Genomic DNA, 112,918 nt, shown 5'->3' with positions numbered 1-112,918 from the left:
GCCCGGGTCGAGCCCGTGGAGCAGGTGCGGCTCGTGTCGTCCGGCACCGAGGCGACCATGTCCGCGATCCGCCTCGCCCGTGGTTTCACCGGCCGGGCCAAGATCGTGAAGTTCGCCGGCTGCTACCACGGTCACGTCGACGCGCTGCTCGCCGCCGCCGGGTCCGGGCTGGCGACCTTCGGTCTGCCGGACACGCCGGGTGTCACCGGCGCCCAGGCCGGCGACACGATCGTGCTGCCGTACAACGACCTGGAGGCCGTACGGGCCGCCTTCGCCGCGCAGCCGGGCGAGATCGCCTGCGTGATCACCGAGGCGTCGCCGGGCAACATGGGCGTCGTGCCGCCGCTGGACGGCTTCAACGCGGGGCTCAAGGAGCTCTGCGCGGCCAACGGCGCGCTGTACATCTCCGACGAGGTCATGACCGGCTTCCGTACGTCGAAGGCCGGCTGGTTCGGCATCGACGGGGTGCGGCCCGACCTGATGACGTTCGGCAAGGTCATGGGCGGCGGCTTCCCGGCCGCGGCGTTCGGCGGTCGCGCCGACGTGATGGCGCACCTGGCGCCCGTCGGCCCGGTCTACCAGGCCGGCACCCTCTCCGGTAACCCGGTCGCCACCGCCGCAGGCCTCGCCCAGCTGCGTCTGCTGGACGACGCCGCGTACGCGAAGGTCGACGCGGTCTCCGCTGAGATCCGGGGGCTGGTGAGCCAGGCCCTGGACAAGGAGGGGGTCGCGCACACCGTGCAGGCGGCGAGCAACATGTTCTCCGTCTTCTTCACGGACGGTCCGGTGCGCAACTACGACGACGCCAAGCGGCAGGAGGCCTTCCGCTTCACGCCGTTCTTCCACTCGATGCTGGCGCAGGGCGTCTATCTCCCGCCGTCCGCGTTCGAGTCGTGGTTCGTATCCACCGCCCACGACACCCGGGCCGTCGAGCGGATCGCCGCCGCGCTGCCCGCCGCAGCCCGCGCCGCATCGGAGGCCACCGCATGAGCGAGACCAGCAGCAACACCGGGCGCAAGGACATCACCGTCGTCCACCTGATGCGCCACGGAGAGGTGCACAACCCGGAGGGCGTGCTGTACGGGCGCCGCCCCGGCTACCACCTGTCCGAGCTCGGCCGGCAGATGGCCGACCGGGTCGCCGAGCACCTGGACGAGCGCGACATCACGCATGTCGTCGCCTCCCCGCTGGAGCGGGCCCAGGAGACGGCGACGCCGATCGCCAAGACGCACGGCCTGGACCTCGCCACCGACAAGCGGCTCATCGAGGCCGCCAACGTCTTCGAGGGCAAGACCTTCGGTGTCGGCGACGGGGCACTGCGCAAGCCGGACAACTGGAAGCACCTGACGAACCCGTTCCGGCCGTCGTGGGGTGAGCCCTACGTCGAGCAGGTCGTACGGATGATGGGCGCCCTGGACGCGGCGCGCGACGCCGCACGTGGCCATGAGGCGGTGTGCGTGAGCCACCAGCTGCCGATCTGGATCGTCCGCAGCTTCGTGGAGCGGCGGCGGCTGTGGCACGACCCGCGCAAGCGGCAGTGCACGCTCGCCTCGCTGACCAGCTTCACGTACCAGGGCGACAAGATCGTGTCGGTCGGGTACTCGGAGCCGGCCCGGGACCTGGTGCCGGCGCATCTGCTTGCGGGGGCGAAGCCGGTGAAGGGGGCGTCGAAGGGGTTCGGCGCGTAGCCGGCCCTTGGGCCGGAGTTTTCGGGGTCGGGCCCGCCCGGACGGGCCGGCGGGTGGGCCTGAGGGGTGGCCCGGTGGGTGGGTCCGGGCGCGGCCCGGTGGTCGTGTTGCCCTCAATCTCCCTCATGACCTCAGGGCATTGGGGGGACCCCTCGGCGGGCTCGATTCGGTCGCCGCGGTCCGCGATGTGACTGCTGGTCCGGTCGGCTCTCCGGTCCGCGGTGCGGGCCGGACTGGCTTGATTTAGCCGCTCCGGTCCGCGATGTGGGCCGGGTGGGCTCGATCTGCCCTCTGCAGCTGCTGGTCATTTGTAAGCCGACCGGGCGGAATTCATCCGTCCGGGGTTTCGGCATGCCGTTTTTGAGGGGGTTTCGGGGTCGATCTTGCGTTCGGTCATGGTCGGGGTCTGGTTCCGTAAAGAATTGTGTGCTAATTCGCGGAACCTTCGTGTTGCTTCACTCATCTAAGCCTTTGGCAGTTTGTATGGACTTGAGGCAAAACGACCGCAGATGGGAACGGCATGCGCGACATCAGCCGAAGGGGTTTGCTCGGAGCCGGACTTGGGGCCGCGGCCGCCGTCGGGGTGGCGGGCTGCAGTTCTTCCGGTGCTTCTCATACGGGCGGGCCCGGGCCCGACAAGGGCGCCAAGGGCGACATGGGGGCCGACGGCGCGGTCAAGGGCAACGGACCCGCCAAGAAGGACGTCCGCGCGATCGGGGACGGTTCCACCGCCGACACGGGGAAGCAGCCGCACCAGCCGTCCGCGCCCGTTCCGCTCGAACCCGGCCAGAAGCCGCCGCAGTTCGTGATCTTTTCCTGGGACGGTGCCGGAGAGGTCGGCAACGGACTGTTCCCGCGTTTTCTGGAACTCGCCAAGCAGCACGACGCGGCGATGACCTTCTTCCTCTCCGGGCTCTATCTGCTGCCCGAATCGAAGAAAACCCTCTACCGCCCGCCCAACAACCCCATCGGCGCCTCCGACATCGGTTATCTCACCGACGGTCACATCAAGGAGACGCTGGACAACGTGCGCCAGGCCTGGCTCGACGGCCACGAGATCGGCACGCACTTCAACGGGCATTTCTGCGGCGGGTCCGGATCGGTGGGCGACTGGTCGGCCTCCCAGTGGCAGAGCGAAATCGATCAGTCGATCTCCTTCGTCACCGAATGGCGCACCAACACCGGCTGGACCGACCTCGACCCACTGCCTTTCGATTACCGCAAGGAACTCATCGGCGGCCGTACGCCCTGTCTGCTCGGACAGGACAATCTGCTGCCCACGGCGAAGAAGCTGGGCTGGCGCTACGACGCCAGTTCGCCCGGCGGCACCCAGGTCTGGCCCACCAAGCGCATGGACGTGTGGGACCTGCCGCTCCAGGGCATCCCGTTCCCCGGGCACAGCTTCGAGGTCCTCTCCATGGACTACAACATCCTGGCCAACCAGTCGCTGAATTCGACCAAGGGAATGCCGTCCCGGTATCCGGGCTGGCGTGATCAGGCGACACAGTCGTACATCAGCGGTTTCCAGCGTGCGTACGAGACCAACCGCGCGCCCTTCTACATCGGAAACCACTTCGAGGAGTGGAACGGCGGCATCTATATGGATGCGGTCGAGGACGCGCTCAAGCACATCGCGGGGAAGCCGGATGTGCGCCTCGTCTCCTTCCGGCAGTTCGTCGACTGGCTCGACGTCCAGGATCCCGCGGTGCTCGCGAAGCTCCGTACGCTGGAGGTCGGACAGGCACCCGACGGCGGCTGGAACACCTTCTTTAAACAAGCCTGACAACGGGCTTTACGGGCACCGAGGGGGGTGCCCAAGATCCCCGAAACCGCCATGCGAAACTTTTCACATGAGCTATGGCCGCGCATCCCGACGCCGCTTCACCCTGCTCGCCGCCCCCGCGGCGGCCGCCGCGCTCGCCCTGACGCTGACCGCGTGCGATTCGGGCAGTGAGGTCACTGGCGGTGGCGATACGAACTTCGTCACCGGCAAGGGCGGAATCGCCACCGCGGCCAAGGGCGATCGTGTCGACGCCCCGAAGCTCGACGGCGAGAACCTGGACGGCAAGAAGCTCGACCTCGCGGACTACAAGGGCAAGGTCATCGTCCTGAACGCCTGGGGCTCGTGGTGCGCCCCCTGCCGGCTGGAGTCGAAGTACTTCACCAAGGTGGCCAAGGCCACCGAGGACCAGGGCGTCCAGTTCGTCGGGGTCAACACCCGCGACCTGGAACGGGCCCAGGCCGTCAGCTTCGAGAAGGACTACAAGGTCACCTACCCCAGCTTCTACGACCCGGCCGGGAAGCTCCTGCTGCGCTTCCCCAAGGGAACGTTCAGGCTCCAGTCCATTCCGTCGACCGTCGTCATCGACCGGGACGGGAAGCTGGCCGCCCGCTTCGTGGGCCCGCTCGACGACACCCAGCTCCACAAGATGATCGACCCGCTGATCGCGGAGAAGTGATCAGGTGATCACCCTCGCCGCCGCCACCCAGAACGACACCGTGCTGAGCGGGGCACTGCTGGTGGCCCTGCCCATCGCCCTGCTCGGCGGACTCGTCTCCTTCTTCTCGCCCTGCGTCCTGCCCCTCGTGCCCGGCTACCTCAGCTACGTCACCGGAGTCAGCGGCGCCGACCTGGCCGACGCCCGGCGGGGGCGCATGGTCGCGGGCGCCTCGCTCTTCGTCGCAGGCTTCACCGCCGTGTTCGTCTCCGGCGGTGCGCTCTTCGGCTACTTCGGCGACACGCTCCAGGCGAACAGCGGCCCGCTCACCAAGGTCCTCGGCGTGCTGATGATCCTCATGGGGATCTTCTTCATGGGCCTCATGCCGTGGATGACCCAGCGCGAGTTCCGTATCCACAAGAAGCCGGTGACCGGCCTCGTGGGCGCCCCGCTGCTCGGCGCGCTCTTCGGGATCGGCTGGACCCCCTGCCTCGGGCCGACGCTGAGCTCGGTGAGCATCCTGGCGATGGACCAGGGCACCGCCGGACGCGGGGCGATACTGACCGTCGCCTACTGCCTCGGCCTCGGCATCCCCTTCGTGCTCGCTGCCGTCGCCTTCCGCAAGGCGCTCGGCGCGTTCGGCTGGGTCAAGCGCCACTACGCATGGGTGATGCGCATCGGCGGCGGCATGATGATCGTGACCGGGCTGCTCCTGCTGACCGGCGCGTGGGGCAGCATGATGCAGGAACTACAGGGCTGGTCCGCCGGCTTCACGGTGGGGATCTGAGTACCGATGAGCAACACCAAGTCCAACCCGTCCCAGGAGCGCGAGCGCCCCGACGAGCGGGAGGTACGCGCCGAGCAGGACCGGGAGACCGCCCAGGAGCTCGGCGCCGCCGGCTCCCAGCTCTCCACCGCCCCGCGCGAGGAGGCGCTGGCGAACCTTCCCGCCATGGGCGTCATCGGCTGGGCGCGCTGGTTCTGGCGCCAGCTCACCTCCATGCGGGTCGCGCTGATCCTGCTCTTCCTGCTGTCGCTCGGCGCCATCCCCGGCTCGCTGATCCCGCAGAACAGCGTCGACGAGCTCAAGGTGCAGACCTTCAAGGGGCTGCACACCACCGTCTCGCCGGTCTACGAGAAGCTCCAGTTCTTCGACGTCTACAGCTCGGTGTGGTTCTCCGCGATCTACATCCTGCTGTTCATCTCCCTCATCGGCTGCATCGTGCCGCGCACCGGCACGTTCATCGGCCAGCTGCGCAGCCGTCCGCCGCTTGCCCCCAAGCGCCTGACCCGGCTGCCCGCGTACACCACCTGGCGCACCGAGGCGGAGCCGGAGCAGGTACACGAGGCCGCGCTCAGGATGATGCGCAGGCGCCGCTACCGGGCCCACGTCGGCGGGGACGCGGTCGCCGCCGAGAAGGGCTATCTGCGCGAGGCCGGGAACCTGATGTTCCACATCGCGCTGATCGTGATGCTGGTGGCCTTCGCCACGGGTCAGCTCTTCAAGTCGGAGGGCGCCAAGCTGGTCGTCGAGGGTGACGGGTTCTCCAACACGACCACCCAGTACGACAACTTCAAGTCCGGTTCGCTCTTCGACGAGGACTCGCTGGTCCCCTTCAGCTTCAACCTCGACGACTTCGTCGGAACGTACGAGCGCAGCGGTCCGCAGATCGGCACGCCCCGGACGTACGAGGCCCGGATCACGTACTCCGAGGGCGCCTACGGCAAGCCGCGGAAGTCCGTCATCAAGGTCAACGAGCCCCTCGTCGTCGACGGCACGAAGGTCTATCTCAACGCCCACGGCTACGCGCCCGTCGTCTCCGTCAAGGACGGCCGGGGCAAGGAGGTCTACAAGGCCGCCGTGCCGCTGCTGCCCATCGACAACAACGTCACCTCGTCCGGTGCGATCAAGGTCCTCGACGGCTACCGCGACAAGAACGGCAAGAAGGAGCAGCTGGGCTTCCAGGCGTTCTTCGTGCCGACCTTCGCCGGCAACGGCAAGGGCACGATGTTCTCGCAGTTCCCCGCCGCCGACATGCCCGTCCTCGCGATCAACGGCTTCCACGGCTCCATCGGCGTGGACTCCGGCCTGGCACAGAACGTGTACCAGCTGGACACGTCGAAGATGAAGGAGTTCAAGGACTCCAAGGGCGAGCAGCTCAAGCAGCGGCTGCTCGTCGGCGAGACGATGAAGCTGCCCGACGGCGCCGGCTCGATCACCTTCGAGGGCCTCCAGGAGTGGGCGAGCTTCCAGATCTCGGAGCAGCCCGCCAGCGGCTGGGCGCTCACCGGGGCCATCGGTGCGATCGCCGGACTCGCCGGTTCCCTGTTCATCCAGCGGCGCCGGGTCTGGATCCGTGCCGTACGCGGCGCCGACGGCGTCACCGTCGTCGAAATGGCGGGGCTCGGCCGCAGCGAGTCCGCGAAGCTTCCCGAGGAGCTGGCCGATCTCGCGGTCACGCTCAACGCCGTCGCGCCCACCGCGCCCGGCCCAGACACCGACCCCGACTCCGATCCGGACACCGGCACCCCTGTCGCCGCAGCGTCCTCCGCAGAACCTTCCGAAGGGGCTGAGAAGTGAATCTCGCCGCCGCAACCAACGAGAATCTGGCACACACCAGCAATGTGCTGATCTATTCGTCGATGGCCGTCTACACCCTGGCCTTCTTCGCGCACATCGCCGAGTGGGTGTTCGGGTCCCGCAGCAAGGTCGGCCGTACCGCCGCCGAGCTGACCGCCGAGCAGGCCGCCACCGGCACGGTGAAGGTCCAGGTCGCGCAGAAGGGCGGCACCACCGCCGTCCTGGAGCGGCCGAAGATCGTCACGCGTTCCGCGGCCGGGTCGCGCGACGTGCCGGACGGGCCCGGCGCCGCGGGCGGCACCTTCAAGGGTGACCTCTACGGCCGGATCGCGGTCTCCATGACCGTGCTCGCCTTCCTCATCCAGGCGGGCGGGGTCGTCGCCCGCGCCCTGTCCGTGCAGCGCGCCCCCTGGGGCAACATGTACGAGTTCTCCATCACCTTCTCCACGGTGGCGGTCGGCGCGTACCTGGTTCTGCTCGCACTGAAGAAGAACGTCCGCTGGATGGGCCTGATCCTGATCACCGCCATCCTGCTGGACCTCGGCCTCGCGACCACGGTCCTCTACACCTCCAGCGACCAGCTGGTGCCCGCACTGCACTCGTACTGGCTGTGGATCCACGTCTCCACCGCCATCATCTGCGGTGCCGTGTTCTTCATCGGCGGCATCGGCACCCTGATCTACCTCTTCCGCGACAGCTACGAGAGCAAGATCGCCAACGGTGGGAAGCCGGGCACGTTCGCCCACTCGGTGCTCTCCCGGATGCCGTCCGCTTCGAGCCTCGACAAGTTCTCGTACCGGATCAACGCCGCCGTCTTCCCGCTGTGGACGTTCACGATCATCGCGGGCGCGATCTGGGCCGGAGACGCCTGGGGCCGCTACTGGGGCTGGGACCCCAAGGAGGTCTGGTCCTTCATCACCTGGGTCGCGTACGCCTGCTACCTGCACGCCCGCGCCACCGCCGGATGGAAGGGCCGCAAGGCCGCCTACCTGGCGCTGATCGCCTTCGGCTGCTGGATCTTCAACTACTACGGCGTCAACATCTTCGTCACCGGCAAGCACTCCTACGCCGGCGTCTGAACCGCCCGGGCCCTCCGTCCGGACCACGCCGCAGACGCGCGTGCCGGACCCGGCGAGCCCCCTGCGCAACACGGCTGCCCGTCCCCGCTCCGGCGGGGGCGGGCAGCCGTTCCGTATCCCGCGTCAGGGCGTGGACGACGGAGGCAGGCACTGCTCCTTCGGCGGCTTCCCCTCCGGCCAGGCCAGTGCCGAGAACCGCTGATGCGGCGGGTCCGGTGCGAGCTCCACCACCGGGACGGCCTTGTTGTAAGGGTTGCCGTGGTTGTCCAGGCAGATCCAGCCGCTGGCACCCCGCACCCGCAGGGACCCCTTCACCCGTGGCCACTGGCCGCCCACGTCCTCCAGGCCCGGCAGCTCCTTCCCGTCGGTGGTCGCCCGCCGGATCCCCGCCACCGCCAGCGTCATCGCGTCATGGGCGATGATCAACTGCCCGTCGGTCAGGTCCTCGTGCGCGGTCGCCCCGATCGGACCCACCGGCTTCCTGCCCACCTCGGCCAGCAGGTCGGTGAACGCCCGGTAGTCCTCCGCCGAACCGCCCGTCGGCTGCTTCTTCCCCGCCGCCACCGCGGGCCAGGCGTCCGGATGCGCCAGCGAGGCGTAGCGGACCGTCACCTTGCGCCGCAGCGCGTTCCGGTCGAGCTTCCTGTCGTCACCCAGGTACGAGCCCTCGTCACCGGTGAGGACCGTGAAGCGGCGGTTCTGACAGCCGCGTGCGCCCAGCGCGTTGACGAACTGGCGCAGCTGGACGTGGCGCCCGGCGAAGAACACCGTGTCCGCGTCCGTGTCGCAGATGAGATGGGTGATCTGCTCGAACGTGTTGGCCGTGGTCCCCTCGTCGTACGGATCCTTCCGCGAGGTGAACAGCTGCGGCTCGTACTTCGACCCCTTCAGCAGCGTGCTGAACGCCGACTTCAGGGTGTCCGTGTAGTGGTCGCCGCTGCGGGTGTCCTGCACCAGCAGCGCCTTGTCCGCCTTCACCTCACCGAACGAGGCGAGGGCGCGGGCCTCGTCCCGGTTGGTCGGCGACACCCGGGCCAGACCGGGGAACGGGTCGCCGTCGGGGCCGTTGGCGATGTCGTCGGCGGTGATCGTGGAGCCGACGACCGGAATCCCCGCCCCGGTCAGCTCCTTGACCGCCTCCTTGGACTGCGTACGGCTGATCGCGACCCCGGACACCGCGCGCAGCCGGTCCGGAGCCCCCGTCATCGTCAGCAGCCGGTCCACCACCGGGCGCCACTGCAGGCTGTTGTTCCCGGTGTTGGCGAGCACCACCCGGATCTGCGGGACCTGCCCGTTCGCGTGGTGGTTGGCCCGGTACTGCGCGGCGAACGCCCCCTGGAGCTCGTGCAGGACCTTCGTCCGCATCGACGCGTCGGTCGAGGTCAGCGGGAGCAGCAGGGCCACCGTCGCGTACGGGACGTCCTTCTTCAGCGAGCGGTTCTCCCGGCCGATCGCCGCGGCGGCCGACGTCAGCTGCGCCTGCCCGAAGTCGTAGCCGTCCCCGGACACCCCGACGCACTCGTCGCTGCCCTGCGGCCTCTCCACCCCCGTCGCGCAGGAACGGTTCTCGGGTGCGGTGACGCGGTCCACCCCGTACCAGCCGGCCGTGACCAGCAGGGCGGCCACCACCGACGTGGTGACGATCTTCTGCCGGGTGGTCCACCACAGGCGGTACCGCAGCGGGTTACGCATCCGGACCACCGTCCCTGCGGCCGTGCGATCCGGCCCGGCCCGGCCCGGGCGCCCCCGGCGGCATGGACAGTGCCCGCCAGTCCCGCAGGTCACGAGGCCAGTGCGTGGCCGCGTCCCAGAGCACCGCGTGCCCCGTCGCATGCCTGCCGGACAACTGCCGCAGTTCGTGCGCCATCTTGTCGATCACCTCTTCGTCGGGCAGGGCCAGCGGATCGGACAGCAGCCAGACGGCGTGGAGCAGCCGCCGCAACTGCAGCTGGAGTTCGGCATCCCGCTCGCCGAGTCCGGCGAGAGCCGACCGTTCGTCGTCCGACGCGGCCGCCCGCCCCAGCGCGACGGCCCGCCGCGGATCGGGACCGGTGCTGCCCGGCGGACGCGGGAACGGGGCCGAGGCGATGAACCGCAGCGAGTCGAGCCAGCGCGGCACATCGGGCCGGGCGAACTGCACCCGCAGGTGTGTCACACAGTCCTCCGTCGCGCCCAGCACCAGCTCCTGGTGCAGCCGGTGCGGCTCGCTCGGGAACCTGCCCCCGGCGGCGTACGCCGAACGCAGCGTCTCGTGCACCGCACGCCACACCGCGTAGTACGGCGGGTCGTCGTCCTGGAACCGCAGCCGGTGCAGCAGCAGCGCCCGCAGCAGCGGATCGGCGACGAAGTGCTCGGTACCCACCGGCCAGTCCTCCGACCGCAGCGCGTCCCGCACCCGCAGCGCCACATCGCCGTCCAGCGACTCCCCGCGCAGCCGCGTCGTGGCCAGCAGCCGAGCCGAGTCCTCGCCGTGCGCGGCGGCCAGCACGCTCAGCACGTCCGGGCGCTGCCCCGGCAGGAGCCGCACCAGCAGCTCGTCGGCCACCCGTACCGGAGGCCGGTCCTCGCGCAGCTCCACGGTGCTGTCCAGCAACGCCCCCGGCACCAGGGCGCCCGGCTCCGGCGACTCGCCCGCCGCCTGCGCGAGCAGCGCCACCCCGAGCGGCCGGCCGCCCGTCAGCCGGTGCACCCCGCGTGCCAGCCCGGCGGGGGTGCGGCCGTGCGGATCGTGCCGGTCGAGCGCGGAGCGCACATGTCCCGCGTCCAGGGGGGTGAGGGCGACCGCCAGGATGCCGGATGTCACCTCCGTGCCCCGTGTCCAGTGCGAGGCGTGCGCCACCTCGGGCAGCCGCCGGCGCACGGCATGGCTCAGCCCCGCGTGGTCGTGGATGCGGGAGGACGCGAACACCGCGATCTGGTCCCGCGCCCCGCTCGCGCGCTGCCGCAGCACCGGTTCGACCAGCTGCCGGCCCAAGGGGGTGTGCGCGTTGTCGAGGAGCAGCACCGGGCGGCCCCGCCGGGCGCCGCGCGCCATCCCGCGGTAGGCGCGCACCAGGTCGGCGACCAGGGCCAGCACCAGATGGTCCTCGGCGCGGCGGCGCAGATCGCCGCCGCGCTCGAAGTCGACCGCCAACTGCCGCAGTCCGATGCGTCCGTTGCCGCCCGCGTGCGGATACGTTCCGTACCAGTCCGCCGCCCGCCGCTGGAACCGGCTGAACGTCTCCTCCAGCACCGTCTCCACGGTCGCCTCGGCCACCATGCCCGCCATCGGCGCCACCGAGTCGAACGCCCCGGCCGCCAGCTTCGTCAGCACCTTGGTGACCCAGCCCGTCGCGGCGTCGCCCCGGGTGTCGAGCGTGGCCATCACCGGGCCGAGCGACTGAAGATCACGCTGGGCCCGCGACTCGTCCTCCCGGCGCCAGGAGACCGAGGCCACGGCCACCAGCCCCAGACTGAGGCGGGGGAACTGCACCGGACGGGCCGCGTGCACCCGTGCCGTGAGCTGTGTGGCCAGTTCCGGCAGCACCCCGGTCACCGGTGTCCAGCCGGGCCCCGGGTCCGCGGGCGGCAGCACGGTCTCGCAGTCCACCAGGGCGACCGGGGTGATCTCCCGGTACACGTTGCGCAGTTGCTTGAGCACGGCCGTCTTGCCCATGCCGCGGCCGCCCGTCAGCACCGCGACCGGCGGGTCCTCGGCGTGCTCGCAGACGACCCGCCGCGCACCGTGTGGAGTGAGACCGGTCAGTCGCGCCGCAAGTCCGTCGTCACCGAAAACTGCCTCGCGCCCGTACAGATCTCTCTCCACAGCACCCCCAGCGCCGACGCCCGCCGCGATCTGTCACTCCGTCAACACCAGGATATCGGCCGGGTGTTGGAGGGAGGTGAAGAATTTCGAACGATCGGCCCGGGGTGTGATGCCGGGCAGCGGAACTCAGCCGTCGCCGATGTCCTCGTTCCACAGCGCCGGGTGCTCCCGTACGAATCCGCGCATGAGCTCCGCACACGCCGCGTCGTCCAGCAGCACGACCTCCACGCCGTGCCGGGCCAGCCAGTCGTGCCCGCCGCGGAAGGTCTCGGCCTCGCCGATCACCACCCGCGAGATCCCGAACTGCCGTACCAGTCCTGAGCAGTACCAGCACGGGGAAAGTGTCGTCACCATCGTCGTGCCCCGGTACGAGCGCTGCCGCCCGGCAGCCCGGAAGGCGGCCGTCTCCGCGTGCGTCGACGGATCGCCGTCCTGGACCCGGCGGTTGCGGCCGCGGCCGAGCAGCGTGCCGTCCGCCCCGTACAGGGCGGCGCCGATCGGGATGCCGCCCTCGGCGAGCCCGGCGCGGGCCTCGGCGAGGGCGGTCGCCAGCCACTCCGTGTCCCGGCCGGCCGGGCTCATGACGGCATCGGGGTGTCCAGGACCGCCTTGCGGTGGCTGAACGTCTCCAGCGAGTACCGGCCGTGGTAACTCCCCATCCCGCTCTCGCCGACCCCGCCGAACGGCAGGTCCGACACCGTGAGATGGGCCAGCGGCAGCCCGATGCCGACCGCGCCCGACGACGTCTCGCCGATCAGCCGCTCACGTACGGCGTCCGAATCGGTGAACGCGTACAGCGCCAGCGGCTTGTCGCGGTCGTTGATGAACGCGATCGCCTCGTCCAGACCGCCGACCGTCACGATCGGGAGCACCGGGCCGAAGATCTCCTCCCGCATCACGGGCGCGTCCGGCGCCACGTCGGCCAGCACGGTCGGGGCGATGTACTTGCTGTCCCGGTCGTACGTCCCGCCGGTCACCGCTCGACCGGAGCCCAGCAGAGCTGTCAGCCGGTCGAAGTGGCGGTGGTTCACGATCCGCCCGTACTCCGGGTGCGTCGAGGCGTCCGCCCCGAAGAGCCCCTCGACCGCGGCGGCGAGCGCGTCCGCGAGGGCGGCGCCGGTCTCCGGGTCGGTCAGCACGTAGTCGGGGGCCACGCAGGTCTGGCCCGCGTTCAGGAACTTGCCGGCCGCCAGCCGGCCCGCCACCGCCTTCAGGTCCGTGTCGCGGTCCACGAAGACCGGTGACTTGCCGCCCAGTTCGAGCGTCACGGGGGTGAGGTGCTTCGCCGCCGCGGCCATCACGATCCGGCCCACCGTGCCGTTGCCGGTGTAGAAGATGTGGTCGAAGCGCTCGGCGAGCAGTGCGGTGGTCTCGGGGACCGCCCCCTCCACGACGGCGACCGCGTCCGTGTCCAGATACCGCGGCAGCAGCCGCGCGACGGCGGCGGAGGTCGCGGGCGCCAGCTCGCTCGGCTTGACCACCACCGCGTTGCCCCCGGCCAGCGCGCCGACGACCGGGGCGAGCAGCAGCTGCGCCGGGTAGTTCCAGGGTGCGATGACCAGGACGACGCCGAGCGGGTCCTGCACGGTGTGCGCCTTCGCCGCGCCCAGCGAGGCCGGTACGGGAGCGGGCTCGGGCCGCAGCCAGTCGGCCAGGTGCTCCAGCGTGTGGTCGATCTCGCGGATCGTGAAGTCGATCTCGGTGCGGTACGCCTCCTTGCGGCTCTTGCCGAGGTCGGCGTTGAGCGCGTCGGCGAGTTCGTCACCGCGCTCGGTGAGCAGCGCTCGCAGCTGCCGGAGCTGTCCCGTGCGCCAGTCGAGGCTCTTGGTGCGCCCGGTGCGGAAGGTGGCGCGGAGATGGGCGACGGTCTCGGGAACGGAGGGCATGGGGGTACTCCCTGCGGTGAGCGGAATGCGGCTGAACACCGGCGAGGCCGGCATGGAACTTGATATGCTCAAGTAATACAGTTCATGTAACTGCCAAAAATTGAGCATGTCAAATAAATGTCGGCGGACGCCGATCGAAGAATGGCCGACCATGACCACCGCACCGACGCCCCGCGCCGCCACTGCTCCGGACGATCGACCCGTCCCGACCCCGGAGGACCTCCTGGAGCCCCTGGCCCTCGTCGTCCGCGGCCACCACGACGACCTCACCGCCGTCGCCGCCCGTCACGGCCTGTCGACCTCGCAGGCCCGCGCGCTGATCGCGCTCAACGAACCCATGCCCATGAGCGCGCTCGCCGCCCACCTGGTCTGCGACGCGTCCAACGCCACCGGTCTCGTCGGCCGCATGGAGACCCGCGGCCTGGTCCGCCGGACCCCGGCCCCCGACGACCGCCGCTCCAAGGTCGCGAGCCGCACCCCCGAAGGCACGGCCCTCGCCCACACCATCCGCGCCGAGATGCGCGCGGTGCACGGCGCACTCGAAGCACTCACCCCCGAGGAGCGCACAGCACTGCTGCCCCTGCTCAACAAGCTGGGGCAGCAGTTGTACGCGTGACCGGGGTTCGGGTCCGGGTCAGGAAGCGGGCGGGGTCGAACCCTCCGGCCCGCTCTCCCGCCGCTTGAGCTCGTCCTCGCGGCGGCGCAGGTCCGCCTCCCAGTCCTTGAGGACGGCCTCGTCCTTCTCGTTCTCGTCCTTGAGCGACTTCAGGAAGTCGGGATTGTCGTCGGGCGCCACCCACTGCTGACGGTGGTTGCGGTGCCATTCGGACGGCGTACGGCCTCCGGCCGGCACCTCGCGCATCTTGCCCGCTGCCAGCCACACGATCGGGCCGACGATCCAGAACAGCAGGATGATGAAGACCCAGGCGATCTTCGGCAGGTGCTTGGCCTCGTCCTCCGGGGTGTTCAGGCAGTCGATGAACGCGTAGATCGTCAGCGCCAGAGGCAGGAGATAGATCAGGGCCCGGAACATGGTGGAAGGTCCCCCCGAGGAGAGTTGGCGGGGCAATGCCCCGCCCCGGTGACGGGCCCAGGGTAGCGGGTGTCACTTACGCCCTACGGCGAGCAGGCGGGAACTGGCGGCAAGCAGGTCCGGGTACGGGTCGGCCATGCGGGCCGTCGCCGGCGCAGAGGCGAACACGCGCGATCCGGTGAGGGATTCCGGGGCGTGCCGTCCGGTGGCTCTCAGCAGTGCCCAGGTGGGGCCGGGGCCGTGAAGCGTCGACCGGGCCGCCGGATTCCCGGCGTGCAACCGCGGGAGCCGGTGGCTGAGGTGGGGGAGCCCTGTCGGCTGACGGCAGGGAGGATGCCAAACTTGGCCCCATGGCTTACGACGATCTTCGATCCCTCCTCCGGGCTCTGGAGCGCGAGGGCGAGCTCAAGCGCATCAAGGCCGAGGTCGACCCCTACCTGGAGGTCGGTGAGATCGTCGACCGGGTGAACAAGGCCGGCGGACCCGCGCTGCTCTTCGAGAACGTCAAGGGCTCCTCGATGCCCCTGGCCATGAACGTCTTCGGCACCGACAAGCGCCTCCTCAAGGCGCTCGGGCTGAAGTCCTACTCCGACATCAGCGACAAGATCGGCGGACTCCTCAAGCCCGAGCTGCCGCACGGCTTCGTCGGCGTCCGGGAGGCCTTCGGCAAGCTCGGCACGATGGTGCACGTACCGCCGAAGAGGGTGAAGAGCGAGAACGCCCCCGTCCAGGAGATCGTCCTCACCGGCGACGACGTGGACCTGGACCAGCTGCCCGCGCTGTTCACCTGGCCCAAGGACGGCGGCTCCTTCTTCAACCTGGGGCTCACGCACACCAAGCACCCCGAGACCGGCGTCCGGAACCTGGGTCTCTACCGCCTCCAGCGCCACGACCGCCGCACCATCGGGATGCACTGGCAGATCCACAAGGACAGCCGCAACCACTACCAGGTCGCCGCCGCGCGCGGTGAGCGGCTGCCGGTCGCCATCGCCTTCGGGGCCCCGCCCGCGGTGACGTACGCCTCCACCGCGCCGCTGCCCGGGGACATCGACGAGTACCTCTTCGCCGGGTTCATCCAGGGCAAGCGCATCGAGATGGTCGACTGCAAGACCGTCCCGCTCCAGGTCCCGGCCAACGCCGAGGTCGTCATCGAGGGGTGGCTGGAGCCCGGGGAGATGCTTCCCGAGGGGCCGTTCGGCGACCACACCGGTTTCTACACCCCGCAGGAGCCGTTCCCCGCGCTGACCATCGACTGCGTGACCATGCGGAAGCGGCCGCTGCTCCAGTCCATCGTGGTCGGCCGCCCGCCGACCGAGGACGGTCCGCTGGGGCGGGCCACCGAGCGCTTCTTCCTGCCGCTGCTCAAGATCATCGTCCCGGACATCGTGGACTACCACCTGCCCGAGTCCGGCGGTTTCCACAACTGCGCGATCGTCTCGATCGACAAGAAGTACCCGAAGCACGCCCAGAAGGTGATGAGCGCGATCTGGGGCGCGCACATGATGTCGCTGACGAAGCTGATCGTCGTCGTGGACTCCGACTGCGACGTCCACGATCTGCACGAGGTCTCCTGGCGAGCGCTCGGCAACACCGACTACGCGCGTGACCTCACCGTCGCCGAGGGGCCCGTCGACCATCTCGACCACGCCTCCTACCAGCAGTTCTGGGGCGGCAAGGCGGGCATCGACGCGACGAAGAAGTGGCCCGAGGAGGGCTACACCCGGGACGGGGGCTGGCCGGACATGGTCGAGTCCGACCCGGAGACTTCCGATCGGGTGACACGACGCTGGAAGGAATACGGCCTGTGAGCGCCGCCGAAGCGACCCTGGGCTCCGGGCCCGCGCAACCGAGCAGCAAGGTCAAGGCGTTCCTGCGGCTCGTGATGATCGAGCACTCGGTCTTCGCACTGCCCTTCGCGTACATCGCCGCCCTGACCGCGATGTTCCTGGACGACGGGTCGATCCAGTGGGTCACGCTGCTGCTGGTCACCGTCGCGATGGTCGGGCTGCGCACGTTCGCGATGGCGGCGAACCGGATCATCGACCGGGAGATCGACGCCCGTAATCCCCGCACCGCCGGCCGCGAACTGGTGACCGGTGCCGTGTCGGTGAAGTCGGCGTGGACGGGCGCGCTCGTCGCCGTCGTCGTGTTCCTCGGGGCGGCGGCCCTGCTGAATCCGCTCTGTCTGGCGCTGGCGCCGATCGCCGTGATCCCGATGGTCGTCTACCCGTACGGCAAGCGGTTCACGAACTACCCGCACGCGATCCTGGGCATCGCCCAGGCCATGGGGCCGGTCGGTGCCTGGCTGGCGGTGACGGGCAGCTGGTCGTGGGACGCGGTGATCCTGGGTCTCGCCGTCGGCGTCTGGATCGGTGGCTTCGACCTGATCTTCGCCTGCCAGGACGTGCAGGCCGACCGCGCCCACGGCGTGCTGTCCGTCCCGGCGCGCTTCGGCGTCCCGGCGGCGCTGTGGGGCGCGCGGGTCTGCCACGTGGTGACGACGGGCCTGCTGGCCTGGTTCGGTCTGGCCACGGAGGCCGGGCTCTTCTACTGGATCGGCATGGTGATCGTCGCCGTGGCCTTCGTCTACGAGCACCGGGTGGTGCGGCCGCACGATCTCTCAAGGCTGAACCGGGCGTTCTTCCAGGTCAACGGATTCATCGGGATCGCGCTGTTCGCGTGCGCGCTGCTGGACCTGCTGGTGCGGGGTCTGGCCGTGTAGCACCCGCGACGGGCCCGAACTCCTGACGCTCCGGTGGAGCGGGGCGCCGGATAGGCTCGGGGGTGTGGATTCCGGGACTTCAGTGAGTCAGCAGCAGCGAAAGCCTTGGATTGTCGGGGTTTCGGGCGCTTCGGGCACCCCATTCGCCGCTTCCGTGCTGCGCGGCCTGCTAGCCGCGGGGGAGAGCGTCGATCTGGTGGTGAGCCGGGCCTCGCGGCTGACGCTGCTGGACGAGACGGGGATCGCGTTCCGCGACGCGCACTGGCAGGAGGACCTGGCCGGCTGGCTGGCGCGGGGCGCGGACGGGAAGCCGCACACCTTCGACGTGGACGTGTCCGGTGTACGGCACTGGGCGGCCGGCGATCTGGCCGCGGGGCCGTCCTCGGGGTCGTACCCGGCGAAGGGGATGCTGATCGTGCCCGCGTCGACGGCGTGCGTGGCCGGGGTGGCGCTCGGGCTTTCGAAGGACCTGCTGCAGCGGGCCGCGAGCGTGACGCTCAAGGAGCGGCGGAAGCTGGTCGTCGCGGTGCGCGAGACGCCGCTGAACGGCCAGACGCTGAAGCACATGGTGACCCTGGACGAGGCGGGCGCGGTCGTGCTGCCCGCCTCTCCGGCGTTCTACGCGGGGGCGACGCATATCCAGGATCTGGTGGATTTCGTCGCGGGGCGGGTGCTGGACGCGGCAGGAGTGCCGCACCGGCTGTACCGCCGCTGGGAAGGAGAGCTCGGTGGCGGCTCTCGCGGCTGATCCGGGTGGGGTCAGCGCTTCTTGGGGGTCCGCGGGCTGCGGCTCTTGTCGACCCGGTGGGCCGCGGCGGGCTTATGGGCACGCGAGCGGTTGGCCAGGTCCTGCAGCTCGCGCATCCGGGCGTAGGCCATCTCGATCGTGTACACGGTGTATCCACTCCTGAAGATTCGAAAGCATTTTTTGGAAGTTCGGAAAGATTTGCAGGCCCTGAAGCCTGCATGCCTTAGATTCTACACGTAGACTCGCGATACTGCTGAACAATGGAAGGTTTCAGTCACATGGACGCGGTGGACAGGCAGCTCATCCAGGCCCTCAGGGAGAACGGCAGGGCCTCGTACGCCGAGCTGGGACGGCTCGTGGGGCTCTCCGGGCCCAGCGTCACCGACCGCATCAACCGGCTGGAAACCGCCGGTGTCATCACCGGCTACCGCGCCACCGTCGACGCCGCCTCGCTGGGCCTCGGGGTCACGGCACTGATCGGCATCTCGCTCTCGGACGCCGCCGACCACGAGGACGTGGCGCGCCGGCTGAAGGACCTCGCCGAGATCGAGGACGCGTGGTTCATCGCGGGCGACGACTCCTACATGCTCAAGGTCCGGGTCGGTGACGTGGACGGCCTGGAGAAGACCATCCGCCGGCTCAGCGGGACCAAGGGCGTCTCGCGGACGCGCACGACGATCGTGCTCTCCACGAAGTGGGAGAACCGGGTCGGGGACCTTCCCGAAGAGGGCTAGGCGTACGGTGAGCTGAAGTCTGTTACGGAGAGATATGGGAGGCGCCCTAGTGGACGCGGGACTCAAGCGCGAGCTGGAGCAGAAGGTCCGGGACGGTGAGCGGCTGACCCGCGAGGACGGGATCGCGCTCTACGAGTCCGACGACCTGGCCTGGCTCGGCGGTCTGGCCCATGAGGTGCGTACGCGGCTGAACGGCGACGTCGTCCACTTCAACGTCAACCGTCACCTCAACATGACCAACGTGTGCACCGCCTCGTGCGCGTACTGCTCCTTCCAGCGCAAGCCGGGGGAGAAGGACGCGTACACGATGCGCATCGAGGAGGCCGTCCGTCTCGCGAAGGCGATGGAGGGCGAGAGCCTCACCGAGCTGCACATCGTCAACGGGCTGCACCCCACCCTGCCGTGGCGCTACTACCCGCGTTCGCTGAGCGCGCTGAAGGAAGCGCTGCCGGAGGTCTCCCTCAAGGCGTTCACCGCCACCGAGATCCACCACTTCGAGACGATCTCGGGGCTCTCCGCCTCCGAGATCCTCGACGAGCTCATCGAGGCCGGTCTGGAGTCGCTGACCGGTGGCGGTGCGGAGATCTTCGACTGGGAGGTCCGCCAGCACATCGTCGACCACGCCACCCACTGGGAGGACTGGTCGCGCATCCACCGGCTCGCGCACGAGAAGGGTCTCAAGACCCCGGCGACGATGCTGTACGGGCACATCGAGGAGCCCCGTCACCGCGTCGACCACGTGCTGCGGCTGCGTGAGCTGCAGGACGAGACCGGCGGCTTCCAGGTCTTCATCCCGCTGCGCTACCAGCACGACTTCGTGGACATGAAGGACGGCAAGGTCCGCAACAAGCTCCAGGCGCGGACGACGATGGCGACGGGCGCGGAGGCGCTGAAGACCTTCGCGGTCTCCCGGCTGCTGTTCGACAACGTTCCGCACGTCAAGGTCTTCTGGGTGATGCACGGCGTGCAGACCGCCCAGCTGGCGCTCCAGCACGGCGCGGACGACATGGACGGCTCGGTCGTCGAGTACAAGATCACGCACGACGCGGACAACTACGGCACGCCGAACAAGCTCGGCCGTGAGGATCTGCTGGACCTGATCCGCGACGCGGGCTTCCGGCCCGTGGAGCGCAACACCCGGTACGAGATCATCCGCGAGTACCCGGGCCCGGACGCGGAGCGGCGCGAGTCGCCGCAGCCGATGCGGGTCTGACGCGGCGCGCGCCCCGTCGCGCGCAGCACTGTACGAAAGCTCCGGCCGCCGTCCCCGGCCGGAGCTTTCTCGCGTTCCGGACGGTGGTTGAGCCGACGGCACGTAATGGTTAATCTGCGGCTATGGCACTTACGTTTGAGCTGGATCCCAAGTTCGACCGGTCCGTGCGGGACGGCATAGCCACGCTCTGGGCCGACGTGTCCAACGCGGGTGGCGCGGTGGGATTCGTGCCGCCCGTGACGGACCAGGACGTCCGGCCCGAGCTCGTCAAGCACCTGGTCGCGATGGCCGAGGGCCGGACCCGGCTGCTGGTCGGCCACGACGAGGACGGCACCGTCGCCGCCACGGCCTTCCTCGCCCACAACACGCACCGGCTCATGTCGCACTGGCTCTGGATCTACACCGTGATGGTCCACCCCCGCCACCAGGGCCGCGGCTACGGACGCGACCTGATGGCCGCGGCCGCCGACGCCGCCCGCGCCCTCGACGGCATCGAGGCCATCCGGCTCACCTGCCGCGGCGGCACCGGCGCCGACCGTTTCTACGCCGCCTGCGGGTACAAGGAGGTCGGACGGGTGCCGGGGGCGATCCGGGTGGCCGAGGGCGACGACCGCGACGACGTCGTCATGCTGCTTCCGCTCGGCTGAGCGCGGGCAGCGGGGCCCGAAGGGGCGCCCGGCAGGCCCTCCGAACTGATCGATTGCGGGGCATGCTTCACTGGTCGGGCAGGACTGTCGTACGTAGAGAGAGGGCAAGCTGTGTCCGCTGCCAAGCCGAGTGCAACGATCCGGTACACCGCGATGCGTCTCAGCATCTTCGTCGGCTGCCTCGTCGTCGCCGCCATCGCCGTCAACTTCGGGATCATCCCCTCCGGCGCCGGGGGATCCAACATCGTCTGGGTCGTCCTGCTCGCGCTGGTGCTCTCCGCTCCGCTCAGCTACGTACTGCTGCGCAAGCAGCGTGACGAGATGTCCGAGCAGATCGTGTCCTCGGTCGACCGCGCCAAGGCCCGCCTCGAAGCGAACCGCACCCGCGAGGACAGCGTCACCCAGCAGTGATTCGGTGAGGGTGAAGTAAGGACTTTGTAAGCTTCCTCACACCCACGTCTTTTCTTTTCGAAACCCCAGCACCGGAGCAGGCGCTCCTGTACTGGGGTTTTCGCGTTCCCGGGGGCCGGGAGGCGGGTCGTGGCCCACTCCTCGGCCCCTCGCGGGATCAAAGAAGACCTTTGAGGTTCTCAAAGTTCAAGTGTTAACGTGTTCGACATGAAGACAGCTGTGCGCCTCCGACCTGCCACGAGCATTCCGCTCGTGGAGCGCCTGCATGTCGATCTCTGCCGCTGTATGTCCGCGGTCTGTTGCCGCAACGTCTGATACCGGCATCATGCAGCGGCGCCGCCCTGTCCGGCCCTGATCCACCGGACAGACCCTGACGCGGGCGCCGCACCCCCGTCCCCCCCGCACCGTCCCCGTGCGTCCCGATGCGTCACATCTGGAGTGTGTCCGTGTCCGCGAACCCCGCGTCCGCCACCACCGATGAGCCCTCCGGCTCCGGTTTCCGCATACCCAAGGTCCCGTTCTGGGCCCAGATCGTCGCCGGTCTCGTCCTCGGCGTCCTGCTCGGCTGGCTCACCCGCAGCTACGACATCGAGTGGCTCTACACCACGCTCGACAAGGTCGGCCACATCTTCGTCCAGCTGCTGAAGCTGGCCGTCGCGCCCCTCGTCTTCTTCGCGATCCTGGTGTCGATCACCAACCTGCGCAAGGTCAACAACGCCGCCAGGCTGGCCACCCGCACGCTGCTCTGGTTCATGATCACCTCGCTCATCGCGGTCGCCATCGGCCTCGCGATCGGCCTGATCACCAACCCGGGCTCCGGCACCGGCCTCACCCCGAAGGACGGCAAGCTCCCCGAGCACGCGGGCTCCTGGCTCGACTTCCTGACCGGCATCATCCCGGACAACGTGATCACGCCGTTCACCGAGCTGAACGTCCTGCAGATCGTCTTCATGGCCGCCGTCGCCGGTATCGCCGCACTCAAGCTCGGCGAGAAGGCCCAGCCGATCCTCACCCTCAGCGAGTCGATCCTGGAGCTCCTCCAGAAGGCCCTGTGGTGGGTCATCCGCCTCGCCCCCCTCGGCACCGTCGGCCTCATCGGCTACGCCATCGCCGACTACGGCTGGGACCTGATCGGCAAGTACGCGACCTTCACCGCCGACGTGTACATCGGCTGCGCCCTGGTGATGTTCGGCGTCTACCCGCTGCTGCTCGCCACCGTCGCCAAGGTCAGCCCGCTCCAGTTCTTCAAGGGCGCCTGGCCCGCGATCCAGCTGGCCTTCGTCTCCCGCTCGTCGGTCGGCACGATGCCGGTCACCCAGAAGGTCACCGAGCGCCTCGGCGTCCCGAAGGAGTACGCCTCCTTCGCCGTCCCGTTCGGCGCGACGACCAAGATGGACGGCTGCGCCGCGATCTACCCGGCCCTCGCCGCGATCTTCATCGCGCAGATCTTCGACGTGCAGCTGGGTGTCGGTGACTACATCCTCATCGCGTTCGTCTCGGTGATCGGCTCGGCGGCCACCGCCGGCCTCACCGGCGCCACGGTCATGCTGACCCTGACGCTGTCGACGCTGGGCCTCCCGCTGGAGGGTGTCGGCCTGCTGATGGCGATCGACCCGATCCTGGACATGATGCGGACGGCGACGAACGTGGCCGGCCAGGCGCTCGTCCCGGTGATCGTCTCGGCCCGCGAGAAGATCCTCGACCACGACGCGTACAACTCGGCCTCGGCCTCCCCGGTCGACGACTTCGAGGTGCAGGACGTCGAGCCGGAGCGGGTGGCGGTCGCCGCCTGACCCCGCACGCACGACGACAGGAGCGCCCCCGGTCCGCAGCGACCGGGGGCGCTCCTGTGCGTCGTGGTCATGCGGCCGCTCCCCGCGGAGGCGACCACTTCCGGCCGTTCGGGCCGTACGACGACGGCTCCGTACGACGGCCGGGGGACCCGCGCCGTAGTCTTACCGAGGAGTAGCGCAGCGGGGGCGGGAGGAAGTCGACGTGGGTGCTGTGAAGAGCAAACGGATGCCGCGCGCCGTGCGTGAGCAGCAGATGATGGATGCCGCGGTGCAGATCTTCGGGCAGCGCGGGTTCCGGGCGGCCTCGATGGACGAGATCGCCGAGCTGGCCGGGGTGTCCAAGCCGTTGGTCTATCTCTACCTGAACTCCAAGGACGAACTCTTCTCCGCCTGCATCAGGCGTGAGGCGAATGCGCTGGTCGAAGCCGTGCAGGCGGGTGTGGAGCCGGGGCTGCCGGCGGACCGGCAACTCTGGGAGGGGCTCCGGGCGTTCTTCACGCACACCGCGGAGAACCCGGACGGCTGGGCGGTGTTGTACCGGCAGGCGCGGACGCACGGGGAGCCGTTCGCCACCGAGGTGAACGTGATGCGCGAGGAGATCGTTGCGTTCGTGACGGGTCTCATCGGGGCCGCGGCGCGCGAGGCGCACCGTGATCCGGCGCTTCCCGACCGCGATGTGACGGGGCTCGCGCAGGCGTTGGTGGGCGCCGCGGAGGCGCTCGCCGGCTGGGCGAACGAGACTCCGGGCGTCTCGGCCAAGGAGGCCGCGGCCACCCTGATGAACTTCTCCTGGGCCGGTCTGGAGAACCTTATGAACGGCCGTCCCTGGCAGGCCCCGGGCCGGGCGTAGTACCGGCCTCCGGGCCCGCCGTCCCCGTCAGATGGACGCGGCCGCCGTCGCCGCGCAGCTGGAAGGCGGCGCCGTCCGCTGCGTAGGTGACGGTGCCGGGCAGCAGGACGGGGGCCCGGAAGTCGGCCCGTACCGAGCGGATCAGATGGGGCTCAGGGGTCTCGGCGAGGCAGCGGGCCACGGTCCACATGCCGTGGGCGATGGCGCGGGGGAAGCCGAACAGCCGGGCGGTCACCGGGTGGAGATGGATGGGGTTGCGGTCGCCGGACGCGGCGCCGTAGCGCCGGCCGAGGTCGGCGGGCAGCTGCCACTCGGCGACGGCGGGGAGTGCCGGTTCGGGAGCGGTGGGAGCCGGGGTCGTGGTCGTACCCGTACCCGTACCCGTACGTGTCGCGTGGCGTGACAGATAGCCGCTGCGGGACTCCCACACCAGCTCGCCCGCCAGCCGCGCCTCGGTCACCACGGTGACCTCGGTGCCCCGGCGGTGCGGCGTCAGCTCCTTCGCGTACACCGTGAGTTCAAGGTGGTCGCCGGGGCGGAGCGTTCGGTGGGCGTTGATCTCGATCCAGGTGTGGACGAGTCCGGTGACCGGCAGGGGGAAGCGCCGCCGGGTCATCAGCCGCATGGCGAGCGGGAAGGCCAGGACGTGCGGGTACGTCACCGGCAGGGTGTCCGGCCCGGTGAAGCCGCAGATCGCGCGGTACGCGGCCAGGGGTCCGGGGGCGACGGCCGCGGCGGGGAGGCGGGCCCGGCCGGCCGGCAGCGCGGCGCCCGGCCTGCCCGCCCGTTTGAACGGGGAGGTGGCGGCGCCGCGGACCAGGGAGAGGGTCAGGCTGGGCATCCGGTTCACGCTCCCAGCAGGCTCTGGCCGCAGACCCGGACGATCTGGCCGTTGACGGCGCTCGACGCGGGCTGGGCGAACCAGGCGGTCGTCTCGGCCACGTCGACCGGGAGGCCGCCCTGTGAGAGGGAGTTCATCCGGCGCCCGGCCTCCCGGATGAAGAGCGGGACGGCCGCGGTCATCTTCGTCTCGATGAAGCCGGGGGCCACCGCGTTGACCGTGACGCCGTGGTCGGCGGCGGCGCGCGGGGCGAGGGAGCGGACGAGGCCGATGATGCCGGCCTTGCTGGCCGCGTAGTTCGTCTGGCCGTTGTTGCCCGCGATGCCGGCGATGGAGGCGGTGGCGACGATCCGGCCGCCGCGGTTGACCGTGCCGGCCTTCAGCAGGGCGTCGGTGGTGCGCAGGACGCTGTCGAGGTTGACGTCGATGACCGAGGCCCAGCGGTCGGCGGCCATGTTGGCGAGCCGCCGGTCGCGGGTGATGCCGGCGTTGTGGACGAGGATGTCGAGGCCGTCCGGGGCCGCGGCGGCGATCCGCTCGGCCGCGTCTTCGGCGGTGATGTCCAGCGGCAGGGCGGTGGCGCCGAGCCGGTCCGCGGTGCGCACCAGGTCCTCCTGGGCCTGCGGGATGTCCAGGCAGATGACGTGGGCGCCGTCCCGGGCGAGGACCGAGGCGACCGAGGCGCCGATGCCGCGGGCGGCGCCGGTGACCAGTGCCGTGCGGCCGGCGAGCGGGGCGGCCCAGTCGGCGACGGGGTCGGGGGTGGCGTCGCTCACCTCGATGACCTGGCCGCTGATGTACGCGGACCGGGGGGAGAGCAGGAAGCGCAGGGTGGATTCGGCGCCGGTGACCGAGCCGGGTGCGATGCGCAGCAACTGCACGGTGGCGCCCCTGCCGATCTCCTTGCCGAGTGAGCGCACGAACCCTTCGAGGGCCTGCTGGGCGGCGGCCTGGTGGTGGTCGTCCGGGGACGGGTGTGTCCCGAGGACGACGATGCGGCCGCCCGGTGCGAGCGAGCGGACGACGGGGTGCAGTGCGGCGTGCACGGTTCCGAGTCCGGCGGCGGTGTCGACGGCCGTCGCATCCAGGACGATTCCGGCGGGCCGGTCGGCGCGTGCCACGACTTCCTGGCCGCAGGCGGTGAGGACGGTGCCGAGCTCGTCCGTGACGGTGGAGTTCCCTGCGGCGAGGTGGAGGACCGGGCCGGTGAGGGTCTGGGTCTCCAGGGTCCAGCGGCGCAGCTGTGCGGGCTGGGGCAGGCCGAGCTTCCGGGTCAGAAATCGGCCGGTTGCTGTGCCGGTGAGGTGCAGATAGCGGTCGGCCATTGTCCAGACTCCCTGCTCGGTCGTAGATTTACTCTGGAGTAAGGTTACTCAAGAGTCAGGAGTTGGTCGAGATGAGTTGGTCGAGTTGATCCCCCTCGCACTCCCGCAGCCCCGCAGGGTCGCGGTCATCGGCGGCAGCCGTATCCCCTTCGCGCGCTCCGACGGGCCGTACGCGCAGGCTTCCAACCAGCAGATGCTCACTGCCGCGCTGGACGGCCTGGTCGAGCGGTTCGGGCTCCAGGGGCAGCGGGTCGGCGAGTTCGCCGCCGGCGCGGTCCTCAAGCACAGCCGGGACTTCAACCTGGCCCGGGAGACCGTGCTCGGCTCGCGCCTCGACGCGCGCACTCCCGCGTACGACATCCAGCAGGCCTGCGGCACCGGCCTCCAGGCCGTGATCGCCGCCGCGAACAAGATCATGCTCGGGGCGGTCGACTCCGCGATCGCGGGCGGCGCGGACACCACGAGCGACGCGCCGCTCGGTGTCAACGACGAACTGCGCCGGCTGCTGCTTGCCGCCCGGCGCGCGAAGTCGACGGGCGGCAGGGTCAGGGCCCTTGCGGGCATACGTCCCCGGCACCTCGTCCCGGACATCCCGCGCAACGCCGAACCGCGCACCGGTCTCTCGATGGGCGACCACGCGGCCGTCACCGCGCGGCAGTGGGACATCGGCCGCGCGGAGCAGGACCTCCTCGCCGCCACCAGCCACCAGCGGCTCGCCGCCGCGTACGACCGGGGCTTCCTGGACGACCTCGTCGTCCCGTACCTAGGTCTGGACCGTGACCAGAACCTGCGTCCCGGCTCCACCGTGGAGAAACTCGCCACGCTGAAGCCGGTGTTCGGCGCGGACCACCCGGACGCGACGATGACCGCGGGCAACTCCACCCCGCTCACGGACGGCGCCGCGACGGTGCTGCTGGCGAGCGAGGAGTGGGCGGAGCGGCACGGCCTGGAACCGCTGGCTTACCTCTCCCTGTACGAGACCGCCGCGGTCGACTACGTGGGCGGTGAGGACGGTCTGCTGATGGCGCCCGCGTACGCGGTGCCGCGGATGCTGGAGCGGGCCGGGCTGGGCGTCGAGGACTTCGACCTCTTCGAGGTCCACGAGGCCTTCGCCTCCCAGGTGCTCGCCACGCTGGCGGCCTGGGAGAAGCAGGGGCTCGCGCCCGTCGACAGGGAGAAGCTCAACGTGGCGGGGTCCTCCCTCGCGACCGGGCACCCGTTCGCCGCGACGGGCGCACGGATCGTGGCTACCCTCGCCGAGCTCCTCGCGGAACGCGATGCCCCGGGACGCGGGCTGATCTCGATCTGCGCGGCGGGCGGCCAGGGCGTCACGGCGATCCTCGAACGCGTTTGATCCGCACCACAGCTACGCACGGTTCGACGCGGTCCTCAGTGCGAACCGGCCACTGACCGGACCGGGCGAACCGCCCGACCCCGATGTTGAGGAGCCGCACGTGTCCACGCGATCAGCCCCTTCCACCGCCGCCCCCGCTGCCCCCGTCCTGGTCGAGCCGACAAAGGTCAGGGCCGCCGACGGCAGCGTCCAGCAGGTCTCCGTACCGGCGTTCGCCCGGCGCGTGCGCCGCGGCTCGCTCGCCGAGATCCCCTTCGACAACGCCCGCGAGGCGCCCGCCGACGCCGTGCTCAGCCGTAAGCAGCCGGACGGCAGCTGGCAGGACGTGACGGCGCAGGAGTTCGCCGCCGAGGTCCTCGCCGTCGCCAAGGGCCTGATCGCGGAGGGTCTGCGGGCCGGTGACCGCATCGCGATCATGGCGCGCACGACCTATGAGTGGACGCTGCTCGACTTCGCCTCCTGGGCCGCCGGCCTGGTCACCGTCCCCATCTACCCGACCTCCTCCGCCTTCCAGGCCCGCTGGATCCTCCAGGACTCGGGTGCGGTCGCCTGTGCCGTCGAGACGGCCGAGCAGGGCCGCGTCATCAGCCAGGAACGCAGACAGCTCGGCGACCTCACCCACCTCTGGCAGTTCGACACGGGCGCGCTGGGCCGGCTGAAGAAGCTCGGCAGGGACGTACCCGACGATGCCGTCGCGGCCCGCCGCGCCACCCTGGAGCCGGAGGCCCCGGCCACCCTCATCTACACCTCCGGCACCACGGGGCGCCCCAAGGGCTGCGTCCTGACCCACGGCAACTTCTTCGCCGAGGTCGACAACGCCATCGAGCTGCTGCACCCGGTCTTCAAGTCCGTCAGCAAGTACCCGGCGTCCACCCTGCTGTTCCTGCCGCTGTCGCACGTCTTCGGCCGAATGGTCGCGATCGGCTGTCTGCGCGCCCGGGTCCGCCTCGGCCACGCCCCGTCGATCCGGACCGAGGACCTGCTCGCCGACCTGGCCGGCTTCAAACCGTCGTTCCTGCTGGCGATCCCGTACGTCCTGGAGAAGGTCTACAACACCGGCCGGGCCACCGCCGAGAAGATGGGCCGCGCCTCGTCCTTCGACCGGGCGGCGCGGATCGCCCAGCGCTACGGGCAGGCCGTCGAGGCGGCCGAGCACGGCACGGGCCCCGGCCCGGGGCTGGGGCTGCGGGCGGCCCGCGCGCTGTACGACCCGCTGGTCTACCGCCGTATCCGGGCCGCGCTCGGCGGCCAGGTCCGCTACGCGATCTGCGGCGGCTCCCCGCTGGGCCGCCGGCTCGCCGCCTTCTACGCGGGCGCCGGCATCGAGATCTTCGAGGGCTACGGCCTCACGGAGACCACCGCGGCCGCCACCGTCACCCCGCCCCTCAGGCCGCGCCTGGGCACGGTCGGCTGGCCGATGCCGGGTACCGCCGTACGCATCGCCGAGGACGGTGAGGTGCTGCTCAGCGGCGGGCAGGTGTTCCAGGGCTACTGGGACGCCGAGCGCGGCGAGGCCGTCCCCGCGCTGGACGGCGGCTGGTTCGCCACCGGCGACCTGGGCGCGCTCGACGAGGACGGCTACCTCACGATCACCGGGCGCAAGAAGGACATCATCATCACCTCGGGCGGCAAGAACGTCACCCCCGCCCCGCTGGAGGACTGGCTGCGCGCGCACCCGCTGGTCAGCCAGTGCATGGTGGTCGGCGACAACCGCTCCTTCATCACCGCGCTGATCACCCTGGAGCCGGACGGGCTGTCCCACTGGCGGCAGATGAAGAAGAAGCAGGACGTCCCGATCCGTGAACTCATCCACGACGAGGAGCTGCGCTCGGCGCTCCAGCGCGCGGTGGACGAGGCCAACCGGCTCGTCTCCCGGGCCGAGTCGATACGCAAGTTCACCGTCCTGCCCGTGGACTTCACCGAGGAGCGCGGCCACCTGACCCCGTCCCTGAAGCTGAAGCGGGACGCGATCGCGCGGGACTTCGAGGCGGAGATCGAGGAGCTGTACCGCAAGTAGGGGCCGCCCGCGGCCCTCCTTCCCCACCACCCCTTGCCTGATGATGCGTCAGGTACGACGATGACTGCGCTCGCGATATGACGAGCCGTCAGATTCGTGTCAGGGCATCCGCCCAGTGCCGGATGTCCTCAGGGGAAGGAGGCCGTTCGGTGCCGATACTGCCCGCCGGACCGCTGTCGTACGGGATGCAGCTCCCGATCCAGTCGCAGAGCGCCATGTACGCAGAGCCGTGGGAGGCCGGGGCCACCCCGGCCGACCTCGCCGAGATCGCCCGCACCGCCGACCGCACCGGGTTCACCTACCTGGCGAGCTGCGACCACGTCGCCATTCCCCGCAGGCTCGCGGGCGCGATGAGCACCGCCTGGTACGACCCGGTGGCCACGCTCTCCTTCCTCGCGGGGATCACCGAGCGCGTGCTGCTGATGAGCCATGTCGCCGTCGTCGGGCTGCGGCACCCACTGGTCACGGCCAAGCAGTACGCCACCCTCGACCACCTCAGTGGCGGCCGGCTGATCCTCGGGGTCGGGGCCGGTCATGTGCGCGAGGAGTTCGAGGCGCTCGGGGCGGACTTCGACGGGCGGGGCGCCGTGCTCGACGAGAGCATCGACGCGCTCAAGGCCGCGCTCGGGCCCGAGGAGTACCCGGAGTTCGCGGGGGAGCGGTTCGCCTTCAGCGGGCTCGGGCAGCTGCCCCGGCCGGCCCAGGAGCGGGTGCCGGTCTGGGTGGGCGGCTCCTCGCCCGCGGCGGTGCGCCGGGCCGCCGTGCGCGGTGACGGATGGCTGCCGCAGGGGGATCCGCGGGAGAAGCTGCCCGCGCAGATCGGCCGCCTGCACGCGCTGCGCGAGGCGGCGGGGGTGGACGGGCCGATCGTCGTCGGAGCCATCACCGAGCCGCTGTACGTGGGGGAGCCCGACTGGTCCGTGGGGCGCCGCACGCTCAGCGGGAAGCCGGAGGCCCTCGCGGAGTCGCTGCGGGAGTACGGCGCGATGGGCGTTCACCAGATACAGGTGCGCTTCCGCAGTCGCAGCAGAAGTGAACTGACCGATCAGATGGCGGCGTTCGCCGCCGATGTCGCACCGCACCTCGGAAACCTCGACAACCTCGACAGGTAGGAGTCAGGCCATGGGCAAGCTGGACGGACGGGTTGTACTGATCAGCGGCGCGGCGCGCGGACAGGGTGAGCAGGAGGCGCGGCTCTTCGCCGCCGAGGGCGCGCGGGTGGTGATCGCCGATGTGCTCGACGAGCAGGGTGAGGCGCTCGCGAAGGAGCTGGGGGAGGGCGCCGCGCTCTTCGTGCACCTGGATGTGAGCCGGGAGGAGGACTGGCAGGCCGCCGTCGCCGCGGCGAAGGGTGCCTTCGGGAAGATCGACGGGCTGGTCAACAATGCGGGCATCCTGCGCTTCAACGAGCTGGTGAGCACGCCGCTGGAGGAGTTCCAGCAGGTGGTGCAGGTCAACCAGGTGGGGGCCTTCCTGGGCATCAGGAACGTCGCGCCCGAGATCGAGGCGGCGGGCGGCGGGACCATCGTCAACACCTCCTCGTACACCGGGCTCACCGGCATGGCGTTCGTCGGCGCGTATGCCGCGACCAAGCACGCCGTGCTGGGGCTGACCAAGGTGGCGGCGGTGGAGCTGGCCGCGAAGGGCATCCGGGTCAACGCCATGTGCCCGGGGGCGGTGGACACCCCGATGACCAATCCGGCGGCGCTGGACCCGGACGCGGACCCGGAGGAGACGGCGGAGGCCGTCGGCGCCCTGTACAAGAAGCTCGTGCCGCTCGGGCGGATCGGCCGGCCCGAGGAGGTGGCGGCGCTCGCGCTCTTCCTGACCTCGGACGACTCCTCGTACATCACCGGTCAGCCGTTCGTCATCGACGGCGGATGGCTGGCGGGCGTCAGCCTCTTCTGACCGTGCCGCCCACCCCGACCGGTCTGACGAAGCGTCAGGTATTGACGGGTCGGGGTGTCGGTGGAACAGTCGGACACATCAGAATCTGACGGTGTGTCAGAAACGATTGAGGACGGTGAACCCCCTTGGAATTCGGGCTCTTTGTACAGGGGTACGTGCCCGCCGCGCGGGCCAAGGCCGACCCCGGGGCAGAGCACAAGGCGCTGATCGAGGAGACCGAGTACGTCATCCAGGCGGACAAGTCCGGCTTCAAGTACGCCTGGGCCTCCGAGCACCACTTCCTGGAGGAGTACTCGCATCTCTCGGCCAACGACGTGTACCTGGGCTATCTCGCACACGCCACGGACCGCATCCACCTCGGATCCGGCATCTTCAACCCGCTCGCCCCGGTCAACCACCCGGTGAAGGTGGCCGAGAAGGTCGCCATGATGGACCACCTCTCGGAGGGGCGCTTCGAGTTCGGCTCCGGCCGCGGGGCGGGCACCCACGAGATCCTCGGGTTCATGCCGGGCATCACCGACATGAACCACACCAAGGAGATCTGGGAAGAGACCATCGCCGAGTTCCCCAAGATGTGGCTCCAGGACGAGTACGTCGGCTTCCAGGGCAAGCACTGGTCGCTGCCGCCGCGCAAGATCCTGCCCAAGCCGTACGGGAAGTCGCACCCGGCGATGTGGTACGCGGCCGGCTCGCCGCCCTCGTACGCCATGGCAGGGAAGAAGGGGCTCGGCGTGCTGGGCTTCAGCGTGCAGAAGGTCTCCGACATGGAGTGGGTCGTCGAGTCCTACAAGAACGCCGTCAAGGACGCCGAGCCGGTCGGTGACTTCGTCAACGACAACGTGATGGTGACCTCGACGGCGATCTGCGCCGAGACCCACAAGAAGGCCGTCGAGATCGCGGTGGGCGGCGGGCTGAACTACCTCCAGTCGCTGCTGTTCCGCTACCACGACACGTTCCCCCGGCCGGAGGGGATCCCGGAGTGGCCGGAGCTGCTGCCGGAGTACTCGGAGGAGATCATCGAGCTGCTGATCGCCGAGGAGCTGATGATCTGCGGCGACCCGGACGAGGTGCTGGGACAGTGCCGGCGGTGGGAGCAGGCCGGGGCGGACCAGCTGAGCTTCGGGCTGCCGATCGGGCTCAGCCCCGAGGACACGCTGAACTCGATCAAGCTGATCGGTGAGCACGTGATCCCGAAGATCGACACGGACCCGGTGCACCGGACGACGCGGTTCCGCGACGCGGCGTAGCCGGGTCCCCGGACGCGGGTCCCGGGGGCGCTGCCCCCGTACCCGCGCTCCTCAACCGCCGGAGGGGTTCGACAGTGCCCGGCGGGCTTGATTCTCCACCCCCACACGGGCGGCGTCTTCCCGGACCGCCGCTCCGCGAGCCGGGGTGCGTACCGCGGCCGTACGCACCCCGGCGCAACAGACCACCAAGAAGAAAGGGACCCCGTCATGCTCGACCACCTCATCCGCGGAGCGACCGTCGTGGACGGCACCGGCGGGCCCTCCTACCCGGCGGACATCGGTATCCGGGCCGGCCGGATCGCCGTCATCGCGGAGCCCGGCACCGTCGCCGAGGAGGCGGTGACCTCCGAGGACGCCACCGGCCTCGTCCTCGCGCCCGGCTTCGTCGACCCGCACACCCACTACGACGCCCAGCTCTTCTGGGACCCGTACGCCACCCCGTCGATGAACCACGGTGTCACCACCGTCGCCGGCGGCAACTGCGGGTTCACCCTCGCCCCGCTCCACCCGGACCGCCCCGAGGACGCCGACTACACCCGGCGCATGATGTCGAGGGTCGAGGGCATGGCCCTCAAGGCCCTGGAGGAGGGCGTCGACTGGAGCTGGTCCAGCTTCCGCGAGTACCTCGACGCACTCGACGGGCGGATCGCCGTGAACGCCGGCTTCATGGTCGGCCACTGCGCCCTGCGACGCCACGTGATGGGCGCCGACGCGGTGGGCGGCCAGCCCACCCCCGCTCAACTCGACGCCATGCTCGCCCTCTTCCACGACGCGATGGACGCCGGGGCGTGGGGCCTGTCCACCACCCAGTCCTCCACGCACTCCGACGGCGACGGGCAGCCGGTCGCCTCCCGGCACGCGCTCCCCGAGGAGCTCCTCGCACTGTCCCGTGCCGTCGGTGAGCACGAGGGCACACAGATCGAGGCGATCGTGGCCGGCTGTCTCGACCAGTTCTCGGACGACGAGATCGAGTTGTTCGTCGACATGACGGCCGCCGCCGGACGCCCGCTCAACTGGAACGTCCTGACCATCGACGCCGCCGTCCCCGAACGCGTACCGCGCCAGCTGATAGCCAGCGAGCGCGCCCGTCGCGCGGGTGGCCGCGTCGTCGCGCTGACGATGCCGATCCTCACCCCGATGAACATGTCGCTCGGCACGTTCTGCGCCCTCAACCTGATCCCGGGCTGGGGCGACATCCTGGCCCTGCCCGTACCGGAGCGCATCGAGCGGCTCCGTGACGCGGACACCCGGGCCGAGATGCTGCGCCGCGCCGACAGCAAGGAGGCGGGCGTCTTCCGCCGCCTCGCGAACTTCGGCCGGTACGTCATCGGGGACACGTACAGCGAGGCGAACGAGGGTCTCAGCGGGCGCGTCGTCAGGGACATCGCGGCCGAGCGCGGCCAGGACGCCTTCCACTGCCTGGTCGAGATCTGCGCGGCCGACGATCTGCGTACGGTCCTGTGGCCGATGCCGACCGACAACGACCCCGACTCCTGGGCGTTGCGGCAGCGCACCTGGGAGCACGAGGACGTCCTGCTCGGCGGTTCCGACGCGGGCGCCCATCTGGACCGGATGTGCGGCGCCCCGTACACGACCCGCTTCATCGGCGACTGTCTGCGCGGCCGCAAGCTCGTCCCGCTGGAAAAGGCCGTCAAGATGCTGACCGACGACCCGGCCCGGCTCTTCGGCCTGCGCGACCGAGGACGCGTCGAGGAGGGCTTCCACGCCGACCTCGTGCTCTTCGACCCCGAACGCATCGACGCGGGCCCCGCCACCCTCGTCCGCGACCTGCCGGGCGACAGCCCCCGGCTCGACTCCAAGGCCCTCGGCATCGTCTCGGTCCGCGTCAACGGGGTGGAGACCCTGCGCGACGACAAGGTGACCGGCGCGGTCCCCGGTACGGTGCTCCGCTCCGGCCGCGACACCCGGACGGTGAGCACACTATGACCACGGCACCCCAGCGGCTCTTCATCAACGGCGAGTGGACCGAACCCGCCGACGGCCACTACGAGGTGGTCGACCCGGCCACCGAGGAGATCGTCGGCCTCGCCCCCGAGGCGAGCCGCGCGCAGGTGTACGAGGCGGCGGCCGCGGCCCGCGACGCCTTCGGCCCATGGTCCCGAACCCGCCCCGAGGAACGCGCCGCGATCCTCGACCGCGCCGCCGACCTGATGCAGCGCGACTTCCTCGCCAACGCCGCGCTCGCGCAGGCGGAGAGCGGCGCCACCACCGGTACGGCCCGGGGCATGCAGGTCGCCGTGGGCGCGGCCCGCTTCCGGCGGTACGCGAAGGGTGCGCTGGAACCGGTCGAGGAGGCCATCGCCCCGCAGATCAACGAGGCGGGCCCGATGGGCCGGGCCGGGATCTTCGGGGCGCTCGCCGTCCGTCAGCCGGTCGGCGTCGTCACCTGCATCACCTCGTACAACAACCCCTGGGCCAACCCGGCCGGCAAGATCGCGCCCGCGCTCGCGATGGGCAACACGGTCGTCGTGAAACCGGCCCCGCAGGACCCGCTCTCCGTCTATCGGATGGCCGAGGCCCTCGCGGAGGCGGGCGTACCGCCCGGGGTCGTCAACGTCGTCAGCGGTTCGGGCCCGGTCGTGGGTGAGGCCGCCGTCGACTCGCCCGACGTCGACATGGTCAGCTTCACCGGCTCCACATCGGTCGGGCAGCGCATCGCCGAGGTCTGCGGCAGGAGCATGAAACGGCAGCTGATGGAGCTGGGCGGGAAGGGTGCGGCCGTCGTTCTCGACGACGCGGACCTCGACTCGGCGGTCGCGGGCATCGGGACGACGTTCTCCTTCTACAGCGGACAGATCTGTACGGCTCCGACCCGCGTCCTGGTCCAACGGGCCGTGCACGACGCGCTGATCGGGAAGCTCGCCGCGTACGCCGGGTATCTGACGGTCGGCGATCCGACGGTGAAGGGCACGGTCGTCGGCCCGGTCATCTCCGCCGCGCACCGCGACCGCATCGAGTCGTACGTGGAGCTGGGCCGCAAGGAAGGGGCCCGGGTCGTCACGGGCGGCGAGCGCCCGGACCCGACCGGCCGGGGCTTCTACGTCGCCCCGACGCTGCTCGCCGACTGCACCAACGACATGCGCGTGGTGCGGGAGGAGATCTTCGGCCCGGTCGTGGTCGTCGTCCCCTTCGACGACGAGGAGGAGGGCATCGCGCTGGCCAACGACAGCGACTACGGACTGATCGACTACGTCTGGTCCGGCGACGTGGCCCGCGCCTTCCGTGTCGCCCGGCGGCTGCGCGCGGGCGGGGTCGGGGTTAACACCATCGGCCGCAACATGGAGGCACCGTTCGGCGGGTTCAAGCGGAGCGGTGTCGGGCGGGATGTCGGCTCGTACGCGCTGCACGCGTACAGCGAACTCCAGGCGATCGTCTGGCCGGGCTGAGCCGGGGCCGTACGCAGTCGGCTGAGCGCCGCACCGCACCGCGAGGTCACTGCGACCCAGCTGTCTCGCTATCAAGTATCTTGACATCAAGAGAAGCTCGGGCAGGCTTCTCCCGGCCTGTTGATCTCTTGATGTCGAGATAACCGGAGGCGGGCGGTGCGCGGCACGGCGGGGAGCGGGAGCTCGGGGAAGCGGAAGTCCCAGGGTGGGGGCGGGCAGGGGCTGTTGGTCCAGCTGTGCAATCCGCCGGGCGGCCGGGACGCCCGGATCATGCTGCTCGCCCCTGGCCGTGGACCGCACCGGTTCCGGCCTGTGGGCCGCCTCCTCGGTCCTCTGCCTCACCTTCGTCACGCATCTGAGCCCTCAGCGGATCGGCGTGCTGCTGGGGGCGGCCGGGGTGGCGGGCATCGCCGGTTCACCCCAGGCCGGACGCCTCGCCGGCCGCTTCCCGGTGCGCCCGCTGCTGATCGGCTGCCACCTGCTCCGGCTGGTGACGCTCGTCCTGCTGCTGATGTGCACCGGCTTCGAGGCGCTGCTGCCCGTCATCGCGATCACCTACCTGGCGGGCCGGGCGGCGAAGGCGCTGGAGATGCTCTTCGCCACCCGTGCGGCGGGCCGGCTGGTGCTCGGGACGGCGGTCGCCGGGCTGGCGGCCGTACAGCAACGCTCCTGCGCCCAGCGGTTGCACACCACCGCGCCGACGGCCCCGGCGGTGTTCTCGTGGTTCCCGGCAACGTGCGTGAGGGGCGGCGGCAGCGCCAGGCCCAGGTGCGGGGCGACCCGTCGGCTTCGCCTACGCCTACGCCTACGGGTCACGGGGCCCGGGCGCGGGCTGCCGTCGAACCTCCGGGCCGCCCACCGGCGGGAGGGCCGACGGCGGGCGGCCCGGTCGGGCGTGATCAGGGAGCGAGCACGACCGTCTTGCCGAGCAGCCGTCCGGCGCCGGCGTCCTCATGCACGGCGGCCAGCTCGGCCACCGGACGGCGGGCGGCGACGTGGATCCGGAGCTTGCCCGCATCCACCTTGGTGACCAGCCGGCTCAACTGGGCGCCGTCGCTGCGAACCCACAGGCTCGCACTGCGCACCCCCCGGGCGGGGTCCTCGGGAACCGGCCCGGCGGTGCTGGCCGCGACCCCGCCGTCGGCGACGTAGCCCGTCAGCTGCGCGAGCTCCTCCGGGGAAACGCGCACATGGTTCACCACGGCCTGGAACGGACCGCCCACGGCGGCAGGGCCCGCGGCGAGGTCGAGGGGCTCGACGACCCGGTCGACGCCGTAGCCCCGAAGGCGGTCGGCGTGCTGCGGCGCGTCCACCGCGGTCACGTGCGCTCCCGCGTCGACGGCGAGCTGCACCACGAGGCTGCCCACCGCGCCCCCCGCCCCGTTGATCAGGACGGTCTGACCGGGCTTGAGCTCGGCGAGCTCGAACGTCGTCTGCCAGGCCGCCAGGCCGGTCAGCGGCAGCGCCGCGGCATCGGCCAGCTCGATCGTCCGGGGCGCCGGGGCCAGGGACTCGGCCGGGGCGATCACGTACTCGGCGGCGCCGCCTGCGGAGTCGAGGGGAAGCATCGCGACGACCCGGTCGCCGACCTCCGGGCCGGTCACGCCGGCGCCGAGTTCAGCGACGGTGCCCGCCAGGTCGATGCCCGGCACGTACGGGAGGGTGATCGGGAGCATCTCGGCCATCACACCGGCGCGGATGTGGTCGTCGACCGGGTTGAACGACGTGGCCGCCACCCGCACCAGCACCTGCCCGGCGCCGGGGACCGGACGCTCGATGTCCTCGTAGCGCAGGACCTTGCTGCTGCCGAACTCGTGGAAACGTACTGCCTTCATGGCACTTCCTCCGGGGTGTACTGATGCCGTCGCCAAGGGGCAAGGCGATCGGACGGGTAGGTGGAGCGCATCGAGGCGCTCAGGTCAGCTGCATCGACCGGGTCGAGTTGCCCATGACCATGCGGTCGATGGCGCTCACGGCGCCGGCGGGGTCATCGGCGGCGCCGACGGCGAGCAGCAGCGGGACGAAGTGGTCGGCCGTCGGATGGGCGACTTCGGCGCCGGGTGCCTTGCTGCGGTAGTCGGTGAGGGCGTCGACGTCGCCCCGGGCGAGGGCGTCGACGGCCCATTCGTCGAAGGCCGTGGTCTCGGCGGCGAGCTCCGGCCGGCGGAAGACGGCGAAGCTGTGGGTCATGAATCCCGAGCCGAGAACGAGGATGCCTTCGTCACGCAGCGGCCGCAGGCGTGCCCCGAGTCCGAGCAGAGCGCCGGGGTCGAGGCTGGGCATCGACAGCTGCACGACCGGGACGTCCGCCGCGGGGTACATGGCCATGAGCGGGATGAAGGCGCCGTGGTCGAGACCGCGGCCGGCGAACTCGTGCACCGGCGTCCGGCCCAGCAGGCCCGTGAGCCGCCGAGCCAGGTCGGTGGCGTCCGGGGTCGCGTAGGGAAGGGTCTTGTAGCGGGGGTGGAAGCCGCTGAAATCGTAGTGCAGCGGGGTCCCGGCCGCGGCTCCGGATATTGCGACAGGCGCCCGTTCCCAATGGGCCGAGACGACCACGACGGCCCGGGGTTTGGGCATCGACCGGGCCCAGTCGTAGAAGTCGCCGAGCCACCGCGGATCGTCGAGGGTGAACGGGGCGCCGTGGCTGACGAAGAGGCTGGGCGTGGGCCCGTCGGAGGGGTTCCACATCTGCTGCTCGCGTGCCTGTGGCAGGACCCGGGCAAGGAGGTCGTCGTATGCCGCGGCCGGTATGTGTGACGGGAAGGGGGAAGACGGGCCGTTCGGGGAGTCCATGCTGCTCGTGGTGGTGATCGAAATCAGCTCCTTCACTTGCCCAGGCAAGTATTTTCACTTGCCGAGGCAAGTTGAAAGCTAGCGCATGAAGACTTGCCCAGGCAAGTGATGCAAGTTGCCTGGGCAAGTAGGATGGGGCCCATGGACACCCAGTCACCTTGGCTCGACGACGAACAGCAGGAACTGTGGCAGGCGCTGCTCACGGTCGTCATCGCCCTCCCGGCGGCCCTCGACCGCCAGCTGCAGCGAGACGCGGGCATCTCCAACTTCGAGTACGGGGTGCTGGCTCAGCTGTCCATGGCCGACGAGGCCACGATGCGACTCAGTGACCTGGCCCGGGTCTGCGACAGCACCCAGCCCCGCCTGTCGAAGGTGATGGACCGCTTCGAAACCCGCGACTGGGTCGCCCGCCGGCCCGACCCGGGCGACGGCCGGTACACCCTCGCCACCCTGACCGACGCCGGCCGGCAGAAACTCGTCGAGAGCGCACCGGAACACGTCGCGCAGGTGAAGCGGCTCGTGTTCGATCCGCTCAGCACCGCGCAGCGGCGCCACCTCGGGCCCGCGCTCGCCCGTATCGCCGCCACCCTGCGCCGGGAAGCCGAAGGAGGCTGAGCGCCGTAGTCCACCCGGACCGGGACGGTCGGGAGCCAGCCCTCCGGGAACACCGGATCGGTGAGCGCCGCAAGCGCTCCGGGCAGGCCCGGCACCGAGGCCGGGTGGCGGACCTCGATGTGTACATAGGCGGCGTGGGCAGGTGTCGTACGCCACTGCACCGGCCCCGTACCCGGCTCCGGGGGAGTGGACGTGAACGTAGGCGCAGTCGGGCCCGGAAGGGGCGACCGGGACTCGCACCGTACGCGGCGTCCTGCAGGCGGTGGCGGCCGTTCCGACGAGAAGGCCGCGCCTGGCGAATCTGCCTGAAACCGGAGGGAGTTGAAGGGAGCGGGCCGGAGCCGGCCGCCGCCGCGAAACCTGCGCAACCCGCGAAGCCGATCACGACCCCGGACCCGGCGCGGAGGCTAGGAGCTGCGCCGTGAGCGCGAGACGAGCACGAACGCGATGATGCCGACGACGATCACGGCGAGCACGATCCCCACGATCAGACCGCCGCCGAACCCGCCCGAGCCGTGCTTCCGCCGCTTCTTGCTCTTGCTCTTACTTTTGCTCTTGTACGTGTGCGCGGCCTCCCGTACACCGGCGTGGGCGGGTGCCGCCCCGTGCAGGTGTCCCGCGCCCTGGACCGACGCGGTACGGGACGCGGTGGGTGCGGAGGCGGGCGCGGCGGCCGATGCCGCGGCGGGTGCGCCGCCGATGAGCACGCCCGTCAGGAGCAGCGCGGTGAGAACGGTGCGTGTACGCGTGCGAACCATGGTGGTTGACCTCCCCCGAAGTCGCCGAAGGCTCGGCTTTGCGCACCGTACGGCATACGTTTGAGCCGCCACCAGACAACGACGGAGGTGTCCTGATGCGGATCGCCACAACGATCTTCCTCACCGATGAAACGATCACACCGGTGCGGCTCGCGCACCAGCTTGAGCAGCGGGGATTCGCCGGGCTCTATCTTCCGGAGCACACGCACATCCCGGTGAGCAGGGAAACTCTTTACCCGGCGGGCGGCGACCTGCCGCCCGAGTACGGCCGCACCCTGGACCCGTTCGTCGCCCTCGCGCAGGCCGCCGCGGTGACCGAACGGCTGGCGCTCGGTACCGGCATCACGCTGATCGCCCAGCACGACCCGATCGATCTGGCCAAGCAGATCGCCACGCTCGACCACCTCTCCGGCGGCCGTTTCACGCTGGGTCTCGGCTTCGGCTGGAACGTGGAGGAGGCCGCGGACCACGGTGTGGCCTGGACGACGCGCCGGGAGCTCGGCCGTGACCGGATGGCGCTGATGCGTGCCCTGTGGTCCGACGAACCCACCGCGTACGAGGGCGAGTTCGGCTCGGTCAGGGCGAGTCACGCCTACCCGAAGCCGGTCCAGCAGCCCCGCGGCCCGGTGGTCGGCCCGCGCACCCTGATCGGCGGCGCGGCGGGCCCGAAGCTGTTCGCGCACATCGCGGAGTACGCGGACGGCTGGCTCCCGATCGGCGGCCGCGGCCTGACGGAGTCGGTGCCCAAGCTCCGTACGGCCTGGGAGGCGGCGGGCCGGGACCCGAAGGACCTCCAGGTGGTCCCGTACGCGGTCCTGCCGAGCCCGGGCAAGCTGGCGCACTACGCGGACCTGGGCATCGAGGAGGTCGTCCTCCAACTGCCCCCGGCTGCCGAACCTGAGGTCCTGCGGACGCTGGACGCGTTCGCCGAGTACCTCTAGGACGCCTGCTGCCCGGCCGTGGCGACGAGCCCGTACATCGTCGCGGCCGGCAACGCAGGGTTCGCGGCGGCCCGGTGGGCGAGCTCGGGGTCGTCGAGAAGCGCCGCGATGCGGTCCTGCGGCAGCCGCGGGTGGCGTGCCGCGTCCGCGCGGACCTGCGGGTCGGGGTCGCGGGTGAGCCGGTCGGCGGCGTCCCCGGACATCCCGGGGTCGAGCAGGGCCAGCCGCCGGACCGCCGGGTCCTCGTCGCCGGCGAAACGGGCGAGCCCGGCGCGGGGGAAGTTGCCGTGCCCGGTCAGATGCCACCGGTCGCGGCCGGTGTACTCCAGGAAGCAGCGGAGCAGCAGCGCGGCCGGGGCGTCCGGATGGTTCTGGCCGAGCAGGACCCGCACGCCGAGGTCGGGGTCGTCCGCGAGGAGCGCGACGAGGTCGGCGGGGAGATGCAGCTCGCGGGCGGCCCGCCGACGCAGGAGCGGGTGTGCGGACAGCGCGAGGGTGCGGATGTGCTCCAGGTCGGGCAGCAACTCCGGGTCGTACGGCGGACTGTGGAAGTACGACTCGTCCTGCGACACCTCGTAGTCGATTGCGGCCCGTTCCGCCTCGGTCAGCGCCGGATGCACGGAGAGGGTGAGACGCACCTCCGGATCGGGGTCCACGGCGAGTGCGCGGCGCTCGGCCGGCCCCAGGTCGGGCCGCTCCGCGACGCGGGTACGCACCTTGGGGTCGGGGTGTGCGGCCAGCAGGGCCACGGTCTCCGGCCGCACACTGGCATTGCGGGCGATCAGCCCCGCGTGCCGTGGCAGCGCCTCCGCCACGACATCCGGGGCGAGCGCTCCGTAGATCAACAGGTGCGTGTGCGTATGGCAGGGATGCGTGGGAAGGTCCTCCCGCACCGCGTCGGGGTTCCGGAGCCGTTCGTACGAGCGGCTGTTGGCGGCGGCCGCCTTCTGGACGTCCGGGTCCGGGTCGGCCAGCAGGGCGGCCAGCTCGCGGGGTGTCAGGGAGTGCCAGGCATTCGCCCCCATGTGGCGGACCTTCGCCGAGGCATGGGCGGGCATCGCACGGCGCAGACCGGGTGAGATCAGCCGGTTGAGCTCCCACAGGTGGTCGTCCTCGTACGTCTCGATCATCCGTACGACGGTCCGGTCCGGCAGGGGCCGGGGCATGCACACGTCGTCGGCCCGGGGCTCCCGGGCCAGACGCCCCCGTACGCGATACTCCGGATCGTCCACCAGCCGTGCGCGCTGCTCCGGGTCGGCGTACGGGTTCTCGGCGAAGAAGCCGCGCGTGGTCCCGTCCGGGTGGGCCACAACCGCGTCCACCACGGGGCCGGGGAGCGTCCGGTACCGGCACAGCGCCATCCGTACGGCAGTGGACTCGCTTGCGAGCAGCCGCAGCAGGACGTCGACGGGCGCGGCCGGGTTGAGTGCCAGACCGATCAGCCGTCGCTCGGCCGGACCTGCCGCTTTCCCTATGTCCTCAGGAGTCACGGACGGATGATCCCACTTCGCGCCGGTCCACTGCCGAGGGAGCAGGGAGTAGGTGCGGCTACAGGGCGCACGCGTGGCGCCCGACGCCTTCCTGAGAGGGGACAGCTATCCGGCGTCGTCCTCGGCGAGGGTGTGGACGACGAGTGCGTTGGCGTGGCCGTGGCCCATGCCGTGCTCCGTCCTGAGCCAGGAGACGAGCTCCATGTGCTTGGTCAGGGGCGAGGAGCGGACGAGGTCCTTCCACTCCGTGATCGGGCGGCCGTACTTCTTCTCGATCGAGGGGAAGTAGCTCGCGGGGCCCTTTACCGGTTCGGTCATGTCGTTCGTCTTCCGTTCTTCCGCGTTCTGGTGGTGGTGGATTTCCGGACGGTCAGTGCTGCGCCGCAGGGGCCGTCGTGGCCAGACGGGCCGTCACCGCGGTGAGCCAGAGGAGGCCGAGTGCCGCTCCGAGGGTGAAGGCCAGCACGCTCGCGGAGGAGGCCGCGGAGCCGCCCAGGACGCCCACCGGTGCGAGGCGGGAGGCGATGGCCCATCCGCGTTCTCCCCGGGCGGCGAAATACCGGGCCAGTACGAAGAACGCTGCGCACAGCGCGAGGAAGCCCACGGTGGCGCCGCCCAGGTGAACGGCTCCGTGCGCGCTGACCGAGCCGGTGGCCCCCTCCGGGGTGCCGGCCGGGAATCCGTCGCCGGGGTCGGCGGTGAACACCCCGGCGAGAAGGAACGAGGCGCCGAAGACGCCGACCAGTCGCGGGGCCCAGACCCCGCCGGGCGCATCACGCAGTGTGCGGCGCATCCCGATCGCACCGGCGATGGCCAGCAGCCCGGTGACCAGGAAGACGGTCACCTGGATCCAGCCCAGGTCGCCGAGGCTGAGCTGGCTGAAGGCGTTGCGGGCGAAGTCGAAGCCTTCGCGGGTCAGGGCCTGAATCACGCTCGCGCCGAGAAACAGCGGGCCCGCGACGATGCCGCCGGCCAGCAGGGCCCGGGTCGCCGGACGGGCGGCCGGGCTCGCGGAAGCCGTGGTGATCGGGGCGCTGATGGTTCTGGTCATGGAGATCCTCCTCGGTCGCCCATGCCCCTGACGGGAACTAGACGGTGTAGTACCGACTGGAACTGGACGGTACAGTACCCATAAGGGAACTGGACTGTCCAGTACTGTCAGCTTGAGGAGGCGGCGTGGAAGCAGCCGAGCAGGGCCGGTCGGAGCGCAAGCGACAGGCCATCATGGAGGCCGGGACCAGCGCCTTCATGGAGAAGGGCTACTCCGGCACCAGCATGGACGACATCGCGAAACTGGCCGCGGTGTCCAAGCAGACGGTGTACAAGCACTTCTCCGACAAGGAGAAGCTGTTCGCCGAGATCGTGCTGGCCACGACCGACCGCATCGACGGCATGGTCGACCTGGTGGCCGACATCCCGTCCGACGCCGACACCCTGGACGAGAACCTGGCCCGACTCGCCCGCCAGTTCCTCGTCGCGCTCACGCAGCCCCAGGTGCTTCAGCTGCGCCGCCTGGTCATCGCCAACGCCGACGCCTTCCCCGAGCTGGGCGCGGCCTGGTACGAGCAGGGGTTCGAGCGGGTCCTGGCAACCCTGGCGGCCACCTTCGAGCGGCTCGCCGACGACGGACTGCTCCGGATCGACGAACCGCTCCTGGCCGCACACCACTTCTCGGGCCTGCTGCTGTGGGTCCCGGTGAACAAGGCCATGTTCCACGGCGGCCCCCGGCACACCGAGGCCGAAATCGACCACTACGCCACCGCGGGGGTCCGCGCCTTCCTCGCCGCCTACCGCTGACGTCCGGCCCTCGCCCCGTCCCACCCCTCGACGCGACCGGTTCTGCGGGGCGTGCCCGCTCACGGACCCAGGGGGTTCATTCCTTCCAGGTAGAAGGCATCGTCCGCCACGCCCGCCACGTTCCGATGCAGCGGTGAGAACTGCCGCAGTCGCGGCTGCACCCCTCAGGGGCGCAAGGCATCGAGTTCGGCCGCGCGACGGAGATCCTTGGGTCGGCCGAGGCAGCGCCTCATACGGATCAGATCGTCCAGGTCGACGTACCTGATATCGAATCCCGCCGGGTCACGGGTGCTCACTGCCCGGGGGAGGCAGGACATGACATCCATGGCACCCCAGGGAAGAGCGGGCGTGCACAGATCGCCGCTCACGCCGGGCACCTGGTATTCCACCTGCGGACGGTCCAGCTCGGGCAGGGCCGTGCAGCCTGTGGCGGCCAATGCCTCATGCAGTGCGCGCCCCTGCTCGGGCGAGCCGTCCCACAGCAGGTCGAGGTCACCCGTCAGCTCTGTCGAGCCGTGCATGATGCCGGCGACCTGGCCAATGACCACCGCGCGCGACCCCGCCTCATACAGCGCCCGCAGAAGGGGCAGCGGATCGAAGCCGAGCGCCCCGTCCGTGGAGAACGTGCCGGCAACGTCATCGGCCTCCTCCGGACCGCGTCCCGTGGCAGCACGTTCACGGGTGGCCTCCTGGGTGCGACGGACGGCCTGACGGAGGAGGAGCGCTGCGGTCTCGTTCACCGGCTCATTCAACCGCAGCTGTTCAGTGGGTTCGAGTGCGTGGCCCCCTCGCACTCGTCGCAGCTGCCCGGCTCCGGCGCCCTGAACGCACGGTCGCAGCCGTCGCAGTTCTGCATCGGTACGGGCCGATAGGCGGCGGGGAGGGAGCGCCCGGACGGCAGGGCGACGGTGAGCCGGTGCCTCAGGAACTGCGCCGGGAACCGTACGGGCCGGGGCAGGTCCTCGGTGAGCGCTTTGCGTACGGCGGCGGGTGACGCGTCCCGCTCGAACCATGCCGCCACACCGGGAGCGAGGAAGTCGATCTGTGCCTCGGTCAGGCGGAGTTCGGCGTCCCGACTCTGAAGCCCGACGAGGAGGAGCGCGGCAGCCTGGAGCAGCTGCGGCCGGGGATTGACCGGCTGAGGCAGCGGAGGGCGCGGGGGCTTCTTGGCGGTGGGCGCGGGGACTCGGGGGAGGGGCGCGGGGGTGGGCTCTGGCGCTGGTGCCGACTGTGGTGCCGGGGTCGGGGCTGGACGGGGCTTGCGCGGCCTGACCGTCTGCGCCTTGCCGAGGGTTGCGGGGTCCGGGTGGTTGTACGACACCGTGCGCGTGTAGACCTTGCCCTCCGGCGAACGCTCCCGGGTGCGCTTCAGATAGCCGTGCTGCTCCAGCTCCCGCAGGGCCCCGGCGATGCGGTGCTCGCTGTCGGCGGGCAGGCGCGCGGCGAGCACCTTGATGCCGATCTTGGCCCCGGGTGGCAGCGACTGGATGTGCAGGGCGAGGCCCCGTGCGGCAAGCGAGAGTTCGGGGTGCTGGCTGAGGTGATTGCCCACGACGGTGAAGCGTTCGGTGTGGCGGACGTTGACATGCTCGACGCCGGAGGGCGGGGCATAGGGCGGCGCGATAGCCTGCGAGGCAGCCATCAGGAAGGTGCTCACTTCCGTTGGTCAGGCCCCCGCTTCGGGATTGCTGTCCCGGCGGGGGCCGTCAGATGTCTGAAGTTTGGTGCGGCGAGCATATGCCAGGCAACCAGGTCGAAATCCAGCCCAGTTGGCGAACCTCACCCGTGCGGGTGACGAGGACGCCGGGCGGGTTGGGTGGGTATTTAGTTCTCTTCCAAATGCCTCTAAAAGCCTTTACGTCGTGGGCCACCGGGTCGCGGAAATCCACGACGTGGTGGACCGGGTCGTGGATTCCCGCGACCCGGTGATGCGCGATCCGATCGGGTTCGGTCAGCCCTGGCAGGCGTACGCGACGAAGGCGGACCAGGCGGCGGGGGCCACGTCTACGTGGGGGCGCTGGGTGTCCTTGGAGTCGCGGACGTGGACGGTGGCGGGGGAGGTGGCTACCTCGATGCAGTTGCCGCCTTCGCCGGTGCTGTAGCTGCTCTTGCACCAGTGCAGTTGCTCGGTGTTCATCGCTCTCCCAGCATCTTCTCGATCAGCGTCAGGGACTCCCTCGGGGTGAGAGCCTGCGCTCGGATGATCCCATAGCGCTCACTGAAGACTCGGACTGCTTCTGGATCGGTGATCAGCTGAGGGTTGCCGTACAGCTCTGTGTAAGCGGCCTGCGGTCTACCCTTGGGCGTGATCAAGGTGAACGTGCCGTCGATGGCGGGGTGTTCCTCTCGATCAGTCGGCATCACCTGAATTTCCACGGTTCGCAGGCGACCGACGCGCAGGAGCTGCCGCATCTGATCTGCATGCACAGCCATGCCTCCGATGGGACGGCGTAACGCTGTTTCCTCCAGTACGTAGCTGAAGGTCGGCGCGGGCCATCGTTCGAAGATTTGCTGTCGAGCCAGCCGATCGCTGACGCGTTTCTCGATGGTCTCCTCATTCAGTAGTGGGCGTCTCTGTGTGAATACGGCCCGCGCATAGGCGTCGGTCTGAAGGAGGCCTGGAACGACCTGCGCGCTGTACTCGTGCAGCGCAACAGCTTCCGCCTCAACCCGCGCATAGTCCCGGAACCAGTCCGGGTGCCGAGTCCGCGAGCGCGCCAGCGCCTCCCGTACCTCATCCGCCGCCGCGACCAGCACCCCGCCCGCGCCGACCACCCGGTCGACGCGCTCAAGGAAGTCCGGCTGAGGTGTCCGTACACCCCGCTCCACCGCCGACACCAGGTCCTCCCCGCAGTGCGCGGCCAGCCCCAGGTCTCTCTGGCTCATGCCCGCACGTTCGCGCAGGACCTTGATCTGTTTGCCCAGCGCCCTGAACAGGTGCGCCGTACCGTCCGACTCGGCCGGCCGCTCCGGCCGTTCCTCGCGTTCCGCGTTCGCCATCTGCCCCGTACCGCCTCTGCCCGTCCGGTCGCCGCCCGACATGCCCGTACAGCCGGCAGGGAGGACCCGTACAGCTTCACGGCGTCGTGGTGTCACTCCTGGTCAGCGTACGAGTACGCGGACACGCTGAGTCACATGAACACCGAAATCACCCTTGCGGGCGCCGAGTTCGTCCAACGCTTTACCGCAACCCGTCGAGGCGTCCGGCTGGCGCGCCGGCTCGCGGTGCATCAGCTGGACGAGTGGGGTGTGCCGTACGGGAGCGAGCTGTCCGACGACGTGGCGGTGATCGTGGCCGAGCTGGCGGCGAACGCGGTGGTGCACGGGTACGTACCGGGGCGCGACTTCGAGCTGCGGCTGACGGCGGGCGCGGGCGGGCTCCGGATCGAGGTGTCGGACGCGCGAGGGGAGCGGCGGCCGGAGCCCCGCCCGCAGGTGGCCGGCTCGGAATCGGGCCACGGCCTGCACCTGGTCGAGGCGCTGGCGGCGAAGTGGGGTGTGGCCGAGCGCGTGGTGGGAAAGACGGTGTGGGCGGAGTGCCGGGCGGGCGGCTCCGCGCCGTAGACCTGGTGCGTATGCCTGCCGGCCGAGGGGCGTCCGTAGACTCGCGCGCCATGGAAGAGATGTTCAGGCTCGGAGAGATCAGCTGCCCATCGGGGGTGCTGGTCGTCGTCGACGGCGGCCATCTGGGGTTGTGGAGCGGAGAGCGGTCGCCGGCGGAGATCGATCCGGTTCTGCTGGGCATCGACGACCCGGCGACGGCTGCCGAAGTGCGCAACGCGGTCGACTTCGCCGTGGTCGGGCCGGACGCCTCGGCAGCGGCCCGCAGCTTCGGCCGGCAGCCGGGTTCGATGCTCCACGACATCCCGGCCTCTCGGGCGGTGGAGTTGGGGAGGATGTTCGACGAGCACTGTCTGGGCGCTGGTCTGGACGCCCGCCTGGAGGCGTTGGCGAACCGTGAATCGCATGCCCGGCGCACGCGGCGTACTGCTGTTGAAGGCGGCGGCGGTTTCCTGATGTTCGGGGTGCCTGTCGTTGTGGTGGGAGGGGTGCCCAGCGATGCCCAGCTGCCGGTTTTCGCTTCGCGGGCCGACTTCGGAGACGGTGCCGGACCGCGGTGGTCCGAGATATCGGTTCGCATGAGTGCGGCCGAAGCGGAGTCGTCCGTGTTGCTGGGTGACATCGGCGTCGACTGGGCCCGCGTCCTTTTCGGTGATGCCGATGCCCTGAACGCCTGGCAGCACGACGAGCCTGTGGACGGCTTGGCCGACGTCGCGTTCTGGGGGGATGCCGCAGAGGAAGCCGCCGAGACGTTCGCCGCATCGGAACTGGGTGAACCCGGCGAGGACGGTGTCCACGGGTGGACCGGGCTGGCCGTGGCGGAGGCGAGGGAGAAGGTTCTCGCGGTGCAGAGCTGGAAGGAGGAGACCGGGCGCCGCATGGCGGTGGACTTCCGGCCCCATTCCCATCACTGGCAGGTCATGCGACAGGTTCGCGCCTCCGAGGTCGAGGCCGGAACCGTGGAGGTCGGTGACGCCCGGCTGCTGTGCGCGATGACGGGCTGGGGTGACGGCTGGTTCCCCGTGTCGGCCGACCTGGATGCGTCGGGCGCTGTGGTCGCGGTGCGGGTGAACTTCTCCGACGCGGCCGGGTAGCCGTTCTGTCTCCGTGGCGGCCGGGGCGAGACCTGCCCGGACCCTCGCGGAGGCGGGGCTGCGGTGGCCCACCACGCCTGCGTCATACTGATGCGCTGAAGCACACGGGGAGGCGTACGACGCATGGGGTACGGGGCGGACGGTGCGGGCCTGCCGGAGAGTATCGGCGGGTATGCCGTGGAGCGGCAGTTGGGCGCCGGCGGGATGGGCGTCGTCTATCTGGCGCGTTCACGCGGCGGGCGTGCGGTGGCCGTGAAGGTCGCGCGCTCGGAGCTCGCGACCGACCCGCACTTCCGGGAGCGGTTCCGCGCCGAGGTCGAGGCCGCGCGCAGCGTGGGCGGCTTCCACACGGCGCAGGTCGTGGACGCGGACCCGGCGGCGGAGGCACCCTGGCTGGCCACGGCGTATGTTCCCGGGCCCACACTCTCCGCGCTGGTCGAGGCAGAGGGGCCGATGGGCGAGGCGAGGCTGCGGCAGTTGGGCGCGGCCCTCGCCGAGGCGCTGGCGGCGATCCATCGCTGCGGCCTGGTGCACCGCGACCTGAAGCCGGGGAACATCATCATGGCCTCGGACGGGCCACGGGTCCTGGACTTCGGTATCGCGCGGGCACTCGAATCCACCCGTCTGACGGCCACGGGTATGGCTTTCGGTACGCCGGGGTTCCTGGCGCCCGAGCAGGCGCAGGGGATGCAGGTCGATGGCTCGGCCGATGTGTTCGCGCTCGGCGCGGTGCTCGTCGCGGCGGCGGGCGGCAGTGCGTTCGGGGCGGGTACGCCGATGGGCCTGATGTACCGGTCGGTTCACGAGGCGCCGGATCTGGCCGCGGTGCCGGAGGGCGTGCGGCCGATCGTCGCGGCGTGCCTGGACAAGGAACCCGGACAACGGCCCACACCCGACGGGCTGTTGGACCTGTTCGTGCCGGGCGGCGCGGTGCACCTCCCGACGGCTGTCTCTCCTCCTCCCCCTTCTCCTCCGCCACCCTCCTACGCGCCGTTCAATGCCGCTCCGGAGCAGTGGCAGCAGGCTCCGGCCGATGCCGCCCCCGCGGCTGCCCCCGGGTTCGGCCCCGGGTATGCCCCCGCGTTCGGACCTGCGACCCCGGCGGCCCCTGCGGCCCCCGACGCCGAGAGCGACATCGCCTTCATCGCGGTCGCCTCGGACAGGCACCTCCTGATCGACTCCGTGGGCATCGAGTTCGGCACGGCGGCAGGTGATGTGCAGTTCACCTGGGCCCAGATCAGCGCGGTCGACTACGCGGCCTGGGGCACCAAGCACCTCAGTGTCACCGTCCGCTTCCAGAACGGCACCGTGTATCCGTGCATGATCGCCGCCGGCAAGCGGTCCCGTCTCCGGGAATGGCTGGAGGACCTGCCGCTGATCCTGGAGTTCTTCAGGCAGTCGCCGCAGTCGCCGCAGTCGCCGCAGCCCCCTCGGTAGCCGTATCTCAGAACCCGGGAGCCGGGACGAAGTCCGGCCACGCCCGCTTCCGGGGACAGGCCGGCCACCTTGTAGGCGTTCGTCGTCGTGGCCGGCCCGTGGTTGGCGCAGGAAGCGGAGGGGCTGCCATCGCTGTCCCCGTCGGCCGTGCACGCGGCTGCCGCCATCAGCAGGGCCACCGAAAGCAGCGCGCCTGCCGATCTTCCGGTTCGGTTCAAATGGGCCCCCTCAACGGGTACGTCGAAGAGCGACGCCCAGTAGACATGGGCGACCCCGGCCCGGTTCCACGCCCCGAACGGCCCGGGGCCGCCCGGTCACGGCAGCGGCCCGTCCAGGATCCGCCCGACCAGGTCGGCGACCGCACCCTCGGAGCAGGCCGCGACCACGACGTCCGCCGCCTTCAGGACCTCGGGGTGGCCGTCGCCCACCGCCGCGCCGAGGCCCGCGAGGCGGATCATGCCCGTGTCGTTGGGGTTGTCCCCGATGGCGGCGATCCGGGCGATGTCCATGCCGTACCGGGCGGCCAGCTCCCGTAGCGCGGCCTCCTTGCCGGCGCCGGGGGGCAGGACCTCCAGGTAGGTGTCCTCCGACTGGACGAGCAGGGCGTCCGGGCAGTGGAGGGCCACCAAGTCGGCCAGGGGGGAGAGGTTTTCGCCGTCGGAGATCAGCATCACCTTGGTGGGGGGCCTGTGTGGCGGGGCGGGGAGCAGCACGATGCGGTCGCGGCGGGCGTAGTCCGTCAGGGCGGGGGCGTCGCGCAGGACGTGGGCGTCGCCGCCGCTGAAGCCGACCGCGCCCACGCCGTCGGGCAGGGCGGGCAGGACCAGGTCCCGGAGCGGTGGCCAGACGGGACCCAGGTCCAGGTCCAGCAGGTGGTCGCCGGTGCGGGGGTCGGTGATGCGGGCCCCGTTGTAGAGGATCATCGGTGTGTCCAGGGCGAGTTCCCGGTGGTACGGGGTGGCGGACTCCTCGTTGCGGCCGGTGGCGATGAAGACCGTGCCGCCGCACTCCCGGTAGCGGTGCAGCGCCTCGACGCTGCGGGGGACGAGGCCGAGGTCGCGGTCGACCAGGGTGCCGTCCAGGTCGGTGACGATCCAGGTGTGGGCCAGGCCGGCGTGGGGGGCGGGGGTGCGGTCGGGTCCGAGGTCGGCGGCGGAGGCCGAGGGGGAGGCCGTCATCGGTTCGTCCCCGAGGCGGCCCGGTCGGTGTACCAGGCGGTGAACTCCCTTAGCGCCGTGGGCTCCAGGTCGCGGGTGTGTGCCACGTAGCACGGCTGGTCCCAGCCCGGCTCGCCGCCGAAGGGTACATACGTGCCACCCGCCCGGTCGACGAGCATGTGGGCGGCGCAGATGTCCCACGCGTTGACGGTCGTGCCCAGGGCCGCGTCGCACCAGCCCGCGGCCACATGGGCGAGGGTGAGTGCGGCGCTGCCCGTGCGGCGGACGGTGCCGTAGCGGGAGACGAGGCCGGCGAACCGTACCGGGGACTCGGGGTCTCCGGACGCGAGTTCCCTGCTGTTGGGGAAGCCGGTGATGAGGAGGGCCCGGGACTCGTCCGTCGTACCGGCCGAGACCAGCGGGCGGTCGCCCAGGTAGGCGCCGGAGAGGTCGGCGGAGAAGACGTGGCCCGCGATCGGGTCCACCACGGCGGCGGCCACCGGACGGCCGTCGACCACGGCGCCGATCGCGGTGCAGAAGAACGCCAGGCCGTGGGCGAAGTTCGCGGTGCCGTCGATCGGGTCGACGTACCAGGAGATCCTGCCGCTGCCGTCCCGGCGGCCGCCCTCCTCGCCGATGACCGTGCTGTCGGGGACCTTGCCGAGGAGGGCGTGCCGGATGCGTTCCTCGGCCCGGCGGTCGTGCTCGGTCACGGGGTCGTGCTCGTCGCGCTTGAACTCCACGTCCATCCGGCCGCGGAAGGCGGCCCGCAGGTCGGGTGCCACCGCGAGCGCGGCCTCCACCGCCACCGTGCGCAGATGGGCGGAGAGTTCGTCGGTCTCGGTCATGCGTGTTCCCCTCGGTCGGCCGTGTCGGGTCCGGTGGTTGCGGAGCGCAGGAGTGCCAGGAGTCCTTCGCCGTCGTGGACGACCGTGTCGGGCTGCGGGTGTGCGGTGGGGTCGAGGCGGTCCTCGGGGCGCATCAGTACCGTGCGTCCGACCCCCGCCCGGAGCCCGCACACCACGTCGCGGTCGTAGTTGTCGCCCACGTACCAGCAGTCCGCCGGGTCCGTGTTCAGGGCCTGGGCGGCCAGCAGGAGGAGCTGCGGGCCGGGCTTGCGGTGTCCGGTCTCGTCCGAGTAGACCTGCACGCCGAGGTAGGGCGCGATGCCGCCCGCCGCCGCCATCTCGCGGTTGAGTGCGCCGACCAGGGTGTTGCTGACGATGCCGGTGCGGATGCCGTGCTCCTTGCAGAGGCGCAGCACCTCCGTCATGGCGGGGTCGTGGGTCTTGTCGCTCTCGGCCAGGACCAGGGCGCGGCACAGCCCGGTCGCCTCGGCGCTCACGGCCGCGCGGGCCGGTGCGGGCCAGTCGGCCGCGATGAACTCCGCCCACAGCTCGCGGTGGGTGACCTCGCGCGGGGCGGCTCCGCGCGCGTTGCCGTTCTTCCAGTCGCCGTACGCGGCCCGGCCGGCGCGGATGTCGTGGAGTACGCGCTCCCGGTCGAGGCCGGTCAGGCCGCCGGCGAGGGCGAGGACGTGGTCGGCGAACGCGGGCATCCGCTCGGGGCGTTTGACCGAACGGACCAGGACGCCGCCGTGGTCCAGGAGCAGGGCGCGGGGCGGACCGCCCCGCGCCGGGGAGCTACGCGGCATCGTCCGTCCCCGTGCCGGGCTGCGCGAAGGCGGCGATCAGCAGGTCGCGGAGCCCGTACGGGTCGGCGACCACGGCGTCCGGCTGCACCCGGACCACGTAGGGGCGCTCGTACGTCCCCCGGGCCTCCATCAGGACGCTCGCGCCGACGCCGGCCCGGCGCCCGCACAGCACGTCCCGGTCGAAGTTGTCGCCCACGTACCAGGTGCGGGCGGCCGGGACGCCCAGGGCCCGGGCCGCGAGGTGGATCATCTCGGGGTTGGGCTTACGGACGCCCGCCTCGTCGCTGTAGACCTGCAGGGCCAGCCGTTTGTCCAGGCCGGTGTTCCGCAGGTAGTCGCGGTGCACGGAGCCGCTCAGGGCGTTGGAGACGATGGCGACCGGCAGCCCGAAACGGTCGGCGGCGTCCAGGAGTTCGCCCATGCCGGTGCGTGTCTCGCGGTCCTGGCGGAGCTCGCCCTGCCGGTGGCAGAGGACCAGGGCGTGGGCGGTGACGAAGGCGCGGGCGGCCGGGGGCCAGTCGGCGGCGACGAACTCGGTCCAGTAGCGGTGGGCGGTCATCTCGGCGGGCGCGGCCGGCCGGGACATGGCGTTCTTCCAGTGCGAATCGGCGGCGGCCGCTGCCTTGAGGTCGCTGACGATGTCGTCGTGCGTGAGCTCGTGGGAGCCCGCGGCCACGAGGTCGTGGTGCAGTTCGGCGGCCAGTTCCTCGGGCCAGGAGGGGCGGTTGGTGGTGGCGACGACGACTCCACCGAAGTCGAGCAGCAGTGCTGCGGGGCGGATCAGCTGGTTCACGGTGCGGTGTACTCCTTGGAGGGCGCGGGGACGGCCGAAGGCTCCGGGAGCCTGGCCCCGTTGCCGTCGAACAGGTGCAGGTCGCTCAGGTCGACGGTGCAGCGGACGGTGTCACCGGGGGCGGCCGTCACCGCCTGGAAGGACACCAGGTAGAGCTCGGTGTCCGCCGCGTCCAGTGACACCGTGGTGCTGGAGCCGGTCGGCAGCACGGTGGTGACGGTGGCGTCGAATTCGAGCACGCCGTCCGGTGTCGGGCCGGGCGGCGCGGAGCGGGTGGAGAGGCGGATGGACTCCGGGCGGATGCCGACCGTGCGCAACGCGCCGTTCAGCTCCCGGCGTTCCGCGACGACGCGGTCGTGGACGGCGCCGCGGAACGGGCCGTCGTCATCGGTCCCGGCGTCGAAGAGGTTCATCGGGGGGCTGCCGACGAACTGGGCCACGAAGGTGTTGGCCGGGCGGTGGTAGACCTCCAGCGGCGGGGCGAGCTGCTGCACCTCGCCCTTGTTCATCACGACCACATGGGTGGCCATCGTCATGGCCTCCAGCTGGTCGTGCGTGACGAAGACGATGGTGTGGCCCGTCTCGTCGTGGAGCCGCTTCAGCTCGGCCCGCATCTCCAGCCGCAGCTGGGCGTCCAGGTTGGACAACGGCTCGTCGAGCAGCAGCACTTCGGGGTTGATGACGAGCATGCGGGCGAGTGAGACGCGCTGCTGCTGACCGCCGGAGAGCTGGGCGGGATAGCGGTCGGTGGCCCAGTCGATCTGCATCATCTTCAGGGCCTTCATGGTGCGTTCGGCCCGTTCGGCGGCACGGACCTTGCGCACCCGCAGGCCGAACTCGACGTTCTTCGCCACCGTCAGATGCGGCCACAGTGCGTAGTTCTGGAAGACCAGTCCCATGCCGCGCTCCTCGGGGGGCACGAACACGCCCTGCTCCACACTGTCCCGGACCCGGCCGCCGACCTCGATGGAGCCCGAGTCGAGATGCTCCAGGCCGGCGATCATGCGCAGCGTCGTGGTCTTCCCGCAGCCGGACGGGCCGAGCAGGCAGGTGAAGGACCCGTCGGGTATCTCCAGGTCGAGGTTGTCGATGGCGGGGGGATTGGAGCCGTAGCTCTTCCGCACCGCGGTGAGCGCAATGGTGGGCATGGCGTCAGCCTCCGAGTCCCGAGGACAGGTTCGTCTTGGTCAGGCGTTGGGTCAGATACGTGGCCAGGAAGGAGATCAGCGAGATGACGAGGACCACCGCGTTCGCCATCTGGTCGTAGGCGTAGTCCACGAGGTTGATGGAGAGCGTGGTGAGCAGCTGCGTACCGGTCGTGGTCAGCATGATCACGATGCTGAGTTCCTTGAGCCCGGAGATGAAGGGGAGCACCACTCCGGTGACCAGGGCCCCGCGCTGGATGGGGATGACCACCTTGCGCATGCGGGTGAACCAGCCGGCGCCCGTCACCTGGGCGGCCTCCTCCGGTTCCGGGCCGAGCTGCATCATGGCGCTGATGCCCGACCGCGAGGAGTACGGCAGATGGGTCACCGCGAGCACGATGACGAGCAGGGTGATCGAGCCGTACAGGGCCGGAACAGGCCCTCGCTGCACGGCGAACAGGGTCAGGAACGCGGCGGCGAAGGCGATGCCGGGGACCATGTAGGGGAGGAAGCTGATCTGGCGCAGCAGGGTGCCCATCCGGCTGCCGCCCGAGCGCACCACGACGTAGCCGATCAGCAGCCCGACGGCTCCGCAGATCAGTGAGGCCAGACCGACGATGCGCAGACTGTTCCACGCGGCGTCCCACAGCTGGGTACCGCGCAGCACTCCGTGCGGGAAGCCGGGGGCGCCGGCGATGTGCTCGCCGATCCAGTACTTGAGCGTGAAGTTGTCGAGGCTGAACACGCCTGGCGTCTTGCTGATGGTGGACAGCGCCAGGGTGGCGACGGGGACCACCACACCCACGGCGAAGATGGCCAGGGCGACGCCCAGTGCCGCCGGGCGCCAGCGGCCGAGCGGGCTGATCCGGTCCATCGCGCCCTTGCCGCCGACGGTGACGAACCTGCGCTGCTCACGCACCAGGCGGGTGTCGATGATGATCACGACGATGCCGATCGCCACGATGACGCCGGCGAGCACCGCGGTGACGCCCTGCTGGTGGTCGTGGACGGCACGGAACAGCGAGGTGGACAGCAACTCGTAGTTGACCGGGAGACCGAGGATGTACGGCGTACCGAAGGTGCCCAGGATGCGGCCGAAGACCAGCAGCACGGACGAGGACATGGCCGGCAGCATCAGGGGCAGGGTGATCCGCCCCAGTACGGTGCCGCGCCGGGCGCCCAGGACCCTTGCGGAGTCCTCCAGTTGGCTGTCGATGCGCCGCAGCGCGTTGCCGAGCAGCAGGAGGACGAAGGGGTAGTAGTGCAGTCCGAGGCAGATGATGATGGGGACGGCGCCGTAGGCGAGCCAGTCGGGGGTGTGGACGCCCCAGGCCTCCAGGAGGCCGATCTGCCCGCCCGAGCTGTCGTTCTTGAACAGCGCCAGCCAGGCCAGCGCGAACGTCCAGGACGGCAGCATGTAGGGGACGACCAGCGCGGTGGACAGCCACTTGCGGCCCGGTATGTCGGTACGGGTGAGCAGCCAGGCGGCGGTGCCGCCGAGTATCACCGCGAGCAGGGTGACGCCGAGGGCGACGACCACGGTGTGCCGCAGCGGCTCCCAGAAGAGGATGTCGCTGACGGGTGAGCGGAAGACGCGCCAGAAGTAGTACCCGGTGAGCGCGCCGATCGACTGCCCGGACTTCCCGTCGTCGCCGACCTGGACCCGTGCGGCGTCGGAGAGCACCGCGACCAGGGGCGCCACCACGAGGTAGGCGAGCATGAGGACGAGTACGCCCCCGACCAGGTAGGTCGGCTCGTGGCGCAGCACGTTCAGTCGGTAGCGCAGTCGGTTCAGTCGTCCGGAGCCGCGCTTCCCGGTGGAGCCGCCTCCCCCGGCGGGGGCGCGGCCGAAGCGGGGCGGATCGGCTGACGGGGCGGGGGCGGAGTCGGGGTCGGCCACGGCCATGGGCGTTCTCCAGGAGAGGGGTGCGTGGTCCGGCCGGCCCGTCGGGGGAGGCCGGGCCGGCCGGAAGAGGGGCTACGTCTGCGAGGGAGGGGCCGGGGCGGTCAGCTGTGGCTGATGCGCCACAGGTCCTGCATGGCCTCGGTGTCGGCGAAGTCCTTCGCCAGGTACTTGGGATCGAAGGTGAACAGCTCCTTCTTCCAGTCGGTCAGGCCTTCCGGGCTGAAGGAACCCTGCTTGACCGCTGTGCTGCCGGGGATCCCGCCGGCACCCATCTCGTGGCTGATGCCCTCTTCGGTGAGGATGAAGTGGGTGAAGAGCTTTGCGGCGTTGGGGTGCTCGGTCTTGTCGGCGATCGCCGAGTACTTCGGGTAGAGGTAGCCGCTCCACGGCTTGAGGGTGTCGCAGACCCGCATCGAGTAGTTCTTCTCCTCGACGTCACGGAACTTGGCGTTGGACACGAGCCCGATGCGCGGCTGCTTCTGGTTGGGGGAGGCCACCGCGGCCGCCACGTCGTCGTCGGCGGAGGTCAGCACGGGAGAGTTCTTCGCCAGCCGGACGACCCACTCCTCGGCAGCCGTCTCCTGCGAGGTCTTCAGCTCCTCGCCGGGGTGCGCGGCCCGGTGCGCGTCGCGCAGCGCCTGATCGGCGCCGTTGGACAGCTGGTTGAACCACTCGACGATGTTCGGCTTGCCCAGGGGGTCCTGGAGAGCGACCTTGCCCTTCCACTCGGGGCCGACCAGGTCCCAGATGTTGTCGACCGGGCAGCCCTTGGGGAAGAGCTTCGGGTTGTACACCCAGACGTTGGCCTTCTGCAGGACGAGCAGCGGACTGCGGTTCGCCTCCGGAATGTCGTCCACCAGGTCGGCGGGTATCCAGGTGTGGACGATCTTCTGCGGCAGCAACTGGCCGACGAGGCTGGGGCCGTCCTCGTACAGGGTCATGTCGATGGTGACGTTGTCGGCCTGCGACTCCCTGGTCATCTTCTCCAGGGTGTCGCCGACCTTGTTCTTCACGCCGGTCGTCCTGATGCCGTACTTGGCGCTGAACGCCTGGGCGACCTTGGTGATGTCACCCGAGCTGTCGTAGACGGTGAGCGACCCCTCCTTCTTCGCGGCCGCCACGAGGGCGTCCAGGTCGAAGTCGGCAGGATCGTCGATGACGGCGGACGGGGTCGCGCTGCCCGCGGCGGGGGCGTCGTCGCCCTGTTGGCTCGACGGTGCGCAAGCGGCGGCGCCGGCGAGGACGGCAATCGCGGCTGCGAGGGCGATTCTTCGGACCGGCCGCTGCGCGTCACCGATGCCGTGAGTGCTGCTGGACAATGCCTGACCTCCTGCGTGGGCCCGGCGGAGCCGGGCTGCTCCTGAGTGGGTCGGCCTTGGAACGCCCTTCACGGGCGGTCCTCTCCGCAACGCGGTCGGGGCGACTTGGGGAGCAGCTTCCGCCCGCCTTCTTCACTATGTCAAGACATGCTGATGTAACTCTGTGGAAATCCACGGAGGTTGACGCTTCTGCGATGCACTCATGTCCGCAGCCTTTTATGTCAGCACATACTTATGTACTGTCCTGGCCATCCCGCACCGCCCAACCCACTTCCGGGAGGCACGATGCACTTGTCCAGACGATTGACCACGGCCTGTCTGGCGGCGGCGACCGCCGCACTGATGGCGACACCGACTCTGCCCGCGGCCGCCGCCGGCACCCCCTCCGTGTACGCCGTCAGCGAGACCCCCGCCCAGTTCGACGACGCGGCCGGCGGCGACGCCAACGCGGACGACCCGGCGATCTGGTTCAACGCGGCGGACCCCGACGCCAGCCTCGTCATCGCCACGGCCAAGCAGGGCGGACTGCGCGTCCACGACCTCGGCGGCAACGAGATCCAGTCGATCCAGGCGCCCGCCGCACCCGGCCCGGAGAACGAACCGGGCCGGTACAACAACGTCGACCTGCTGTCGGGCCTGAAGATCAAGGGCAGCCGCACCGACATCGCCGTCGTCTCCGACCGGGGACGCGACCGGCTGCGGATCTACGGCATCGACCGTCACCACCCCGACGCGCCGCTGACCGACCTCACCGACCCCGCCGCCCCCCGGGTCTTCAGCGCCACCGAGGCCGACGTGGACGAGCAGCAGACCGCCTACGGTCTCGCCACCTGGCGCGACGCCGCCACCGGCCGCTACTACGCGCTCGCCAGCCAGCGCCACACGACCCGTCTGGCGATGCTGGAGCTGACGGCGACCGCCACCGGAAAGGTCACGTACCACCGGATCCGGACGCTGGACCTGCCCGCCTCGTTCGACATCGGCAACGGCACCCGCTGGACCCCGTGCGACGAGCCCGGCCGTACTCCCCAGGTCGAGGGCATGGTCGTGGACGCCGAGCGGGGCGTCCTCTACGCGGCCCAGGAGGACGTGGGCATCTGGCGGATGCGGGCCGACCTCACGGGAACGCCCCGCATCGTCGACAAGGTGCGCGAGTTCGGGATCCCCGGCACCTATGACCCGGTGGCCGACGAGTGCACCGCCGGCGCGGACCCGGGTGTGGGCGGCAAGCGCATCACCGCCGACGTCGAGGGACTGACGATCTACCGCGAGGACGACGGCGAGGGGTACCTGCTCGCCTCCAGCCAGGGTGACAACACCTTCATCGCCTACGAGCGCGAGGGCGACAACGACTACGTCGGCAACTTCCGGGTCGCCCCGGCGGCCGGGGGCTCGGACGCGATCGACGGCTCCGAGGAGTGCGACGGCGCAGCGGTGCTCAACGCCCCGCTGGGCGACGGCTACCCGCACGGACTGCTGGTGGTCCACGACGGGTTCAACGCCCCGGACGTGACCGGGGAGGACGGAGAGGTCCGCACCAACACGAACTTCAAGTTCGTCGACTGGGACGACGTGGCCGACGCGCTGGACGACTGACGGCCCACGGGGCGGCGTGCACACCGGGTCACCGGGTGCGCGTCGCCCCCACCACGTGAGGTAGCACCTTCCTTGACCACCACTGTCGCGCTCTTCATCACCGCCCTGGCCTTCGTGCTCGTCTGCGGTGCCAACGACGGTGCCTCGCTGCTGGCCATGGCCGTACGCCACAGCAGCGGTTCGTCCGTTCCCGTACTGCTGATGCTGACCGCCGCGGTGGCGCTCGGACCCGCCCTGTTCGGCGTGCGGGTGGCCCGCACCTTCACCGAAGGTCTGATACCCGGCGACGCCGCGCATCCCGCGCTCATCTTCCTGTGCGGAGCCGCGGCCGCACTCCTGCTCGTCCTGCTGCTGACCTGGCGCGGCATCCCCACGTCGATCACGCTGGCCGTCCTCGGCGGGCTGGCCGGCGCCGGCTCCGGACTGGGTGAACGGCCGCAGTGGGCGCGGCTCGGACTGGTGCTGGGGATAGCCGCCGCGGCGCCGCTGATCGGCGCCGCCGCCGGGTTCGCCATGGGCCGCGGCGCCCGCCGGGTGCCGACGACGCCCGGGATGCCGCGCCTCGTGCACGGGGCCCATCTGGCGGCCTTCGGCTGCCAGTGCCTGGCCTACGCGGCCAACGACGGCCAGAAGATGTTCGCCGTCGCGGCCGTGGCGACGGCCGGCCACGTCGGCGGCAGCCTGGACACACCACCCGGCCTCGCACCCACCGTCGCGGTGGCGTCGGTCTTCGCGGTGGGGGCCGTCCTCAGCCTGCGCAGGGTCTCCGGCGGGGCGTCGGTCCGGCTGCTGGCCGCCCGCCCGTGGCAGGTCGCGTCGGCGGAGATGGCCTCGTCCGTCACCGTGTTCTCCAGCGCCGCCCTGGGCGCACCCGTGTCCATGACCCAGACGGTGATCGGCGGACTGGTGGGTGCCGGGGCCAGTGAAGGGGGCCGCCGGGTGCGCTGGCAGTTCGCCGTCCCGCTGGTCACCGCATGGGGTGTGACCCTGCCCGCCGCCTACGCGGCCGGCCTGCTGGCCGGCCTTCTCGCCCGAGGAGTGACCGCATGACCTTCCGCAGAATCGTCGACGACCTCACCGGCCGCTCGCACCATCAGCTGACCGACCTGCTGGCCACCCAACTCGACGCGGCCATCGAGGGGGTGGGGCTGGCATCCGCGATGTCCGACGGCACGCTCACGCCCGCCGAGGCCCGCGAGGCCATGGTCGACGTCGAGCACCGGGGCGACACCGGCCGGGCCGGACTGGTCGCCGAACTCGCCGTCGCCCTGACCACGCCGATCGACCGCGAGGACCTCTACCGCTTCTCCCGCAGCGTCGACGACGTCCTGGACAACATCCGCGACCTGGTGCGGGAGACCGACCTCTACGGCGCGCAGGGGGAGCCCGCCGACCTGCCCGCACTGGCCGGGGTGGCGGAGGGCCTGGCCGCGCTGCGTGGCGCGGTCCAGGGGCTGGCGGACCGGCCAGGGGAGGTGGACGCCGCCACCTCGGCGGCCCGCAAGGCGGCCGGACAGGTGCGCAGGCACTACCAGTTGGCGATGGCCGAGCTGCTGCGGCAGGAGGTCGGCACCGACACCCTGACCCGGCGCGAACTGCTGCGCCGGCTGGACGTGGTGGGACTGCGGCTCGGTGAGTCGGTGGCCGCACTGTCGGACGCCATGCTGAAGCGCAGCCACTGAAACGCGGCCACTGAAGCGCAGCCGCTGTAGCGCAGCCACTGAAGCGCAGCCGCTGAGGCGGGCGGCCCGGAGGCGGTGGGCTTGAGCGGCGGCCCCGAGGGGGCGGTCGAGCGGGGGCCCGGAGCCGGGCCCCCGTTGCTGCCTGCCTGCCCGCCGGCCGTTCAGTGCGCGGTCAGCGTCATCTCGAAGGAGTACCGGGACGCCCGGTAGAGGTGGGACCCGAATTCCACCGGGCGTCCGGCGTCGCCCTGGACCGTGCGTTCCATGGTGAGCAGGGTGCCGCTGCGGCCCTCGCCCAGCAGCCTGGCCTCCGCCGCCGTGGCCCGGCGGGCCCCGACGGTCTGACGGGCGGTGCGCAGGGAGACGCCCGCACGCCTGAGCAGTTCGTAGAGCCCGTACTCGGTGAGGTCCTCCGCGGTCAGCGTCAGCAGATCGGCCGGCAGGTGGTTCCGCATGACGGCTATGGGCTCGTCGTTCGCGTAACGCAGCCTGCGCAGCGCCACGGTGGGTGTTCCGGGTTCGAGCTCGAGCGCCACCGCGACGGTGCCGACGGCGGGCACGGTCTCCATGGACAGCACCTCGGTGCGGGGCCGACGGTCGTCCCGCTTCAGGTCCTCGAAGAGGCTCGTCAGCTCGATCTGCCTGCGCACCCGGTTGTTGACGACCTGGGTGCCCACCCCGCGCTTGCGTGCGAGGAGCCCCTTGTCGACGAGGTGCTGCATGGCCTGACGCATGGTCGGGCGGGAGAGGCCGAACTTGTCCGCCAGGGCGATCTCGTTCTCCAGCCGGGTGCCGGGCGCCAACGTGCCGGACTCGATGAGCTGTTGGAGCTGCTGTGCGACCTGGAAGTACAGCGGTACCGGACTGCTGCGGTCGATGCTTATCAGCCTGGTGATCGATTCCACGGGGACTCCTCGAAACGTAGTACCAGGCGTTCAGTATGCCGCACAGTTCGACTCTAGCTCTGTACGTATATATGTCAGAACAAATGCTTGACTCGTTGTGAGTGCCGAGGATACAAATCAGGGACAGGCATCCACTCCTCCTCGAACCGGAGGCATTTGCGCATGCGCATCGGACTCATCGGTACCGGCCGGATCGGCACGTTCCACGCCGAGACCCTGATCGGACTCCCCGCCGTGACGCGGGTCGTCCTCCACGACTCCCTCGAAGACCAGGCACGCGAACTGGCCGTCAAACTCGGTGCCGAGTACGCCCCCGACCTCGACGGGCTGCTGGGTTCCGGCCTGGACGCCGTCGTGATCGCCGCCCCCACCGCCGCCCACGCGGACCTCGTACGGGCCGCTGCCGCCGCCGGAGTGCCGGTCTTCTGCGAGAAGCCGATCGCCGGCACCCTCGCCGAGACCCGCGCCCTGCTGGCGGAGCTCGACGGCACCGGCGTCCCGCTCCAGGTCGGCTTCCAGCGCCGCTTCGACCGCGGCTACGGCGCCCTGCGCGATGCCGTCGCCGCCGGTGAGCTGGGCTGGCTCCACACCATCCGGGCCTGCACCGCGGACCCGGCACCGCCACCGGCCGGATACCTGCCCGCATCGGGCGGCATCTTCCGCGACTGCGCCGTCCACGACTTCGACATCGTGCGCTGGGTCACCGGCCGTGAGGTCGTCGAGGTCAGCGCCACCGGCGCCAACCGGGGCGATCCCTACTTCACCGCCGCCGCGGACGTCGACACCGCGGTCACCGTCCTCACCCTCGACGACGGCACCCTGGTCACCTGTACCGCCACCCGTTACAACGGCGCCGGCTACGACGTACGGATGGAGGTGGCCGGCTCCCACGGCACGCTGGCCACCGGCCTCGACTCCCACGCACCCCTCCGCTTCACCGCGGGCGGACCCCAGCCGGGGGCCGTCTCCCACGACGGATTCCTCAGCCGCTTCCGTGACGCGTACACCGCCGAGCTGACCGCCTTCACCGAGGTCGCCGCAGGCACCCGCCCCAGCCCCTGCACCGGGGACGACGCGCTGGCCGCCCTGCTGGTCGCCGAGGCCGCCGACCGCTCGTGCCGCACCGGCCGCCCCGTACGGGTAGAGGAGGCGGGCCGATGATCCGCGTCGCCGGAGCCCCCATCTCCTGGGGTGTGTGCGAAGTCCCCGGCTGGGGACACCAGATGAGCCCGGAGCGGGTGCTCGACGAGATGGCTGCCGCAGGTCTGGCCGCCACCGAGTTCGGCCCCGACGGCTTCCTCCCGCAGGACCCCGGGGCCCGCTCCGCCCTGCTCGCGGGGCACGGCCTGGCCGCCGTCGGCGGATTCGTCCCGGTCGTCCTGCACGACCCCGGCCGCGACCCCCTGCCCGAAGTCCGGCGTGCCCTGGCCGGGTTCGGGCCCGCCCGCACCCTGGTCCTGGCGGCCGCCACCGGATCCGACGGCTACGACGCCCGCCCCGAACTCTCCGAACGGGAATGGGACGCCCTGCTGGGCAACCTCGACCGGATCGCCGCCCACGCCCGCACCGAAGGCATCACCGCCACCCTGCACCCGCACATCGGCACGATGGTCGAGGGCCCGGACGAGGTCGAACGCGTCCTCACCGGCAGCTCCGTCCCTCTCTGCCTGGACACCGGCCACCTGCTGGCAGGCGGCAACGACCCCGTGGCCCTGGCCCGCCGGGCCGCCGACCGCATCGCCCACGTCCACCTCAAGGACGTCGACGCGGCGCTCGCCGCCCGCGTCCGGGCCGGGGACCTCACGTACACGGCCGCGGTCAGGACCGGGCTCTACCAGCCGCTCGGCCGGGGCGACGTGGACATCTCCGCGATCACCACAGCGCTCGGCGCGGCCGGCTACACCGGGTGGTACGTACTCGAACAGGACACCGTCCTCGACGCCGAACCAGCCGCAGGACAGGGCCCGTTGGCCGACGTCGTGGCATCCCTGGCCCATCTGCGCAAGGTGACGTCGTGACAGCCGCTGGACCCGCCCCCGAGGTGCTGGTCATGGGACGGCTCGGCGTGGACCTCTACCCGCTCCAGCAGGGGGTGGGCCTGGCCGACGTCGAGACCTTCGGCAAGCACCTGGGCGGCAGCGCCGCCAACGTCTCCGTCGCCGCCGCCCGGCACGGCCGCCGCACCGCCCTGATCAGCCGCACCGGACAGGATCCCTTCGGTGACTACCTCAGGTCCGAGCTGCGCCGCTACGGAGTCGACGCGGCCCGGGTCCACCCCGTCGCGGGGCCCCCGACCCCCGTCACCTTCTGCGAGGTCTTCCCGCCCGACGACTTCCCCATCTGGTTCTACCGCCCGCCCGGCACCCCGGACCTCCGGATCCGTGCCGAGGAACTCGACCTGGACGAGGTGCGCGCGTCCGGACTCCTGTGGGTCACCGGCACCGGACTGTCCGCCGAGCCCAGCGCGGCCGCCCACCTCGCAGCCCTGACCGCCCGCGACCGGTCGGGGATCACCGTGCTCGACCTCGACTACCGGCCCGGGCTCTGGCCCTCCCCGCAAGCCGCCGGACCCGCACTGCGGGCCGCCCTCGCGGGCGCCACGGTGGCCGTCGGCAACCTCGACGAGTGCGAGGCGGCCGTCGGCGAACGCGACCCGGACGCCGCGGCCGACGCCCTGCTCGCCACCGGCATCGAACTGGCCGTGGTCAAGCAAGGGCCCGCAGGGGTGCTGGCACGCACCGCCACCGAGCGGATCGTGGTCGCCCCCCACCCCGTCCGCGTCGTCAACGGCCTCGGAGCGGGCGACGCCTTCGGCGGCGCCCTGTGCCACGGCCTGCTCGCGGGCTGGCCACTCGAGCGGACCCTCCGCTTCGCCAACGCAGCAGGCGCCTTCGTCGCGGGGCGGCTCTTCTGCGCCCCCGACATGCCGACTACCCCACAGGTGGAGGACATGATGGAACACGCCCACTCCCAGGAAGCGGCACCGCATGCGTGACGGAGCGCTGCACGCCCTGATGGAGACCCGGGCCCGGCGGCCCGAGGCGATCCTGGAGGCGGCCCGGAGCCGCAGCCGGCGCCCGATGATCCAGCCCTCCGGCCGGCTGATGCTGGTGGCCGCCGACCATCCGGCCCGCGGCGCCCTCGCCGTGCGCGGCCGCCCCGACGCCATGGCGAACCGCGCCGGACTGCTCGACCGCCTGCTGACCGCCCTGGCACGGCCGGGCGTGGACGGTGTGCTCGGCACCCCCGACGTGCTGGAGGACCTGCTGCTGCTCGGCGCCCTGGAGGACAAGGTCGTCATCGGCTCGATGAACCGCGGTGGCGTGCCCGGGACCGTGTTCGAGATGGACGACCGCTTCACCGCCTACGACGCCGCGTCGATCGAGGCGATGGGCTTCGACGCCGGAAAGATGCTCCTGCGCATCGATCCGACCGACGCCGCCACCGCCGCCACCCTGGCGGGCTGTGCGGACGCCGTCTCCGCACTGGCCGACCGCAGGCTGACGGCCCTGGTCGAGCCCTTCTGGGTCCGGCGCGGACCGGACGGGCGCGCGGTCAACGACCTGCGCCCCGACGCCATGGTCCGGGCGCTGGCCATCGCCCAGGGCCTCGGCCGCACCTCCGCCTACACCTGGCTGAAGGTTCCGGTGGTCGACAACATGGAGGCGGTGATGGAGGCCTCGACGCTTCCCGCGCTGCTGCTCGGCGGAGACCCTCCGGGCACCCCCGACGAGACGTACGCCTCCTGGGAGAAGGCGCTCAGGCTCCCCACCGTGCGCGGCCTGGTGGCCGGCCGGTCCCTGCTCTACCCGCCCGACGACGATGTGGCCGCAGCGGTGGACACCGCCGTCGGGCTGCTGTGAGAGGAGGTGCCATGGACGGCCATCAGCCCGCGGGCCGCACCGCGCACGGTCCCTGGTCAGTGGACACCGGAATGCGGCACACGGGACTCCGGGTGCTGGAACTCGGCCCCGGCGGCTCGCAGTCCTTCGGTACGCGTGAACGCGAGGTGATCGTGCTCCCCCTCGCCGGCTCCTGCTCCGTGCGCAGCGGCCCGCAGGAGCTCGAACTGGCCGGGCGCCCAGGGGTCTTCGAGGGCGTGAGCGACTTCGCGTACGTCCCCCGCCGCAGCGAAGCCGTCATCAGCAGCCCCGGGGGCGGCCGCTTCGCGCTGGCGAGCGGCACCGCCCTGCGGGATCTGCCGTTCCGCCGCGGCCCGGCCGAGGGGGTACCGGTCGAGACCCGCGGCGCCGGCTCCTGCCGGCGCCAGGTCCACAACCTGGCCAGTGCCGACGGCTTCGCCTGCGACCGCCTGATCGTGGTGGAGGTGCTCACCCCGGACGGGAACTGGTCCAGCTATCCACCGCACAAGCACGACGAACACACCACGACCGAGTCGGAACTGGAGGAGGTCTACTACTTCGAGATCGCCCGCGGCGGCTTCGGCCAGCACCGGCTCGGCGGCAGTCCACCGGGCCCCGCCGGCGAGACCGCCGAGGTCCGCACCGGTGACGTCGTGCTGGTGCCGGACGGCTGGCACGGCCCGTCGGCCGCACTGCCCGGCTACCCGATGTACTACCTCAACGTCATGGCGGGCCCGCACGCCGAGCGCGCCTGGCGGATCACCGACGACCCGGCACACGCCTGGGTCCGCGAAACCTGGGACGGTGCCCGGGCCGCCTTCGGAGCACCGCCCACGGAAGGGGCAGCATGATCCGGCTCACCGTCGCCCAGGCACTGGTGCGATTCCTGGTCGCCCAGCACACCGAACGGGACGGGGTGAGCCGACGCCTGTTCGCCGGCTGCTTCGGGATCTTCGGGCACGGCAACGTCGCCGGGCTGGGGCAGGCGCTCTGGGAGAACCGCGACCTGACGTACTACCAGGCCCGCAACGAACAGGCGATGGTGCACACCGCGGCCGCGTACGCCCGGATGTCCGACCGCCTCTCGACGTTCGCCTGCACCGCCTCGGTCGGACCCGGGGCCACCAACATGGTCACCGCCGCCGCGGGGGCCACCATCAACCGGCTCCCCGTGCTGCTCCTGCCCGGGGACACCTTCGCCACCCGCGTCGCCGAACCGGTGCTCCAGCAGCTGGAGACGCCGTGGGCAGGGGACATGACCGTCAACGACGTGTTCCGGCCCGTCTCCCGGTACTTCGACCGGATCGGCCGCCCCGAGCAGCTGATCGGCGCCGCGCTGGCGGCCGTGCGCACGCTCACCGATCCGGTGGACACCGGCGCGGTGACGCTCGCGCTGCCCCAGGACGTGCAGGCGGAGGCCCATGACTGGCCCGAGGAGTTCCTGGCCCCCAGGGTGTGGCGCATCGACCGGCCGGCCCCGCAGGCCCAGGTGCTGGCCGACGCCGTCCGGATGATCCGGGCCGCCCGCCGCCCCCTCGTCGTGGCCGGGGGCGGTGTCGTCTACGCGGGCGCCACCGAGGCGCTGGACGCCTTCGCCCGTGCCACCGGAATCCCGGTCGCCGAGACCCAGGCCGGAAAGGGCGCGCTCCGGCACGGCCACCCGTCAGCGGCCGGCGCCGTCGGGCACACCGGCACGACGGCGGCCGACGCGCTGGCCCGGGAGGCCGACCTGGTGATCGGTATCGGTACCCGCTACAGCGACTTCACCACCGCCTCGCACACGCAGTTCGCCGATCCCGGCGTCCGGTTCCTCAACATCAACGTCGCCCGGATGGACGCCGTCAAGCACGCCGGACTGGCGATGGTCGCCGACGCCCGTACCGCCCTGGAGTCGCTGACCGCCGAGCTGGCGGGCTGGCAGGTGCCCCCGGAGCACCGTGCGCGGACAGCCGCACTGGCGCGCGACTGGGACGCGGTGGTGGACGCCGCCCACCACCTGGGTCACACACCGAAGCCCGCGCAGTCCGAGGTGGTCGGAGCGGTCAACGAGGCGGCGGGCGAGGACGGGGTGGTGGTCTGCGCGGCCGGATCGCTCCCGGGTGACCTGCACAGACTCTGGCGGGCAGCCGACCCGAAGCAGTACCACGTCGAATACGGGTACTCCTGCATGGGTTACGAGATCGCCGGCGGCCTCGGCGTGAAGCTCGCCGCCCCGGAGCGCGAGGTCTTCGTCATGGTGGGCGACGGCTCCTACCTGATGATGGCGCAGGAACTGGTGACGGCCGTCGCCGAAGGGGTCAAGCTCATCGTGGTCCTGGTCCAGAACCACGGTTATGCGTCGATCGGGGCGCTCTCCGAGACGGTCGGCGCACCGCGCTTCGGCACCTGGTACCGCTACCGCGACGCGGACAGCGGAGCGCTGGAGGGCGACCGGCTGCCCGTCGACCTGGCGGCCAACGCGGCGAGCCTGGGGGCGGACGTCCTGCGGGTCGCCACCGTCGCCGAACTGCGGGGCGCCCTCACGGAGGCCAGGGCCTCCGACCGGTGCACGGTGATCCACATCGAGACGGACCCGATGGTCCCCGCCCCGTCCTCCGGGGCCTGGTGGGACGTGCCGGTGGCGGAGGTCTCCGACGCCCCGGAGACCAGGGCGGCCCGGGACGCGTACGTGAAGGCCAAGTCCGCCCAGCGGCCGTACCTCTGAGGACCCGCACCGACGGGCCGGGCACCCCAACTCCATTGGGGAGCACGGCCCGTGCGCGTTTCACAGGCGCCTCACAGGCGGTGGACAGCCCATGGCGGGCCGGCGCACCTAGGATGCGCCATATGCGTGATAACAGTATTGACAGGCGAAAAGTCCTGGTTATGGGAGGTGCGGCGGCCGGTGTGGCCGGGCTGGCGCTCGCGGGCTGCGGCACCTCGGACGGATCGTCCCCGGCCGCGTCGTCCGCGTCCGCCACCGGAACCACTTCGTCCGGGTCCGGGCAGTGCGTGCTCATGTCCAGCGTCACCGAGGGCCCGTACCACCTGGACAACGCGCTGGTACGGAAGGACATCACCGAGGGCAAGGAGGGGGTGAAGCTCACGGTCCGGCTGACCGTGCAGGACACCACCGAGTCCTGCGGCCCGGTCTCCGGAGCCGCGGTCGAGATCTGGCACTGCGACGCCTGGGGCTACTACTCCGGCTACACCACCACCAGCCCGGGCGGCAGTGTCCCCGCCGAGAGCGAGGACACCAGCGGTGCGAACGACAGGACGTTCCTGCGCGGATACCAGATCGCGGGCGACGACGGCGTCGTGGAGTTCACCACCGTCTTCCCCGGCTGGTACACCCCGCGTGTCACCCACATCCACCTCAAGGTGCACACCGGCGGCCGGAAGGAGGACGGCACCTACGAGGGCGGCAAGGTCAACTACACGGGTCAGCTGTTCTTCGAGGACAAGTACGGCGACGCGGTCCACGGACTCGCTCCGTACTCGGAGCACAGCGGTACGCCCACCAAGCTCGACGACGACATGGTCTACGGCGGGGGCGGCGCCAAGGACGGGCTGATGACGGTCACCGGTGACGTGACCGAGGGATACGTCGGCACGCTGACCCTCGGCATCGACCCGGAGAAGGAGAACACCGGCGCAGGCGGCAACGGCGGCAACGGCGGTGGCGACGGCGGCGGCGGTGAGCCCCCGACCGGTACGCCTCCGAGCGGTGCCCCGACCGGTCCCCCGCCGAGCGGTGCCCCGAGCGGCCCCCCGCCGAGCGGTGCTCCGGGCAATGCGTCGTAACGACCTCGCCGAAGCGGCGGTCGGCGCCCTGGTCGAGGCGGTGGAGATCACCCCGAAGCCGGGTCTGACGGACGGCCGGGGCCCCGGCGTCGGCCCCGGCTGCACCGACCCGGCCACGGCCCGCTGGGCGGCCAAGGCGCTGTACCCGGGCCTCACCGCGATGGCCGCCGCGGCCCGCCGCGGACACGCGCCCGGACGCGAACTGCGGCAGGAACTGGGGGAGATCGGGCGCGCGACCGAGCGGACGGTCCGGCTCGCGGCCGGCGGCGCCTCCGTGCACCGGGGCGCCGTCTGGGCGCTCGGACTGCTGGTCGCGGCAGCCACCCTGGAACCGGACGACCCGACGGGAACCGCCAAGTCCATTGCCGCGCTGAACGACCGAAACGCGCCACGCCGTCCGACGGCCGGATCCGGTGTCGCCTCGACGTACGGCGCGGCGGGCGCCAAGGGGGAGGCCCGAGCCGGATTCCCGCATGCCAGAAGAGCGCTGAGCACCCTGCGCAGCAGGAGGGACGACGCCCGGCCCGACGCGCTGATCGGCATCATGAGCACCCTCCAGGACACCGGCCCGCTGCACACGGCGGGTCCCGCAGGCCTCCGGCTCGTGCAGTCGGGCGCCCGAGCCGTCCTCGAAGCGGGCGGCACCGGCACCGAAGCGGGGCGCGAGGCCGTCGCCGTACTGGAGGCGGACCTGCGACGCCATCGGATCCGGCCGGGCGGCAGCGAACCGCTGCTCGCCGCCGCGCTGTTCCTCGACCGCCTGGGCCAGGCGCGTTGACCACGCGCCGCAGCCGTCGGGGAGGTTCTACACCTCCGGCGCGCGCGGCACGTAGGTGTCCGCGTCGGCCCGTGCCCAGTCGCTGTGACCGGCGTCCTCGATCCTGTAGATGTTGTTCTGGGTCGCCGTGGCCCACCGGATGAAGGTGTCCAGTGCCCTCATTGCAGTGATCAGCTGGAAGTAGAGAAGCCCGTACTCGGTCCTGGTGTTCGTGAGCCAGGTGTTGAAGGCGCCCGCCTGACCGTTCCCCAGGCGGCGGTTCCTGATCTTCGTCACCGCGTCCGGGTCGAAGATCTTCGCTTCGAGCAAGGCGCCCCAGCTCGCGGTGGTGACGGCCAGATCGCCGAGTTCCCACCCTTCCGTCCCAGCCGCTGCGGCCTTCTGCTTGAGGTCCCGGGAGAAGTCCCCGAACGTCGACGCGTTCGCGTCCGGCCCCGCCACCGAGTCCTCCGCCAGGGTCGCGATGAACGAGTAGTGGGCCACGCCGCTGTCGCTCGGGTGGCCGAGGTCTCCGGCCCGAACCGCTGTCGCCCGCAGAGTCGTGCAGGCCGTCGTCAGCGCACCGAGTGCCGTGGTGAACTTCGTCCGGAGGCCGACGTTCTTCTTGATGGCGTCCTTGGTCTGGTCGTCGAGCTCGGAACCCTTGCGGAACGCCTCCGCGCGCGCCGAGAGCATGTCGGCGATCTGTGCGGCCGTGGCGTCGAGGGCGTTGAACACGTGGTCGCCCTGCGCATGGCCCCCTCCGGCGACGCGCTGGACCGCGGTGACGGAAGGCCGGACGTGCCCCATGCCCGCGTGTGCCGGGTCCTGGGCGGTCCTCTGCACCTGCGGAGCCGGTCCCGACATGACGCGGTGGGCGTTGGCCTCGGCTTCGCGCTCGAAGCGGTCACCGGGGTCGCTGACCGACAGTCCGTTTCCGTTGTCGGTGCCGGAGACGGCCCCCTGGCGTTGCTGGATCACATGGGTGAGTTCGTGCGCGAGGGTGTGTTTGTCACCGCCGCTGTCCCCGATGACGACGTGGTTGCCGGACGTGTAGGCGCGGGCCCCGACCCCGGCGGCCGAGGCGCGGGCGGCGCTGCCCTCGTGGATGCGGACCTCGGAGAAGTCCGCGCCCAGGCGGGACTCCATCTCCTGGCGCAGCGGGGCGTCGAGCGGCCTGCCGGACCGGGCCAGCACGTCGTGGACGGCGGATCGCTGGATCCGGGTGCCGGCCGCCGGGGCCTGCCGGTGGCCGCAGTCCGCTCCGTGCCGGTGCTGTTCGTCCTGGTGGCCTGCCAGTTGCAGCATGTGCAGCACCGCGGCGTTCCCGACGCTTCGCTGGAGGGCCATGACGCCGGCGTGGTCCACCGGGGTGCGGAGCCGTGCTGCCGACTGCTTGTCCGCGGCCTGTTCGGAGCCTCGCTCGTGCAACAACTGAACGCCTTTCGACGACGAGACAGACCAGCACCACGAAACACCCCGCGGACGCTGTCCGGCAGGTGCGCGAGGGCAGACCTCAGGCAGATCCGTTGTCCGCGGGGCCCCGGTCAGGGCACCCCGAGGACCGCAGGGGCCGTACCGCTACAGCGCACGCAGCAACCTGGGGCGCGGGGGCTCCGGTACGTCCGCCGCCCTGCTCAGGAGCGCCGGCAGCTCCGTCAGTGTGGTGATACGGAAGTCCGCCGTCTCCACCACATCCGGGTGGTCCGCCCACCAGTACCCGCACGCCCCCCGCCGGATGTGCGCCGCCAGCAGCCCAGAGGACTTGGCCGGGAACAGGTCGCCGGCCGGGTGGTCGCCCACGTACAGCGTCGACTGCGGATCCGAGCCGGACACCTCCAGGACACGGGCGAAGAACTCCGGGTCCGGTTTGGCGACGCCCCACTCGTCCGAGGTGACCACCACGTCCGCGGGCAGGTCCAGCCCTCGCAGCAGTTCCCCGGCCCGCGCCGTCCCGTTGCCCGCGACGATCACCCGTACGCCCAGCGTCCGCAGTTCCGCCAGCGCCGGCCGGACGTCCGGGTAGAGGTCCGACTCGTCCAGGTGCTCGCCGCGGCCGGCGGCGGTGCGGGCCAGTGAGGCCTCGGTGACGTCCATGTCGGGACGCAGCATGGACAGCGCGTCGGCGCTGTCCCGCCCCTGGACGACCGCGGCCCCGACCAGCGCACTCAGTGTGTGCGGCGGGACGCCGAGCCAGTTGGCCCAGGACGCCCAGTACCGGTCGTCGCGGATGAGTGTCTCGCCGATGTCGAAGACGATCGTTTCCATCACCGGGCCGAGCCTACGGGTCGGGGGCCGCTGCGCGGCCGAGGCGCCAGGGGCGCGCGTGACCTGCGGGAGATCCGGCCTGTGACCGTTCAAGTACTCGCTCGTATGCTCGGTTCATGACCGATCCTCAGAGCGGACACCCCACCACCAACTCCATGCGACGTGCCCTCAAGCGTGCCAGAGACGGTGTCGCCCTCGATGTGGCCGAGGCCGCCGTCCTGCTCCAGGCACGCGGCGACGATCTGACGGATCTCGCCGCCTCCGCCGCCCGGGTGCGGGACGCGGGCCTCGAGGCGGCGGGCCGGCCGGGTGTCATCACGTACTCCCGCAAGGTCTTCATCCCGCTGACCCGGCTGTGCCGCGACAAGTGCCACTACTGCACCTTCGTCACCGTGCCGGGCAAGCTCCGGCGGGACGGCCACGGCATGTTCCTGTCCCCGGACGAGGTCCTCGACATCGCCCGCAAGGGCGCGGCGATGGGCTGCAAGGAAGCGCTGTTCACGCTGGGCGACCGGCCGGAGGACCGCTGGCCCGAGGCGCGGGAGTGGCTGGAGGCCGAGGGGTACGACGACACTCTCGCGTACGTACGGGCCATGGCGATCCGCGTCCTCGAGGAGACCGGCCTCCTCCCGCACCTCAACCCGGGCGTGATGACCTGGACCGACCTTCAGCGGCTCAAGCCGGTGGCGCCCTCCATGGGCATGATGCTGGAGACGACCGCGACCCGGCTGTGGTCCGAGCCCGGCGGTCCGCACCACGGCTCCCCGGACAAGGAACCGGCCGTGCGGCTGCGGGTCCTGGAGGACGCGGGCCGCTCCAACGTCCCCTTCACCACCGGCATCCTCATCGGCATCGGCGAGTCGTACGAGGAGCGTGCCGACTCACTCTTCGAGCTGCGGAAGACCGCCCGCGCCTACCACGGCATCCAGGAAGTCATCATCCAGAACTTCCGGGCCAAGCCCGACACGGCGATGCGCGCCATGCCGGACGCGGAGCTGGAGGAACTGGCCGCCGCCATCGCCGTCGCCCGCCACATCCTCGGCCCGTCCGCGCGCATCCAGGCCCCGCCGAACCTCGTCGACGCGGAGTACGCGCTGATCGTCGGCGCCGGGATCGACGACTGGGGCGGTGTCTCGCCGCTCACTCCGGACCATGTGAACCCCGAGCGCCCCTGGCCGCACATCGACGAGCTCGCCGCGAGGACGGCCGAGTCCGGCTTCCGGCTCCGCGAACGCCTCACCATCTACCCGGAGTTCATCCAGCGCGGCGAGCCCTGGCTCGACCCCCGCCTCCTCCCGCACGTCCGCGCCCTCGCCGACCCGGAGACCGGGCTCGCGAGGGAGGGGGCGATCCCCGCCGGTCTGCCCTGGCAGGAGCCCGACGAGGGCTTCAACGCCTCGGGCCGCACCGATCTGCACCGCACCATCGACACCGAGGGCCGCACCGGCGACCGCCGGAACGACTTCGACGAGGTGTACGGGGACTGGGAGGCGCTCCGCGAGGCGGCGGCGCCCGGCATGGTCCCGTCCCGTATCGACAGCGATGTGAAGGGCGCCCTCGGCCAGGCCGCCGCCGACCCGACGAAGCTCACCGACGACCAGGCGCTCACCCTGCTGCACGCGGACGGGCCCGCCCTCGACGAGCTCTGCCGGATCGCTGACACGCTGCGCCGGGACGTGGTCGGTGACGACGTCACGTACATCGTCACGCGCAACATCAACTTCACCAACGTCTGCTACACCGGCTGCCGGTTCTGCGCCTTCGCGCAGCGGCGTACCGACGCCGACGCGTACACCCTGTCCCTGGACCAGGTCGCCGACCGGGCCGCACAGGCCTGGGACGTCGGCGCGGTCGAGGTCTGCATGCAGGGCGGCATCCACCCGGACCTGCCCGGTACGGCGTACTTCGACATCGCGCGGGCGGTGAAGGAGCGCGTACCAGGCATGCACGTCCACGCCTTCTCGCCGATGGAGGTCGTGAACGGCGCCACTCGCACCGGCATGTCGATCCGCGACTGGCTGATCGCCGCCAAGGAGGCCGGGCTCGACTCCATCCCCGGCACCGCGGCCGAGATCCTGGACGACGAGGTCCGCTGGGTCCTCACCAAGGGCAAGCTGCCGACGGCGACGTGGCTGGAGGTCATCAAGACGGCCCACGAGGTGGGCCTGCGCTCCTCCTCCACGATGATGTACGGCCACGTCGACCAGCCCCGCCACTGGCTGGGCCACCTGCGCACCCTCGCGAACCTCCAGCAGGAGACGGGCGGCCTCACGGAGTTCGTGACGCTCCCCTTCATCCACACCAACGCGCCCGTCTACCTCGCCGGCATCGCCCGGCCCGGCCCCACGGACCGCGACAACCGGGCCGTCACCGCGATGGCCCGCCTGCTGCTCCACCCGCACATCACCAACATCCAGACCAGCTGGGTGAAGCTGGGCACGGAGGGCGCGGCGGAGATGCTCCGTTCGGGCGCGAACGACCTGGGCGGCACGCTGATGGAGGAGACCATCTCCCGTATGGCCGGGTCGAGTTACGGCTCGTACAAGTCCGTGCAGGACCTGGTCGCGGTGGCCGAGGCCGCGGGCCGCCCGGCGAAGCCGCGCACGACGCTGTACGGAGAGGTCCCCGAGGAGCGGGTGAAGGCGGCCACCGCATCGGACGGGCATCTGCCGGAGCTGCTGCCGGTGCTGCCCTGAGGAGGTAGGGGGCGGGCGGCCCGGCGTGGTGGAGCCGGGCCGCCCGCCCTTCCCTGCCGGGCGGTCACGTCATGGGCGGGCGACGTACTCCGTTGCGGCTGTACCGGCCGGCGAGTGGGGACAGCCGGACCCACCGCACGGGTCGCGACGCACGTCAGTCCAGGCGGCGCGGGCTCCCGAGGAGTCCGGTCTCGACGTCGGTCGGCACCATCTTGACCAGCTTCCGGTGCGTGGTCGTGCACCACAGCATCATGTCGTCGCCGAGCGAGGGCAGCGCTTCCGACTGCACCCGGGGCAGCCCCAGAATGCGCCCGAGGACCGCCGCCTCCTCGGGGGAGACCCGCTGGATCCCGACCAGGCCCGCGTTCTCGATCAGCCTCGTCGCCGTCGGGCCCAGGAACGGCAGCAGCGTCAGCACGGACTGCCACGGTCCGGGCGCCAGCCGGCTGCGCGGCGGCCGCATGCCGCAGTCCCGCACGATCAGGACGGGACCGGTGACCGACGCGCCCTGCGGTCCCACCTGCTTGACGTCGTGCACCGTCATGCACTGCTGGCCCCCGCCGGCGGCCTGGGCGAGCCCCGCCCACGCCTGCGGCCTGGCCGTCTCGACGGCGACGCGCGCGCCGGTGCCGGCGGTGCGCAGCGCCAGTACGTGCGCCGACCACAGACCGCCGATGACCACGACATCGAGCTGGGCGGGGCGGAAGAGGCCGAGTACCGCGGGCTGCCTCTTCGCGTCGACACCCACCACGACCCCGTCGTCGCCGAGCGGCAGCGACAGTGCGGCGAGCTGTTCCACGGGCAGCACGTGCCGGTCACGGCGCGGGCCGAGCAGCCCGAATCCGGCCCTGCCCCGTCCGGCCGGCGGTGGGACGGGGGCAGCCGGGCCGGCAGGGCCGCCGGGGCCGGGAGGCGTCATGCGAGGGGTGGTCAACGGGTACCTCCGAGGGGCAAGGTCGCCAGCACACCGGGAAGCTGTTCGCGGTCGAGCCGTACGAGGCTGACTTTCACGCTGCGTGCGGCGCGCTCCAACTGCCTGCGTATCGTTACGAGTTCGTTGCTACCGCGCGCGGTGAGGCGGACGTAGCCGCTGACGGCAGGTGCACCACCGGTCCCACGCGACACGGCCAGGCTGAAGGTGCTGGCCGACGCGGGCATCGACGTCAGGAGCGCCACCAGCTGTGCCGTCGGCGCCGCTTCCGCGCCCAGGTGCGGCCAGCGGCCGACCCAGTAGGTCGTGTGCCAGCGGTCGTCGCAGCGCCAGGCGCGGGCGGACTCCGTGGTGCGCCGCAGCGGCACGTCGGCCCGCATCGCCTGCGTGCTGGCCTGCGGATTCACCCCGGCCGACGTCGCGAGTGCGGACGTCACCTGTGCCTCGGTCAGTACCGAGGCGTCGAACCCCGCACCGGCCAGCCGGCTCGCCAGCTGGTCCGTGGCCCGCAGAAGCGCGCGCTGTGCTCCGCCGACGCCGCCGCCGCGTGCGCGCACCGCCTCCGGGCACAGCTCCGGGTCGAGTTTCAGCGCTATCCACGTCAGCCGGATCGCGGGGGTGCCGACCTGTGCCTGGAGCGGTGCGTACGACCGTGCCGCCGCGGCCTGTTCGGGCACGTGCGGCCCGGGCGCGGGCTGCGTGTGCTGCACGACCTGCACCGACTCCAGCCGGATGTCGTCCACTTCCAGGGCGTCGTGCAGCAGGCCGAGCTCCAGCGGCCGCGCGTCCCGGGCCATCCGCAGCGGTTCGTCCCGCGGCTGCACGAGCAGCATGGCTGTCAGGAACGTTCCGTCACCCACCATCCCGATGCCGCGCCCGCTCTGCCGGTCGGTGTAGGTGTACGTCCGCAAGGCCGCCTCGCACTCGACGACCGGCGCCAGCGCGGGGTCCACTCCTTCCGCGGACCACGGCCGTCGCGCGGCCCTCAGCCGCCCGCGCAGCGCCACGACCGCGCTGAGCCACTCCATCACCGGCCGCCCCCGCCGCCGCAGAATCGCCAGCAGCACCAGCACGGCCGCAACCAGGCCCATCGGCACCATCAGGATCCTGTTCGTCACCCACGCGATCAGCATCAGCGCGCCGGCGACCTCCATCAGCACCACCTGGTGCAACCGCACCCCGCCGATCCGTCCCGGCTTCGGGTGCACGCTCATCACTGCAGTCGTCGCGCTGGTCATTCCCCCGGTATGTCCCTCCGTGTCGCGGCACTACGGCGTGTGCGAGCCGGCCCGCCGCCATCGGCACACCGGCCCGCGACCGCCCACTGTCCCACGCCCGGCGATGAGGAGGTCGAACGGGGGTTCGCGGGGGGCCCGGTCGGACGGGGGCGCCGTCCCGCTTCCCGAGCGAGGACCCGCACTGCGGTGAACGAGCGTCGGCGGGCATAGTGGGTGCCGCTCGCGAGGCAGCTATAACCACGGGGAGAAAAAGGGCAGATGGCATCACGGCGTGACGAACTCAATGCCTACACCTTCGCGAAGAAGCGGCTGACCGCCGCCTTTCTGCAACCGTCCGCCGTCGGTACGGACGAGGGGGCGCCGCGCCCGCTGCGTGCCGTGCTGCCGGGAGTGGTGGTGGGCGCCCTGCTGGTGGCGGGTTTCGGGGCCTGGGGCATCTTCAAGCCCAAGGTTCCCGACGGCTGGGACGACCCCGGTGCCCACGTCATCGTCGGCAGTGAATCGACCACCCGCTACGTCGTCCTGGAGACCGGCGGAGTCAAGCGCCTCCACCCCGTGCTGAACTTCTCCTCCGCGAAACTGCTCCTGGACCCGGACAACTCCTCGGTGATCCAGGTGGACGAGGCCGAACTCGACAACGGGAAGATCCAGCGCGGCCCGATGCTCGGCATACCGTACGCACCCGACCGGCTGCCCAGCGGGGAGGACGCGGGCCGCAACAAGCTCTGGGCGGTCTGCGAACAGCCGGGCACCGGCGACGCCGTGCAGAAGGCGGTCTTCCTGCTCGCCGACCGGGAGGCGGACAAGGTGGGCGGCAAGCAGCAGCTCCGCCCCGGTCAGGCCCTCTACGTAGAGGCGGACGGCGGGACCGGCACCCGGTACCTGGTGGACGCGGACGGCACACAGCACGTCATCGGGACCACCGGCGGCAAGAAGCTCTCGGCCCGGGACGAGGTACTGCGCCGCTCACTGTTCAGCGAGGGCGCGAAGCCCCAGAAGGTCACCAAGGACTGGCTGGGCACCCTTCACGCCGGTGCGCCCATCGACTTCCCGCGGCTGCCCGGCAAGGCCGGCGACCCGGCCGGTGTCACGGGCCTGGATCCCGCCCTGAACAAGGTCGGCACCGTACTCAAAGCCGTGGCAGGCACCGGCATGCAGCAGTACGTCGTCCTGCCGGGGGCGGTCGCCCCGGTGTCCGACCTCGTCGCCAGGCTGCTCCTGACGAGTCCGGAGGCGGAGGCGCTGGGGCAGAAGGCGCAGGCCACCGAGGTCGGACCGCAGTCCTTCACCCCCTCGCCGGACGAGTTCTACGCGAAGTACGGCTGGCCCGAGCAGGTCCCGACACAGGCCAACGACACGTCGGCCCGGACCGGAACCGTCTGCAACGTGTTGCACGGCGTCGACGCGGCGGGCAAGCCGAACCTGACCACCTGGGCCGGACCCCGGTATCCGGTCGACTTCCTGGACGGCGCCACCAGCGCGTACGTCACACCCGGCAGCGGTGAGCTGTACCGGCAGTTCAACGGCTCTTCCCCCACCACCGGTTCGCTCTTCCTCGTGACGGACACCGGGTTGCGCTACGCCGTGCAGACGAACAACGACAGCAGCGCGGACCCCTCCGAGATCGGCGCCTCCCCGACGCCCGGCAACGCGGAGATGCAGGCGGCCGACGTCAACAAGGCCCAGATCAGGCTCGGCTACAAGGACGTGAAGCCGCTGCCGGTGCCGGACAACTGGTCCGCGCTCCTGCCCAAGGGGCCGCGGCTCGACACCAACAGCGCCAAGCAGCCGCAGAGTTCCTGACGACGGAAGGGAGGAAGCGCGTGATGACCACTCGCAAGGGGTTCCGTTCCTCGGCCGTCGTGCTGCTCCTGACGGGCTCGGTGACGGTCGGCCTGCCGGCGCTCGCCGAGACGTCCGCGGTGGCACGGGGTTCCGTCCCGCAGACGAGTTCAGAGGGCAGCGGTGAGTGCACGTTCCCGATGAAGAAACAGATCAAGGGCCGTCCCTGGGCTCTCCAGCGGCTGGTCTTCGACCGGCTCTGGCAGGACACCAGGGGGAAGGGGGTGCGGGTCGCGGTGATCGACACCGGTGTCGACGCCACGAACCCCCAGCTGAAGACCGCGGTCGACCGAGCATCCGGGACCGATCTGCTGCCGCCCTCGAAGGACGGGACTCAGGACCCGGCCGCGGGCGCTCCCAAGGGCAAGGGCGGCGGTGACGGCACAACCGATGTCATCGGCCACGGCACCAAGGTCGCCGGCATCATCGCGGCCCGCTCGCGCCCGGGCACGGGATTCGTCGGTCTCGCTCCGGAAGCGACGATCATCCCCATCCGGCAGAACGACGACAAGGGCACCGGCACCGCGGCCACGATGGCCGCGGCCATCCGCCACGCCATCGCGAAGCGCGCCACGGTCATCAACATCTCCCAGGACACGGTCAAGCCGCTGAAGGCCGACTCCGACCTGGCGCTCGCGGTGCGCGAGGCTCTGGACAAGGACATCGTCGTGGTGGCGTCGGCGGGCAACGACGGCCTCGCCGGCAAGGTCAAACTGACGTATCCGGCGGCCTATCCGGGCGTCCTGGCGGTGGCCGCGTCGGACCGCAACGACGAGCGGGCGCCGTTCTCCCAGACCGGATCCTTCGTAGGGGTCGCGGCGCCGGGCGTGGACATGGTGTCCACCGTGCCGAAGGGCGGCCAGTGCGTCGACAACGGCACGAGCTTCTCGGCCCCCTACGTCGCCGGGGTCGCCGCCCTCATCCGGGCCAAGCACCCGGACTGGAAGCAGTTCCAGGTGGTCGCCCAGATCGAGCAGACCGCCGAACGCGCGGTCAAGGGGCGGGACGACTTCATCGGGTGGGGAGTCGTCGACCCGGTGCGCGCTCTCAACGACGACGAACACCCCGTGAGCGCGCCCACGCCGGACCGTGCCGTTTCGAATGGGCCCGCCGGACCGGAACCAATCGCGCTCCAGATGGGTGAGACAAGGCAGGAGCGGTTCGAACGGATCTCGATCTACGTGACGGCCGCCACTGGTCTCCTGGTCGCCGTGATCGCGGGAACCGCAATCGTGCTGCGGGACCGTCGTCGTCGGCGAACCGGGTGAATGGTCAACAACTATCCAGGCAGGGACCTCTGTTGGATTCGGTGGTGGTCGCAGCTAAAGTGTTTATTGACAACTTTGGTTCGATGTACATACGGAATCCGACAGTCGGGTACCTTGCAACATCCGATTCATGGGGGAAGGTGCGTTGTGGGAGACAAACTCAAGCTTTCAGCTGATCAGATCGACAAGCTCATCAGCGAGCTCGGCAATATGCACGACACGCTCGAAAGCAGGATCAGCCACCTCAATGGGGTCATTGACGCCGTCGAGGGGCACTGGAAGGGCGTCGCGGCCAACGCGTACAACGGCCTCCAGACGCAGGTCAACCTCGATGTGCGCAACCTGAAGGAGCTTCTGGCCTTCACCAAGGAAGCCGTGACGGCGAGCCGTGACGGCTTCGACGCCGAGGAGATCGAGCGCCTCAACAGCTTCAAGGGCGTCGGCGGCGAAGACCTGGGCAGCAACGGCGTCCTGGACCGGTTCCAGGTCTCTTCGTAACCCGTCCCAGTCCCGCCTCGCATCAGGAGACCGTTCCATGGAGATTACGTACTCCGGCGTCGTCGAAGCCTCGAACCAGGTCAAGACGACTGCCAACACCATCAAGACGCAGCTCGACGAGCTGAACACCAAGGTCAAGGCCGTCGTCGCCACGTGGGACGGTGAGACGCAGCAGGCGTTCCACGACCGTCACAGCACGTGGGACATCAAGGTGAACCACATGCACGAGACCTTGCTGACCATTTCGACGAAGCTCATGGAAGCCACCGAGGGCTACCGGGCGAACGACCTCGCCCAGGCCAGGCGCTTCCAGGGCTGACCCAGGCTCAGATGAATCACGACGGAACCGGCACGCTGTGGGTGTGGGATGCGGTCACCGCATCCCACACCCGCGCCTGCGGTTCCGCGGCACTTTAGGGGAGGTGCTTGCATGGGTGCTCGACTTCCGGACGATCCGGCCACTACGCCGTCGGACCTGGACACGCCCACCGAGTCTCTGCAGAAGTTCAAGATTCGCGTGGACAAGCTTCTTACCGCGCTCGACGCGTCACCGGCCGCGCACAGCCGCATCACTGAACAGAAGGTCACACCCGCCGCGTACGGCACCGGTTTCCCGGAGGCGTACGGGCTCTCCGGCGCCTACGACAAGGTGCACGGGCGCTTGGTGGAGCTCTCCAAGACGCTCGGTGATCAACTGGAAGCGATGGGCATCACCGTCGATTTCGCGGACCGCGGTTACCAGAACGTGGACCAGGAGTACGCGGACCGGCTCAACGCCATCCAGATGCGCACCGAGATCAACTACAGGAAGCCCGGATCCGACAAGGATCCCGGAGCGCCTGCGGAGGACAAGACCGGCGACGGTTCGTCCAGCGGACAAGACGGCTTGTAACACGTGAAGTGAACGGGGGACAGGGACACGCATGGGCGACTCGAAGAAGCTGCCACCACTCAATGCCTGCTACAACACATCCGACTTCGAGAACGCGTCGTACGAGGACATGCTCGGCATGGTCCGTGGGGTCAACCCCACGGGGATCATCGCCCGCGGCACCGCTCTCGTCGACGCGCAGGTCGAGATCGAGAAGATCGGCGCCGAGCTCAAGGAACACGTAGGCCGCACTACTTGGAAGGGCGCGGGCGGTGATGCCTTCCGCGAGTGGGGCGACGGCTTCGCCAAGGAGACCCTGAAGCTGGCCGACTACGCAGGCGCCGCCGGCTCCGCCATGCAGACGGCCGGCCAGGCGCTCAGCGAGGTCGCCAAGGTGGTTCAGGGCCATCCCGAGGCCACGGGGATGTGCTACGCGGACGAGGCGAAGGAGAAGACCCGCCTCGCCGCTGTCGAGACGGCGCGGAACGAAGCCATTCCGCAGATGAACAAGCTTGCCTCGTACTACATGATGGCGGAGCAGTCGATCTCCTCGCAGGAGGAGCCGAACTTCAAGCCGCTGCCGGAGGCAGCGCTGCCGAAGAGCCCGGTCGATGGCGGGAAGACGCGCATCGGCACGTCAGGAGGCAGCACGGACTCGGCGACGGGTCCGCAGAGTGGGAGCACTTCGACGAGCGCTCATCACTACTCCGTCTCGTCCCCCAGCGGCGTCACCGGATCTTCCTCGGCACCGGACGGCGTTCCCATCGTCCATACGCCGCAGCACGTCACCGCCGTGCCCGGGGCTCCGGACACCACGGGGACGAACATCGACACCGTGACGATGCCCCAGGCCCCGCCGACCACCACGACCCCGCCCACCGGTGGGTTTCCCCCGCAGGGTCCGACGGGCGGTGGACACCAGACGCCACTTCCGCCGGTGGTGATGCCCCCACGTACAGGTCCGTTCGGTCCCGGGGACAACATCGGGCGTATCACCCCCACCGGACCGGGCGGCAAGGGCCCCGTGGACAGCGTCCGTCCCCCGGTGATCACTCCCGGCAGGGGAGGGGTGGAAGGCGTCCGGCCTCCCATGACTACCCGGACCGACACCGGCATCCACGGCGGTACGCCGGCTCATGGACAGACCGGGACCGGCCCGGTCCGGAGCACATCGCGTGGCTTGGTGGTCGGCGGCGAGAGGCAGACGGCCGGCCACGGAATGATGGGCGGCGGCACCGGCGGCCAAGGAGGTCCCGTGGGGCGGACCACCGGCATCGGCGGCTCGCAACGCCTGGTCACCGAGCCCGGCGGCACCGTGCGGACACCACGAGGAACGCAGCCGGGGGCAGGGCGGGAGTTCACCCAGGGCGGTACGGGGCTCGTCCGCGAATCGGCCAGGACCGGCGGTGCGATGGGCCCGATGGGCGGTGCTATGGGCGGCGCGTCCCAGGGCACGTCGCGACGTTCACAGCGACGTGACGGCGAGCATCCGGGATACCTCGACGACGAAGAGAACTGGACCACGGGGGACGACGGCGTTGTTCCTCCAGTGATCGACTAGAGCCGGTTCCGGAGCAGCGACGCCGGACGGCGGACAGACAACGAGTGGGTGGCATGAGGTCAACGGTCAGGCGTCTATGCAGGCGTGCGCCGTCGGTGGTGGCAGCACTGGGTTCCCTGCTCCTCATCGGCGGCGCGATCGCCCCGGCCGCGGCCGCGGACACCATTCGCGACCGCGAGTGGTACCTGGACCGGATGCAGGCCGGTGAGATGTGGAAGACCAGTACCGGTAAGGGGATCACTGTCGCTCTGCTCGACACCGGCGTGATCCCCTCCGTTCCGGAACTCACGGGAAAAGTGCTCGCGGGGAAGAACTTCGTGGAGCCTCAGCTGGGTGCGCACAAGGACTCGGACGGGCACGGCACCGCCATGGCGATGCTCATCGCAGGGAACGGGGCGAACGGCCAGGGTGTGAAGGGTCTTGCACCGGACGCGCGCATCCTCCCGCTGACGGTTTTCGGATCCACCAAGGAATCGGGCACCAACAGCGTCCCGGCTCTGGTCGCCGCCATCCGGTACGCCGCCGACAGTGAAGCCCGGATCATCAACATGTCGTTGGCCTACGAGAGCTTCTCGCTCGACGAGGACGAGCAGGCCGATCTCCAACTGGCCGTGGACTACGCCGTGAAGCGCGGGAAGTTGCTCCTGGCGGGTACCGGTAACAGGGGCGACAAGGAGAACAGAGCCGCGTATCCGGCGGCGAGTCTCGGCGTCGCGGGCATCGGAGCCGTGGACAAGACGTCCTCGGTCACGAAGTTCTCCGTGTCGGGACCCCAGGTGGCGCTCGCCGCCCCGGGGAAGGACATCCCGATCCTCTGCGGAGGTGGCACGCCCGGATACTGCACCAGCTGGGGAACCAGCCAGGCGACGGCTCTCACCTCCGCCTCGGCCGCTCTCATCTGGTCCAAGCACCCCGCCTGGACCGGCAACCAGGTTCTCCGCGTCCTGATGAACACCGCTGGCAAGCCGACCGAGGGCGCGATCCCCAGCCGCTTCATCGGCTACGGCACGATCCGCCCCCGCCTGGCCGTCCTCGGCGACCCGGGAGACCCGGGCCCGGCAGACGTGAACCCCTTGGTGGCCGCACGGTCGCCCAAGTCCCCGTCGCCGACCGCCCCGAGCGGAGCCGGCAGCCCTGCGGCTGACCCGAAGCAGTCGGCGGCGCCCGCTGCCTCGGCGAAGGCCGATGAAGGCAAGGGCATCGGCGCGATGATCTGGGTCATCGCCGGAGTCGGCATGGTGGTTGTCGTCGGCGCGGTGCTGCTGCGTCGGAGAGCTGCCGGTATCCGGCGTTGAACACGTTTTGCCACTCACCCACCCCCACTCGAACTCAGCTGTAGCGCACAGGCCGCGAGGGAAGCATCGTGAACGAAGAATTCATACAGGGTCTGCAGCATTTCCAGCAGCAGGCGCTGAACCTGCAGAACATGATGGCGAGCCTGCAGGACCAAATGCCCCAGGGCGCCGAAGGAACGGATGCACAGGGTGCCGTGACCATCCGGCTGGCTGCGGACGGGCTTCCGGAATTCATCAAGGCCGCCTCGGACTGGCAGCGCAGGCAGCCACCCGAGGCCATCGGGGCCGTTGTGGTCGAGGCGTACGGGGCGGCGATGAGCTCACAGATGGAGGGCCTGTCGCGTTCCTTCGACGAGGCGGACTGGCAGGCCAAGGCCGACCGGATGGACGGCGCACTTGCCACACCCGGTCCTTCGGGCCCCTCGGCGGCAGCGGGAGTCCCCGAGCCCGATCTGCGTTACGTCGTCCCGCGGAGCCTCGACGAGGTGACCGAGGACATGCTCTCCGCGTTCGGTGCGGTGGAGCAGCTCGCCATGGAGGTCCCGGAGCCGGTGCACGCCACCGGAAAGTCGACGGCCCACCGAGTCGTTCTCACCGTGGCGAAGGGCGGCCTCGTCTCCTGCGAGGTGGACCCTCAGTGGGCGATGAAGCAGTCGTCCATCGGGCTCAACCAGGCGTTCGAAGAGGCCCTGGCCGATGCCCGCGTCAAACTCAGCGCTCTTGAGGCCACGGCCGGGGACGGAGTGGCCAACCTGCAGCTCGGCAGCCTGCTGAACGAAGCACTGGCCATTCTGAGCGACCCCCGGCGCCTCGCCGAATAACTCCTGAAGGGATTCGAGACATTGGCTGACCCCGATCTCAAAGTCATTACCGACGGGCTGCGTACCGACGCGGCCATGTGGGACGAACAGAGCGCCGCGATGAAAGCGGTTCACACCGCGGTCGAGGGAACGCGCATGAACCACCTCCAGGCCGGAGTGTTCCAGCTCCTGGTGTCGGCCTACGGAGCCGTGGTCGATCAGGTCTCCGAGCGCAGCTCCGAGGGTGCGACACAGATGGCGGCAGTCGCCTCGGCCTTGTACAAGAATGCGAAGGCATACGACGACCACGAGGTCGAAACGAAAAAGCACGTGGATCACGCCTACTAGACGGGGAATTTCGAATGGCTTTCAACGCGGCACAATACGAAGCGACTTCTCAGAAGCTGACCTCCGGAATCCAGACGCTCTCGACGAAGCTGAACCAGGTCGGTCCGAAGGCGGAATCCACCGCGAACCACTGGTACGTACCCGATGTCATCGCGAAGGCCCTGATCTGGGCCGCGAACAAGGTCATCGAGGCCGCCTCCTGGGTTCTCAACAAGATCAAGGAGCTGCTGGAGGGGATAGCGGCGCCCGTCTACCTGGCGATCCACACCTGGGACTGGCAGTCGGACATCCGTGGGAAGGCCACGGGCGTTGCCGGCAGCACCACGGCCGACCAGCTCCAGTCCCTCAAGCACTGGACCGGCGACGCCGCCACTTCGTACACGACGGCCGTGAAGGCCCAGCCCATCGCGGCCGCCAAGGTCGGAACGACCGCTGACAAGGTCGCCACGGGTCTGGCGCTGTGCGCCACTGCCGGGCTGGCGTTCTACGTCGCCCTGGCCGTCATCCTGGCTCAGTACATCGTGACCATGATCGGTGCGATCGCGGCGCTGGGTTCCGTTGTCTTCTCCTGGGCAGGTGCGGCCCTCATCGTCGGCGACACCACCGTGAGCATCGGCTACATCATCACGGCCGTCACCGCGCTCCTGGCCCTGCTGGGCGCACAGGCCCAGCAGATGTCCGCCATCGAGGGTGAAGCCCGTGACATGACGGCCTACCCCAACGGACACTGGCCCGTCGCAGCACCGTGAGCTCCGGCGTTCGTCCGGCGCCGGACGAACGGCCGTCGCGGTCCCGGACGCGTGGATTCATCGGATCAACAGGCAGGTGTACTTCATGTACGGATTGCGGGCAGTTCTCTGGGCCGTCGGCCTGGTTGCCTTGGTGTGTCCGTTCTTCCTGATGAGATCGGACCTCCCCAAGTCGGTCCTGATTCTCTGCGTGATCCTGGCGATCGGCTGCCCGATGGTGGCCGAGGGGCATGCCGCGTGGCGGAAGCAGGGCGCACGCCAAGCCGAGCAGCGAGACTGGTACGTCCAGAACTTCGGCTCGATCGACGCCCTGCGGCAGGCCGTCGATGAGCCGGGGCTGCGTCGTATCCGCGACGAGAAGGGTCCTGCCAACGCGGTACGGGAGGTCAAGCGCCAGCATCCCCGGCTTCCGCTGGACGTGGCGGTAACCCTGGTCAGGGCATTGTGAGCCGCGAGGGAAGCCCGAGCAGGGGAGGGCGGGCCTCAGGAGAGGCTCGCCCCGCTGGTCTGTACTGGTTGCGACTGCCGCTTTGGTGTGCCGCCCTGGCCTGCTTCTATGTGGTGTTCGCGGTTCGGCCTCATAGTCTGCCGCTGACGATCCTTCTTTACGCCCTGTTCGTTCTCCTTCCGGCCTGTGCCGAGGGATACGCGCAGCGGCGGCGTCAGAAGGACTGGTACGGACAGTTCGGGTCCACCGACGCATTGCGGTCGATCGTGACGAACGAGGCGGAACTTCGCCGGATCCGTGACGAAAAGGGGTTGCTGGTGGCTGCCCGCCGGTTCAGGCGCCAGTTCCCCCGGTGCCCCTTGCCCGAAGCCCTGAAGCTCGTTCAGTCGCTGTGACCGCTCACGCCCTCTCCGCGGCCGCCCAGGTCGGAACAGGCACTCCTGAGGCCGCCATGGGCCCGAGGGCTGTCCGGTGCCGGCAGGGTCTCCGCGTGGCGCCGGGCCTCGGTGCCCGGCTCAGGGCAACGGCACCCGGCGTCGCGATCGTGACGCCGGGTTTGCGCATCTCGGGACCGGGCGCGTGAATTCTCGGATCGACAGACAGGCGGCCTGATGCGTGTATTGCGGGTAGTTCTCTGGAGCGTTGGCCTGGTGGCAATGGCAGGTGTCTTCTTCACGTTGCAGGCGGGTCTCCCCAAGGCTGTCTGGATTCTCTGCATCGTCCTGGCTGTGGCCTGCCCGACAGCGGCCGAGGGGCGTTCTGCATGGCAGACACCGGGTGGGCGCCGAGCGGAGCAACGAGACTGGTACGCCGCCAACTTCGGCTCGATCGATGCGCTGCGGCAGGCCGTTGACGAGCCGGGCCTCCGTCGCATCCGGGACGAGAAGGGGGCTGCGAATGCGGTGCGAGAGGTCAAGCGCCGGCACCCCAAGCTTCCGCTGCACGTCGCGGTGACGCTCGTCAAGGCGCTTTGAGCAGGAGAGGGAAGCATCATGACCACACCCTCCAACACCACCGAAGGGCTCTCGCTCCCCGCTGAGCGGGCGCGCCGCGGCGGTTTCTACCTCGGGCTGATCCTCGCGGCGATGCTCTGCCTGGTGCTCCTCGAAGCACTCGTCCTCTTTGTGATCGGCGTGCTGATCATGGGTGAGGATCTGGGGTTCATGGGCGAGGCGGGTGTAGTCGGATATGTGGGACTACCGGTGCTGGGAGGGATGGTGGCCCTGCTGCCGCTGATTGCCCTGGTGCCGCGGTATCCGTCCCTGCGCATCGATCCGGTCGGCATGAGCAAGGTGCAACGCGGGCGCACGGAGACCGTGCGGTGGACCGATATCGACCAGGTCCGGTTCAACAGCAGGCAGAGCCTGCTGCTGTTGGTACTGAAGGAGGGGGCTCTCCCCGAGAAGCAGATCACCGTGGCAGGGCCGAGGGCGGTCATTCTCTACTCGCTCGGAAACTCCCTGTGGCGTCGGCGCAGGCCCGGCCACCCTGCCCTGATCATCGACGCGCTCGAGCGATTCGCCCCGGGAAGGTACATCGCCCAGCCCTGGAACCTGGGCTGAGGGCTGTCCTGCAATTCCTGGCGGGACAGCGCTTGGGCCGACGCGTAGAACAGACACCGTCTCGGCGCATGAAGGAGGGGGCAGGCCCACGACCGGGCCTGCCCCCTCCTTCGTACCGCGATACCCCGCTCAGCCCAGGTCCGGCGGCAGCCAGCCCGTCTGGATCAGGGAAGGCGTGCTGCGGCGGGAGACGAACAGACCCCGGCCCGGAGGCAGCGGGCGGGCCTTCACGTCGCCGAGGAGTTCGCCCTCGCCGGGGTGGCCGGACAGGACGACGCCCTGGGCTCCCAGCTCCTTGAAGCGCTGCATGAAGGGCTCGTACGAGGAGCGGCCGGCCCCCGCGCTGCTGCGCGCGATGATGAAGTTGACCCCCGCGTCGCGTGCGTAGGGCAGGTTGTCGACCAGCTGCGCCATCGGGTTGCCGGACGACGTCGCGACCAGGTCGTAGTCGTCGACGATGATGAACGCCCGCGGCCCCCTCCACCAGCTGCGCGTGCGCAACTGCTGCGGTGTCACATCGGGGCCGGGGATGCGGCTGGTGATGAGGGTGTTCATGTCCTGGAGGTACTTGTCGAACGCGTTCTGGGTCGTCGAGTACCCGACCAGGTACGGCTCGGGCACGCACTCCAGCAGGCTTCGCCGGTAGTCGCCGACACAGATCAGCGCCTCCTGCGGGGTGTACCGCTCGGTGATCTGCTTGATGAGCAGCCGCAGCACCGAACTCTTCCCGGACTCCGACTCACCGAAGACCGCGAACAGCGGATCGGTGTCGAAGTCCACGAAGACCGGTGCGAGGTTCATCTCGTCGATGCCGAACGCGACACCGCCGCGGCTCTGGTCGGGGCCGCTCGGCAGCTCACGCGCGGACAGCATCCTGGGCAGCATGCGGACCTGCGGGGCGTGCGGGCCGGGCCAGTTGTCGGTCGTGGCCTTGACGAAGGCGGCGGTGGCATCAGACAGGCTGTCGGCGTCCGAGGAGTCGTCGATGCGCGGCAGTCCGCCCATGAAGTGCAGCTTCTCCGCGGTCAGACCGCGGCCCGGTGTGCCGACGGGGACGTTCACCGCGATCTTGCGGTCCAGTTCGGAGTCGGTCGGGTCGCCGAGGCGCAGCTCCAGCCGGTTGAGCAACTGGTCCTTGAGCGCTGCCCGCATCTCCATGTACCGGGCGACGGTGGCGATCAGGTGCACGCCCAGCCCGAGGCCCCGGGCGGCGATGTCGGCGACGACGGGCTCCAGGAACTCGTAGTCCGTCTTGAAGGACTGCCAGCCGTCGATGACCAGGAAGACGTCGCCCCACGGCTCGCCCGGCAGCCGGCCCGCGGCACGGAGCCGGCGGTACGTGGCGATCGAGTCGATGTTGTTGTCCCGGAAGAACTCCTCGCGCCGGTTGAGGATCCCCGAGACCTCGGCGACCGTACGGCGGATCTTCTCCGGGTCGAGCCGGGAGGCCACCCCGCCGACGTGCGGCAGGCCCTCGACGGCGATCATGCCGCCACCGCCGAAGTCCATCCCGTAGAACTGCACTTCGTTCGGCGTGTGAGTGAGGGCGAAGGAGCCGATCAGCGCACGCAGGAGGGTGGACTTGCCGGAGCGGGGGCCGCCGACGATCAGCATGTGACCGGCCGCCCCCGAGAAGTCCCGTACCAGGGAGTCGCGTCGCTGCTCGAAGGGCTTGTCCACCAGCCCGAAGGGAACGACCAGAGAACCGTTCTGGGCGTACTGCGGGGAGTGGAGTCCGCGCTCGGGCGTCACCGCCAGCGGCGGCAGCAGCTGATCGAGGGACGGGGCCTCGGTGAGAGGCGGCAGCCATACCTGGTGGGCCAGGGGTCCCTGACCCTCCAGACGGCGTGCGATGACGTCGAGAACCGTGTCCGCCAGCGCGTCGGGGGTACTCTGCCCCGGGCTGTAGGAGACGTGCGGATCGGGCTCGGGGTAGTGGACCGCCACCGGATCCGCGGTGAAGAGCACGGGGCGCCGGTCGATGGGCAGTTCACCGCTGCGCACGACGGGGCTGACCCCCGGGCGGTAGGTGCCCGACACGTACGCGGCCTTGAAGCGCGTCATCCCCTCGGTGCCGAACTTCAGGAACCCGGAGCCGGGTACCGAAGGCAGGTGGTAGGCGTCGGGCACGCCCAGCGCGGTACGGGATTCGGCGGCGGAGAAGGTGCGCAGACCGATCCGGTAGGACAGATAGGTGTCCAGACCGCGGAGGCGGCCCTCCTCCAGACGCTGCGAGGCCAGCAGCAGGTGCACACCCAGGGACCGGCCGATGCGGCCGATCTGGATGAACATGTCGATGAAGTCTGGCTTGGCGGTGAGGAGTTCACTGAACTCGTCGATCACCAGGACCAGTGACGCCAGGGGCTCCAGCGGGGCCCCTGCGGCGCGGGCCTTCTCGTAGTCGGTGAGGTTCGAGTAGTTGCCCGATGCGCGAAGGAGCTCCTGACGGCGCTGCAGCTCACCCGTGATGGAGTCCCGCATGCGGTCGACCAGGGTGAGGTCGTCCGCCAGGTTGGTGATGACCGCGGCGACGTGCGGAAGCTCGGACATCCCCGCGAACGTCGCGCCGCCCTTGAAGTCGGCGAGGACGAAGTTGAGCGTCTCGGAGGAGTGGGTGACCGCCAGGCCGAGCACCAGGGTGCGCAGCAGTTCGGACTTGCCGGAACCGGTCGCCCCCACACACAGTCCGTGCGGGCCCATACCCTCCTGCGCGGCCTCCTTGAGGTCGAGCATGACGGGCGAGCCGTCCTCACCGATGCCGATCGGTACGCGCAGCCTCTCGGCCGTCGAACGCGGCCGCCAGACGGTGTTGGTGTCGACCGCGGCCGGATCGCCGATGCCCAGCAGATCCGTGAAGTCCAGGTTGGCGAGCAGGGGCTCGTCGTCCTCCGACCCGCTGCCCATCCGCAACGGGGCGAGCTGACGTCCCAGAGCCTCCGCGGTTCCGACCGGCAGGAGGTCGGGCGTGCCGTGATAGGTGGCCGTGGCGGACTCCAGCCGGAGCCGGCCCGGCCGCACGGCGATGTGCAGCTGACCGCGGGGCTCGTCCAGCTCCTCCGGAACGATCTCCACGACGGTCACGCCCTGCAGTCCCTCCGAGGAGGCGAGCAGCGACTCCGCCGGCACCAGCGCGCCGTCCAGCACGACGACCACGTGCGGCTGGTCCAGGAGCGGTGATCCCTCGCGGTTGAACCGGGACCGGCCCGTGAGGGTGTTCTTGAGCAGCTCCTCGACCTCTGTGAGGTTGTCGCCGAACAGCCGCTTCGTACCTGCGCCGTCGGACGACCCGGGGACCTGGGCGTGCGGCAGCCACTTCGTCCAGTCCCACTGGTCGGTCACGTCCGGGGACGCCGCCACAGCGACCATGAGGTCGTCGGGCGAGTGCAGCGCGACCAGGCCGGCCACCATCGCGCGCGCGGAAGCGCGCGCCGATCCCGGATCGCCCGAGAACACGACGTGGTAGAAGGCGCGAAGGGATACCGCCATGGGAAGCCGGTCGAGCGAACCGTGCGTGGCCAGGAACTGGTGCATGGCTCCGGCCGACAACGGCTCCAGCTCGTCCAGCGGCGCGGTGCTCGGAGCCACCAGCGGTGTCCACAGCTGCTGCGGTCCCAGACCGACGCGGACCTGTCCGAAGTCGTTGTCGCCGATCCGCCGCTCCCAGAGTCGCTCGCCCTCGGCGACCAGCGACCACAGCTGGTCCGGGTCCGGGTGCAGGTAGAACTGCGCGTCTCTCTGGGCCGCCGCGGTCTTGCGCACCTTCCGTCGGGTCTGCGCGAGATACTTCAGGTAGTCACGGCGCCCTTCCGAGGCTTCGCCCTGGCTTCCCTTGCGATGCCGTATCACCTGCGCTATCGCCATGGCCGCTGTCGACATCAGCATCATGACGCCCATGATCTTCATGAACGGCTGTGAGCCGGGCATGAAGAAGAACACCACCGACGAGCCCATACCGAGCATCGGCAGCAACTGCATGGCCACGCCTTCCTGCTGCCCGCGCGGCAGTTCAGGAGGCGACTCAAGTCTTACTTCCGCCGCGGACGTCTCAGGCGGCATGGCCCGAGGTGGGCGTTTGACGACGATCTGGGTCACCGGCGAATCAATCCCTCAGTGCGGCCCGGAGAGTTGTGGGCCGGCACCCCCGTGGCAGCGACCTACCTCCGCGTGCCGATAATCCTACGTGCAGCCCACGGAGGGGCCCCCGATAGGGTGGCGCTCCTGCCCAGGAGCTCGGTGCACAACGAACGAGGGGGATGTATCAGGTGAGTTCGACCATATCAACCGGTTTTTGCCGAATAACGGTCGTGGCACCGGACAGTCGTATCGATGTCGCCCTCCCGGACGATGTCGCTGTCGCCGACCTCCTTCCGGAGATCCTGCGGCTGACCGGCCAGGCCACCCCGCCCGGGGCACCCCCCGGCTACCACCTGGCCCGCCGGGACGGCACCCTCCTGGACCTCACCCACCCGATGGCCGTCCAGCGAGTCCTGGACGGAGACGTCCTGCGGCTTCGGCCCTTCGCGGAATCGCTCCCCCCGGCCGTCTTCGACGATGTCACCGACGCGGTCGCCTCCGCCGTCCGCCGCGACCGCGCTCTCTGGAGCGACCAGCTGTTCCGCGTCTCGGGTCTCTTCGGCGGCGCGCTCCTGCTCGTACTCATGGGCTTCGTGCTCTGGTTCTCCGACCCGGTCCGGCACGACATGCACGGCCTGCCGGGCATCGTCGCCGCCGCCGTCGGGGTGCTGCTCGTCGTGCTCGCCGCAGTCAGGGCCCGTAGCTACGGCGACCGGGCCTCCGCGATCGCGCTCGGCCTCGCGGCTCTGCCGCACCTGATGATCGCCGGGTCCGGCATCCTCGCGCTCGACCCGGGCACCGGCATCGGGCGTCTGCAGTTCCTGCTCGGCTGCGCCACGGTGCTCTGCTTCTCCGCCGGGCTCGTCGCCGCGATGCCGTCCGGCGACGCGCCGTTCGTCGCCATCGTCTTCGCCTCGGCGGTCGGCACCCTCGCGACGTTCTGCTCGATCCTCGCCGAAGTCCGCCCCAGCGAGACCGCCGCTGTCTGCGCGGTGGTCGCGATCGGGGCCATCGCCTTCCTTCCCGGGCTCTCGGCGCGGGTGGCCCACCTGCCGATCGGCTACGCGGCCCCCCGCCCCACTTCGGATGCCGACCTCGACCACACGCCGGGCGCCGGCGAGGGCGGTGCCGTCGACGCCGAACGCATCGCGGCCCAGGCCCGGCGCGGGCACGAGCTGCTGCTTGGCCTTGTCGGAGGCTGCTGCGTGGTCGTCGTCGCGGCCGCCGCCGTCCTCGGCTTCTCCACCGACGTCTGGGGCCAGGCCCTCGCGCTGGTCGCCGGCCTGGCCATGCTGTTGCGGGCACGGCTGTTCCGCTACACCGCCCAGGTCGTCGCCGTGCTGGGCGCGGGCCTCGCCGCCCTGGGCCTGCTGGTGCTGGGGCTGTCACTCAATCCGCCGGCCGACGCCGTCATCAAGCTCCTGACGGAACAGGACCGAGGACCGCTCGACATCCGTACGCTGTGGCTCGCCGCGGCCGTCACGGCCGGTGCCGCACTGCTGATCGGCATCGCCCTGATCATTCCGAAGAGGGGGCTGTCACCCTTCTGGGGCCGTCTCTCCGACCTGGCCGAGGTCGTACTCCTCCTCGCGCTCGTCCCGCTCTGTCTGGCCGTCCTCGACGTGTACTCCTCGGCACGCGGCATGACCAGCTAGGGCCTGTCGCCTGACCCCGTTCCCGACCGGCCGGTGACCGCGTGGGGTTCCACCCCGAGCAAGGGGAGACCTCGGGCGGGGCGCCTGCCGCAGCAGCGGAACACAGGCTGCTTCCGGAGCCGTGCGGTCGCTCCGGAAGCGGCTGCTCGTAACTGCCGTTGCCGGTACGTCACCCACATGGGTGAGTGAACTCCGTGGACAGGGAAGGGCGTTACGTGCGGGCATATTCTCCTGGCAAGTAGACCCGGTGCTCGGGGCACTTCGAGCATCACGCCACTCGCAGGAGTCCCGCATGGTCAGTTCGCCCCACGAGGCGATGCACCGCATCTTCCAGGAGCACCCGGGCCTGTTCTCCCGTGTCTCGGAAATACTGGGGATCACGATCTCCCCACCCGTCTCGGTCACCGTGATGCCCACCGACCTGACCGAGAACCGTCCACTGGAACGGCGCGTGGACACCCTGCTTCGCCTGGACACGGAGAACGACGAGCCGCTGCTCCTGGCCATCGAGGCCCAAGGGAAGAAGGACACGGACAAGCCGGCGAGCTGGGCCTATTACCTGTCCTACCTGTACACGAAATACCGGCTCCCGCCGCTGCTGCTGGTCGTCTGCCAGGACCGTGCAACCGCGGAGTGGGCCTCCCGCCCCGTCCCCATCGGCCCCCGCCAGTGGCCCGCGCTCACCCTGCGCCCGCTCGTCGCGGGCCCGCACAACATGCCGGTGATCACCGATGTCGCCGAGGCCCGCAAGGACCTGGCGCTCACCACGCTGGCGGCGATCACACATGCCGCCGATCCGGACATCGGTGCCATACTGAAAACGCTGTCCACCGCTCTGCGGGACGTACCGGAAATCATCGCCGATCCCCTTGTCGAACTCACCGCACAAGGCCTGGGCAACCGCCCGGCCGCACAACAGTGGAGAAACCTGGTGGCCGTGGACCTCTCTTTCTACAAGTCCTTCATGGCAGAGGAAATCCGGGACGAGGGCCGGACGGAAGGCCGGACGGAAGGCCGGACGGAAGGCATCGCGCAGGGCATCCTGCTCTTCCTCGCGCGGGCAGGCGTCGACGTACCGGACGAGGCGCGTGAACGGATCACCAGCTGTGGCGATCTCGACACCCTGAACCGCTGGCTTCTGCGGGCCCCCACCGCCCGGTCGGCCGAGGACGTCTTCGCCGAGGAGCAGGCGGCCCCTCAGCCGGAGCGAGCTTCCCGAACGACACCCACGACACCCACGACCCCCACGACCCCCACGACCTGACCGTCACCGGTACCCCGTCGCGTCCGCCGGTTCTCCGGCGGCGTCGACCTCCACCAGGTAGCGCCAGCAGTCGGGGCGTGAACCGTCGAGGTCGGTGAAGCCGTACTCCTGGGCGAGCTGCCCGCTGGACAGCGACCGGCCGTTCCAGCGGGCGAGGCGGGCGTCACCGGCCAGTGCCGCGACCGCGCGCCCGACGTACGCCGGGCTCTCCGAGATGCAGAAGTGCGGCACCTCGGCCAGCGCGTCGCGCCAGTTCTCCTCGGTCACACCGAAGTTGTCGAGCATCATCTCCGAGCGCAGCCAGCCCGGGGTGAGCGCCACCGCCGTACCGCCGTGCGGTTCCAGCTCGTGTGCGAGCACGAACGCCATGCGCAGCACACTGTTCTTGACCAGGTCGTAGAAGTAGGAGTTGCGATAGTTCGCGCCGTTGTACGCGGCAGTCCCGTCGGTCATCTCGACCACGAGCCCGCCGGGCCGACGCACCAGCAGGGGAAGCACGAAGTGGCTGGTGATCGCGTGCGTCTCCACGCCGAGCCGGAGCAGCCGCAGTCCGTTGTCGAGATCGTGCTCCCACACCGGCTTGTCGAACGCGAACAGCCGCTCGCCGCCCCAGATGTCGTTGACGAGCACGTCGAGCCGCCCCTGCTCGGCGTCGATGCGCCCGGCCAGCGCGCGGACCTGTTCGGGCACCAGGTGGTCGGTCGGCACGGCGATGCCGGTTCCGCCGGCGGCCGTCACGAGTTCCGCGGTCTCCTCGATCGTCTCGGGCCGGTCGTACTCCGAGCGCCGTTCACGAGTGGTGCGCCCGGTGACGTAGACGGTCGCACCCGCCGCGCCGAGCTGCACCGCGATGCCTCGCCCGGCGCCCCGGGTGGCCCCCGCGACCAGTGCGGTCCTTCCGTGGAGTGCCGGTTTCGATGTGTCGGACATGAATCCCCTCGAGGTCACGGTCTGCCTGTTCGCCCGGTCCGCTTCGGCTGTCGATGAGGACCGGTGGCCCCATGTTCGGCGCGAAACCGGACACCGTGTGTCTTATTTCTTCGTGTTTCTTCACGCGCCCCGTTCCGGCGGGCGGTGCGGTTCACGGCCGCCACCGCCGCTGCTGCCGCCCTCGTGGGCCGGACTTGCCGAATCGGCAAACGGACTCGTCTTCCGGACAGCGCCTTGCGCATGATCGATGCAGAACGGGGACGGCGGTCGGCGCCGGCCCCGGCGCACAGCGGCTGGTCCAGGAGGACACGTATGGCACCGCACAGTTCGGCAATCGCGCATAGGTCGGTCACTTCTCGGGGAGGCCGGATCCACCTCGTCGAGCAGGGAACCGGACCCCTGGTGCTGCTGATCCACGGCTTCCCCGAGTCCTGGTACTCCTGGCGCCACCAGTTGCCGGCGCTGGCGGCAGCGGGGTACCGGGCGGTCGCCATCGACGTACGGGGCTACGGCCGCTCCTCCGCGCCGGCCGCGACGGACGCGTACCGGATGCTCGACCTCGTGGAGGACAACGCCGCGGTGGTCGGCGCCCTGGGCGAGGAGTCGGCCGTGATCGTCGGCCATGACTGGGGTGCCACCATCGCCGCGGACTCCGCCCTGCTCAGGCCGGAGGTCTTCCGCGCGGTGGGGTTGCTGAGCGTTCCCTACACCCCGCCCGGCGGCCCGCGCCCGACCAGCGTCTTCGACCGGATGGGCGGGGACGAGGAGTTCTACGTCCCGTACTTCCAGGAGCCCGGCCGTGCCGAGGCCGAGATCGAACCCGATGTACGCGGCTGGCTCGCAGGCTTCTACGCGGCCCTTTCCGCCGACACCATGCCCGCGGCCGGTGCCCCGGACCCGCACTTCGTCAGCAGGGGCGGCACGTTGCGCGACCGTTTTCCCGACGGCCGGCTTCCCGGCTGGCTCGGTGAGCAGGATCTCGACTTCTATGCCGCCGAGTTCGAACGCACCGGCCTGACCGGCGCGCTGAACCGGTACCGGAACATGGACCGCGACTGGGAGGACCTCACCGCGTTCAACGGCGCCCCCATCACCCAGCCCTCCGTGTTCATCGGCGGTGCTCTGGACGCCTCCACGACCTGGCTGTCCGACGCGATCGACGCCTACCCGGCCACGCTTCCGGGCCTGGTCTCCTCCCACGTCCTCGACGGCTGCGGACACTGGATCCAGCAGGAACGTCCTGCCGAGGTCAACCGGATCCTCACCCAGTGGCTGGCCACGCTGCCCGGCTGAAGCACTCGCCCGGGGCGTCAGGTCCGGTGCCGTCGAACCGGTCCGAGCCGATGCCCGTACGCCACCGCCCCGCCACCGCCCCGCCACCGGCCCCTTCCGGTGCGGGGAGCTCTGTGGCAGTCCAACAGAGCCTCCGCGGGCGATGACCGCGGAGTCCACGCGGAGAGGGCGGCCGAACTGCCGCCGGCCACCGCCGTGCGAACCGGCGGGCCGGTCAGCCGAAGGAGTCGTGATCGGCCAGGACCGCCTCGATCACCCGCAGTTCGCCGTTCGCCCGTTCCGGATCCGTACCGACGAACTCCGTCAGGTTCAGCAGCGCCTTCCACAGGGCCCAGCCCCGGGCCCGCGCCCAGGTGCCGTCGTCCTGGCCGACCGCGCGCCGGAAAGACTCCCGGCTGTCGCCCGAGAACATCCCCCACGCGATCACCAGGTCACAGGCCGGGTCGCCGACGCCCGACGTGCCGAAGTCGATGACGGCCGCGAGCTCGCCGTCGTCGACCAGAAGGTTGCCGGAAGCGATGTCGCCGTGGAACCACACGGGTTCCCCGTGCCACTCGGCGGCCAGGGCGGCTTCCCAGACCGCGCGTGCCCGGGCCGTGTCGACACGGCCCGCGAGCGCGGCCAGGCAGCGCCGGGTCTCCTCGTCGTAGTGGGCGGGCGACGCGCCCCGGAACCAGCTGTGCTCCCCGGCGAGGGGACCGCCCGTCGCGTCGCAGCGCTGCAGGGCCAGGACGAAGCCGGCCACCTGGACCGCGAACGGTGAGAGATCGTCGATACGGGCCCGAGCGGCGGTCTCGCCCCGCAGCCAGCGCCGGACCGACCACGGGTACGGATAGCCCTCGCCCGGAGCGCCCAGGGCGAGCACCGGGGGCACGGCGACCGGCAGAGTCGGGGCGAGGCGCGGCAGCCAGTGGTGCTCCTTCTCCACTGCCGGTACGTAGCCGACGGCGGTGGGCAGCCGGGCCGTCATCGCGTCGCCGAGGCGATAGGTCCGGTTGTCCCAGCCGTCGACCTCGACGGGTGTCACGGGAAGCCCGCTCCACTGGGGGAACTGGGCGTCGATCAGGCGCTTCACGAGCGCGGCGTCGATGCCGGCGCGACCGTCGGGGTGGGGGGATGCCATCGGGCGATCATCGCTCCGGACGGCCGGGCGGCACAACGAGATTTTCGCCGCCCACCCCGGAGTCGTGCTGCCCGGGACGCCGCGGCCTCCGGCCCCGGAAGCCGCGGGCGCGACGGCTCTGCTGTGGGCGGCCAGGGCCCTGTCGGCGGCCCAGGCGCAACACGTGGCCGAACTGGTCGGCTCCCTGCGCGGGGACACCCGTGCCGAGTACCGCCTCGACCTGCCCGGGTGGTGACACCTGCCGGCACCCGCCCGGCGATTGCCCGGAATCGGATGGAAGCCACCACGTCGGGCGTGCCATGATCCCGCGCATGACAGTTCGATATCCACGTCCTTTGTGTCCCGGTGACCGAGTCGGCATCACTTCCCCTTCGAGCGGGGTCCCGACCGATCTTCGCGCCCGATTCGACGTGGCCGTGCGGGATGTGGAGGCCCGGGGGTACGAGGTGGTTGTCGGCCAGTGCATGGACGGCGCCGGTCATGTCAGTGCTCCCGCGGCCGAGCGCGCCGGCGAACTGATGGCCATGCTGACGGATCCGGGCATCAGGGCGGTGGTGCCGCCCTGGGGCGGGGAGATGGCGATCGACGTGCTGCCCCTGCTCGACTGGGACCGGTTGCGTGACGCCGAGCCGACCTGGCTGGTCGGTTTCTCCGACATGTCGACCGTTCTGACGCCGCTCACCCTCCTCACCGGGGCAGCGACCCTGCACGGCAACAACCTGATGGACACGCCCTACCGGGCGCCCGAGGGACTCCTGTCGTGGCTCGACATCGCCGCAGCTCCGCAGGGGCACCGATTCACACAGTCCCCGCCCAACCGCCACCGCGCCACGGGCTGGGACGACTACCGTGCCCGGCCCGAGGTGAGCGAGTTCACGCTCGATACGCCGGGCAGGTGGACCAGGCTGGACTCCGACGGTGACGTGGAGGTCGAAGGACGCCTGATCGGGGGGTGTATCGAGACACTCTGCAACCTCACGGGAACGGGCTACCTGGACACCTCCGCCTTCGCGCGGGCCCATGCCCCGGAGGGGCTCCTCGTCTATGTGGAGGCGGGCGGCGACGAGGCCCTCACCATCTGCAGGAACCTGCACGGGATGCGCCTGGCCGGCTTCTTCGACGCGGCGAACGCGGTCCTCGTCGCCCGGACCTCGGCACCGGACGCCGCCTCGCTCACCCAGCGCGAAGCCGTTCTCGACGCGCTGGGCCCGTTGAACGTCCCGATCATCGCCGATGTCGAGTGCGGGCACGTGCCGCCGTACCTGCCCCTCGTCAACGGAGCGCGCGCCCGGGTCGTACACACCCCGACCCGGAGCGAACTGACCCAGACCCTGGACTGACGCCCAGAGCCGGCCGGCCGTTGTCAGTGCCCGGCCGCGTACTCCACGAACGCGGACCAGGCGGCCGGCCCGAAGACGAGCGCGGGTCCGGCGGGCATCTTGCTGTCGCGGACGGGGACGAGGGCGGGGAAGGTGTCCGAGACCTCGACGCAGTTGTTGGCGCCGCCGTCGCTGTAGCTGGACTTGTTCCAGGTCGCGGTGGAGAGGTCGGGGGTACGGCTCATGATCTGTGCTCCTCCAGGACACCCCTGATGAACGCGGTGGAATCCGGCGGGGGCAGCGCCAGATCCCGGAGCCGATCGTAGGACAGCCGGTAGCGCGTCACGGCGGCCGGATCCTCGATCAACTCCGCGCATCCGTTGCCTTCCGTATAGGCAACGGCGCTCGCGTCGTCCTGCCAGAGCAACGTCAGCGAACCGTCCATCAGATGGTGCGCCCCGGCGGCGAAGGGCATGACCTGAAGGACGACGGAGGCTGTCTCGCCCATGTCGAGCAGATGCGTCAGCTGTTCGTCCCACGCCTTGGGGTCCGCGACCGGCCGCCGGAGCGCGTACTCGTCCATGATGATCCGTACGGACGGGGCCGGTTTACGGTGCAGCAGTTGCTGGCGCCCCATGCGGGCTATGACCTGTTCCTCCACCAACTCGGCCTCGGTGGAGCTTTCCTGGGCGCCGGACAACAGCTCCCGTGCCACCTCCTCCGTCTGGAGCAGGCCCGGGATGCCGAGAGTGAAGAGGTGCATGATGCGAGCCGTCGGCTCCAGCCGCATGAACTCCTTGTACCGGTCCTTGAAGACCTCCTTGCGCGCCACCTTCCAGAGCTGCACCAGCAGGCCCCCGGAGTCGTAGAACCGGTCCAGGTCCTCCATCACCGCGAGCTTGGAGAGGCGTTGGCTCACCTCCAGGCGGTAGAGGTAGCTCTTGTCGTAGCGGGTCTTCTCGGCGAGCTGGCCGAGGGAGAGCCCCGCCTTCTCGCGTAAGTACCGAAGGGCGCGGCCGAGCGCGGCGCGGCCCGACTCCTCGTCCGTGGGGGTGAGTTCGGTCATCGGCGGCCCTCCGTTGTCCTGCGCGCGGGCAATCGTGTCGTCCTGTCCGAGCGTACGGCGGGCGCGTAATCATCGGGGCACGATCCGTCACCGTCACCCGTCGGTGGGACGCAGCGCCCGCCGGCCGTCAGGAGCAGTCATGGCCGACCTTCCTCCCCGCCTCCTTCCCTGGGCCTCCCCGGAGGGCAAACCGTGCTGGCTCAGCACCGACGATCCCGGGAGCCTGATGTCACGGCTGGCCGATGACATGGAGGAGGAGCAGATCGAGTGCGGCGAGCAGGTGCGGGCAGGGTCGCGGGCCGTGCTGGCGGACCGGGCGGCGGGGGAGCGGGCAGTACGGTTCGCACTCACCCGGGCCACGGAGTCGCTGGGGGATCTGCTGCGGATCGCGCACAGCAGGGGGCACCGGATGCAGCGGGAATCCCCGGAGAATGCCGCGCAAAACTGAACCGAACCAGCAACTTCGTACATACCGTTCCGCCCCCGTCGGCCCCGTGGCCGTTCGATTACAGTGCTGCGCAGTTACCACGTAGTCGCACACGGAAACGGACCGACCGGGAGACGGGAAGGGGCACGGTGAGCTCAGGGAACACAGCTGTCTGGGGCCGTGCCGAGCAGCAGGACTTCCGCGGCCGGGTACGCGGCGCACTGCTCGGCGGTGCCATCGGCGACGCGCTCGGCGCGGGCGTCAGCGGGCTCACGCTGGAGGAGATCCGCGAGGCCCACGGCGCCGACGCCGTCACCGACTTCGTCCCCGCGCACGGCGGCCGCGGCCACGTCACCGCCGTCACCCAGCTCACCCTGTTCACCGTCGACGGGCTGATACGCGCCCAGGTCCGCCGCGACACCGGCGCCTGGCACCCGCCCACCGATGTGCACCAGGCCCATCTGCGCTGGGCCGCCACCCAGCACGACTGGGGGCCCGACGAACGGCGCAAGGACAACGGCTGGCTCGCCGGGCAGGAGTGGCTCTACAGCCGCCGCGCGCCCACCCGGGAGTGCCTGGGCGGCCTCGGGGACACCGTCATGGGCAGCCTCGACCGGCCGAAGAACCCCACCGCGCACGACTCGGCCGCGCTCACCCGCTCCGCCCCGTTCGGACTGCTCGTCGGCTGGGAGCCGCAGCTCGTGTTCCAACTGGCCGTCGAGTGCGCCGCGCAGACCCACGGCCACCCCACCGCCCTGCTCTCCGCGGGCGCCCTCGCCGTCATGGTGCACGGGCTGGCGCGCGCCGAGTCGCTGGACGGTTCCGTGCAGCACGCGCTGGGGCTGCTCGCCGAACGGCCGGGCCACGAGCCGGTCACCGAGGCGCTCCAGCAGGCCCTCGGCACCGTGCGCCAGGGCATTCCCGGGCCCGCCCTCATCGAGTCGCTGGGCGCCACGGACTCCGCCGAGGAGGTCCTCGCCGTGGCCGTGTACTGCGCCCTGGTCGGCGAGGACATCCGGCACGGGCTGCGGCTGGCCGTGAACCACGGTGGGCCATCCGCTGCCACCGGGGCCCTGTGCGGGGCGCTGCTCGGCGCGCTGCACGGCGAGACCGCGCTGCCGCCGGCCTGGCTTGCCGAGCTGGAAGGGCGCGCCACGCTCCTGGAGCTCGCCGACGACTTCGCCATGGAGATGACGCAGGGGCCCGCCCTGCACGGCCCGGCCGCCGCCGCACCGGGCTGGCTGGCCCGCTACCCGCGCGGCTGAACCCGGGAACAGGCCGAATCCGGACACAGGTTGAGCCCCGGACACAGGTTGAGTCCCGGGAACGGGCTGAGCCCCGGGAAGAGGTTGAGTCCCGGGAACGGGCTGGGGCGGGGCTACGGAAGCCGCCGCATCCGTAACCCCGCCCCAACCCCGTACAGCCGCAGGCGTCAGTCCTTCACGCCCTCCACGACCGCCACGTCCTCGGGAACGCGCTGGCCCGGCAGGGGCGCACCGGTCGACGAGTCCCCGCCGTCCGTGTTGATCTGCTCGATGATCGCGTCGCGCTCCGGGGTGTCCTCCGGCTTGATGAAGCCGATGGCGATGTAGAGCACCAGTGAGATCGCCAGCGGCAGTGCCACCTGGTACTGCAGGGCGACGTCCGTCTTCACCGAACCGTCGAAGTTGTAGTTGGTGAAGTAGAACGCCAGCAGGCCCGCCGCCCAGCTGGTGAGTGCGGCCGTCGGTCCCGACTTGCGGAACCTGCGCAGCAGACCCAGCATGAACGGGATCGCGATCGGCCCCATCAGGCCGGCGACCCACTTGATGACGACCGAGATGATGTCCTTGAACGTGGGCGAGTTGATCTGGGTCGCCAGCGCCATGGACAGGCCGAGGAAGCCGAGCGTGGAGAGCCGTGCCGCCATCAGGCCGGCGCGGTCGCTCCAGTTGCGGGCCGCCTTGGAGAAGACCGGGGCGATGTCGCGGGTGAAGACGGCCGCGATGGCGTTGGCGTCCGAGGAGCACATGGCCATCGTGTGCGAGAAGAAGCCGACGACGACCAGGCCCAGCAGACCGTGCGGCAGCAGCTGCTCGGTCATCAGCGCGTAGCTGTCCGAGGCGTCCGGCTTCTGGGCGTCGACGAGCAGCGGGGCGCACCACATCGGGAAGAACAGGACCGTCGGCCAGACCAGCCACAGGATGGCGGAGAGCCGCGCCGAGCGGGTCGCGGAGGCGGCGGAGTCCGTGGCCATGTAGCGCTGGGCCTGGTTCCACATGCCGCCGTTGTACTCGAAGGTCTTGATGAACAGGTACGCCAGCAGGAAGGTCACGGTGTACGGCCCGGCCGTCGGGTCCGTGTGGCCCTCGGGCAGCTTGTCCCAGACCGTCCACAGGGTGCTGAAGCCGTCGAGCTTGCTCATCGCGGTGACGAGCATCGCGATACCGGCGAAGAGCTGGATGACGAACTGCCCCAGCTCCGTGAGCGCGTCGGCCCACAGGCCGCCGACCGTGCAGTAGACGGCCGTGATGAGGCCGGTGATGAAGATGCCCTGGGTCAGGGTGATGCCCGTGAAGACGGAGAGCAGGGTGGCGATGGCCGCCCACTTGGCGCCGACGTCCACGATCTTCAGCAGCAGGCCGGACCAGGCGAGCGCCTGCTGGGTCTGGATGTTGTAGCGGTTCTTCAGGTATTCGAGCGGTGAGGCGACGTGCAGCCGTGAGCGCAGCCGGTTGAGCCGGGGCGCGAAGAGCTTTGCGCCGATCCCGATGCCGATGGCGATGGGGAGCGACCACGTCACGAAGGACGTGACGCCGTACTGGTACGCGATGCCGGCGTAGCCGGTGAACATCACGGCGCTGTAGCCGGACATGTGGTGCGAGATGCCGGAAAGCCACCACGGCATCTTGCCGCCGGCCGTGAAGAAGTCGCTGACGTTGTCCACACGCTTGTGGGACCAGAGTCCGATCGCGATCATCACGCCGAAGTAGCCGATGAGCACGACCCAGTCGAGACTGTTCATGTGCCCCCTCCTGGGGTCCGCCTTGTGAACGGGTACGCACTTCGTCAGTACGGCCGCTCAGCGGTGCCCCCGTGCGGGAGCGGGGACTTCGGGGATTGAACCGCCTGTTCGGCACCTCGGTCAAGGTCTCCAGCGGTCAGGGATGTGAACACCGATCAGTAAGTCGAACGATTTTACTCGTTCTTGACCCACGGGGGCGTTGTCGTGAACGTGACGACGGCCACACGATGAGCGGGCACTTCGTCAGGCTGTGCAGAGAAGGCAAGAGAAGGTCCAGGAGCGCCGAAGAGCACAGAAAGACCGCACGGGATGCGGGTCCCGTGCGGCCGAGAAGGAGGAGAACCGAACGTGCCGAACTCCCTGCGAAGCGCGCCCGCGCGTCAGCGCATCAGCTCGCCGGCGTTGACCAGCAGGGACTGCCCGGTGATCGCCCGTGCCCGGTCGGAGGCCAGGAAGACCGCGGCCTCCGCCACGTCGCCGTCCGTGGCCAGCTCGGGCAGTGCCATGCGTTCCGTGAGCCTCCCCAGTACCTCGGACTCTGGCACCGACTCGGTGCGCGCCGTGAACTGCACGTAGGCCTGCACCGGCGGCCCCCACATCCAGCCCGGCAGCACGGTGTTCACGCGGATCCGGTGCGGTCCGAACTCCCGGGCCATGGAGTACATCGCCGAGGTGAGAGCGCCCTTGGAGGCCGCGTACGCCGCCTGCTGCACCTGTGACGGCGCCGCGACCGCGGACTGTGTGCCGATGACGACGACCGATCCGCCTCGCTCCTTGAGGGCGGGCAGGCAGGCGCGCGTCATCCGCAGGGTGCCCAGCAGGTTGACGTCGACGACCGCCTTCCAGGTGTCCAGATCGGCATCCTCGACGCCGCCGAAGTAGCTGTCCCAGGCGGCGACATGGACCACGGCGTCGACCCGCCCGAACCGCTCGACGGCCAGCGCCGCGAGCGCCTCGCACTGCGTCTCGTCGGTGATGTCGGTGGCCAGATGGGCGGTGTGCAGCCCTTCCGGATCGATCCCGGCGGCCGACTTCGCGAGATTGGCCGCGGTGCGTGCCCCGAGCACCGCGTTCCCCCCGTCGCGCACGACCGTGGCGGCGATCTGATGCCCGAGCCCGGCGCCCACCCCGGACACGATGACGGTCTTCCCCGCGAGCAACATGGGCGCCTCCCGGCTCTGGCAGTTCTTCTGACGGGGCGTCAGAGTAGGTCCCTCCGGCGGAGTACGGAAGGGGAACGGCATGGGCGAGGAAGTAAAGGGCGAGGGGACGCGGGGTGGCGGGACGCGGAGCGACACCTACGCCGAGCTGGCCGCGCTGGGGCCGTACGGGGTCCATCCCGGCCACGCGCTGATCACCATGGTGGAGCCGCACCCGGGCCACGAGTTCGCGTACAACCGATGGTACGAAGATGATCATTACTACGCGGGCGCGATGGCCATGCCCTGGATGTTCTCCGGCCGGCGCTGGGTCGCCACGCGGGAGCTCCAGGAGCTGCGCTACCCGGACAAGTCGGCGATCGCCCAGCCGGTCGGGGCCGGGTGCTATCTGTCCACGTACTGGGTGACGGACGGGCGCTACGACGACCACATGAAGTGGACCGTCGGCATCAACAAGCGGCTCAACCGGGACGGCCGGGTCTACCAGGACCGTACGCACGTCTTCACGGCGTTCCAGGACCACGAGGCGACGGTCTACCGGGACGGGGCCGCGGGGCCCCGGGACTTCCACGCCCTCGACCATCCCTACCGCGGACTGGTCCTGGAGGTCATCGACGCCGAAGGGCCCGCTCAGCGGGCCGAGTTGCTTGAGTGGCTGCGCTCCCGGCATCTGCCGAAGCGGCTGAGCGGGTCGCCCGCGGCGATGGTGACGGTGTTCCGTCCCACGCCGTTGCCGGGCGACCGCATGACCTATGTGAAGCAGGTCGAGGGCGTCGACACCCGGCTGACCCTGCTCTGGTTCCTCCAGGAGGATCCGCGGGACTGCTGGGCGGAGCATTTCGCCGGGCTCGACGCGACGGTTGCGGAATCGGGTCTGGGGCGGGTGGAGCTGGTGGCGCCGTTCATTCCGACCGTGCCGGGCACGGACCGGTATGTGGATCAACTGCGCTGAGATGTCCGGCGGTTGACGCCGTGCGGTGTTCCCGTTACCCGGATGTGCGCGGAGAGCCCTCTCGGCCAGGACGGCGAGCCGGACGAGAGGGCTACCGGCAGCACCTGAAGGGGTGCGGCAGTGCGGGGTAAGGGAAGCATCGGTCAGGCGTTGACGGAGCCCTTGGCGACATCACGCACGAATGCGGTCCACGCGCCGGGGACGAAGGTGAGCGAAGGGCCTTCGGGGGCCTTCGAGTCACGTACGGCGATCGCCTGCACAAGAGGGGACTTGACTTCGACGCAGGCGCCGTTGCCCCCGGAATACGACGACTTCGTCCAGTTGTCCGTAGCACCCTGACGAATGGCCATGTTCACTCCGGTTCAGAGAGTTGTGTGAGCGCCATCGGATTTCCCGGTGGCGTGATCGACGCTACTCGCCAAGCTCCCTGCGTGAAGGGGCCATTCACTCGACCGGATGGTATATACCATGCAGGTCTTCCGCTACGAGGTGGCGACGGTGTACCGTGCCGTCGCCTCACCCGTAGCATCGCTTCATTTCCCTCATACCGGACTTTGTGGGCTGGCTGGTTTACGCGCCCGTACGGCCGGAGTTCATGCCGTGTTCAGACGGGTGTACCCCTTTGCGATCCCGTCGATGAAATGCCGGGTCTGCTCCACGTTCAGGGCCTGGGCCCTCAGGTGCTCGTACATGACGCTGTACCGCTGGACGTCATTCGCCTTCTCCAGATAGAGGTCGCTGGTGACGCCCTCGATATAGACCACGCTGGAATCGGCGGCGTCCGGAAATTCCAGAATGGCGTACTGCCCGTTGATGCCCGGGTGAGCCCCCATGTCGAACGGCAGCACCTGGACGGTCACGTGCGGCAGGTGGGACAGCTCCACCAGGCGTTCCAGCTGCTCGATCATCACCTGCTTGCCGCCGACCAGCCGGCGCAGCGCGGACTCGTCGATGACCGCCCACAGCCGCAGCGGCTGCTCGGGGGTGGTGATCCGGTCCTGGCGGCGCGAACGGACGCTGACGCGCTTGTCGATGTCCGACTGCGGGGCCTCCGGCAGTGCGCCCTTGATCAGCGCCTCGGCGTACTGCCGGGTCTGCAGCAGGCCGGGGATCACCTGGGGTTCGTACACCCGCAGCGACTCGGCATCGGTCTCCAGGCCGATGTAGACGCTGTACGGGATGTCGCCGAAGGCGTGCCACCAGCCCTGCTGGCGGGAGTCCTTGGCCATCTGCATGAGCGAGTCGACGACCCGGACGTCCTCGACCTCGTACACCCCGCAGAGGTCGCGTACGTCGCGCTGGCTGATGGAACGGCGGCCGTTCTCCAGGCGGCTGATCTTGGACTGCGAGACCAGCAGGCGCTCCGCGACCTCCTCGGCCGTCATGCCCTTGATCTCGCGCAGTCGGCGCAATTCCTGACCCAACCGGCGTCGCCTGACGGTGGGATTGACGTTGGACGGCACGGAAACGGCACCTCCGGCTATGTAGCTGTGCGTATCTACTGCTCAGCAGATTGCCACCCGAGCCCCCGGCCGCGCTGGGAAACGGCCACACGCAGCGGCGCGGGGCAGCCGGTGGTACCGGCTGCCCCGCGCTTGGTGCGGCTCCCGAACCGGGTCTTGGGGACGACGGTGCGGCGGTATTCGGTTGTTGCGGTGATGCCTTGCGGTGCGAGTGGTGCCGGGCGTGCGGGTGCTGCGCCGGCGCCCGTGCGGTCCTAGTGGGCCGCCGTGTGCGCCATGCTGTCGCGGCGTGACTGCGACTGCACTTGCTGTTGCAACGGAACTCCGGCCGCCTGGTTGCGGCGCGGTTGTGCGACCGCCCCGTTCTGGACGTCCATCACGGCGTGCGCCACGAGACCGCCCATCGGGTCGTGTCTGATCAGGTCCCGGAGCCGGGAGCGCGAGGAGCGCCCCTCGTTTCCGGGGTACAGGTGCTTGCCGAGTCCGACCGCGTGGGCCAGTGCGGCAAGCGCCGCGGTCCGCGGGTCCGGCGGTACGCCGGTGCGGATCGCACTGTCCAGCCTGGTTCTGATGTCCCGGCTGATTGCCGTGTCCGTCGCCTGGTAGCGAGTCGTCGGCAGCACTCCGCACATCTGGCCCGCCACGGCATGCACCATGCCGCACCGCTCCAGATGAGCGAGGTAAATCTGGCGGAGCCCCAGCCGGGGTCCGCCGATCCAGTGGACGGCCCGGACCGGGCTGCCGCGTCTGCGCAGCAGTTCCAGTGCGGAGTCCAGAGTCGGATCTCCTGTCGGCCGTGGCATCACCACGGCGATACGATCCCCATCAGGGGCTATCCGTCCTGCCAGAGCCAGCTCTACTAGCTGGGCCCCGGCAAGGCCGAGGTCGAGCGACTGCGGCTGCGCTGTGGTACCCGTGGTCGGGTCCAGAGCGAGCAGCAAAAGCTCCTCCGGAATTGTTCTGCGGCTCCTGCCCATCCATGCCTCCCCGCGTGGATGAGTGACAGGGTGACCCCTCTCACATCTGTCTGTCGAGAGCGCCTGGGTGCTTTGTACGGGAACCAGTAGGTATGTCGTTCTCGTCTAGCAGCCCGGACATGGGTTCACACGGGACACTGGTAGACGGTTCGGACAGCGCGGGGATGTCCCCGCGCCGCATGGAGGAGGCATCGGTGGCGGGCGAGTCCCCCGACAAGTCGGAGCAGCAGAAGTCGTCGGGAACGACTCGGAGCGAGGCTGATCCGCGGCTTGCCGTGTTCCGTGAACCCGCCTCTCCGGCGGAGTCCGGAGGCGGTGTGGACACGGCGACGGCCGTCTTCCGCACGCAGCGGTCCGCGCCGGAGGCGGAGGACGCCGATGGCGGAGCCGTGGCCGAGGCCGCGGCGGACGCGGATGCCGGTGCAGATGCGGCCGTTGCCGGTGATGTGGATGTCGCCGCCGACGCGGATGCGGATGCCGGGGTCGCCGAGGGCGACGTGGCGGACGGAGCCGAAGGGGCCGCTTCGAGCGGCTCCGCCGAAAACGACGGCGTGACCGCCAAGGAGCCTGGGGCCGCTGCGGGCACGGCGGGGGCCGCGGAGCCCACGGAAGGCTCTGAGAGCCCGGTGAAGGCCCCTGAGGCCGGTCCGGGCGCTGCGGAGGCGCCCGTGGAGCCTGCGGAGCCTGTGGAGCCCGCTGAGGGGGCCGGGCCCGTCGGCGCCGCCGAGCCCGACGCGACCGACGAACCCGAGGCATCCGATCCGGCCGACGAGCCGGAGAAGACCGACGAGCCGGAGAAGACCGACGAGCCGGGGAAGACCGACGAGCCGGGGAAGACCGACGAGCCGACGAAGGCCGTCGAGCCGGAGGCATCCGATCCGGCCGACGAGCCGGAGAAGACCGACGCATCCGATCCGGCCGACAAGCCCGAGAACGCCGACAAGCCCGAGAACGCCGACGAGCCCGAGAAGGCTGTCGAGCCCGGGGGCGGCGACGCGCGGCTGCGTGCAGCCGTTGCCGCATGGGTGTCCAAGGACGAAGACGCGAAGAGCGACGCACCCGGTGCCGACGCCTCCGGGCCTGCCGCTCCCGAGGCCCACGACGCCTCCGCCGCGGAGCCGGACGGTGAAGACGAGGAGCCCGCAGACGAGGCCTCCGCCGAAGAGGCCGCTGCTGTCGTGCCCTCCACCGACGACGACTCCTCCGACGTTGCCTCCACCGACGACGACTCCTCCTCCGACGATGCCTCCACCGCCGAAGACTCCACCGACCGCGACGCCCCGGACAGCGCTTCCGGGGCACGCGTTCCGCGGACCCGTGAGGAGGCCGGTGGCGAGGCGCGGCCCGCTGAGGACGAGCGCGGGATCGACCAGGCGACGGCCGTCTTCAAGGCGCCGAAGCTGCCCCGTGTCGACCAGCCCACGACCGCGCTGAAGATCACCCCGCCCCCGGCGGAGGCGAAGCCGGGGACCGGGACCCGGCCGGAGTCCCCTGCCGAGCGGACCAGCAAGTTCGTACCGCTGCGTGCGGACGACGTACGGCCGGCTCCCGCACCCCGCACACCGGAGGCACCCGCGCCCGCGCCGTCCGGCGCCGGTGGCCTGCCGCCCGCCGCGTCGCTCAGTGGTGCCGAGCGGACCCGGCAGCAGCCGATGCCGCCCCGGCCGCCGCTCGACCTGCTGGCGGAGCTGACGAACACCCCGCCGCCGCCGGAGACCCCGGTCCGCACGGCCGTGCGCCGGGTCAAGATCTGGACCCCGCTGGTTCTCCTGCTGCTCATCGTGTTTGCGATCGTGCAGATGGTGCGCCCGTTGCCGGCCCCCGTACTCACGATGACGGCGGAATCGTCGTACGCCTTCAAGGGCGGCGACCTGAACCTCTCCTGGCCGGAGCAGGGGCAGTCGGCGGTCACCGTCGACGGTGTCGGCTCGATGGGTTCGTCGGGAGCGCAGAAGCCGGCGCCCATCGCCAGCGTCGCCAAGATCATGACGGCGTACGTGGTGCTCAAGGAGCACCCGCTCACCGGCAAGGAGCAGGGCGAGAAGATCACCGTCGACCAGCAGGCGGAGGACGAGTCCAAGATCGACGGCGAGTCCACCGCGCCGATCGCCAAGGGGCAGCAGTTCACCGAGAAGCAGATGCTGCAACTCCTGATGATCCCGTCCGGGAACAACGCCGCGCGTCTCTTCGCCCGCTGGGACTCGTCCGAGACCGAGTTCATCGCGAAGATGAACGCCGCGGCCAAGGACCTCGGCATGGACGGCACCACGTACACGGACCCCAGCGGTCTGAAGAAGACGACGGTCTCCACCGCCACCGACCAGCTGAAGCTGGCCAAGGCCGTGATGCAGAACGAGATCTTCCGGGAGATCGTCGACACCCCGCAGATCAAGATCGACGGCATCGACACGACGATCTACAACAACAACACGATCCTGCTGCAGCCTGGCGTGAGCGGCATCAAGACCGGCTCCTCCACGCCGGCCGGCGGCAACCTGGTCTGGTCCGCCAACACGGTCGTGGACGGCAAGAAGCTCTGGATCTACGGCGCGGTCATGGGGCAGCAGGCGGGCACCGGGCAGCCGTACGACAGCCTGGTGATCTCGCTGGACAACAGCCTCAAGCTGATCAAGGACGCGCAGAAGGCGGTGACCTCCGCCACGGTCGTCAAGAAGGGCGATGTCGTCGGATACGTCGACGACGGGTTCGGCGGCCGCACTCCGCTGGTCGCGACCGGTGACCTCAAGGCGAAGGGCTGGCCGGGGCTCAAGGTCGAGCTGTCCGTGAAGGACAACGGCAAGGAGATCTCGCGCAGCATGACGGCGGGCACGAAGGTCGGCGTGGTGACCGTGGGGACGGGCCCCGGCAAGGTCAGTACGCCGGTCGCCCTCCAGCAGGACCTGAAGGACCCGGCCTTCGGCCAGAAGCTGACCCGGATCGGCTGACGCTCCGCACCGGCCCGGTGCGTACCGGTGGTGCCCCGCGGTCTTGAACAGCACGACGCCGCCCGAGAGTGGAGTGGCGCCCACGTTGTCGCGGATCACGTTGGACCGCACCTCGGTG

At 70.5% G+C, this 112,918-nt stretch carries 106 protein-coding genes (1 of these 106 cut by a window edge); 65 read left to right on the top strand and 41 right to left on the bottom strand.

Features of this window, described 5'->3' with window-relative positions; translation table 11 throughout:
- From hemL to ccsB, 7 genes are all read left to right on the top strand, one after another.
- Positions 1-990, top strand: partial view of a glutamate-1-semialdehyde 2,1-aminomutase gene (gene hemL / locus ABT025_RS09405; RefSeq protein ID WP_350991670.1) — the 3' portion only. The gene continues 327 nt to the left of window position 1, outside the view; only the last 990 of its 1,317 coding nucleotides appear in the window; its start codon lies off the left edge, out of view; the stop codon is at positions 988-990.
- A complete protein-coding gene (locus ABT025_RS09400; RefSeq protein WP_350991668.1) occupies positions 987-1,688 on the top strand; it encodes a histidine phosphatase family protein in 702 nt (233 codons plus the stop codon). The genes hemL and ABT025_RS09400 overlap by 4 nt, the downstream gene beginning before the upstream one ends.
- Before the next feature lie 520 nt (positions 1,689-2,208).
- The gene (locus tag ABT025_RS09395) at positions 2,209-3,471 is read left to right on the top strand and encodes a polysaccharide deacetylase family protein (RefSeq protein ID WP_350991666.1); all 1,263 of its coding nucleotides are present in this window, start codon (positions 2,209-2,211) and stop codon (positions 3,469-3,471) included.
- 67 nt (positions 3,472-3,538) lie between these two features.
- Positions 3,539-4,147 carry a TlpA family protein disulfide reductase gene (locus ABT025_RS09390; protein ID WP_350991664.1) on the top strand — a complete coding sequence of 203 codons (609 nt, stop codon included), beginning with the start codon at positions 3,539-3,541 and terminating at the stop codon, positions 4,145-4,147.
- Positions 4,148-4,151: 4 nt separating this feature from the next.
- Complete coding sequence (locus ABT025_RS09385) at positions 4,152-4,913, top strand: cytochrome c biogenesis CcdA family protein (RefSeq protein WP_350991662.1); 762 nt, start codon at positions 4,152-4,154, stop codon at positions 4,911-4,913.
- A gap of 6 nt (positions 4,914-4,919) precedes the next feature.
- Complete coding sequence (gene resB, locus ABT025_RS09380; protein WP_350991660.1) at positions 4,920-6,707, top strand: cytochrome c biogenesis protein ResB; 1,788 nt, start codon at positions 4,920-4,922, stop codon at positions 6,705-6,707.
- Positions 6,704-7,786, top strand: a complete 1,083-nt coding sequence (gene ccsB, locus ABT025_RS09375; protein ID WP_350991658.1) for a c-type cytochrome biogenesis protein CcsB — start codon at positions 6,704-6,706, stop codon at positions 7,784-7,786. Before resB ends, ccsB begins: the two co-directional genes overlap by 4 nt.
- A 123-nt stretch (positions 7,787-7,909) precedes the next feature.
- Here ccsB and ABT025_RS09370 read toward each other — a convergent pair whose 3' ends face one another.
- The 4 genes from ABT025_RS09370 to ABT025_RS09355 form a co-directional block, all read right to left on the bottom strand.
- Positions 7,910-9,478 (bottom strand): ABC transporter substrate-binding protein, encoded by a 1,569-nt coding sequence (locus tag ABT025_RS09370; protein WP_350991656.1) that lies wholly within the window; start codon positions 9,476-9,478, stop codon positions 7,910-7,912.
- Positions 9,471-11,591: a hypothetical protein gene (locus ABT025_RS09365; RefSeq protein ID WP_350991654.1), complete on the bottom strand. Its 2,121-nt coding sequence runs from the start codon at positions 11,589-11,591 to the stop codon at positions 9,471-9,473. Before ABT025_RS09365 ends, ABT025_RS09370 begins: the two co-directional genes overlap by 8 nt.
- Before the next feature lie 126 nt (positions 11,592-11,717).
- A complete protein-coding gene (locus ABT025_RS09360) occupies positions 11,718-12,173 on the bottom strand; it encodes a nucleoside deaminase (RefSeq protein WP_350991652.1) in 456 nt (151 codons plus the stop codon).
- Positions 12,170-13,477 carry an aldehyde dehydrogenase family protein gene (locus ABT025_RS09355; protein ID WP_350991650.1) on the bottom strand — a complete coding sequence of 436 codons (1,308 nt, stop codon included), beginning with the start codon at positions 13,475-13,477 and terminating at the stop codon, positions 12,170-12,172. Before ABT025_RS09355 ends, ABT025_RS09360 begins: the two co-directional genes overlap by 4 nt.
- A gap of 151 nt (positions 13,478-13,628) precedes the next feature.
- Here ABT025_RS09355 and ABT025_RS09350 point away from each other — a divergent pair, with 151 nt between their 5' ends.
- Positions 13,629-14,093: a MarR family winged helix-turn-helix transcriptional regulator gene (locus ABT025_RS09350; protein ID WP_350991648.1), complete on the top strand. Its 465-nt coding sequence runs from the start codon at positions 13,629-13,631 to the stop codon at positions 14,091-14,093.
- 18 nt (positions 14,094-14,111) lie between these two features.
- Here ABT025_RS09350 and ABT025_RS09345 read toward each other — a convergent pair whose 3' ends face one another.
- Positions 14,112-14,510 (bottom strand): PLD nuclease N-terminal domain-containing protein, encoded by a 399-nt coding sequence (locus ABT025_RS09345; protein ID WP_327710497.1) that lies wholly within the window; start codon positions 14,508-14,510, stop codon positions 14,112-14,114.
- Positions 14,511-14,860: 350 nt separating this feature from the next.
- Between ABT025_RS09345 and ABT025_RS09340 the strand changes: the two genes are divergently transcribed.
- The 3 genes from ABT025_RS09340 (at position 14,861) to ABT025_RS09330 (ending at position 17,980) form a co-directional block, all read left to right on the top strand.
- The gene (locus ABT025_RS09340) at positions 14,861-16,318 is read left to right on the top strand and encodes a menaquinone biosynthesis decarboxylase (protein WP_350991646.1); all 1,458 of its coding nucleotides are present in this window, start codon (positions 14,861-14,863) and stop codon (positions 16,316-16,318) included.
- A complete protein-coding gene (mqnP, locus tag ABT025_RS09335; protein ID WP_350991644.1) occupies positions 16,315-17,232 on the top strand; it encodes a menaquinone biosynthesis prenyltransferase MqnP in 918 nt (305 codons plus the stop codon). The genes ABT025_RS09340 and mqnP overlap by 4 nt, the downstream gene beginning before the upstream one ends.
- A gap of 82 nt (positions 17,233-17,314) precedes the next feature.
- The gene (locus ABT025_RS09330; RefSeq protein ID WP_350991642.1) at positions 17,315-17,980 is read left to right on the top strand and encodes a UbiX family flavin prenyltransferase; all 666 of its coding nucleotides are present in this window, start codon (positions 17,315-17,317) and stop codon (positions 17,978-17,980) included.
- Positions 17,981-17,991: 11 nt separating this feature from the next.
- Here the strand turns inward: ABT025_RS09330 and ABT025_RS09325 are convergent, their stop codons facing one another.
- On the bottom strand, positions 17,992-18,126 hold the full coding sequence (locus ABT025_RS09325; RefSeq protein WP_350991640.1) for a hypothetical protein: 135 nt from the start codon (positions 18,124-18,126) through the stop codon (positions 17,992-17,994).
- Positions 18,127-18,258: 132 nt separating this feature from the next.
- Between ABT025_RS09325 and ABT025_RS09320 the strand changes: the two genes are divergently transcribed.
- From ABT025_RS09320 to ABT025_RS09295, 6 genes are all read left to right on the top strand, one after another.
- Positions 18,259-18,714 carry an Lrp/AsnC family transcriptional regulator gene (locus tag ABT025_RS09320; RefSeq protein ID WP_311311891.1) on the top strand — a complete coding sequence of 152 codons (456 nt, stop codon included), beginning with the start codon at positions 18,259-18,261 and terminating at the stop codon, positions 18,712-18,714.
- Positions 18,715-18,763: 49 nt separating this feature from the next.
- Positions 18,764-19,927 carry an aminofutalosine synthase MqnE gene (gene mqnE / locus ABT025_RS09315; RefSeq protein ID WP_350991784.1) on the top strand — a complete coding sequence of 388 codons (1,164 nt, stop codon included), beginning with the start codon at positions 18,764-18,766 and terminating at the stop codon, positions 19,925-19,927.
- A 122-nt stretch (positions 19,928-20,049) separates the two neighbouring features.
- Positions 20,050-20,574 (top strand): GNAT family N-acetyltransferase, encoded by a 525-nt coding sequence (locus ABT025_RS09310; RefSeq protein WP_350991638.1) that lies wholly within the window; start codon positions 20,050-20,052, stop codon positions 20,572-20,574.
- A 153-nt stretch (positions 20,575-20,727) separates the two neighbouring features.
- Positions 20,728-20,985, top strand: a complete 258-nt coding sequence (locus ABT025_RS09305; protein WP_350991636.1) for a DUF4229 domain-containing protein — start codon at positions 20,728-20,730, stop codon at positions 20,983-20,985.
- A 446-nt stretch (positions 20,986-21,431) separates the two neighbouring features.
- On the top strand, positions 21,432-22,778 hold the full coding sequence (locus tag ABT025_RS09300; protein ID WP_350991634.1) for a dicarboxylate/amino acid:cation symporter: 1,347 nt from the start codon (positions 21,432-21,434) through the stop codon (positions 22,776-22,778).
- A 226-nt stretch (positions 22,779-23,004) separates the two neighbouring features.
- Positions 23,005-23,628, top strand: coding sequence for a TetR/AcrR family transcriptional regulator (locus ABT025_RS09295; protein ID WP_350991782.1), 624 nt, complete (start codon positions 23,005-23,007; stop codon positions 23,626-23,628).
- Here the strand turns inward: ABT025_RS09295 and ABT025_RS09290 are convergent.
- Positions 23,588-24,469, bottom strand: coding sequence for a MaoC family dehydratase (locus ABT025_RS09290; RefSeq protein WP_350991632.1), 882 nt, complete (start codon positions 24,467-24,469; stop codon positions 23,588-23,590). The genes ABT025_RS09295 and ABT025_RS09290 overlap by 41 nt on opposite strands.
- A 5-nt stretch (positions 24,470-24,474) precedes the next feature.
- Complete coding sequence (locus ABT025_RS09285) at positions 24,475-25,794, bottom strand: 3-oxoacyl-ACP reductase (RefSeq protein ID WP_350991629.1); 1,320 nt, start codon at positions 25,792-25,794, stop codon at positions 24,475-24,477.
- A 76-nt stretch (positions 25,795-25,870) separates the two neighbouring features.
- Here ABT025_RS09285 and ABT025_RS09280 point away from each other — a divergent pair, with 76 nt between their 5' ends.
- The 7 genes from ABT025_RS09280 to ABT025_RS09250 all read left to right on the top strand — a co-directional run bounded on the left by ABT025_RS09280 (position 25,871) and on the right by ABT025_RS09250 (position 35,727).
- The gene (locus tag ABT025_RS09280; protein WP_350991625.1) at positions 25,871-27,148 is read left to right on the top strand and encodes an acetyl-CoA C-acetyltransferase; all 1,278 of its coding nucleotides are present in this window, start codon (positions 25,871-25,873) and stop codon (positions 27,146-27,148) included.
- Positions 27,149-27,248: 100 nt separating this feature from the next.
- A complete protein-coding gene (locus ABT025_RS09275; protein ID WP_350991623.1) occupies positions 27,249-29,165 on the top strand; it encodes an AMP-dependent synthetase/ligase in 1,917 nt (638 codons plus the stop codon).
- A 149-nt stretch (positions 29,166-29,314) separates the two neighbouring features.
- Positions 29,315-30,277, top strand: a complete 963-nt coding sequence (locus tag ABT025_RS09270) for an LLM class F420-dependent oxidoreductase (protein WP_350991621.1) — start codon at positions 29,315-29,317, stop codon at positions 30,275-30,277.
- 10 nt (positions 30,278-30,287) lie between these two features.
- Positions 30,288-31,073 (top strand): SDR family NAD(P)-dependent oxidoreductase, encoded by a 786-nt coding sequence (locus ABT025_RS09265; RefSeq protein WP_350991619.1) that lies wholly within the window; start codon positions 30,288-30,290, stop codon positions 31,071-31,073.
- A gap of 125 nt (positions 31,074-31,198) precedes the next feature.
- Positions 31,199-32,320, top strand: coding sequence for an LLM class flavin-dependent oxidoreductase (locus tag ABT025_RS09260; RefSeq protein WP_350991617.1), 1,122 nt, complete (start codon positions 31,199-31,201; stop codon positions 32,318-32,320).
- 207 nt (positions 32,321-32,527) lie between these two features.
- A complete protein-coding gene (locus tag ABT025_RS09255) occupies positions 32,528-34,267 on the top strand; it encodes an N-acyl-D-amino-acid deacylase family protein (RefSeq protein ID WP_350991615.1) in 1,740 nt (579 codons plus the stop codon).
- Entirely contained in the window at positions 34,264-35,727 is a 1,464-nt protein-coding gene (locus ABT025_RS09250) for an aldehyde dehydrogenase family protein (RefSeq protein WP_350991613.1), read from the top strand. The genes ABT025_RS09255 and ABT025_RS09250 overlap by 4 nt, the downstream gene beginning before the upstream one ends.
- 363 nt (positions 35,728-36,090) lie before the next feature.
- On the opposite strand, the gene ABT025_RS09245 is transcribed toward ABT025_RS09250, so the two are convergent.
- The 3 genes from ABT025_RS09245 to ABT025_RS09235 form a co-directional block, all read right to left on the bottom strand.
- On the bottom strand, positions 36,091-36,273 hold the full coding sequence (locus tag ABT025_RS09245) for a hypothetical protein (RefSeq protein ID WP_350991611.1): 183 nt from the start codon (positions 36,271-36,273) through the stop codon (positions 36,091-36,093).
- Between the two features lie 353 nt (positions 36,274-36,626).
- A complete protein-coding gene (locus ABT025_RS09240; RefSeq protein WP_350991609.1) occupies positions 36,627-37,562 on the bottom strand; it encodes an NADP-dependent oxidoreductase in 936 nt (311 codons plus the stop codon).
- A gap of 79 nt (positions 37,563-37,641) precedes the next feature.
- Positions 37,642-38,556 carry a DODA-type extradiol aromatic ring-opening family dioxygenase gene (locus ABT025_RS09235; RefSeq protein ID WP_350991607.1) on the bottom strand — a complete coding sequence of 305 codons (915 nt, stop codon included), beginning with the start codon at positions 38,554-38,556 and terminating at the stop codon, positions 37,642-37,644.
- Between the two features lie 105 nt (positions 38,557-38,661).
- On the opposite strand from ABT025_RS09235, the gene ABT025_RS09230 reads away from it, so the two are divergent.
- Entirely contained in the window at positions 38,662-39,135 is a 474-nt protein-coding gene (locus ABT025_RS09230) for a MarR family winged helix-turn-helix transcriptional regulator (protein WP_350991605.1), read from the top strand.
- Positions 39,136-39,542: 407 nt separating this feature from the next.
- Here ABT025_RS09230 and ABT025_RS09225 read toward each other — a convergent pair whose 3' ends face one another.
- A complete protein-coding gene (locus ABT025_RS09225) occupies positions 39,543-39,893 on the bottom strand; it encodes a hypothetical protein (RefSeq protein ID WP_350991603.1) in 351 nt (116 codons plus the stop codon).
- 95 nt (positions 39,894-39,988) lie between these two features.
- On the opposite strand from ABT025_RS09225, the gene ABT025_RS09220 reads away from it, so the two are divergent.
- Positions 39,989-40,834, top strand: coding sequence for an LLM class F420-dependent oxidoreductase (locus tag ABT025_RS09220; protein ID WP_350991601.1), 846 nt, complete (start codon positions 39,989-39,991; stop codon positions 40,832-40,834).
- On the opposite strand, the gene ABT025_RS09215 is transcribed toward ABT025_RS09220, so the two are convergent.
- The 3 genes from ABT025_RS09215 to ABT025_RS09205 form a co-directional block, all read right to left on the bottom strand.
- Positions 40,831-42,324 carry a hypothetical protein gene (locus ABT025_RS09215; protein ID WP_350991599.1) on the bottom strand — a complete coding sequence of 498 codons (1,494 nt, stop codon included), beginning with the start codon at positions 42,322-42,324 and terminating at the stop codon, positions 40,831-40,833. The genes ABT025_RS09220 and ABT025_RS09215 overlap by 4 nt on opposite strands.
- Before the next feature lie 105 nt (positions 42,325-42,429).
- Complete coding sequence (locus tag ABT025_RS09210; RefSeq protein WP_350991597.1) at positions 42,430-42,642, bottom strand: DUF4287 domain-containing protein; 213 nt, start codon at positions 42,640-42,642, stop codon at positions 42,430-42,432.
- Between the two features lie 52 nt (positions 42,643-42,694).
- Positions 42,695-43,375: a DUF998 domain-containing protein gene (locus ABT025_RS09205; RefSeq protein WP_350991595.1), complete on the bottom strand. Its 681-nt coding sequence runs from the start codon at positions 43,373-43,375 to the stop codon at positions 42,695-42,697.
- A gap of 125 nt (positions 43,376-43,500) precedes the next feature.
- On the opposite strand from ABT025_RS09205, the gene ABT025_RS09200 reads away from it, so the two are divergent.
- A complete protein-coding gene (locus tag ABT025_RS09200) occupies positions 43,501-44,121 on the top strand; it encodes a TetR/AcrR family transcriptional regulator C-terminal domain-containing protein (RefSeq protein ID WP_350991593.1) in 621 nt (206 codons plus the stop codon).
- Between the two features lie 164 nt (positions 44,122-44,285).
- Here the strand turns inward: ABT025_RS09200 and ABT025_RS09195 are convergent, their stop codons facing one another.
- The 4 genes from ABT025_RS09195 to ABT025_RS09180 form a co-directional block, all read right to left on the bottom strand.
- On the bottom strand, positions 44,286-44,861 hold the full coding sequence (locus ABT025_RS09195; RefSeq protein ID WP_350991591.1) for a hypothetical protein: 576 nt from the start codon (positions 44,859-44,861) through the stop codon (positions 44,286-44,288).
- 8 nt (positions 44,862-44,869) lie between these two features.
- A complete protein-coding gene (locus ABT025_RS09190) occupies positions 44,870-45,763 on the bottom strand; it encodes a helix-turn-helix domain-containing protein (RefSeq protein WP_350991589.1) in 894 nt (297 codons plus the stop codon).
- A gap of 309 nt (positions 45,764-46,072) precedes the next feature.
- Positions 46,073-46,258, bottom strand: coding sequence for a DUF397 domain-containing protein (locus tag ABT025_RS09185; RefSeq protein WP_350991587.1), 186 nt, complete (start codon positions 46,256-46,258; stop codon positions 46,073-46,075).
- Positions 46,255-47,121 (bottom strand): helix-turn-helix domain-containing protein, encoded by an 867-nt coding sequence (locus tag ABT025_RS09180; protein WP_350991585.1) that lies wholly within the window; start codon positions 47,119-47,121, stop codon positions 46,255-46,257. Before ABT025_RS09180 ends, ABT025_RS09185 begins: the two co-directional genes overlap by 4 nt.
- Positions 47,122-47,256: 135 nt before the next feature.
- Between ABT025_RS09180 and ABT025_RS09175 the strand changes: the two genes are divergently transcribed.
- From ABT025_RS09175 to ABT025_RS09165, 3 genes are all read left to right on the top strand, one after another.
- Positions 47,257-47,685 (top strand): ATP-binding protein, encoded by a 429-nt coding sequence (locus ABT025_RS09175; protein ID WP_350991583.1) that lies wholly within the window; start codon positions 47,257-47,259, stop codon positions 47,683-47,685.
- A gap of 50 nt (positions 47,686-47,735) precedes the next feature.
- Positions 47,736-48,776 carry a hypothetical protein gene (locus ABT025_RS09170; RefSeq protein WP_350991581.1) on the top strand — a complete coding sequence of 347 codons (1,041 nt, stop codon included), beginning with the start codon at positions 47,736-47,738 and terminating at the stop codon, positions 48,774-48,776.
- Positions 48,777-48,899: 123 nt separating this feature from the next.
- Entirely contained in the window at positions 48,900-50,213 is a 1,314-nt protein-coding gene (locus ABT025_RS09165) for a serine/threonine-protein kinase (RefSeq protein ID WP_350991579.1), read from the top strand.
- Between the two features lie 314 nt (positions 50,214-50,527).
- Here the strand turns inward: ABT025_RS09165 and ABT025_RS09160 are convergent, their stop codons facing one another.
- The 7 genes from ABT025_RS09160 to ABT025_RS09130 form a co-directional block, all read right to left on the bottom strand.
- Positions 50,528-51,391 carry an HAD-IIB family hydrolase gene (locus ABT025_RS09160; RefSeq protein ID WP_350991577.1) on the bottom strand — a complete coding sequence of 288 codons (864 nt, stop codon included), beginning with the start codon at positions 51,389-51,391 and terminating at the stop codon, positions 50,528-50,530.
- Positions 51,388-52,218, bottom strand: coding sequence for an inositol monophosphatase family protein (locus tag ABT025_RS09155; RefSeq protein WP_350991575.1), 831 nt, complete (start codon positions 52,216-52,218; stop codon positions 51,388-51,390). Before ABT025_RS09155 ends, ABT025_RS09160 begins: the two co-directional genes overlap by 4 nt.
- Entirely contained in the window at positions 52,215-53,024 is an 810-nt protein-coding gene (locus tag ABT025_RS09150; protein ID WP_350991573.1) for an HAD family hydrolase, read from the bottom strand. Before ABT025_RS09150 ends, ABT025_RS09155 begins: the two co-directional genes overlap by 4 nt.
- On the bottom strand, positions 53,014-53,817 hold the full coding sequence (locus ABT025_RS09145; RefSeq protein WP_350991568.1) for an HAD family hydrolase: 804 nt from the start codon (positions 53,815-53,817) through the stop codon (positions 53,014-53,016). The genes ABT025_RS09150 and ABT025_RS09145 overlap by 11 nt, the downstream gene beginning before the upstream one ends.
- Positions 53,814-54,965 carry an ABC transporter ATP-binding protein gene (locus tag ABT025_RS09140; protein WP_350991566.1) on the bottom strand — a complete coding sequence of 384 codons (1,152 nt, stop codon included), beginning with the start codon at positions 54,963-54,965 and terminating at the stop codon, positions 53,814-53,816. The genes ABT025_RS09145 and ABT025_RS09140 overlap by 4 nt, the downstream gene beginning before the upstream one ends.
- Before the next feature lie 4 nt (positions 54,966-54,969).
- A complete protein-coding gene (locus ABT025_RS09135; protein WP_350991564.1) occupies positions 54,970-56,868 on the bottom strand; it encodes an ABC transporter permease in 1,899 nt (632 codons plus the stop codon).
- Positions 56,869-56,969: 101 nt separating this feature from the next.
- Positions 56,970-58,187 (bottom strand): ABC transporter substrate-binding protein, encoded by a 1,218-nt coding sequence (locus tag ABT025_RS09130; protein ID WP_350991562.1) that lies wholly within the window; start codon positions 58,185-58,187, stop codon positions 56,970-56,972.
- Positions 58,188-58,472: 285 nt separating this feature from the next.
- Between ABT025_RS09130 and ABT025_RS09125 the strand changes: the two genes are divergently transcribed.
- The 3 genes from ABT025_RS09125 to ABT025_RS09115 all read left to right on the top strand — a co-directional run bounded on the left by ABT025_RS09125 (position 58,473) and on the right by ABT025_RS09115 (position 61,465).
- A complete protein-coding gene (locus tag ABT025_RS09125) occupies positions 58,473-59,783 on the top strand; it encodes a phytase (protein ID WP_350991560.1) in 1,311 nt (436 codons plus the stop codon).
- 72 nt (positions 59,784-59,855) lie between these two features.
- The gene (locus ABT025_RS09120; RefSeq protein ID WP_350991558.1) at positions 59,856-60,833 is read left to right on the top strand and encodes an inorganic phosphate transporter; all 978 of its coding nucleotides are present in this window, start codon (positions 59,856-59,858) and stop codon (positions 60,831-60,833) included.
- On the top strand, positions 60,830-61,465 hold the full coding sequence (locus ABT025_RS09115; RefSeq protein ID WP_350991556.1) for a DUF47 domain-containing protein: 636 nt from the start codon (positions 60,830-60,832) through the stop codon (positions 61,463-61,465). The genes ABT025_RS09120 and ABT025_RS09115 overlap by 4 nt, the downstream gene beginning before the upstream one ends.
- Before the next feature lie 161 nt (positions 61,466-61,626).
- Here the strand turns inward: ABT025_RS09115 and ABT025_RS09110 are convergent, their stop codons facing one another.
- Positions 61,627-62,370 carry a GntR family transcriptional regulator gene (locus ABT025_RS09110; protein WP_350991554.1) on the bottom strand — a complete coding sequence of 248 codons (744 nt, stop codon included), beginning with the start codon at positions 62,368-62,370 and terminating at the stop codon, positions 61,627-61,629.
- 162 nt (positions 62,371-62,532) lie between these two features.
- On the opposite strand from ABT025_RS09110, the gene ABT025_RS09105 reads away from it, so the two are divergent.
- The 8 genes from ABT025_RS09105 to ABT025_RS09070 all read left to right on the top strand — a co-directional run bounded on the left by ABT025_RS09105 (position 62,533) and on the right by ABT025_RS09070 (position 70,794).
- Positions 62,533-63,531: a Gfo/Idh/MocA family protein gene (locus tag ABT025_RS09105; RefSeq protein ID WP_350991552.1), complete on the top strand. Its 999-nt coding sequence runs from the start codon at positions 62,533-62,535 to the stop codon at positions 63,529-63,531.
- Positions 63,528-64,388 carry a TIM barrel protein gene (locus tag ABT025_RS09100; RefSeq protein ID WP_502971908.1) on the top strand — a complete coding sequence of 287 codons (861 nt, stop codon included), beginning with the start codon at positions 63,528-63,530 and terminating at the stop codon, positions 64,386-64,388. The genes ABT025_RS09105 and ABT025_RS09100 overlap by 4 nt, the downstream gene beginning before the upstream one ends.
- Positions 64,389-64,420: 32 nt before the next feature.
- A complete protein-coding gene (gene iolC, locus ABT025_RS09095; RefSeq protein WP_350991778.1) occupies positions 64,421-65,365 on the top strand; it encodes a 5-dehydro-2-deoxygluconokinase in 945 nt (314 codons plus the stop codon).
- On the top strand, positions 65,358-66,233 hold the full coding sequence (locus tag ABT025_RS09090; RefSeq protein WP_350991550.1) for a Cgl0159 family (beta/alpha)8-fold protein: 876 nt from the start codon (positions 65,358-65,360) through the stop codon (positions 66,231-66,233). The genes iolC and ABT025_RS09090 overlap by 8 nt, the downstream gene beginning before the upstream one ends.
- Before the next feature lie 11 nt (positions 66,234-66,244).
- Positions 66,245-67,084 (top strand): 5-deoxy-glucuronate isomerase, encoded by an 840-nt coding sequence (gene iolB / locus ABT025_RS09085; protein WP_350991548.1) that lies wholly within the window; start codon positions 66,245-66,247, stop codon positions 67,082-67,084.
- The gene (gene iolD / locus ABT025_RS09080; RefSeq protein WP_350991546.1) at positions 67,081-68,937 is read left to right on the top strand and encodes a 3D-(3,5/4)-trihydroxycyclohexane-1,2-dione acylhydrolase (decyclizing); all 1,857 of its coding nucleotides are present in this window, start codon (positions 67,081-67,083) and stop codon (positions 68,935-68,937) included. Before iolB ends, iolD begins: the two co-directional genes overlap by 4 nt.
- Positions 68,938-69,098: 161 nt before the next feature.
- Positions 69,099-70,016 carry an intradiol ring-cleavage dioxygenase gene (locus ABT025_RS09075; protein ID WP_350991544.1) on the top strand — a complete coding sequence of 306 codons (918 nt, stop codon included), beginning with the start codon at positions 69,099-69,101 and terminating at the stop codon, positions 70,014-70,016.
- Positions 70,006-70,794 carry a triphosphoribosyl-dephospho-CoA synthase gene (locus tag ABT025_RS09070; RefSeq protein WP_350991542.1) on the top strand — a complete coding sequence of 263 codons (789 nt, stop codon included), beginning with the start codon at positions 70,006-70,008 and terminating at the stop codon, positions 70,792-70,794. The genes ABT025_RS09075 and ABT025_RS09070 overlap by 11 nt, the downstream gene beginning before the upstream one ends.
- Before the next feature lie 27 nt (positions 70,795-70,821).
- Here ABT025_RS09070 and ABT025_RS09065 read toward each other — a convergent pair whose 3' ends face one another.
- Positions 70,822-72,123: an eCIS core domain-containing protein gene (locus tag ABT025_RS09065; RefSeq protein WP_350991776.1), complete on the bottom strand. Its 1,302-nt coding sequence runs from the start codon at positions 72,121-72,123 to the stop codon at positions 70,822-70,824.
- 231 nt (positions 72,124-72,354) lie between these two features.
- Positions 72,355-73,041, bottom strand: a complete 687-nt coding sequence (locus tag ABT025_RS09060) for an HAD family hydrolase (RefSeq protein WP_350991773.1) — start codon at positions 73,039-73,041, stop codon at positions 72,355-72,357.
- Between the two features lie 116 nt (positions 73,042-73,157).
- On the opposite strand from ABT025_RS09060, the gene ABT025_RS09055 reads away from it, so the two are divergent.
- Positions 73,158-75,737 carry a bifunctional FO biosynthesis protein CofGH gene (locus ABT025_RS09055; protein WP_350991540.1) on the top strand — a complete coding sequence of 860 codons (2,580 nt, stop codon included), beginning with the start codon at positions 73,158-73,160 and terminating at the stop codon, positions 75,735-75,737.
- A gap of 154 nt (positions 75,738-75,891) precedes the next feature.
- Here ABT025_RS09055 and ABT025_RS09050 read toward each other — a convergent pair whose 3' ends face one another.
- Together ABT025_RS09050 and eccE are read right to left on the bottom strand one after the other, a co-directional pair.
- Positions 75,892-76,656 (bottom strand): hypothetical protein, encoded by a 765-nt coding sequence (locus ABT025_RS09050; protein WP_350991538.1) that lies wholly within the window; start codon positions 76,654-76,656, stop codon positions 75,892-75,894.
- Between the two features lie 11 nt (positions 76,657-76,667).
- Positions 76,668-77,846: a type VII secretion protein EccE gene (eccE, locus tag ABT025_RS09045; RefSeq protein WP_502971910.1), complete on the bottom strand. Its 1,179-nt coding sequence runs from the start codon at positions 77,844-77,846 to the stop codon at positions 76,668-76,670.
- A gap of 318 nt (positions 77,847-78,164) precedes the next feature.
- Here eccE and eccB point away from each other — a divergent pair, with 318 nt between their 5' ends.
- The 14 genes from eccB (at position 78,165) to ABT025_RS08975 (ending at position 89,148) form a co-directional block, all read left to right on the top strand.
- Entirely contained in the window at positions 78,165-79,709 is a 1,545-nt protein-coding gene (eccB, locus tag ABT025_RS09040) for a type VII secretion protein EccB (protein WP_350991534.1), read from the top strand.
- A gap of 179 nt (positions 79,710-79,888) precedes the next feature.
- Positions 79,889-81,016 (top strand): type VII secretion-associated serine protease mycosin, encoded by a 1,128-nt coding sequence (gene mycP, locus ABT025_RS09035; protein WP_350991771.1) that lies wholly within the window; start codon positions 79,889-79,891, stop codon positions 81,014-81,016.
- A gap of 147 nt (positions 81,017-81,163) precedes the next feature.
- Entirely contained in the window at positions 81,164-81,514 is a 351-nt protein-coding gene (locus ABT025_RS09030; RefSeq protein ID WP_350991532.1) for a WXG100 family type VII secretion target, read from the top strand.
- Positions 81,515-81,551: 37 nt separating this feature from the next.
- Entirely contained in the window at positions 81,552-81,833 is a 282-nt protein-coding gene (locus ABT025_RS09025) for a WXG100 family type VII secretion target (RefSeq protein ID WP_350991530.1), read from the top strand.
- Positions 81,834-81,944: 111 nt separating this feature from the next.
- Positions 81,945-82,406 (top strand): DUF2563 family protein, encoded by a 462-nt coding sequence (locus ABT025_RS09020; RefSeq protein ID WP_350991528.1) that lies wholly within the window; start codon positions 81,945-81,947, stop codon positions 82,404-82,406.
- A 31-nt stretch (positions 82,407-82,437) separates the two neighbouring features.
- The gene (locus ABT025_RS09015; protein ID WP_350991526.1) at positions 82,438-83,946 is read left to right on the top strand and encodes a WXG100 family type VII secretion target; all 1,509 of its coding nucleotides are present in this window, start codon (positions 82,438-82,440) and stop codon (positions 83,944-83,946) included.
- A 95-nt stretch (positions 83,947-84,041) separates the two neighbouring features.
- Positions 84,042-85,241, top strand: coding sequence for a S8 family serine peptidase (locus ABT025_RS09010; RefSeq protein ID WP_350991524.1), 1,200 nt, complete (start codon positions 84,042-84,044; stop codon positions 85,239-85,241).
- Positions 85,242-85,309: 68 nt separating this feature from the next.
- The gene (locus ABT025_RS09005) at positions 85,310-86,062 is read left to right on the top strand and encodes a hypothetical protein (RefSeq protein WP_350991522.1); all 753 of its coding nucleotides are present in this window, start codon (positions 85,310-85,312) and stop codon (positions 86,060-86,062) included.
- 21 nt (positions 86,063-86,083) lie between these two features.
- Positions 86,084-86,389 carry a hypothetical protein gene (locus ABT025_RS09000; RefSeq protein WP_350991520.1) on the top strand — a complete coding sequence of 102 codons (306 nt, stop codon included), beginning with the start codon at positions 86,084-86,086 and terminating at the stop codon, positions 86,387-86,389.
- A 14-nt stretch (positions 86,390-86,403) separates the two neighbouring features.
- A complete protein-coding gene (locus tag ABT025_RS08995) occupies positions 86,404-87,138 on the top strand; it encodes a hypothetical protein (RefSeq protein ID WP_350991518.1) in 735 nt (244 codons plus the stop codon).
- A 151-nt stretch (positions 87,139-87,289) separates the two neighbouring features.
- Positions 87,290-87,586, top strand: coding sequence for a hypothetical protein (locus tag ABT025_RS08990; protein ID WP_350991516.1), 297 nt, complete (start codon positions 87,290-87,292; stop codon positions 87,584-87,586).
- Positions 87,587-87,654: 68 nt separating this feature from the next.
- A complete protein-coding gene (locus ABT025_RS08985; protein ID WP_350991514.1) occupies positions 87,655-87,981 on the top strand; it encodes a hypothetical protein in 327 nt (108 codons plus the stop codon).
- Between the two features lie 261 nt (positions 87,982-88,242).
- Entirely contained in the window at positions 88,243-88,560 is a 318-nt protein-coding gene (locus ABT025_RS08980; protein ID WP_350991512.1) for a hypothetical protein, read from the top strand.
- 18 nt (positions 88,561-88,578) lie between these two features.
- Positions 88,579-89,148, top strand: coding sequence for a hypothetical protein (locus tag ABT025_RS08975; RefSeq protein WP_350991510.1), 570 nt, complete (start codon positions 88,579-88,581; stop codon positions 89,146-89,148).
- A gap of 129 nt (positions 89,149-89,277) precedes the next feature.
- Here ABT025_RS08975 and eccCa read toward each other — a convergent pair whose 3' ends face one another.
- Positions 89,278-93,240 (bottom strand): type VII secretion protein EccCa, encoded by a 3,963-nt coding sequence (gene eccCa, locus ABT025_RS08970; RefSeq protein WP_350991508.1) that lies wholly within the window; start codon positions 93,238-93,240, stop codon positions 89,278-89,280.
- A 161-nt stretch (positions 93,241-93,401) separates the two neighbouring features.
- Between eccCa and eccD the strand changes: the two genes are divergently transcribed.
- A complete protein-coding gene (eccD, locus tag ABT025_RS08965; RefSeq protein ID WP_350991506.1) occupies positions 93,402-94,877 on the top strand; it encodes a type VII secretion integral membrane protein EccD in 1,476 nt (491 codons plus the stop codon).
- Positions 94,878-95,169: 292 nt separating this feature from the next.
- On the top strand, positions 95,170-96,141 hold the full coding sequence (locus tag ABT025_RS08960) for an RpnC/YadD family protein (protein ID WP_350991504.1): 972 nt from the start codon (positions 95,170-95,172) through the stop codon (positions 96,139-96,141).
- A gap of 3 nt (positions 96,142-96,144) precedes the next feature.
- Here ABT025_RS08960 and ABT025_RS08955 read toward each other — a convergent pair whose 3' ends face one another.
- Positions 96,145-97,071, bottom strand: a complete 927-nt coding sequence (locus tag ABT025_RS08955; protein ID WP_350991502.1) for an SDR family oxidoreductase — start codon at positions 97,069-97,071, stop codon at positions 96,145-96,147.
- A gap of 312 nt (positions 97,072-97,383) precedes the next feature.
- Here ABT025_RS08955 and ABT025_RS08950 point away from each other — a divergent pair, with 312 nt between their 5' ends.
- Entirely contained in the window at positions 97,384-98,364 is a 981-nt protein-coding gene (locus tag ABT025_RS08950; protein WP_350991500.1) for an alpha/beta fold hydrolase, read from the top strand.
- A 214-nt stretch (positions 98,365-98,578) separates the two neighbouring features.
- Here the strand turns inward: ABT025_RS08950 and ABT025_RS08945 are convergent, their stop codons facing one another.
- Entirely contained in the window at positions 98,579-99,487 is a 909-nt protein-coding gene (locus ABT025_RS08945; protein ID WP_350991498.1) for an aminoglycoside phosphotransferase family protein, read from the bottom strand.
- Between the two features lie 64 nt (positions 99,488-99,551).
- Between ABT025_RS08945 and ABT025_RS08940 the strand changes: the two genes are divergently transcribed.
- Positions 99,552-99,722 (top strand): hypothetical protein, encoded by a 171-nt coding sequence (locus tag ABT025_RS08940; RefSeq protein WP_350991496.1) that lies wholly within the window; start codon positions 99,552-99,554, stop codon positions 99,720-99,722.
- Between the two features lie 76 nt (positions 99,723-99,798).
- The gene (locus ABT025_RS08935) at positions 99,799-100,827 is read left to right on the top strand and encodes a S66 family peptidase (protein WP_350991494.1); all 1,029 of its coding nucleotides are present in this window, start codon (positions 99,799-99,801) and stop codon (positions 100,825-100,827) included.
- Positions 100,828-100,850: 23 nt separating this feature from the next.
- On the opposite strand, the gene ABT025_RS08930 is transcribed toward ABT025_RS08935, so the two are convergent.
- Positions 100,851-101,051, bottom strand: coding sequence for a DUF397 domain-containing protein (locus tag ABT025_RS08930; RefSeq protein ID WP_350991489.1), 201 nt, complete (start codon positions 101,049-101,051; stop codon positions 100,851-100,853).
- Positions 101,048-101,872 carry a helix-turn-helix domain-containing protein gene (locus ABT025_RS08925; protein ID WP_350991487.1) on the bottom strand — a complete coding sequence of 275 codons (825 nt, stop codon included), beginning with the start codon at positions 101,870-101,872 and terminating at the stop codon, positions 101,048-101,050. Before ABT025_RS08925 ends, ABT025_RS08930 begins: the two co-directional genes overlap by 4 nt.
- A gap of 139 nt (positions 101,873-102,011) precedes the next feature.
- On the opposite strand from ABT025_RS08925, the gene ABT025_RS08920 reads away from it, so the two are divergent.
- Together ABT025_RS08920 and ABT025_RS08915 are read left to right on the top strand one after the other, a co-directional pair.
- A complete protein-coding gene (locus ABT025_RS08920; protein WP_350991485.1) occupies positions 102,012-102,320 on the top strand; it encodes a hypothetical protein in 309 nt (102 codons plus the stop codon).
- A gap of 128 nt (positions 102,321-102,448) precedes the next feature.
- Complete coding sequence (locus ABT025_RS08915) at positions 102,449-103,564, top strand: ADP-ribosylglycohydrolase family protein (RefSeq protein ID WP_350991483.1); 1,116 nt, start codon at positions 102,449-102,451, stop codon at positions 103,562-103,564.
- A 167-nt stretch (positions 103,565-103,731) separates the two neighbouring features.
- Here the strand turns inward: ABT025_RS08915 and ABT025_RS08910 are convergent, their stop codons facing one another.
- The gene (locus tag ABT025_RS08910; RefSeq protein WP_350991481.1) at positions 103,732-105,303 is read right to left on the bottom strand and encodes a sodium:solute symporter family protein; all 1,572 of its coding nucleotides are present in this window, start codon (positions 105,301-105,303) and stop codon (positions 103,732-103,734) included.
- A 380-nt stretch (positions 105,304-105,683) separates the two neighbouring features.
- Entirely contained in the window at positions 105,684-106,466 is a 783-nt protein-coding gene (locus ABT025_RS08905; protein WP_350991479.1) for an SDR family oxidoreductase, read from the bottom strand.
- 79 nt (positions 106,467-106,545) lie between these two features.
- Between ABT025_RS08905 and ABT025_RS08900 the strand changes: the two genes are divergently transcribed.
- Positions 106,546-107,415, top strand: coding sequence for a hypothetical protein (locus ABT025_RS08900; RefSeq protein WP_350991477.1), 870 nt, complete (start codon positions 106,546-106,548; stop codon positions 107,413-107,415).
- A 143-nt stretch (positions 107,416-107,558) separates the two neighbouring features.
- On the opposite strand, the gene ABT025_RS08895 is transcribed toward ABT025_RS08900, so the two are convergent.
- The 3 genes from ABT025_RS08895 to ABT025_RS08885 form a co-directional block, all read right to left on the bottom strand.
- Complete coding sequence (locus tag ABT025_RS08895) at positions 107,559-107,765, bottom strand: DUF397 domain-containing protein (protein ID WP_350991475.1); 207 nt, start codon at positions 107,763-107,765, stop codon at positions 107,559-107,561.
- Between the two features lie 243 nt (positions 107,766-108,008).
- A complete protein-coding gene (locus ABT025_RS08890) occupies positions 108,009-108,878 on the bottom strand; it encodes a helix-turn-helix domain-containing protein (protein ID WP_350991473.1) in 870 nt (289 codons plus the stop codon).
- A gap of 254 nt (positions 108,879-109,132) precedes the next feature.
- A complete protein-coding gene (locus ABT025_RS08885; protein WP_350991471.1) occupies positions 109,133-109,855 on the bottom strand; it encodes a GOLPH3/VPS74 family protein in 723 nt (240 codons plus the stop codon).
- Positions 109,856-110,019: 164 nt separating this feature from the next.
- On the opposite strand from ABT025_RS08885, the gene ABT025_RS08880 reads away from it, so the two are divergent.
- The gene (locus ABT025_RS08880; RefSeq protein ID WP_350991469.1) at positions 110,020-112,800 is read left to right on the top strand and encodes a serine hydrolase; all 2,781 of its coding nucleotides are present in this window, start codon (positions 110,020-110,022) and stop codon (positions 112,798-112,800) included.
- The last annotated feature ends 118 nt before the right edge of the window (positions 112,801-112,918 follow it).

Origin of the sequence: Streptomyces sp. NPDC002809, assembly GCF_040295435.1 — a bacterium.
GTDB lineage: Bacteria > Actinomycetota > Actinomycetes > Streptomycetales > Streptomycetaceae > Streptomyces.
This window is presented reverse-complemented; position numbering and strand designations above follow the sequence as displayed.

Coding starts and splice junctions, on each gene's coding strand:
- ABT025_RS09400 (WP_350991668.1), top strand. CDS start 987: ATGAGCGAGACCAGCAGCAACACCGGGCGCAAGGACATCACCGTCGTC.
- ABT025_RS09395 (WP_350991666.1), top strand. CDS start 2,209: ATGCGCGACATCAGCCGAAGGGGTTTGCTCGGAGCCGGACTTGGGGCC.
- ABT025_RS09390 (WP_350991664.1), top strand. CDS start 3,539: ATGAGCTATGGCCGCGCATCCCGACGCCGCTTCACCCTGCTCGCCGCC.
- resB (WP_350991660.1), top strand. CDS start 4,920: ATGAGCAACACCAAGTCCAACCCGTCCCAGGAGCGCGAGCGCCCCGAC.
- ABT025_RS09370 (WP_350991656.1), bottom strand. CDS start 9,478: ATGCGTAACCCGCTGCGGTACCGCCTGTGGTGGACCACCCGGCAGAAG.
- ABT025_RS09360 (WP_350991652.1), bottom strand. CDS start 12,173: ATGAGCCCGGCCGGCCGGGACACGGAGTGGCTGGCGACCGCCCTCGCC.
- ABT025_RS09355 (WP_350991650.1), bottom strand. CDS start 13,477: ATGCCCTCCGTTCCCGAGACCGTCGCCCATCTCCGCGCCACCTTCCGC.
- ABT025_RS09350 (WP_350991648.1), top strand. CDS start 13,629: ATGACCACCGCACCGACGCCCCGCGCCGCCACTGCTCCGGACGATCGA.
- ABT025_RS09345 (WP_327710497.1), bottom strand. CDS start 14,510: ATGTTCCGGGCCCTGATCTATCTCCTGCCTCTGGCGCTGACGATCTAC.
- ABT025_RS09340 (WP_350991646.1), top strand. CDS start 14,861: ATGGCTTACGACGATCTTCGATCCCTCCTCCGGGCTCTGGAGCGCGAG.
- ABT025_RS09320 (WP_311311891.1), top strand. CDS start 18,259: ATGGACGCGGTGGACAGGCAGCTCATCCAGGCCCTCAGGGAGAACGGC.
- ABT025_RS09310 (WP_350991638.1), top strand. CDS start 20,050: ATGGCACTTACGTTTGAGCTGGATCCCAAGTTCGACCGGTCCGTGCGG.
- ABT025_RS09305 (WP_350991636.1), top strand. CDS start 20,728: ATGCGTCTCAGCATCTTCGTCGGCTGCCTCGTCGTCGCCGCCATCGCC.
- ABT025_RS09295 (WP_350991782.1), top strand. CDS start 23,005: ATGCCGCGCGCCGTGCGTGAGCAGCAGATGATGGATGCCGCGGTGCAG.
- ABT025_RS09290 (WP_350991632.1), bottom strand. CDS start 24,469: ATGCCCAGCCTGACCCTCTCCCTGGTCCGCGGCGCCGCCACCTCCCCG.
- ABT025_RS09285 (WP_350991629.1), bottom strand. CDS start 25,794: ATGGCCGACCGCTATCTGCACCTCACCGGCACAGCAACCGGCCGATTT.
- ABT025_RS09265 (WP_350991619.1), top strand. CDS start 30,288: ATGGGCAAGCTGGACGGACGGGTTGTACTGATCAGCGGCGCGGCGCGC.
- ABT025_RS09255 (WP_350991615.1), top strand. CDS start 32,528: ATGCTCGACCACCTCATCCGCGGAGCGACCGTCGTGGACGGCACCGGC.
- ABT025_RS09250 (WP_350991613.1), top strand. CDS start 34,264: ATGACCACGGCACCCCAGCGGCTCTTCATCAACGGCGAGTGGACCGAA.
- ABT025_RS09245 (WP_350991611.1), bottom strand. CDS start 36,273: ATGACGGGCAGCAGCGCCTCGAAGCCGGTGCACATCAGCAGCAGGACG.
- ABT025_RS09240 (WP_350991609.1), bottom strand. CDS start 37,562: ATGAAGGCAGTACGTTTCCACGAGTTCGGCAGCAGCAAGGTCCTGCGC.
- ABT025_RS09230 (WP_350991605.1), top strand. CDS start 38,662: ATGGACACCCAGTCACCTTGGCTCGACGACGAACAGCAGGAACTGTGG.
- ABT025_RS09225 (WP_350991603.1), bottom strand. CDS start 39,893: ATGGTTCGCACGCGTACACGCACCGTTCTCACCGCGCTGCTCCTGACG.
- ABT025_RS09220 (WP_350991601.1), top strand. CDS start 39,989: ATGCGGATCGCCACAACGATCTTCCTCACCGATGAAACGATCACACCG.
- ABT025_RS09210 (WP_350991597.1), bottom strand. CDS start 42,642: ATGACCGAACCGGTAAAGGGCCCCGCGAGCTACTTCCCCTCGATCGAG.
- ABT025_RS09205 (WP_350991595.1), bottom strand. CDS start 43,375: ATGACCAGAACCATCAGCGCCCCGATCACCACGGCTTCCGCGAGCCCG.
- ABT025_RS09190 (WP_350991589.1), bottom strand. CDS start 45,763: ATGGCTGCCTCGCAGGCTATCGCGCCGCCCTATGCCCCGCCCTCCGGC.
- ABT025_RS09185 (WP_350991587.1), bottom strand. CDS start 46,258: ATGAACACCGAGCAACTGCACTGGTGCAAGAGCAGCTACAGCACCGGC.
- ABT025_RS09180 (WP_350991585.1), bottom strand. CDS start 47,121: ATGGCGAACGCGGAACGCGAGGAACGGCCGGAGCGGCCGGCCGAGTCG.
- ABT025_RS09175 (WP_350991583.1), top strand. CDS start 47,257: ATGAACACCGAAATCACCCTTGCGGGCGCCGAGTTCGTCCAACGCTTT.
- ABT025_RS09170 (WP_350991581.1), top strand. CDS start 47,736: ATGGAAGAGATGTTCAGGCTCGGAGAGATCAGCTGCCCATCGGGGGTG.
- ABT025_RS09165 (WP_350991579.1), top strand. CDS start 48,900: ATGGGGTACGGGGCGGACGGTGCGGGCCTGCCGGAGAGTATCGGCGGG.
- ABT025_RS09160 (WP_350991577.1), bottom strand. CDS start 51,391: ATGACGGCCTCCCCCTCGGCCTCCGCCGCCGACCTCGGACCCGACCGC.
- ABT025_RS09155 (WP_350991575.1), bottom strand. CDS start 52,218: ATGACCGAGACCGACGAACTCTCCGCCCATCTGCGCACGGTGGCGGTG.
- ABT025_RS09150 (WP_350991573.1), bottom strand. CDS start 53,024: ATGCCGCGTAGCTCCCCGGCGCGGGGCGGTCCGCCCCGCGCCCTGCTC.
- ABT025_RS09140 (WP_350991566.1), bottom strand. CDS start 54,965: ATGCCCACCATTGCGCTCACCGCGGTGCGGAAGAGCTACGGCTCCAAT.
- ABT025_RS09135 (WP_350991564.1), bottom strand. CDS start 56,868: ATGGCCGTGGCCGACCCCGACTCCGCCCCCGCCCCGTCAGCCGATCCG.
- ABT025_RS09125 (WP_350991560.1), top strand. CDS start 58,473: ATGCACTTGTCCAGACGATTGACCACGGCCTGTCTGGCGGCGGCGACC.
- ABT025_RS09115 (WP_350991556.1), top strand. CDS start 60,830: ATGACCTTCCGCAGAATCGTCGACGACCTCACCGGCCGCTCGCACCAT.
- ABT025_RS09105 (WP_350991552.1), top strand. CDS start 62,533: ATGCGCATCGGACTCATCGGTACCGGCCGGATCGGCACGTTCCACGCC.
- ABT025_RS09100 (WP_502971908.1), top strand. CDS start 63,528: ATGATCCGCGTCGCCGGAGCCCCCATCTCCTGGGGTGTGTGCGAAGTC.
- iolC (WP_350991778.1), top strand. CDS start 64,421: ATGGGACGGCTCGGCGTGGACCTCTACCCGCTCCAGCAGGGGGTGGGC.
- ABT025_RS09090 (WP_350991550.1), top strand. CDS start 65,358: ATGCGTGACGGAGCGCTGCACGCCCTGATGGAGACCCGGGCCCGGCGG.
- iolB (WP_350991548.1), top strand. CDS start 66,245: ATGGACGGCCATCAGCCCGCGGGCCGCACCGCGCACGGTCCCTGGTCA.
- iolD (WP_350991546.1), top strand. CDS start 67,081: ATGATCCGGCTCACCGTCGCCCAGGCACTGGTGCGATTCCTGGTCGCC.
- ABT025_RS09075 (WP_350991544.1), top strand. CDS start 69,099: ATGGGAGGTGCGGCGGCCGGTGTGGCCGGGCTGGCGCTCGCGGGCTGC.
- ABT025_RS09070 (WP_350991542.1), top strand. CDS start 70,006: ATGCGTCGTAACGACCTCGCCGAAGCGGCGGTCGGCGCCCTGGTCGAG.
- ABT025_RS09065 (WP_350991776.1), bottom strand. CDS start 72,123: ATGGCCCTCCAGCGAAGCGTCGGGAACGCCGCGGTGCTGCACATGCTG.
- ABT025_RS09060 (WP_350991773.1), bottom strand. CDS start 73,041: ATGGAAACGATCGTCTTCGACATCGGCGAGACACTCATCCGCGACGAC.
- ABT025_RS09055 (WP_350991540.1), top strand. CDS start 73,158: ATGACCGATCCTCAGAGCGGACACCCCACCACCAACTCCATGCGACGT.
- ABT025_RS09050 (WP_350991538.1), bottom strand. CDS start 76,656: ATGACGCCTCCCGGCCCCGGCGGCCCTGCCGGCCCGGCTGCCCCCGTC.
- eccB (WP_350991534.1), top strand. CDS start 78,165: ATGGCATCACGGCGTGACGAACTCAATGCCTACACCTTCGCGAAGAAG.
- mycP (WP_350991771.1), top strand. CDS start 79,889: ATGAAGAAACAGATCAAGGGCCGTCCCTGGGCTCTCCAGCGGCTGGTC.
- ABT025_RS09025 (WP_350991530.1), top strand. CDS start 81,552: ATGGAGATTACGTACTCCGGCGTCGTCGAAGCCTCGAACCAGGTCAAG.
- ABT025_RS09020 (WP_350991528.1), top strand. CDS start 81,945: ATGGGTGCTCGACTTCCGGACGATCCGGCCACTACGCCGTCGGACCTG.
- ABT025_RS09015 (WP_350991526.1), top strand. CDS start 82,438: ATGGGCGACTCGAAGAAGCTGCCACCACTCAATGCCTGCTACAACACA.
- ABT025_RS08995 (WP_350991518.1), top strand. CDS start 86,404: ATGGCTTTCAACGCGGCACAATACGAAGCGACTTCTCAGAAGCTGACC.
- ABT025_RS08990 (WP_350991516.1), top strand. CDS start 87,290: ATGAGATCGGACCTCCCCAAGTCGGTCCTGATTCTCTGCGTGATCCTG.
- ABT025_RS08980 (WP_350991512.1), top strand. CDS start 88,243: ATGGCAGGTGTCTTCTTCACGTTGCAGGCGGGTCTCCCCAAGGCTGTC.
- ABT025_RS08975 (WP_350991510.1), top strand. CDS start 88,579: ATGACCACACCCTCCAACACCACCGAAGGGCTCTCGCTCCCCGCTGAG.
- eccD (WP_350991506.1), top strand. CDS start 93,402: ATGTATCAGGTGAGTTCGACCATATCAACCGGTTTTTGCCGAATAACG.
- ABT025_RS08960 (WP_350991504.1), top strand. CDS start 95,170: ATGGTCAGTTCGCCCCACGAGGCGATGCACCGCATCTTCCAGGAGCAC.
- ABT025_RS08955 (WP_350991502.1), bottom strand. CDS start 97,071: ATGTCCGACACATCGAAACCGGCACTCCACGGAAGGACCGCACTGGTC.
- ABT025_RS08950 (WP_350991500.1), top strand. CDS start 97,384: ATGGCACCGCACAGTTCGGCAATCGCGCATAGGTCGGTCACTTCTCGG.
- ABT025_RS08945 (WP_350991498.1), bottom strand. CDS start 99,487: ATGGCATCCCCCCACCCCGACGGTCGCGCCGGCATCGACGCCGCGCTC.
- ABT025_RS08935 (WP_350991494.1), top strand. CDS start 99,799: ATGACAGTTCGATATCCACGTCCTTTGTGTCCCGGTGACCGAGTCGGC.
- ABT025_RS08930 (WP_350991489.1), bottom strand. CDS start 101,051: ATGAGCCGTACCCCCGACCTCTCCACCGCGACCTGGAACAAGTCCAGC.
- ABT025_RS08925 (WP_350991487.1), bottom strand. CDS start 101,872: ATGACCGAACTCACCCCCACGGACGAGGAGTCGGGCCGCGCCGCGCTC.
- ABT025_RS08920 (WP_350991485.1), top strand. CDS start 102,012: ATGGCCGACCTTCCTCCCCGCCTCCTTCCCTGGGCCTCCCCGGAGGGC.
- ABT025_RS08910 (WP_350991481.1), bottom strand. CDS start 105,303: ATGAACAGTCTCGACTGGGTCGTGCTCATCGGCTACTTCGGCGTGATG.
- ABT025_RS08905 (WP_350991479.1), bottom strand. CDS start 106,466: ATGTTGCTCGCGGGGAAGACCGTCATCGTGTCCGGGGTGGGCGCCGGG.
- ABT025_RS08900 (WP_350991477.1), top strand. CDS start 106,546: ATGGGCGAGGAAGTAAAGGGCGAGGGGACGCGGGGTGGCGGGACGCGG.
- ABT025_RS08895 (WP_350991475.1), bottom strand. CDS start 107,765: ATGGCCATTCGTCAGGGTGCTACGGACAACTGGACGAAGTCGTCGTAT.
- ABT025_RS08885 (WP_350991471.1), bottom strand. CDS start 109,855: ATGGGCAGGAGCCGCAGAACAATTCCGGAGGAGCTTTTGCTGCTCGCT.
- ABT025_RS08880 (WP_350991469.1), top strand. CDS start 110,020: ATGTCCCCGCGCCGCATGGAGGAGGCATCGGTGGCGGGCGAGTCCCCC.